This is a genomic window from Streptomyces sp. NPDC031466, assembly GCF_055581265.1.
On record NZ_JBVIJT010000011.1, the window covers coordinates 202931 to 318273 of the forward strand.

A 115343-nucleotide genomic window follows, 5' to 3' on the forward strand; every position below is an offset into this window, starting at 1 on the left:
CGAGGAGCAGGTACGCGACCGGGTGCTCGACGCGGTGGCCCAGGAGATCGGGCTCATGCTCGACGAGGGCGTCGTGGCCGAGGCCCAGGACATCGACCTGTGCCTGATCACGGGCGCGGGCTGGCCCTTCCACCTGGGCGGCATCACGCCGTACCTGGACCGTGAGGGCGTCAGCGAGCGGGTGAACGGCAAGCGGTTCCTCGCGCAGGGCGTGGCGAGCGTCCCGGCGTAACTCCTACGCCGCCGCAACACGGCCGGGGCCGTACGGGAGCAACTCCCGTACGGCCCCGGCCGTTTCGCTGCCCGCGCCCCGTTCCGCTGCCCGCACCCGGCGTCAGGCCGTCGTCCACGCCTCCAGCGCGAGGCCCGGCTCCGCCTTCTGGCGGGCGAGCCGCAGCGTGCCGTCGAGGCCGATCGCCGCCATGACCACGCGGCCCCGGGCGTCGAGGGCCAACGCCGGTGCGCCCAGGCACCGTTCGCCGGTCTCGGCCCACCACAGGCCCGCTTCCTCGTCCTCCGTGGGGAACGCGGCGAGCGCGGGGCGGCCGCCGGCCGTGCGGTGCGCGAGGACCGTGCAGTCATGGCCGTCTATGGTCGTGCGCAGGGCCGCGACGGGCGCGGTGCCGGGGGCGCCGCCGAGTGGCACGGCGGAGCCGCCGTCGGCCGGGCGGTGGGCGAGCATGCCGCTGCCGTGCGCGTCGGCGGCGTAGTACGTGAAGCGGTCGGGGCCCGTCTCCAGGACCGTGCCCGAGCCGGGGGCCGCGGCGAGCGGCACGTCGTCCCGCCGCGCGAGGTCACCGCCCTGCTCGTCCTGTGCCCAGCGCAACGTGGCCTCGGCGCCGGGCGCGAGGACCTCGACGCGACCGGTGGAGGTGGCGAGGGCGACGATGCCGTCCAGGGCCTCGCGGACCTTGAAGTCCTTCCAGGCCTCCCATTTGCCGCCCTTGCCCTCGCGGCGCATCCGCACGCTGTGCACGGCGTCCCGCACGAAGACGTGGACGGTGCCCGCCGCGTCCACGGCGGCCGCGGGCGCGCCGAGGTGGGGGGCGCGCTCGACGAGCTTGGTGTGCGGGTTGCCGAGCGAGCGCCAGTCCATGAGCGGGCGGCCCGTCTGGTACTGGATGGAGTGCACGAGGTCGACGACGACCTTGCCGTCGGCCTCGCGCCGCTCGCCGCGGCCCACGAAGTGCACGTAGCCGTCGGCGCCCTGGGCCAGGGTGAGGTAGGTCAGGTCGGGCGCCGCGAAGAAGTCGGGGCCCGTCCAGCCGGGGCCGCCGGGCGCGGTCTCGGTCCAGCGCAGCAGCCCGCCCTCGGCGCGGGCGTACGCGGTGAGGCGGCCGTCCTTGCCGCGCAGCAGCCAGCGGGCGGTGTCCGGGGCACCGGTGCTGACGGACGTCGTCCTCGGCGTCATGACTCGGCGGCAACCCTTCCACGTTCACGTGCGCACAGCGTTTTGCCTATTAGTTTACGTTTGCCGCATGAGAACTCTTGTCGTCGTCGACGGCGCCAACGTCGTCGGTTCCGTGCCGGACGGCTGGTGGCACGACCGCCGCGGGGCCGCCGAACGCCTGCGGGACCGGCTCGTCGCCCACGCCGAGGAAGGCGTCGAGGGCCACCCGGGCCCGGTGGACGTCGTCCTCGTCGTGGAGGGCGCGGCGCGGGGCGTCGAGTCCGTGCCGGGCGTACGCGTGGAGAGCGCGCCCGGCAGCGGTGACGACCACATCGTGAAAGTGGCCGCGGAGGCCGCGGGCCGGCCGTGCGTGGTCATCACGGCCGACCGCGAACTGCGCCGCAGGGTCGGTGAGGTGGGCGCCCACTGCGCGGGCCCCAGGACGGTGCGCGCCCCCTGACCGACCTGCCGCGGCTAGAGCCGCTTGGCGCTGCGCAGCGTCGAGGCGTAGTAGCCGTTGCCGTCGAGGCGGGAGGTGCCGCCCTTGTCGCCGATGGTCGGGCCGTTGACCTCTTCCCGGCTGGAGATGAAGATCTTGTGGCCGTCGGCGTCGTGGCCGAGGAACATGCCGACGTGGTCGAGGCGCTGCTTGGTGCGGGCGTCGAGCTTGAAGAAGACCAGGTCGCCGGGTTGCACCACGTCGATGGACTTGGGGCGGTCGGCCGCGCCGACGCCCTTCAGCTCGATGACGTCCGTGCCGGCCTTGCCGCGCGCCATGCCGTTGGCGGTGCGGGGCAGGCCGTCGCCGGAACTGTCGTCGGCCATCAGGGGGTAGCGGGCGCGGTAGCCGAAGACCGTGCGGATGAAGCCCGAGCAGTCCATGGAGCGGGCCCGGAGCTTCTCGGGCTGGACGGTGGTGCCGTTGCGGAAGGTGTAGGGGATGCCGAGGTAGTCGTAGAAGTCGGACTGCTCCAGGCGCAGGTCGTTGCCGGAGCTGCCGTTGGGGTTCAGCGGACCGAAGTCGGCGTCACCGGCGTACGCGATGCCCTCGTCGTCCTTCTTGGCGGGGGCGCCCTCCACGTACTGGAACGCCATCGCGAAGATGTCGTCCTCCTCGCTGCCGGAGAACTCCTTGTACCAGTCCTTGAACCACTTCTCCTTCTCCGCGCCCTCCCGCCACGTCTCCGGCATCAGCCGCACCCAGTCGTTGGTGACGACGCGGGACTTGGTGTTCGCGGGCTCGGTGAAGGTGCGGCTCGGGCCGGTCAGCGTCGCGGTGCGGGCGCCGTCGGTGAAGGTGGCGAGCACCTTGCCGCCGTCGGTGCGCAGCACGGAGCGGTCGGGGTTCTTCAGCCGCTCCCACTTCAGCTCGCCGCTCGCCTGCTGCCCGGTGCTGTTGCGCAGCCCCGGGGTGTCGGTGACGGCCTGCACCTTGGGCACCTTGGCCGCTTCGTCCGCGCGCAGTTCCACGGTCAGGTAGGCACTGCCGGCGAGCAGGGCGAGCACGGTCGCCGCGTGCAGGACGGGACGTTTCTTCTTGGGCGGCATGAATGACTCCAGGGAATCAGGCGGACGGCATGAAGCCGAGGAGGATCCCGGCGGTGAGGACGACGTAGGCCATGAGCGTCACCGAGCCGGTGGCGAGCAGCGTGGGGCCCTTGGGCTGGCGCACGAGCTGGTAGGCGATCAGGCCCGGGACGATGAAGCCGAGGGTCTGGTTCGCGTACATGAGCGGGAACTCCAGGGAGAGCACGATCATCACGGTCGCCTGGAGCGTCACGCCGAGCAGCACGACCGCGGCGAACAGCCGCTTGCCGTAGAGGATCACGAACTTCTGCATCAGCAGCGTGCCGGCGTACGTCAGCACGGTCACGCCGACCACCATGGCCGCGCGCTGGAGGTCCTCGACGAGGGTCAGCGCCAGCCAGCCCGGGGTGATCATGCCGCCGGGCGAGAGGTTGGTCGTGAGGTAGCAGACCAGGGAGAAGAGCAGCCCGAGCGCGATGCCGACCGCGGCGATCTCAGGGGTGAGGACGGAGGGAATCAACGGGGCTCTCCTGGGCTGTGCCACTGCTGGGTGTCGTCTGCGGCGGGCGGTGCGGGCGGCACCCGCGGCTCGAACATGCCGCGGGGGGCGGGGGGCCGGCCGTGGGTCTCGTACGGCTGGTGCTGCTGGTGCTGCTGGTGCTGCTGGTATGGCTCGTACTGCTGGTGCGGGTCGTACTGCTGCACCTCGTAGGACTGCTGTGCCTGCTGTGCCTCGTAGGACTGTTGCGCCTCGTAAGGCTGCTGCGCCTCGTAGGGTTGCTGGTACGGCTCGTGTGCCTCGTGGCGCTGCTGCTGTGCCGCGTACCGCTGTTCCGGGGCGTGGTGCTGCGCGGGGAGGCGGACCTGCGGGTGCTGGCCGGTGCTCGTGTACCGCGTCTCGTACGCCTCGGAGTAGTGCTGGTAGGGGTCGACGCGCGGCTCGTAGAACGGCGCGGGCTCCTCGGGGGCCTGCTCCTCGCTCTCGTCCGGCGGCAGCTCCGCGAGGTGTTCCAGGAGCAGTTCGCCCTGGCCGTGGATGTTGCCGATCGCCACGAGGGAGGAGTCGGGGCCGAGCTGCGCGAGCATCTCGCGCATGAACTCCTCCGGGTCGCGCCGGTCGCCGCCGAGGTCGACGGCGTGCGAGCGCCACTCGGCGGGGATCGCGTCGATGGCCGACTTGGCGGGGTGGCCGATGACGAAGACCTTGTCCGGCTTCAGGTCGGGGATGATTTCGCCCATCTGGCCGTTGCGCTCGACGCGGTCGGGGCGACAGTTGATGACGACGTTGAGCGGCCGGTGGATGGCGCCGAGGTCGAGCAGCTGGTTGATGTTCATCAGCGTCGACTCGGGGTCGTTCGCCGCGAAGACGTTGGCGAAGCGGAGCTTCTTGCCGTCCTCGGTGGCGTACCGCTCGACGGAGAGGACACCGGGGTCCGGCGGCGCCTCGTACATGCCCTGGAGGGCGACCTCGCGGCCGACGCCGAGGAGGTCGGCGACCTTCAGCGCGATGGCCACGTTCTCCTTGAAGGTGAACCAGCTGAAGCCGCGCAGCTCGTCGTCGGTGACCGTCTCGGGGTCGGCGTAGACCAGCTCGCAGTTCCGGGCGTCGGCCTCCTGCTTGAGGATGTCGAAGCGGTCCTTCTCCGCGGTCACGCAGATGCCGCCCTCCGGCATGGAGCGCGAGAGCGAGCGCGCCACGTCGTCGAGGGTCGGACCCATCTCGGCGAGGTGGTCCTCGCGGACGTTGCAGAGCACGCCGATGGTGGAGCGGATCAGCTTGGACTGGTTGATCTCCTGGAGGGCGGGCATGACCGCCATGCACTCGATGACCAGGGCGTCCGGGTGGTAGGCGGCGGCGCGCCGCACGATCCCGATCTGCTCGACGACGTTGGCGATGCCGAACTTGCGGTAGACGGGCTCCTCGGTGGCGTCCGGGTGGATGAAGCGGGCGGCGGTGCCGGTGGTCTTGGCGACCGTGGTGAGGCCGCCGCCGCGCAGGGCGCCCGCGCACAGCCGGGTGATGGAGGACTTGCCGCGGATGCCGTTGACGAGCACCCGCGAGGGGATGTGCTCCAGGTTGGCGAAGTGCCGGCGCTGTTCGACGACGCCGGCCACCAGCAGGACGGCGCCGCACACCACGAGCACGGTGTAGAGGAAGAGCACGGGGTTCAGTTCCTTCCGGCGAGGCCGGCCGTGACGCCGTCCCTTTTGCGCTGGGTGCCCGTCGGCAGTTGTTGCCTGATGAGTTCCAGACTGCGGGTGACGGCGCCGACCTCGTCGTGGTGGCGCGGGTACAGGACGGTGCGGCGGTCCCCGTCGGCGAGCGCCTCGGCCTGGTCGGCGAGGTGGCGCAGCGGCCGGACGACGACGATGTGCAGCCAGCCGAGGCAGGCCGCCGCCGCGGTGATGCCGAGGAGACCGGCGAGGACGGTGCGGTTCTGCAGGGTGTACTCGGGGATGGCGAGGCCCGACGCGGGCTGCCAGCTGAGCACGGTCCAGCCGAGCGAGCGGGCCGCGCCGCCGCCGACGAAGGGCGCGGCGGCCGCGATCTGGATGTCGTCGCCGTCGCGGTACAGGACGCCGCTGGGGCGGGGGCTGAGGCCGACCTTCTGTCCGGTGCCCTCGGCGAGCGCGTTCAGGCGGCCGCTGGGCAGCCCCTCGAACTCGCGGTAGCCACTGTTGGCGCCGATCACCTTGCGCTTCTCGTCGATGACGCGGACCTGGCCGAGGCCGGGCCGCTTGAGCAGCGAGTTGAGGAAGTCGATGCGGAACTCGCCCACCACGGCGGCGCCCGCCCGGCCGGGGATCTCGGCCGTGCCGAGGATGACCGGCTCCTTGCCGCCCTCGTCGAGGACCCGGATCTGCTGGGTGGAGGGCCCCTTGCCGGCGGGGCTGCGGGGGTCGCCGCCCGCCCGGGCGAGGACCTCGCCCTTGGCGTCGAGGACGTACAGGGACTGGTAGCGGGAGTGCTGGTTCAGGGTGCTGTCGAGGACCGTGGCCATGTCGGTGGCCTTGGTGCGGTTGCCGATGAGGGAGGCGACGGAGGTGAGGTCGGCGTGGCCCTCGTTGAGCGCGCGGCGGACCCGGTCGGTCAGGGTGTCGGTGCGTTCGCGCTGGTCGTTGACCATCTGCTGCGGTACGACGACGGTGTCGCCGGCGCGGTTCAGGAGCAGCATGAGCGGCGCGGACCAGGCGAGCAGGAGGACCGCGCACACCGCGATCAGCGTGCGGCTGCCGAACCGGCCGCGGCGGGCCGGTGTCTGGCCCGCGCCGGCGGGTTCGCCGAGCAGTTGGCGGCGCAGGCGTTCCAGGGCGGCGCCGATGCGGGCCGCCTCGCCGGACTTCGGCACGGTGACGGGCCTGTCCAGGTCGCCGCGGGTCAGTCGGCGGCCTTCGAGGAAGAGCCGGATCAGCGGGCGCTGGACGGTGCGCAGGAGCAGGAAGACGGTGAGCCCGCCGATGAGCAGCAGGGCGGCCGCGGCGAGCAGTCCGAAGGCGGAGCTGTGGGTGGCCACGGGGTCCTCGGCGACCGGGACCATCGCGACGACGGAGAGGCCGAGGCGGGTGGCGACGGTGGCCTTGCCCGCCTCGGGTCCGGCGAGGCTCGCGTAGCCGCCGATGGCGCGTTCACCGAGGTAGCGCTCGCCGGTGAGGTGGCCGCTGACGCCGAGGAAGCCGCCGGAGCCGGGCTCCTTGGACATGAGCGGGTGGGTGCGGGTCTTCTTCGCGGCGGCCTCGGCGAAGGCCTTGAGCTGCTTGTTGGACTGCTTGACCTCGTCGCGCTGGAGGTCGGTGAGGACCTGTTCGGGCTCGGGGATGCCGTCGGTGCTCAGCAGGTGCCCGTCCTGGCCGACGACGCCGATGGAGCGGAACTTGCCGAGGCTGATGCCGGGGAAGCGCAGGCTGCTGGAGGCGACCAGGAGCTGTTGGGGCTGACCCTGCCAGGTGAGCAGGGCGAAGGAGAGCAGGCGCGTCTCGCCGTTCTCCAGGCGCACCATGCGGGGGGCGAGGCCGTCCTTGTCGGCGAGGGCGCCGCGGTCGATGGCGGTCAGCGGGAGGTTCTCGCCGCGGGCGGCGAGGAGCTTGCCCGAGGAGATCTCGACGACCGCGGTGCCCATCCACTTCTGGTAGACGCTGCCGATCTTGTCGAGGACGGCGTCGGGGGGCACCGGTTCACCGGCGCTGAACAGCTCGGCGGTGCGCGTCAGGTCGGTGACGGACTCGTCGATGGAGGCGCGCAGCGCGATGGCGCCGTCCTCCGCGAAGTGCTGCTGGGACAGCTTGACCGCCTTGGGCACGGCCTCCTGTCCGGCGCGGCCGAGGGTGAGGGCGGTGATGCCCGCGAGGGCGAGGAGCAGGACCGACAGCACGGCGATGGGGGGACGTATGCCACCCAGCAGGGACATGTCGGTCCTTCGGCGGACCTTGTGCCGCCGCTTCGAACGCGAAGCGGCCAAGGGGTGCTCCTCTCCTGGAATGACGCATGGCAGGGAAACGCACAGTGATGCGCTCCGGAGAGGTTCGACCCTCGGTCCGCCGAAAAAGATGTACGGCCTGAATGAGATGTGAGTTACATCGCGCTGTGCGGAGGTTTACCCTCCGGTTCAGTCCGCCGGAAGTTCTTCCAGCGGTTCGAGTCCGTCCTTGCTCGCGCCCCTGTTCAAAAGCGTGCCCTGGGTGCGCTCGAAGGCCAGCCGGTAGCGGGAGCGCTGCTGCTCACTGAGGCCCTCGCCGTCCCGCAGCACGGCGGCCACGTCGAGGAGCCGGTGGTCCTTGACCGCTCCCTTGGGCAGGGCGCCGGTCTCGTCCGGGTCCGGCGGGATGTCCACGAACGTGGACACGTACTTGGCGTCGACGTCCCACTTGCCGCCGCGCTTGACGAATTCGAACCAGCCGATGACACCCTCCTCGGTCAGCCCGCTGGGCACGTCGTGCCGGGCGATCTGGTTGCCGAGGCCGTACGCGATCCAGGTGCCGTCGACCTTCTCCATCGGCTGGACCACGTGGGCGTGGTGGCCGATGACGAGGTCGATGCCGCTCTCCCGGGCGATCTTGCGGGCCAGCGCGAGCTGGGGGCCGCTGGCGTTGGGCTGGTTCTCACGCCCCCAGTGGATGCTGAGGATCACCACTTCGGCGCCCGCGGCCCGCGCCTTCTTCTCGGCGGCGGAGATCCTTCCGAAGTCGTTCTGGTTGACGAGCCACGGCTTGTCCTTCGGGACCTCGCGGCCGTTGAACCCGAAGGCGAAGGCGATCTGCGCGACCTTGACGCCCTTGACCTCGGTGATGAGCGGTTTGTCCGCTTCCGCCGCGCTGCGTGCCGAGCCGGTGTGGCGCAGCCCCGCCTTGTCCAGCGTGTTCAGGGTGCGGGTGACGCCGGCGGGGCCGTGGTCGAGCGTGTGGTTCGAGGCGGTCGAGCACTGGTCGTAGCCGACGTCCTTGACCGCCGTGGCTATCTGCGGCGGGACGAGGAAGTCGGGATAGCTCTGGAAGGGGCCGTCGGGCTTGCCCACCACCGGCTCGAAGTGGCAGATGCCGAGGTCGGCCTTGCTGATGACCGGCTTGACCCCGGCCATCATCGGCCGGAAGTCGAGGCCCCTGTCGCCCTTGCCCGTGACCTTGGCGTCCTTGCGGGCCTGGTCGGTGAGCTGGGGGTGGATCAGGATGTCACCCGCGGCGGCGACGGTGAACGAGGGGCCGTCGGCGGCGGCTTCGCCGTCGGCGCCGAAGGGACCGCAGGCGGCCGTGGCGAAAAGCAGGAGCGCGGAGGCCGCACAGGTCACGAAATGCCTGCCGGAGGGACGTGTCATCACAGGGATATCTTTATACGACCATGATGAACTCCCGCACCCGGCCCATGGCGGTCGCAAAGAAGCTGCGGATCCTCGCCGCCGTCACGGCCTGTGTCCTCAGCCTCTCCCAGTGCACCGGGGACTCCTCGGGCAAGGACCGCGAGCCCACCGGGAAAGGGTACCGGTCGCCGGGCGCGGCCACCCCCGCGCCCGGCCTGGAGCGCGAGATCACCGAGTACACCGCCGGCTTCGGCGAGGACACCGGCTACCGCCACCCCTCCCGCGGGGACCGCGAGAGCATCACCAAGGGGGTCGCCCTGCTCCTTGACGGCCGCCGCGAGGAGGCCGAACACCGCCTGGCCGACGTGGACTTCGCGCTGCGCACGGTGACCGACGAGGCCACCGGCCGCCGGTACGCGGAGGTGGCCGACCGCTCCGAGGGCGGCGCCGCACCCCGTGGCTGGGGGCGCGTCTATCTCGACCTCGACTCCCCCGCGCGCTGGACGGTCCAGGTGCCGCACCCCGTCGCCGACCGCAACACCGAGCGGCTCGGCGCGAGGCTCCTCGGACGCGCCCCGGGCGGCATCCTGATCGTCGCGGGAGCGCATCGCAAAGCCGGCCGTGGCGACGAGGCCGACGTGGCGCACCGCAGGGACAGCGTCTTCCACGCCGTCTGCGCCGAACTGGCGCGGCGCGGGCTGCCCGGCGTACAGCTGCACGGCATGGCGGACGACTCGGCTCCGGACCACGACGTGGTCGCCTCCACGGGCCGGGGCACCGAGGGGCGCACCGAGGCCCGCGCCCTCGCGACCGCCCTGCGGAAGCGGGGCTACGACGTGTGCCGGGCCTGGGCCCGGTCCTGCCCCCTGGAGGGCCGCACGAACGTGCAGGGCCGCTCGGCGGCCCTCCACGACGTCTCGTTCCTGCACGTGGAATTCGGCCCCCGCCTGCGCGAGCACCCCGACGACGCGACCGAGGCGGTCAACGCCCTGACAGGGGTCGTACGGGGGTGGGGGCGCCGCCGCTGACCCGCGCCCGCCCGCGCCCGCGCGGCCAAGGGGTCACCCCAGCTCCACGTCGCTGTGCAGGATGTGATGGTCCGAGTACAGGGTCGGATGGACACCGTGCTTCCGCGAAGCGACGTCCCGCAGGAAGACGTAGTCGAACTTGCTGTGCCAGTCCGTGGTGGGCACGCAGCCGGCGCGGCCGGTGGGCGCGGGGCGGCACCCGGGGTCCGTGTCCGTGGCCAGGGACCACATCTTCGCCAGCTCGGGTGCGGCCGGTTCGGCGTTGAAGTCGCCGAGGACGATCGCGCGCTCGTGCCGGGCGACGGCCGCGGCGAGCACCGCGGTCTGTGCCGCCCGGACGTCCTCCTGCCGCCGTTGGGCGAGGTGCGTGTCGAAGACGCGGACGGACCGGCCGTCCACCTTCGTGGTCACGGCCAGGTACCCCCGGTCCTCGGAACCGCCGTCGGGGTAACGCACGTGCACGCGGTCCGTCATCGGCGCCGCCGAGAGGATCGCCTGGCCGAACCCGCCCGGGCGCCAGGGCCATCCTCCGCAGCGGCCCCAACTGCGCAGCGCCGTCCCGTACTCGACGTGGTAGACCAGCCCGTACAGGCCCTCCAGATAGTCGCGGATCTTCTCCACGTCCCGTATGCAGGCCTCCTGCAGGCCGATGACCTGCGGCGCGTACGTGGCGATCTCCGCCGCCCGGCCGGCGTTGCCCACCTCACAGGGGTTGCAGATGTTCCACGTCATGACCCGGTTCGGCACGACGTCCCGGACGGCGTCGGCGGGCAGCGACCTGGCGAGGAAGGCGTCGCCCGGCGCGCTCGGACCAAGAAGCGCCACGCAGAACACGGCCATGGCCGCCGCGAGGACCCGCCTGCCCCCTGCCCGCACCCTCGCCTCCCTCACGGTCGATCACCAGACTGTACGCGGGAGCCGACCGCGCCGACGGTCCACCGGCCTCACTCCACCCGCCGGTACACCACCGCCCCCTCCACCCGCAGCACCGGCTCGTACCCCGCCTCCAGCGCCCTGCGCAGGGACGGGACGTGGGAGAGGCCGTACGGTTTGCCGCGGGAGTCGTCGACGACCAGGGCCGGCGGGTGGGCGCGCCACTCCTTCTCGAAGGTGGGCCACGCGCCCCGCACCCCGAACCTCTCCCCCACCTTCGGGCCGTCGCGGCCGCCGCTGTAGTTGGTCAGCAGACCCGCCGTCAGGAAGCGGCTCGCGGGGGCGCGGTCGGCCAGCCAGTAGCCCTCCGGGTGCATCCCCCACAACAGCACCTCGGCGTCGGGCGCCGTGTACGCCCTGACCGTTTCCGCCAGGCGCGTGGCGTGCGCCAGTTCGGGACGCGGCACGACCAGGCCCCAGGCCAGGAACAGCGCGCACGCGCAGCCCGAGACGGTGACCGCGCGGGCCGTGCACCGGCGCGGCAGGATCTGTAGGGCCGCCGTGCCCAACAGGGCGAGCGGCGGCATGAGTTGCAGGTAGTAGTGGCCGAAGAAGTGGAAGCCGAGCAGGACCGCCGCCGCCGACGAGGCGAGCCACAGCCACAGCTCCCCCGGCCCGGTACGGGCGATGCGCAGCACGCGTACCACCGGCGGGACGATGCCCGCGCAGGCCACCGCGAGGAGCGCGGCGTTCGCCAGTCCCCGCCCCAGCACGTGGAGTTCGGAGCCCGTGAAGGAGGCGTACGCGCCCGATCCCGTCACCGTCCAGAACAGGAAGCCGGAGAACGTGGTGAGCGCGGCCGCCGCGAGGACGGGGGCGCACAGCCCGGCCCCCAGGCACAGCAGGCCCCGGCGCCCCGCCCCGCCGCGCCACAGCAGCCACAGGACCGGCAGGAGCACCGCGCCCCCGGTCTGCTTGGCGAGGAAGGCGCAGGCGACCGCCGCGCCCGCGGCGCCCCACCGGCGGCGGTCCGCGCACCACATGGCGGCGGCCGTGCAGGGCAGCATGAAGACCTCGAAGCCGGCGGCCTGGGCGTCCTCGGGGTTGAGGCCGACGGAGATCAGCAGGTACAGCACGCCCGCCGTGCGCCCCGCCCCGTGCCCCCAGCGGCGCCGGGCCAGTGCGGCCAGCAGCACCGCCGTCAGGAGCTGCGCGGCGATCGCGAGGACCTTCAGCGGCAGGAGCGAGGAGTCGCCGAAGAGCGCGAAGGCGCCCGCGTAGAGCCAGGGGACGAGCGGCGGCTTGCGGTCGACCACCGTCTCGTACAGCTCGCCGCCGTCGGCCAGCATCCGCGCCTGGACGGCCAGATAGCCCTCGTCGGGGTTCCACAGCGGGCACCGGAAGGAGGGCAGGCGGGTCAGGCACGCCAGGGCGGCGAGCAGGGGAAGCAGCCGCAGCCAGGGAGCGGCCCGGTCGCACACAGTGCGCGACTCACGTCCGCCCGGCGCCCGGACGTCGCGTACGGAGCGTGGCAGGGCGGAGGGCACGGCGGGCATGTGTGCACGCTATCGGGCCCCGTACCCCTGGGCGTATCGGGACATACGAGGCCTGCCGAGAGACTTACGGAAAGACAGTTGGCTACAGTGCGTTACCAGCGTGGGGGTCGCGCACGTGGAGGCGGCTGTGCGAGCGCCCGTACGCGAAGTAGACGACGATGCCGATCACCATCCAGATGGCGAACCGCAGCCAGGTCTCCGCCGGCAGGTTGAGCATCAGCCACAGCGAGGCGAGCACCGACAGGACGGGCACGAACGGCACCAGCGGGGTGCGGAACGCGCGCGGCAGGTCGGGGCGCTGCCTGCGCAGCAGGATGACGCCGAGCGCGACGACGACGAAGGCGAACAGCGTGCCGATGTTGACCAGTTCGGCCAGTTCGTCGATGGACGTGAAGCCCGCGACGATCGCCACGATCACGCCGAGCAGGATCGTCGAGCGGTAGGGCGTGCCGAACTTGGGGTGGACCTTGGAGAACGTCAGCGGCAGCAGCCCGTCGCGGCTCATCGCGAAGAAGACCCGGGTCTGGCCGAGCAGCAGGATCATGCAGACCGAGGTGAGGCCGACGGCCGCGCCGAAGCTGATCAGGCCCGCCCAGAAGGGGTGCCCCACGGACTTGAAGGCGTCGGCGAGCGGGGCGTCCGTCGACAGTTCGCTGTACTTCTGCATACCGGTGACGACCACCGACACGGCGACGTACAGAAAGGTGCAGATCAGCAGCGAGCCGAGGATGCCGCGGGGCACGTCGCGCTGCGGGTTGTGGGTCTCCTCGGCGGCGGTCGCCACGATGTCGAAGCCGATGAAGGCGAAGAAGACCACGGCCGCCGCGGTGAAGATGCCCATCACGCCGAAGTTCGAGGGCGTGAAGCCGAACATCAGCTGGACCAGCGGCGCCGCGACGCCGCCGGCGCCCTCGGGGTGCTCACTCGACGGGACGAACGGGTCGTAGTTGGCGCCGGTGATGAAGAACGCGCCGACGATGATGACCAGCAGCACCACGGTGACCTTGACGGCGACGATGACGTTGGTCACCCGCGAGGACAGCTTCATGCCGAGGACCAGGACGCCGGTCAGGGCGAGCACCAGCAGACAGGCCAGCAGGTCGAAGCCGAAGCTTCCCTCGTGCGTCCCGCTGAGCGACTGCGGCAGATGCAGGCCCGCGGTGTCCAGGAGCGAGCGCAGGTAGCCGGACCAGCCGACCGCGACCACCGCGCAGCCGAGCGCCAGCTCCAGGATGAGGTCCCAGCCGATGATCCAGGCCGGGAACTCCCCGAGGGAGGCGTACGAGAAGGTGTACGCGGACCCGGCCACCGGCACCGTCGAGGCGAACTCGGCGTAGCAGAGCGCCGCGAGCCCGCAGACGAGGCCCGCGACGACGAAGGCGAGGGCCACCGAGGGCCCCGCCGTCTCCTTGGCGATCTTTCCGGTCAGGACGAAGATGCCGGTGCCGATGATCACGCCGACGCCGAAGACCGTGAGGTCGAGGGCGGACAGCGACTTCTTGAGCGCGTGCTCCGGCTCCTCGGTGTCCCTGATGGACTGCTCGACGCTCTTCGTCCTGAAGAGGGTGCTGCTCACGGGCGTACCTCCCACGCTTGTCGTCCCCGACATGATCGAGAGGCCGCGTACGCGGCACGCCCCGGCGCGGGCCCATTCACGCGAATGGGCCGGTCCCACCACCCGTACAGGGTGTCGGGACCGGCCCTTCGGCGGTGTCGGGCAGGGTTCAGTCGCGGGCGGGCTCCACGGCGTCGCCCGCGCGCTCGTACCGGCCGTCGAGCTTGGCGACCAGACCCGTCACCTGGCGGGCGATGTCCGGGGCGGTCAGCCCGATCTCGGCCATGATCTCCTTGCGGGAGGCGTGGTCGAGGAAGCGCGGCGGGATGCCGAAGTCGCGCAGCGGCACGTCGACGCCCGCGTCGCGCAGGGCCTGGGCGATCGCGGAACCGACGCCACCCGCGCGGGAGTTGTCCTCGACGGTGACGACGACGCGGTGCTGCTCGGCGAGCGGCGCCATGGCCTCGTCCACCGGCTTGACCCAGCGCGGGTCCACGACGGTCGTGGTGATGCCCTGCTTGTCGAGCAGGCCCGCGATCTCCAGGCACATCGGCGCGAGCGCGCCGACGGACACCAGCAGCACGTCGGGCCGCTCGCTGCCCGCCTCGCGCAGCACGTCCATGCCGCCGACCGTGCCGACGGCCTTGACGGCCGGGCCGACCGCGCCCTTGGAGTAGCGCACGACGGTCGGCGCGTCGTCGACCTCGACGGCCTCGCGGAGCTGGAGGCGGACCTGGTCGGCGTCGCGCGGGGCGGCGATCCGCACCGTCGGCACGCACTGGAGGATCGACATGTCCCACATGCCGTTGTGCGAGGCGCCGTCCGTGCCGGTGACGCCCGCCCGGTCCAGGACGAAGGTGACGCCGCACTTGTGCAGGGCCACGTCCATCAGGAGCTGGTCGAAGGCGCGGTTGAGGAACGTGGCGTAGACGGCGAAGACGGGGTGCAGGCCGCCGGTGGCCAGGCCCGCCGCGGAGACGGCCGCGTGTTGCTCGGCGATGCCGACGTCGTACACCCTCTCGGGGAACGCCTTGGCGAACTTGGCCAGGCCGACCGGCTGGAGCATGGCCGCCGTGATGGCGACGATGTCCTCGCGCTCGTGGCCGAGCTTGACCATCTCCTCGCCGAAGACGGACGTCCAGTCCATGCCGCCCGCGGCGATGGGCAGGCCGGTGTCGGGGTGGATCGGGCCGATGCCGTGGAAGTGGTCGGCCTCGTCCTCCTCGGCGGGCTTGTAACCGCGGCCCTTCTCGGTGAGGCAGTGCACGATCACCGGGCCGCCGAAGCGCTTGGCGCGCTGGAGCGCGGATTCCAGGGCCTCGATGTCGTGGCCGTCGATCGGGCCGACGTACTTCAGGCCGAGGTCCTCGAACATGCCCTGCGGGGCGATGAAGTCCTTCAGGCCCTTCTTGGCGCCGTGCAGCGTCTCGTACAGCGGCCTGCCGACGACGGGGGTGCGCTCCAGGATGTCCTTGCCGCGGGCCAGGAACCGCTCGTAGCCGTCGGTCGTGCGCAGCGTCGCGAGGTGGTTGGCGAGCCCGCCGATCGTGGGCGCGTACGACCGCTCGTTGTCGTTGACGACGATCACGAGCGGGCGGTCCTTGGCGGCCGCGATGTTGTTCAGCGCCTCCCAGGCCATGCCGCCGGTGAGCGCGCCGTCGCCGATGACGGCGACGACGTGGTCGTCCTTGCCGCGCACCTCGTTCGCCTTGGCCAGGCCGTCGGCCCAGCCGAGGACCGTGGAGGCGTGGCTGTTCTCGATGACGTCGTGCTCGGACTCGGCGCGCGAGGGGTAGCCGGACAGGCCGCCCTTGCCGCGCAGTCCCTTGAAGTCCTGGCGGCCGGTGAGCAGCTTGTGCACGTAGCTCTGGTGGCCGGTGTCGAAGAGGACCTTGTCCTTGGGGGACTCGAAGACGCGGTGCAGGGCGATGGTCAGCTCGACCACGCCGAGATTGGGGCCGAGGTGGCCGCCGGTCTTGGAGACTGCCTCGACGAGGAAGCCGCGGATCTCTCCGGCCAGCTCGTTCAGCTCCTCGGGGCTGAGCCGGTCCAGATCGCGCGGTCCCGTGATGCGGGTCAGCAGCGGCACCCGTGCCTCCTTGCAATAGAGCTGAGATGTGCTGTTCGAGCGTTGCCGGGTCTGTCGAGTCTAATGTTCCGCCGCCGCGAACCGCGCCCGGGGAGCCGCCCCCGGCTCACACGGAGAACCCCCGCGCCCCTTGGGGGGCACGGGGGAAGCCCCGTAAGGGGCACGGAGAGCCGCGCGACCAGCAACAACAGAGCCGGCAGCCGAAAATCCGCCCGGGGGAACGCTACGCGCGCCCCGCCGACTTCTGCGTACGCCGCGAGACGGAGTCGATGACCACCGCCGCGAGCAGTACCGCTCCCGTGATCATGAACTGGATCTCACTGGCCATGCCGAGCAGGTTCAGCCCCTGCTGGATGGACTGGATCACCAGCATGCCGAGGAGCGCGGACCACACCTTGCCGCGGCCGCCGAACAGGCTCGTGCCGCCGATGACGGCCGCCGCGATCACCATCATCAGCGTGTTGCCGCCGCCGAGGCTCTTGGTGGCGCCGCCGGAGAGGCTCGCGATGAACAGGCCGCCGAAGGCCGCCAGCATGCCGGAGATCGCGAAGACGGTGATCCGGACCCGGTCGACGTTGATGCCGGCCCGGCGAGCGGCCTCCGCGTTGCCGCCGACCGCGAAGACCTGGCGGCCGAAGGTGGTGCGGCGCGCCACGAAGTCCGCGATCACGAGGACGGCCAGGAAGAGCACCAGGGCCAGCGGCAGGCCGCGGGCGCCGACGGGCTCGTTCAGCACGTACGCCGCACCGCCCGCGAGGACCGCGACGACGACCGTGCGCAGCACGATCTCGCTGACCGGGCGCGAGGGCAGCCCGGCGCTCCTGCGGCGCTTGCTGTCGAGCAGCAGGGAGGCCGCGTACGCGAGGATCGCGACGGCGGCCAGGCCGTAGGCCGCGCCCTTCTCCGCGAAGAAGTGGCCGGTGAGGTCCTCGACGACGCTGCCCTCGGGAGTGTTGATGCTCCCCTCGCCGCCCATCAGCCAGATCTGCAGACCGCTCCAGCCGAGGAAGCCGGCCAGGGTGACCACGAAGGCGGGCACGCCGACCTTGGCGAAGAAGGCGCCGTGGACGGCGCCGATGACCAGTCCGGTGAGGATGGCGAGGAGCACCGCGAGCCAGTCGTTCAGGCCGTGGGTGACGCTCAGCACGGCCCAGACGGCCGCGCCCATGCCCGCCACCGAGCCGACCGAGAGGTCGATCTCGCCGAGCAGCAGGACGAAGACGATGCCGACGGCCATGATGCCGAGGCCGGAGGTGAAGACCGCGATGTTCGCGAGGCTGCTCGCGTCCAGGAAGTGGTCGTTCTTCAGCTGGAAGACGACCGCGATGACGATCAGGCCGATGACGACCGGCAGCGAGCCCAGCTCGCCGCCGCGCATCTTGCGCTTGAACTCGCTCCAGTAGCCGGCCAGGCCCTCCTCGCGCACCAGCAGGCGCGGGTCGACCGCGGGGACGGGCGCGGCGGAGGCCGGGGCGTCGGTGTTCTTGCTCGTCGGGGTCTTGGCGAGGTCGCTCACTTCGCTCCCTCCTTCGGTGCCGTGGCCGTACGCGCCTTGCGGCGGGTGACGGCGTTGTCCGTGGCGCCGGTGATCGCGGCGATGATCTCTTCGTGGCTGGTGTCGGCGACGGAGAAGGTGCCGTTGTTGCGGCCGAGCCGCAGCACCGCGACCGTGTCCGCGACGGCCTTCACGTCGGCCATGTTGTGGCTGATGAGGATCACGCCGTGGCCGCGCTCGCGCAGCCGCTCCACCAGGTCGAGGACCTGCGCGGTCTGCTCCACGCCGAGGGCCGCGGTGGGCTCGTCGAGGATGACGACCTTGGGGTCGCCGACCAGGGCGCGGGCGATGGCGACGACCTGGCGCTGACCGCCGGAGAGCGCCGCGACCGGGATGCGGACGCTGGGGATGCGGATGGAGAGGGTGTCCAGGAGCTCCCTGGCCCGCTTCTCCATCTTGATCTCGTCGAGGACGGAGGCGCTCTTCAGCTCGCTGCCGAGGAAGAGGTTGGCGACCACGTCGAGGTTGTCGCACAGGGCGAGGTCCTGGTAGACGGTGGCCACGCCGAGGTTCTGGGCGTCGTGCGGCCGGCCGATGCGGACCGGGCGGCCCTCCCATTCGATGGTGCCGTCGTCGATCGGGTGGACGCCCGAGATCGTCTTGACGAGGGTGGACTTGCCGGCTCCGTTGTCGCCGACGAGGGCGACCACCTCACCGGCATGGATTTCGAGGTCTACGTCCGTGAGCGCCTGGACGGCGCCGAACCGCTTGGAGACCCCGCGCAACGCCAGCACGGGCGTAGCGGACACGTGAATCATCTCCTTCGCCGCCTGACCGGCGGGGATGGTGGTGCAGCGAGAGCAGTGCCGCGAGTGGGCACGGGTTCCAGGGAGCGCTCTCTGGAGCGCCCCCCGGAACTCACTTCATGTGAACGATGTGAACGGCTGTGCCGCGGGCGGGAGTTACTTGATGCCCGCCGCGTCGCACGCCTTCTTGTACTGGGCGGTGCAGATCTCGCTGACCTTGTAGACCTTGTCCTTGACGATCGTCTCGGCGACCTCGTTCTTGGTGATCGCCTGCGCGTCGTAGAGCTTGGCCGGGATGCCCTTGAAGTCGCCGCTGAGCGAGTCGACCTTGCGGTCGGTGATCGTGTCGATGGCCTTGCCCTGGAGCAGGCGCACCGCGATCTCGGCGGTGGTCTCGGCCTCCGGCTTGATCTCCTTGTAGATCGTGTAGTCCTGGTCGCCGCTCAACAGGCGCTGCACACCCGCGAGTTCGGCGTCCTGGCCACCGACGGGGACCTTGATGCCGCGCTGCTTGAGGGCGGTGATCGCGCCGCCCGCCATGCCGTCGTTGGCGGCGTAGACGCCCTGGATGCCGTCCTTGCCGAGCTTGTCGATCGCGGAGGACATCTTGCGGTTCGCCTCGTCGGGCGACCAGTCCGGGATGTCCTGCTCGTACGCGATCTTCTTGACCTTCTTGTCGAGCACCGAGTGGGCGCCCTTCTTGAAGAAGGGGGCGTTCGGGTCGGTCGGCGAGCCGTTGATCATGACGACGTTGGCGTCCTTGGCCTCGGAGCCGAGCGCCTTGACCATGGCCCCGCCCTGGAGGCGGCCGATCTTCTCGTTGTCGTAGCTCACGTAGGCGGCGAGCGGGCCCTCGGCGAGACGGTCGTACGCGACGACCTTGACGCCCTGCTTCTCGGCCTGCTTGACCCAGGACTTGGTCGACTTGTAGTCGACCGCGTCCAGAATGATCACCTTGATGCCCTGGGTGACGAGGGCGTCGAACTGCTTCTTCTGGGTCTCGATGTCCTGCGCGGCGTTGTTGTACTTGACCTTGCAGTCCGAACAGAGTTCCTCGATCTTCGCCTCCATGATGGGGCGGTCGAAGGTCTCGTAGCGGGTCGTCTTGTTCTCGGGGAGCAGCAGACCGATGGTCTTGCTGTCGCCGCCGTTGCCCTTGTCGTCGCCGTCGCCGGCCTTGCCGCACGCGGTCATGGCCAGTGCCATCGAAACCGCGGCGGTGCCTATGACGACGCGACGCGTCACTGCGTTCATGGTGGGTGCCTCCCTGACGAGGCCGCGTCGTTGCGGCCGAGGTGGCTCGAAGTCAACTCGGCCGCCACACCAGCGTCAAGGAGTAAATCCTTAACGAGATGACAACGGTGCCATGCGTTATCTAAGTGAAGGCAGGCGAGGCGACGGCGAGCGACCCGTCCAAAAGGGTGGAATCGCCCATCTCGCTGAGGGCGAGCGCCAGCGCGCCGAGCACCTCGGCCCGGCCGCCGAGGGCCCCCGGGAGAACGGTCAGCTGACGCGCGGCGCTGGGGATCGCGTACCGCCCCACCGACTCCCTGATGGGCCCGAGGACCAGCTCACCGGCCTCGGCGAGGTCCCCGCCGAGGACCACCCGGGAGGGGTTCAGGAGGTTGCACAGATTCGCCACGCCGCTGCCGATGTGCCGCCCGACGTCGGCGATCACCCGCCGGCACCCCGGGTCGCCGCCTCGCGCGAGCCCCACCACGCGCTCCATGGTCAGATCCGTGCCGTGGCTGGACTGGAGCAGCGGCAGGACGTAGCGCGCGGCGGCGAAGGTCTCCAGGCAGCCGCGGTTGCCGCAGCGGCAGACCGGGCCCGACTCGTCGAGGGTGATGTGCCCGATCTCCCCGGCGGTGCCGCCGGGCCCCCGGTAGATGCGCCCGCTGATCACGAGCCCCGCGCCGACACCGCTCGCCACCTTGATGTACGCGAGGTCCTTGACCCCGCGCCCGCTCCCCCAGACCAGCTCGCCGAGCGCGCCGAGGTTGGCGTCGTTGTCCACGTGCACCGGCACGCCGAGGCGGCCGCCCAGCTCCTCGGCGGGCTTGGTGCCGGTCCAGCCCGGCAGGATCGAGGTCGAGCCGAGCGTGCCGGACTCCACGTCGATGGGCCCGGGCACGCCGAGGCCCACCCCGGTGATCTTCGTACGGTCCACTCCCGTGGCCGCGATCAGCCTGCTGACCAGCTGCTCGGCCCGGTCGAAGCCCTGCGCCGCGGAAGCGTCCACGTCCAGCGGCTCGGCCTCCTCGGCGAGCACCTGGTGGGCGAGGTTGCCGACGGCCACGCGCAGGTGCGTGTGCCCGAAGTCGACGCCGATGACGATGCCCGCGTCCCCGCTGAGCGAGACGCTGCGGGCCCGCCTGCCGCCCGCCGAGGTGGGTGTGACCTCGACCGTCCCGCCGTCCTTCAGCTCCCGCACGATGTTGGAGACCGTCGCCGCCGACAGGCCCGTCGTCCTCGCGATCTCCGCCTGCGTGAGCGAACCGGCGAGGCGTACGGCGCGTACGACCCGCTCCAGATTGGCCCGGTGCAGAGAGGACTGCGACCCCGGAGTCTCCATTGACTCTTCCACCTTTGCCTGTATGACGTACGACACCAGGGCCGCCCGTACAAGTTGTGAACTCCAAGCTCCGATGAAGGGGTTGGCGCAGTCAAGTCCTTGACGGAAAAACAGTGGATCGGACACCCAAGGGGCCGGGGCCCGGCGGGGGACATTCCGCTCCCCCGTCCGGGCCCCGGCCCCGCGGCCTCGGCCGTTACTTCACCGATCCCGCCGTCAGCCCGCTCACCACGTGCCGCTCGATGAACGCGAACAGCACGATGACCGGCACGATCGCGACCACGGACGCGGCGAAGAGGTAGTTCCACTGGACGGTGTAGTTGCCGATGAAGTTGTTGATGCCCACCGTCAGCGGTTGCTTGTCCGGCTCGGTGGTGAGGGTCAGGCCCATCACGAACTCGTTCCAGGAGGTGATGAAGGTGAAGATCACCGCCGTGACCACGCCCGGGAGCGCGAGCGGCAGCGTCACCCTGATCATCGCGCCGAAGCGGCTGGTGCCGTCCACCATGGCGGCCTCCTCCAGCTCCGGGGGGATCGAGCTGATGTAGGCGGTCAGGATCCACACCGCGAAGGCGAGGTTGAACGCCGCGTTGGTGAGGATCAGCGTCCAGACCGAGTTGAGCATGTCCAGCTGGTGGAACTCGCGGTAGAGGCCGACCAGCAGGGCGGTGGGCTGGAACATCTGGGTGACGAGGACGAGCAGCAGGAAGGCCTTGCGGCCCCGGTAGCGCATGCGCGCCGTGTAGTACGCGGCCGGCAGCGAGACCAGCAGGACCAGCAGGGTCGCCCCGCCCGCGACGAGCAGGGTGACCTGGAGGTTCTGGCCCAGCTCGGACTCTTTCCAGACGTCGACGAAGTTGGCCCACTCCAGGTCCTGGGGCAGGTAGGTGCGGTCCCGCAGCTCGTCCTTGGGGCGCAGCGCGGTGACGATCATCTCCAGGTACGGCGCGAGGAAGATCGCCGCGAGGAGCCAGGCGCAGGCCGTGACGACCAGGGTGCGGGGCCGGAAGGCGCGCTTGGGCGCGCGGCCCTTCCCGGGTGTGGGGCGTATCGCCGTCGTGGCGGCCATCAGTCCTCCTCGTTCCACCGGCTGACCTTCAGGAAGATCAGCACGAGCACCACGACCATCAGGAAGTTGACGACCGACATGGCCGCGGACTCGCCGATGTCGGTCTCCTTCAGCTTGTACATGAACACCATCGACGTGGAGGTGTCGTAGCCCGGACCGCCCTGGGTCATGGCCCAGATGATCGGGAAGGAGTTGAAGACGTTGATGAGGTTGATGACCACGCCGACGAGGAAGGCGGGCCGCAGCATCGGGAGCGTGATGTGGCGGTACGTCTGCCAGGGCCCCGCCCCGTCGATCCGCGAGGCCTCGTAGACGTCCCGGGGGATGGTCTGGAGGCCGGCCAGGAGCGTGTACGTGGTGAAGGGCAGGGAGACGAAGACGGCGACGGCCATCATCCAGGGCCAGGCGGTCTCCGGCCTGCCGAGCCAGTCCCGGGGGCTGTCGATGAGCCCGAGGTCCAGCATCGCGGTGTTCAGCACGCCCGCGGTCTGGTTGAGCATCCACTTGAAGCCGATGGCGGTCATCAGGACGGACGCGGCCCACGGAGCGATGAGCGCCCAGCGGGTGACACGGCGGCCGGGGAACTTCTGATCGAACAGCTGGGCGAGTGCGAGCGAGAGCAGCATCGTGACGGTGACGACGACGACCGTCCACACCACGGTCCAGGTCAGCACCGCCCCGAAGTCGCTCTCCTCGAAGAGCTTCTCGAACTTGTCGGTCCCGGCGCCGCCGCGCACCTTGCCGGCGATGGAGATGTTGAGGAACGAGGTGCGGACCAGCTCGATGACGGGCCAGACGACCACGGCGAGGATGAGCAGGATGACGGGCGCTATCCAGGGCAGCGGGCCGAGCCGGGCGATGCCGCCGCGGCGGCTCACCGGCGCGGCCGCGCGCCCGCCCCGTCCCCGGCCCGGGCCGGCCGGGGACGGAGGGGCCTTCAGTGACACAAGGACTCCTTGCGAACCAGATGGGCTGGGGGGCTACTTGGCGTCGGCGGCCGCCGACTCCGCCTTCTTCTGGAGGTCGCCGAGCACCTGCTTCGGGTCATCGACGACGGCCTTGCCGCCGGTCTTCTTGATCTCGGCGGAGACGAGGTCCCACGAGGTGTCGCCCAGCGGGTAGAACCTGGCGTTCGGCAGCACCTCGAAGAACGGCTCCAGGTCCTTGTGCCTGCCGTTGGACTGCATGCTCTGCAGGGCGTCCTGGGTGACCGGCATGAGGTTGTACATCTCGTCGAACGCCAGCATCTTCTTGGAGTACGTGAAGTCCAGGAACTTCTTGACGCCCTCCTTCTCGGCGCCGCCGTCCTTGAACGCCATCATCCAGTCGGCCACGCCGAGGGTGCTCTTGAGCGGCCCGTCCTTGCCCGGGATGGGCGCGACGCCGTAGTCGACCTTGCCGTCCTTGGCCATCTGGACGAGGCTCGGGTGGCCGTTGAGCATGCCGACCTTGCCGCCCGCGAAGTCGGCGAAGGCCGTCTTGCGGTCGGTGGAGGCGGGGTTGGCGTAGGTGAGACCGGGCTTGACCAGGTGGGTCTTGAGCCACTCGAAGGTCTCGACGTTCTTCGCGCTGTCGACGGTGTACTTGCCGCCCGCGTCGGTGTAGCCGCCGCCGTTGCCCAGCTCCCACATCATCGTCTCGCCCTGGGCCTCCTCGGGGCCGAGCGGCAGGGCGTAGGGGGTCTCGGCGGCCTTCTTGGCCTTGATCTTCTTTGCCGCGGCGGCGAGTTCGTCCCAGGTCTTCGGCGGGCTCTTCACGCCGGCCTTCTTGAAGACGTCCTTGTTGTAGAACATCACGCGGCTGGAGGAGACCCAGGGAATGCCGTACTGGGTGCCGTCGACCTCACCGGCCTTGGCGAAGGTGGGGATGAGGTTCTCGCGGGTCTTGGCGGACATCACCTCGTCCGCCTTGTAGAGGAGGTCGTCGGCGACCTTGTCGGCGTAACCGCCGGTCTGGAGGAGGTCGGGCTCGTCGCCCGCCTGGATCATGTTCTTGACGGACTTGTCGATCTCGTTCCAGTTGATGACCTGGACGTCGACCGTGTAGCCCTTGTTGGCCTTCTCGAATTCCTTCTTGACCTGGTTCCAGTACACCTTGGAGGCGTTGGAGGCCTTATCGCCGTAGTCGGCGGCGACGAGCTTAATCGTCTTGCTGTCGCCGCTGTCGCTGTCCCCGCCGCAGGCGGTGAGTCCCAGCGCCATGCAGAGCGTTGCCGCACCGGTGGCGACCATTCGGTTCCTCATGCTGTTCAACCCTTCGACTCCAGTGTCGACTTGAGCGCGTACAGTCGCCCCCCGCTGCGCCGTCGGGCCGACACTACTCACGTCCGGTTTTGCCTCGACAGGCCTAGACCACTTTCGTGGCCAAGCTGAAATCACCAGCCTCACCAGGTCACTTGAGCGCCCCGGTGGTCAGACCGGCCTGTACCTGTCGCTGGAAGACCGCGTAGACGACGAGGACCGGCAGCATGGCGATCGTCAGACCCGCGAAGAGCGCCCCCCAGTCGCCGCGGTAGCCCTGGGAGACCGCCAGCGAGGCGAGCCCCTGTGGCAGTACGTAGTTCTGCTCGTCCTCGTTGTTGAGCAGCAGCGGGAGCAGGTACTGGTTCCACTGGCCGAGGAAGTTGAAGATGCCGATGCTGACCAGACCCGGTTTGGCCATCGGCAGCATGATCTGGAAGAAGGTGCGGGTGTGCGAGGCGCCGTCGACCATCGCCGCCTCCTGTACGCCGGTCGGCAGCGTACGGAAGAAGGAGGTCAGGAAGAAGGTGGTGAAGGGCAGCGAGTACGCGATGTAGGCGATCATCAGGCCCGGCCGGGTCTCCAGGAGCCCGAAGTTCTCCATGACGGCGAAGAGCGGCACGAGCGCGAGGATGACCGGGAACATCATGCCGCCCGCGAAGAGCATGAAGACGAACCGGTTGCCGGGGAAGGTGAAACGGGCGATGACGTAGGCCGCCATCGAGCCGAGCAGCATGGTGCCGGTCAGCGAACCGGCCAGGACGATGAGCGAGTTGACCGTGTAGCGGCCGATGTTGGCCTTGTTCCACGCGTGGGTGAAGTTCTCCCAGTGGAAGGAGGCCGGCCAGCCCATCGGGTCGCTGAGGATCTCGGCCGAGGGGCGCAGCGCGGTCAGCGCGACCCAGATCAGGGGTCCTGCGGCCAGCACGACCCACAGGACGAGGAAGGCGTGCGAGAAGACGTTGAGGGTGGTGCCCGCCTCGCTCTGCCTCCGGGGGGTGGCGGTGGTGTCGGGGCGGGGGGCGGCGGCGCTGGTCGTGGTCATGAGGCAGTGGCTCCCGCGGTCTTCAGTATTCGATCCGGTCACGGTTCCCGACCCGCATGACGATCAGCGAGAACGCCATGCTCAGGACGAGGAGGACGACGCCGATGGCCGTGGCGTAGCCGTACTGGCCGTCACGGAAGCGTTCGTAGAGGAAGACCGGGGTGACCTTCAGGACGTGCGGGGGCACCATCACCAGGCAGATCGCGAAGGTGTCGAGCGCCTGGATGCCCATGTAGATCCAGCCGGTGCGCACCGAGTCGCGGATCAGCGGGAGGGTGACGCTGAAAAAGGTGCGGGCGCGGCCCGCGCCGTCCAGCAGCGCGGCCTCGTACACGTCCTTGGGGATGGACCCCATGGCGGCGGAGAACAGCACGACGTAGAAGCCGATGAAGCTCCAGCTGATCACCATGAGCAGGGACACGAGGCCGAGGGTCCGGTCGCCGCCGAGCCAGGCGGGCCCGTCGACGCCCATCTTCTCCAGGCCGCCGTTGATCAGGCCGCTGTTGGTGTTGAGGACGCGGCCCCACACCACGGCGATGATGGCGACGGACAGGACCTGCGGGAAGAAGTAGACGACCTTGTAGAACGAGGACCCGGCGACGCCCGCGATGGCCTTGCCCCTGCGGTGCCGTCCACCCGCGGTGATCATGTAGGCGAAGAACATGCCGAGGACCAGGGTGAGGACGGGGGCGATGACGAGCAGCAGGGTGCTGATTTGCAGCGAGTCCCAGAACCGGTCGTCGTCCCACATCTTCCGGTAGTTGTCGAACCCGACGAAGTGCGCGACGGGGCCGCCGGACCAGTCCGTGAACGAGTAGTAGATCGCCTGGAGGAAGGGCGAGACGACGAACAGCGCGTAGAACGCGAGCGGCACGGCCAGGAAGCCCACGATGAAGCGGTACTTGTCGAGCGTGCGGTAGCGCCGGTCGTAGCGGACGCGCCGGGGGGTGAGGCCGGGCGGCAGCAGCAGCGCCGGCCACAGCAGCAGGCCGGGCAGCGGGGCCGGGGGCGGGCCGGAGGACGGCTTGTGCCCGGGCCGCTCGCCCGCCGGGGGTTTCTCCGCGGTGTCCTTGGTGTTCTTCTTCGGGGGTGGCGGATCGCCCACCTGGGTGTCGCTCTGCACGCTGCTCGGTCCCGGCCGCTCGTCCACCTCGCCCGCTCAGGCCTTCTTGACCTTGGTGATGTCGGGGTCCTTCAGGATCCGTTCGCTGGCCTTCTGCATGGTGTCCATGGCCTGCTTGGGGCCGATCTGGCCCTGCATGAACGTGTGGATCATGTTGTTGTAGTCCTCGCGGAACAGCTCGTTGTACCAGTCCATGAAGTGGGGGATGACGATGTTCTCGCCGGCGGCCTTGATCGCCTTCTGGGCGCTCGCCGTGCCCGAGGGCAGCTTCTCGCCGTCGATGGCGCCCTTGACGACGGGCATCGAGCCGACCTCCTTGAAGAGGTTGAGGGCGGCTTCCTTGCTGTACATCATCCGCAGCCACTCCAGGCCGCCCTGCCGGTTCCTGGCCTTGGCGGGGACGATGAAGGGCTCACCGGCCGGGGCGTAGAGCGTGCCGAAGGGCATCTTGTCGCCGGAGTCCAGCGAGGGGGTGGCGCCGACCGTCATGCGGAAGTCAGCGGGGGTGGTGTCCTTCGCCTCGTTCTCCACCCAGGAGCCGTTGGGCACGAAGAGGCACTTGCCCTCCTTGGTCCAGGCGGTCTGCATCTCGGTGTGGGCCTGCTGGCCGTCGAAGCCGGTCAGCACGTACTTCTTGGCGACCAGTTCCTCCCAGGCCTCGAAGACGTCCTTGACCGCGTCGTGCCGCCAGGCGTCCGGCTCCAGGTAGTCCATCGCCTCGATGACCTCGCGGCCGCCGCGCTGGGCGAACATCGCGTACATGCTGAAGAACATGTAGCGGGGGTGGCCGCCGGGGTAGCTCCAGCCGTGGATGCCCTTGGCCTTGGCCTTCTTGCAGACGGCGAGCATCTCGTCCCAGGTCTTCGGGTACGCGCTGTCGAGCCCGTCCTCGAGGAGCTTGGCGGAGTACCAGTTGCCGTACACCGTCAGCGCGATGTTGAGCTGGTAGCACTCCTGGCCGCCGAAGCGGCCCATCTGCTCGACGACCGGGACGAGGGTCTCGCGGACGGTGACGTCCGGGTCGTCCCAGGAAGGGGCGTCGAGCACCTCGCCGAGGTCGGCGACCTGCTCGTTGTGCACCAGCTTGCCGATGTTCATCTGCTCGGCGCCGGAGTTGTTGACGACGTCCGCGGTGGGCTTGCCCCGGACGATCTTCGGCTGGACCTGGGTGGCGATCTTCTCGGTCGCCTTCTGGTCCGGCTTGGCCTCGGGGTACTTCTTCGCGTACATGTCCGTGACGAACTGGGCGTACTTGTCGCCGTACCCGCCGTTGAAGATGTAGACCGTCAGGCCCGCGTCCGCTTTCACGCCGAGCGGGTTCTTCGTGGACTTCTCGCCCTTCTCGGCCTTGTTCCCCTCGCCGCCCCCACTGGCGCAGGAGCTGAGCGCCCCCACGGCCGGCACCGCGAGCAGCCCGGCGGCCGCCGCCCTCTTCATGACATCACGACGGTTGACGCTGGTGGATCCCATGCTCAAGTCCTCGCCTTCATACAGGACTCAGGCGGTGAACCGGACCCTCCCCGGCACCGCGGTGGTGTGAAGCTGGGGTCGTGCGTGGATGCCGAACGGCTGTGCGGGCCGACGGGTGCCGACAGGTATAGTCCACTCCCCGCCGGCTGAGCAAGATCGAATACATGTTTGCCCCACGGGTTTTCCTAGTTGAGACCTACGGGATCGCCTGGTCAAACCTCTCGCACCACGCCGGGCGGGGGCGTGGACTTTCGCGGCGTTTCGCATGGACTTTCCGGCGGGGGGCGGTTGTGCCGTCCGTAGAGGGCCGGCCCTCTGCCGGGTGCTCACCGAGCACGCCAGGCGGGGATCATCCCTCCGCGGCGTGGCGGGCGCGCAGTGCCCTGACCTTGTGGCGGTTGCCGCAGTGCTCCATGGAGCACCAGCGGCGGCGTCCGGGACGCGAGGTGTCGACGTGGACGAGGTGGCAGTCCTCGGCGGCACAGGTGCGGACGCGGTGGGCGAAGGGGCCGGTCAGCAGCTCGACGGCATCCCGCGCGACGGTGGCCAGCAGGTGCGTTCCGGTAGCCGCGTTCGCCCACTGCCGCTGCCCGGCCGGCGTAATGGCGGGCGCCAGGGGCGGGTGGGCCGCCGCCTCGTTGAGAATCTCCAGGTCGGCGGGTGGATGGGGCTCGCCCCGGGTGTGGGCGGCGACCACGCGAAGCAGCGCGTCGCGGAGCCTGTGCGCGTCGGCCACCTCGGACGGGGAGACGTCCAGTACGGGCGTCGGGGTCAGCCGGCACCGGTCTGCCCAGGTGGCCAGGTCGGCGGGCTCGTGCAGGACCTCGTACCGACGGTAGGGGCCGGGGCCACCGGTGGTCAGCAGTTCCAGGCACAGCGCACCGGGGTCGAACCGGTAGGCGACGCCGGTGCGGGATCGCAGCGTCAGCCCCTGGGTTGCGGAGGGCGTCATGTAACCAATATGAGTGGTTATATGGCACTGAGTTGGAAGCTGGTCATCGACAGCGGGAACGCGCCCGTCCTCGCGGACTCCAGGGCCGCGGCCCTGGAGTACGAGGTGGAGGACCCCGGCGCACTCGTCGAGCGGCTGCTGGCCGCCGGCCACATCGAAGAGGAAGCCGTCGTCGAGCACCGCGGCCGCAAGAACTTCCGCGGCTACGCCGCGATCCGCCACCCCGAGGACCCGTTCGACGAGCTCAGCGGCGTGGGCCGCGGCCGACGGCTCCTCTTCCAGGACGTGCCCGAGAGCAAGGCCGGCAAGAACCGCCTGCACCTCGACGTCCACAGCGAACCCGGCGGCCTCGACACGCTGGTGGCCCGGCTGGAAGGCCTGGGGGCGACCCGTGTCCGCGAGGTGGACAAAGGACCGGCCGGGCATTGGTGGATCATGCGGGACCCGGAGGGCAACGAGTTCTGCGCGGCGTAGGGACAGGGACCCCCCGGGGGCTGCGACCGGCTCAGCAGAGCCGAGGCGCCACGCCTGGGCGTCGTGACCGGTCCTCGCGGTCTGCCGGACGGCGGCGAGCAGGACGGGTGGCTCCGGGCTGAACCAGTCCAGCGCCTGTTGATGGTCAGCCAGGGCTCACGGTGGGGCAGGGACTGGGCCCGGGCGGCGGCGATGGTCGGCGCCAGGAGCAGGCGCGAGCACGACCCGATCAGCCCGTCGACCGCGGCCACTTCGGCGACACCCCGGTCACGGCCCAGCATGTCGACCAGCAAGGTGCGCGCCTCCTCCCCGCTCAGGACGTCGAGCGTGCTGCACCGGGCCTGTCCGGCGGTGAGCAGGCCGGCCGGTTGCCGACGGCTGGTGATGACGACCGAGCAGGGTGGCGGGCCGGGCAGGAGGGGCCGGACCTGGTCGGTGGCACGGGCGTTGCCCAGCACGATCAGCTTGTGTTTCCCGGCGACCAGGGTGCGCCAGAGCCCGCCCGGGCATCTTCACAGTGCGTTCGGTCCCAAGACGCACGACGCCACCGTCGCCTGGCAGAAGGACAATCTGGGCGAGGCCGACGGCATCGTCGGCAAGGACACGTTCGGCGCAACCGGCCTGTGCCTGAGCGACTCGGACGGCAACGGAACGGTGGACCACTGCCTGGCCACCGAGGGGCGTACGTTCCTCGTCAGCCGCACCGCCGACTGCGACTTCACGCCCTACGACCGCAACGGCGACAACCACATCGCCGGCTACGACTACCGGCCCTGCGGCTGACACCCCGTTCGCCGACCGGTGGCCCCCGGGGGTCGATCCCTGGGGGCACCGGCCCCCGCAACAGCCTTGACACCATTCGCCACTTGCCTCCCTACTAGACCTTGCGCAGCGATCGTGACAACGTTGTCCAACCGCAAGGAGGGGCTCGGGGATGCCGTACAGGGCACGCAGACCTCGTTACAGAGACCACCGTCCGGGTGCGCCCGGACCCCGTTCGGCCGTGGCCGTCGGCGCGCTGGCGCTGGCGCTCGTCGCGGCGTCGCAGGGGGGCGCCGTCGCCGGGCCCGAGCAACCGCCGCGCGCGGAACGGGAGTTCGTGTCCTCCTTCGAGGAGGGGGACGCCCAGCCGGACTGGGTGAGCACCGTCGAGACGGGACCCGACGGCAGGAAGAAGGCCTCCGGCGTCAACGGCGCGTTCAGCTCCGGCCTGCCCGGCAGCGTGATGGACCAGGTCACCGAGGTCCGCGCCAGCGGGGAGAACGCGGGCTCCGGCGAGGTGGCCGAGAACCTCGTCGACGGCGAGGCCACCAGCAAGTGGCTGACCTTCGCGAAGTCCGGCTGGGTCGAGGTCGACCTGAAGGAACCCGCCAAGGTCGTGACCTACGCGCTGACTTCGGCGAACGACCACGCCGAGCGCGACCCCAGGGACTGGACCCTGCAGGGCTCCACGGACGGCAAGGACTGGAAGGTCCTCGACAAGCGTGCCGGCGAGGCGTTCGACGGCCGGCACAAGACGAAGAAGTACGACGTGGCCGAGCCCGCCGCGTACTCCCATTTCCGTCTCGACGTCACGGCGAACAACGGCGCCGCCGACATCCTCCAGCTCGCCGACCTCCAGCTCTCGGTCGGCGGCACCGAGACCCCCGCCCCCGAGGACATGCTGAGCCTCGTGGACCGCGGCCCCAGCGGCTCCCCCACCGCCAAGGCGCGCGCCGGATTCACCGGCAGGCACGCGCTGCGCTACGCCGGCACCCACCTGGCCGACGGCCGCGGCTACTCGTACAACAAGGTCTTCGACGTGAACGTGCCGGTGCGGCGGGACACCGAGCTGGGCTACCGCGTCTTCCCCTCGATGGCCGACGGGGACCGCGACTACGCGGCGACGAACGTCGCCGTGGACCTGGCGTTCACCGACGGCACCTATCTGAGCGACCTGCGCGCCGTGGACCAGCACGGCTTTCCGCTGAACCCGCGCGGCCAGGGCGCCGCGAAGGTGCTCTACGTCAACCAGTGGAACAACGTCACCTCCTCCCTGGGCCAGGTCGCGCGCGGCAGGACGGTCGACCGGATCCTGCTCGCGTACGACGCCCCGAAGGGCCCCGCGAAGTTCCGCGGCTGGCTGGACGACGTGTCGCTGAAGGAGAAGGCGCCGGCCGGACCGAAGGCGCACCTGTCCGACTACGCGGACACCCGGCGCGGCACGAACTCCAGCGGCGGCTTCTCGCGCGGCAACAACTTCCCGGCGACGGCCGTCCCGCACGGCTTCAACTTCTGGACACCGGTGACGAACGCGGGCTCCCTGAGCTGGCTGTACGACTACGCGCGCGGCAACAACGACGACAATCTGCCGACGATGCAGGCGTTCAGCGCGAGCCATGAGCCGAGCCCGTGGATGGGCGACCGCCAGACGTTCCAGCTGATGCCGTCCGTCGACAAGGACACCCCGAGCGCCTCGCGGACCAAGCGGGCGCTGCCCTTCCGGCACGAGAAGGAGACGGCGCGCCCGCACTACTACGGCGTGACGTTCGAGAACGGCCTCAAGGCCGAGATGGCGCCCACGGATCACGCCGCGATGATGCGGTTCACCTATCCCGGTGACGACGCGAGCGTCATCTTCGACAACGTCTCCGACAAGGGCGGTCTCACCCTGGACAAGGAGAGCGGTGTCGTCTCCGGGTTCTCGGACGTCAAGTCGGGCCTGTCGACGGGCGCCACGCGGCTGTTCGTCTACGGGACCTTCGACGCGCCCGTCACCGCCGGCGGCAAGCTCGAAGGCGGCGGTGGCGGTGATGTCACAGGCTATCTGCGCTTCGCGGCGGGCGGGGACCGCACGGTCAGCCTGCGTCTGGCCACGTCCCTCATCAGCCTGGACCAGGCGAAGGCCAACCTCGACCGGGAGATCCCGGCCGGTACGTCCTTCGGCCGGGTGAAGGACCGCGCCCAGCAGCAGTGGGACGCGATTCTCGGCAGGGTGGAGGTGGAGGGCGCGAGCCAGGACCGGCTGACGACGCTGTACTCCTCGCTGTACCGGCTGTACCTCTACCCCAACTCCGGTTTCGAGAAGGTCGCTTCGAGGGGCGGCAGGACGACGTACAAGTACGCGTCGCCGTTCTCGCCGCAGCCCGGCCCCGACACGCCGACGCACACCGGCGCGAAGATCGTGGAGGGCAAGCCCTATGTGAACAACGGCTTTTGGGACACCTACCGGACGACGTGGCCCGCGTACTCCCTCCTCACGCCGAAGAAGGCGGGCGAGCTGGTCGACGGCTTCGTGCAGCAGTACAGGGACGGCGGCTGGACCTCGCGCTGGTCGTCCCCGGGGTACGCGGACCTGATGACGGGCACGTCGTCGGACGTCGCGTTCGCCGACGCGTACGTCAAGGGCGTGAAGTTCGACGCGAAGGCCGCGTACGAGGCCGCGTTGAAGAACGCCACGGTCGTGCCGCCCAGTTCGGGCGTCGGCCGCAAGGGCATGCAGACCTCGCCGTTCCTCGGTTACACGAGCAGCGAGACGCACGAAGGCCTGTCGTGGGCGCTGGAGGGTTACCTCAACGACTACGGCATCTCCCGTATGGGCGCGACCCTTTACAAGAAGACGGGCGAGAAGCGCTACAAGGAGGAGTCCGCGTACTTCCTCGACCGCGCCCGTGACTACGTGCACCTCTTCGACGCCGAGGCGGCGGGGGCGGGCACGGACCCCGGCTTCTTCCAGGGCAAGGACGCCAAGGGCAACTGGCGTGTCCCGTCGGACACGTTCGACCCGCGCGTGTGGGGTCACGACTACACCGAGACGAACGCCTGGGGGTACGCCTTCACGGCCCCGCAGGACTCTCGCGGCCTGGCCAACCTGTACGGCGGCCGCAAGGGCCTCGCGAAGAAGCTCGACACGTACTTCGCGACCCCCGAGACCGGCTCCGCCGAGTTCGCCGGCTCCTACGGAGGCGTCATCCACGAGATGACGGAGGCGCGTGACGTGCGGATGGGCATGTACGGGCACTCCAACCAGGTCGCCCACCATGCCGCGTACATGTACGACGCCGCCGGGCAGCCCTGGAAGACGCAGGAGAAGGTCCGCGAGGTCCTCGCCCGCCTCTACACCGGCAGCGAGATCGGCCAGGGGTACCACGGCGACGAGGACAACGGCGAGCAGTCCGGCTGGTACCTCTTCTCCTCGCTCGGCTTCTACCCGTTGGTGATGGGCAGCGGTGAATACGCGATCGGCTCACCGCAGTTCACGAAGATGACCCTGCACCTGGACAACGGCCGCGACCTGGTCGTCAAGGCGCCGAAGAACAGCGCGAAGAACGTGTACGTGCAGGGGCTCAAGGTCAACGGCAAGGCCTGGCGGTCGACCGCGCTCCCGCACAAGCTGGTCGCGCGCGGCGGTGTCCTGGAGTTCGACATGGGCCCGAAGCCGTCCTCGTGGGGGACGGGCAGGAACGCCGGGCCGACGTCGGTCACCCAGGACGACGAAGTGCCCTCGCCCCGCAAGGACGCGATCAAGGGCGAGGGGGACCTGTTCGACGACTCCTCGGCGACGTCGTCGCCGCTGACCGGTGCGGTGGAACTGCCGGTCGGCGGAGCCACGAAGGCCGTGCAGTACACGCTGACGTCGTCCACCGACCGGGCGAAGGCGCCGCGCGGGTGGGTGCTCCAGGGCTCCGCCGACGGCGAGAGGTGGAAGAACCTGGACAGGCGCTCCGGTGAGGCGTTCGCCTGGGACCAGCAGACCCGGGTGTTCACGGTCGCCCGCCCCGGCACCTATCGCCACTACCGGCTGGTGCCGGAGGGTTCCTCGACTCTGGCGGAGGTGCAACTGCTGGGCTGAGGAGGCCGGTTCGGGCCGGGCCGTGCCCCGCTGACGCTTGCCGTCGGCGGGGCACGGCCCTTTCGCGTTGCCCCTCGGTCCCGTGTGCGGCGACGAGAAGGTGGGGTTCTCCATAGGTCCGGCCAAGGGGCTGCCTCAGCCCCGGCCTGGGGGGTGCCCCAGCCCTGGTCGGGGGGCTGCCTCAGCCCCGGCCCGGTGGGTGCCTCCATGGCCGGGCGGGCCCTCCCCATGGGTTAATTGATCTTGGGTCGAGCACCCTCTCCACCTCTCCACCTTCCAGCGATGCGAGGCAACCACCATGACCTACCGCCGAATTGCCCTGGGCCCGGTGACGGCGCTCGCCGTCGCGGCGACGCTGGCGATGCCGGCCACCGCCGCGTGGGCCGGCACCGAGCCCGGGGCGGCCGCCCGCGACGGCGCCGGGCACAGCCGGACGCAACTCCAGCGGGGGCTGGACGAGGTGGTCCGCGAGGACGGAGTCGTCGGTGCCGAGGCCACCGCCGTGGACGGACAACGCCGGGAGTACGTGCGCAGCGGGACCGCCGAACTCGGGACCGACCGGCCGGTGCCCCGCCAGGGGTACTTCCGGATGGGCAGCAACACCAAGACCTTCGTCTCCACCGTGGTGCTGCAACTGGCCGCCGAGGGCCGCCTGCGTCTGGACGACACCGTGGACCGGTGGCTGCCTGGCGTGGTCCAGGGCAATGGCCACGACGGCGGCCGGATCACCGTACGGCAGTTGCTCCAGCACACCAGCGGCCTGCCCGACTACGCGGCCAAGCTGCCCGTCCTGGACGAAGCGGCCTTCCAGCGGCACCGCTTCGACCACCACGAGCCGCGCGAGCTGGTCGACCTGGCCCTGCGGGAGCGGCCCCTCTTCGAGCCCGGCAAGGGCTGGAGCTACTCCAACACCGGTTACATATTGGCCGGGATGATCATCCAGAAGGCGACCGGTCACCACTGGAGCGAGGAGGTGCGGGCCCGGATCATCGAACCCCTCGGCCTGAAGCACACCTTCTCGCCGCGCGAGCGCACCGGCCTTCCGGCACCGCACGTCAAGGGTTACCACCAGTTCAAGGAAGGCGGCCGGTTGGTCGACAGCACGGAGATGAACATGAGCTGGGGCAGCTCGGCGGGCGACCTCATCACCACCGCGCCGGACCTGACGCGCTTCTGGCGGGCCCTGCTCGGCGGCGAGCTGCTCGAGCCCCGCCAGCTGAAGCAGATGCTCCGGACGGTGCCGGCTCCCTCCGAGGGAGACACGCGGGTCAGGAGGATGGGGCTCGGCATCTTCTGGACGCAGCTCGACTGCGGCGGCGGCTACTGGGGCCACGGAGGGACGACCCTCGGCCATCTGAACGCCAACGGCTTCCTCGACAAGGGCGACAAGGGGGCCATCGTGATGCGCTCCACCAACCGGTTCGCCGACGACCGCGACCAGCGTACCGATCAGCTCCTCGACGACACGTTGTGCGCGATGAAGCGGCGTTCCTGATCCGGATCAGGAGCCGGAGCAGGAGCAGGTGACCGGGGCAAGAGGCCGGGGCAGGTGACCGGGGCAGGCGAGCTGAGGCCGTTTGGCCGAGAAATCGAACATGCGCTCTAATCGAGCCATGAACAGCGACGCTTTCCCTCCGGACCTCCTGGAGGCCCAGACCGCCTGGTACACCACGTACGAACAGCTCGCCGCCACGGCGGCCCACGGATCGGCCGCGCACCGCAGACGACTGCTGCGCCTGTCCCGGCTGATCGCCTCCCACGCCTACTGGGAGACACCGGAGGGAACGCCGGCCGCACGAGTGGCCCTCAAGGAACTCGCGCGCGTCAAGGCTCGGCCGTGACACCCGCCGGGGGCCGACCCGGGAGCGGGCCCCGCCGCTTTGAGGAACCGAGGAGGCCGAGCGCCTTCGAGGAGTGCGACGTGGCGGCGGAGCCGGACATCCGGATGAACTCGTCTCTCCGGGCCGAGATCAACCTGCGGTGCCCCGCCGACGGCCGCGCCTACCGGGAGCTGACGGAGAGCTGGTTCACCCGTGCCGTGACCGCTTTCGCGGGGCCGCTCGGCGAGGGCTTCCACCACGGCCTCGACCTCACGGAGCCGGCCCTGTACACCGATGGCGACGGCCCTCTCGGAGCGCCGGGGACCCTCTGGGCCGACTTCGTCTACTACAGGGCCGTCCGGGGCCGGGCCGGACTGGTGCAGACCCACTGGTCGCCCAGGAATTGGCAGCGGTTCCGCGAAGAGCTGGAGAACCGTCCCGCCGACGCGCAGCTGGAGCTGTCCCTTCTCGGGCCCGACGGCCGGCCCGACAAGCCGTGGCTGGCCATCTCGGTGAAGCGGGAGGAGCAGGCGCCGGACGTCGTCTCCCTGGTCGCCATCCGCACGACGGAGGAGTTCCAGGATCCGGCGACGGTGGAGGAGGCGCAGAGGCGCTGGGAGTCCTCCTTCCGGTCCTTCGTCGAGAGGTGCGACACCGTGTTGTACGCCAACATCGCGGACGACTCCGAGCACACCACGGGCCGCACGGCCCTGGAGGACGGCCTGGGCCTGCTCCTTGAGGAGACGCTTCCCGAGCTCGGCTCCACGCTGCGCGGGTACGCGTGGGTCACCGTCTGCTCCCCCGGCGTCACCGCCGCGCTGGGCGGCGTCCCCGCGCTCCGGGCGAGCGGAGCCTTCGCCGAGGTCGCCGCACTCCCCGGCGGCGGGGCCTGGCTCAAGGCGACCGACCGCGTCCTCGCCTACACGGACTCCCGCGTGCGGGCGGTCTTCCGGGCCCTCTCGCCCGCGCTCCCCCCGGGCAAGCCGGTCCCGTCCCTGACGGGGGAGACGCCCCGGCTGGCATTCCGGGACCCCGACGACCTGACGGACGCCACCTGAGCGTGTCCGCGTCCGTGTCGGTGTCCGCGTCGGCGCCGGGCCGCGGGAAGCCGCTCTCGACAGCGCGATGCTCCCGTGCCTAAGATCCACGGCGACATCGCGTGTCGGTCACCGGCCGGGTGAGGCATGGAGGTGTCAGGAGATGCCTGTTGGAGGCATTCCTTGTCGGTCGAGCTGAATCACACGATCGTCCACGCCCGGGACAACCGGGAGTCCGCCGAGTTCCTCGCGGACCTGCTGGGCCTTGAGATCACCGCGGAGTGGGGCCCGTTCGTCGCGGTGGCCCTGGGCAACGGAGTCACCCTGGACTTCGCCGCCGTCCCCGCCGAGCACATCACCCCGCAGCACTACGCGTTCCTCGTCTCCGATGCGGAGTTCGACGCCGCCTACGAGAAGATCGCCGCGCGCGGCGTACGGCACTGGGCCGACCCGCACCAGAGGCAGCCGGGCGAGATCAACCGCAATGACGGCGGCAAAGGGGTCTACTTCCTCGACCCGGCGGGTCATGCCATGGAACTGATCACGGTCCCGTACGGCGGCTAGCCGCTCCCGCAGAGCCCGAGGGCCGCACCCCGCGTACAAGGCGGGGTGCGGCCCTCGGTCACTGCTTGCGCAGACCTACTTGCGGATCAGGCTGCGGAGCACGTACTGCATGATGCCGCCGTTGCGGTAGTAGTCCGCCTCGCCGGGCGTGTCGATGCGGACGACCGCGTCGAACTCGACACCGGTGTCGGTGGTGACCTTGACCGTGCGGGGGGTCGTGCCGTTGTTCAGCTCGGTGACGCCGGAGAAGGAGAAGGTCTCCTCACCGGTCAGGCCGAGGGAGGAGGCCGACTGGCCCTCCGGGTACTGGAGCGGCAGGACGCCCATGCCGATGAGGTTCGAGCGGTGGATGCGCTCGTAGGACTCGGCGATGACGGCCTTGACGCCGAGGAGCGCGGTGCCCTTGGCGGCCCAGTCGCGGGACGAGCCGGAGCCGTACTCCTTGCCCGCGAGGACGACGAGCGGGATGCCCTGCTCGATGTAGTTGCGCGAGGCGTCGTAGATGAACGAGACCGGCGCGTCCTCCTGCGTGAAGTCACGCGTGAAGCCGCCCTCGGTGCCCGGCGCGATCTGGTTGCGCAGGCGGATGTTGGCGAACGTGCCGCGGATCATGACCTCGTGGTTGCCTCGGCGCGAGCCGTAGGAGTTGAAGTCGCGGCGCTGCACGCCGTGCTCCGTGAGGTACTTGCCGGCCGGGGTGTCGGCCTTGATCGCACCGGCCGGGGAGATGTGGTCGGTGGTGACCGAGTCGCCCAGCTTGGCGAGGACGCGGGCGCCCGTGATGTCGGAGACCGGGGTGGTCTCCATCGTCATGCCCTCGAAGTACGGGGGCTTGCGGACGTACGTCGACTCGGTGTCCCACTCGAAGGTGTTGCCGGTCGGGATCGACAGCGCCTGCCACTGGGCGTCGCCCGCGAAGACGTCCTGGTAGGACTTGTTGAACATGTCCTCGCCGATGGAGTTGGCGACGACGTCGTTGACCTCGGCCTCGGAGGGCCAGATGTCCTTGAGGTAGACCGGGTTGCCGTCCTGGTCGGCGCCCAGGGCCTCGGTCGTGATGTCGATCTTCATCGAGCCGGCCAGGGCGTACGCGACGACCAGCGGCGGGGACGCCAGGTAGTTCATCTTGACGTCGGGGTTGATGCGGCCCTCGAAGTTCCGGTTGCCGGAGAGGACGGACGTCACGGCCAGGTCGTGGTCGTTGATCGCCTTGGAGACCTCGTCGGGCAGCGGGCCCGAGTTGCCGATGCAGGTGGTGCAGCCGTAGCCGACGAGGTTGAAGCCGACCTTGTCGAGGTAGGGGGTGAGCCCCGCCTTGTCGAAGTAGTCGGTGACGACCTTCGAACCGGGCGCGAGGGTGGTCTTGACCCACGGCTTGCGGGTCAGGCCCTTCTCGACGGCCTTCTTCGCGACGAGCGCGGCGGCGACCATCACGTACGGGTTCGAGGTGTTGGTGCAGGAGGTGATCGCGGCGACGGTGACGGCGCCGTGGTCCAGCTCGTACGTCGAGCCGTCGGGGGCGGTCACGAGGACCGGGTTCGACGGGACGCCGTTCGTGGTGGCCGGGGCGTCGGAGGCCGGGAAGGACTCCTTGCCCGCCTCGTCCACGCCGTCGACGTAGTTGCGCACGTCGCTCTTGAACTGCTCGGCGGCGTTCGCGAGGACGATGCGGTCCTGCGGACGCTTGGGGCCGGCGATGGAGGGGACGACCGTGGAGAGGTCCAGCTCCAGCTTCTCGGAGAAGTCGGGCTCGGCGGCCGGGTCCAGCCAGAGGCCCTGCTCCTTGGCGTACGCCTCGACCAGCGCGACCTGCTGCTCGTCGCGGCCCGTCAGCTTCAGGTACTTCAGCGTCTCGTCGTCGATCGGGAAGATCGCGGCGGTGGAGCCGAACTCCGGCGACATGTTGCCGATGGTGGCGCGGTTCGCGAGGGAGGTGGCGGCGACGCCCTCACCGTAGAACTCGACGAACTTGCCGACGACGCCGTGCTTGCGCAGCATCTCGGTGATGGTGAGGACGAGGTCCGTGGCGGTGGTGCCCGGCTTCAGCTCACCGGTCAGCTTGAAGCCGACGACGCGCGGGATGAGCATCGAGACGGGCTGGCCCAGCATCGCGGCCTCGGCCTCGATGCCGCCGACGCCCCAGCCGAGGACGCCCAGGCCGTTGACCATCGTGGTGTGCGAGTCGGTGCCGACGAGCGTGTCGGGGTACGCCTGGCCGTTTCGGACCATGACCGTGCGGGCCAGGTGCTCGATGTTGACCTGGTGGACGATGCCGGTGCCCGGGGGGACGACCTTGAACTCGTCGAAGGCGGTCTGGCCCCAGCGCAGGAACTGGTAGCGCTCCTTGTTGCGGCCGTACTCCAGCTCCACGTTCTGGCCGAAGGCCTCCGCCGTGCCGAACTTGTCGGCGATCACGGAGTGGTCGATGACCAGCTCGGCCGGGGCCAGCGGGTTGATCTTCGCCGGGTCGCCGCCGAGCTCCTTCACGGCCTCACGCATCGTGGCGAGGTCCACCACGCACGGGACGCCGGTGAAGTCCTGCATGATCACGCGGGCCGGCGTGAACTGGATCTCCTGCGACGGCTGCGCCTGGGAGTCCCAGCTGCCGAGCGCACGGATGTGGTCGGCGGTGATGTTCGCGCCGTCCTCGGTGCGGAGCAGGTTCTCAAGGAGGACCTTCAGGCTGTAAGGGAGCCGTGCGGAGCCCTCGACCTTGTCCAGCTTGAAGATCTCGTACGACTCGTCGCCCACGCGCAGCGTGCTGCGGGCGTCGAAGCTGTTCGCCGACACGACAGTCTCCTTCAATTTTTGTGCGCGTTCCAGCACATCCTGCCGCCACGACCCCTCGTCGATCCGCTAAGGTAAGGCTTAGTTAGGTAACCCTTACCGGCTGGTGGCTTCTGGTGCGCCTCGGCAGATATCTCGATGTCGAGATAACTCTAGTACATGCCCTGCCGTGACGACGAGGCGCGCTGGGTTCGCTGTCAAACGCCTCGATGGGATGACAGCGGGCGGTCAGCGTACGGAGCCGTGCGTCGAGCTGCCGCAGGGGGGTGCGTACGTGGATGCTCTGTGCGCGTGTCGGCGGCGCCTGTGCCTGAGCCGTCCTCTCCGACCCGGCCGACGATCAGGGCGACGCCACGTCGTCGACTGTCGACTCCAGAATGCGGTCGAGTGTCCGGCGCCCCGTTCGGCTCATCGCCGGATTGCTCTCGACGTAGTACCAGACGAGCCCCATCGCCTGTTCGAACGCCCATGCCTTGCCGCGCTCCCACTCCAGGTCGTCACAGCCCAGTGTCCGCCGGAGCACTTCGCGTGGGCCCGGCCGCAGAAGGTGCCAGGCGCCGACCAGATCCAGCGCGGGGTCGGCCGGGCCGAATCCGCCGGTGTCGAGGACGCCGCCGAGCCGGTCTCCCGCGACGAGTACATTGCCGGGAATGAGGTCGCCGTGGCTCATCACGTCGGCGCTCGTGCGCGGCAACGCCCGGAAGCGGCTCCACAGGCGGCGCAGCCGGGGCACGTCGAGCAGCTCCTGGCTCTCCTCGAAGCACTTCTCCATCCAGGCGTCGTGGTCGGCGAGGACACCGCCGCGATGGTCACCGCTGAAGACCCGACCCCGCGTCTCGGCTTGCCGCAGGGCCGCGATGAAGGCCGCAAGGTCCTCGGCGAAAGCCTCCGACCCACTCGGGTCGGCGTCGAAGGCGACCGTTCCCGGCAGCCACGTCTGGACCGACCACGGCATGGGATAGCCCGCTCCAGGCTTTCCCAGGGCGACGGGTTCCGGAACGGGAAACCGGGACACCTGTGCCAGCTCCGCGCTCGCCCGGGCTTCCCGTTCCAGAACCGCCAGCGCCTCGGCGGGATCGGTCAGACGCAGCGGGAAACGCGCGGAGAGGTCGTCCCCGATACGGAAGATGGCGTGGACCGTCCCGGTCGACGACAGGCGCCGGATCGGCTTGCCGCTCCACTGAGGGAACTGTTCCTGGATCAAGGTCGCCACGATGCCGGTGATCACGTCCACTTGGTCATCGTGCATGGTCAATCTCGATCCACAGAGGCGGGCATCGCCGGAGAGCGATCGTTTGCGATCGAACCTAGTCGCTCAGGGTCAGGGCATCGCAAGCGATTAACTGCGCGCCCTCCACTACCGGGCTGCGTGATGGCCCGCACGATCGGTGCCGTCCCCGTCGAGGCCGGGGATGTCCTTTCCCAGGCCCCGCCGGATCGCTGTCTCCACGGGTGCGTACGCGCCGTCCGCCCGCTCCAGGTCGTACGGTGCCGCCGGCATCAGCGGTGGCTGGGCCATGAAGCGCGGCCGCAGCCCATGGTGCGGTTGTGCCGCGTGCACCAGGAACGGATGGCACAGGAAGACATCGCCCGGGGACCCGGTGGCAAGGACGAGGGGCCGGTGATCGGACGCCGCCACCAGCTCGGGCGCGAGGGCCGGCCCGCTCGCCCCGTCCTCCCCGTACTTCGCCAGCACCTGCGGCACATCGAGGTGCGAGCCGACCCGGATCCGGGTCGGGGCGTCCTCCTCACCGACCTCGCTGAACAGGAACAGCATCAGCAGCGTCCGGCCCCGGGAGCGCAGATTGGTGAAGTACCAGCTCTCGCCCTCCGGCAGACAGCTCCCCTCGATGTGCCAGCCCGCGTCGTCCGGCTCCGCCTCGTGCGGGAAGCGCAGCGGGAACGTGCCCAGCGAGTAGCGCGGCTCCCAGCGTCCCGGGCCGACGAGCAGGTCGTACGCGCGGTGCAGCGACGGGGAGTTGGGCGCGGCGGCGAACGGCCCCTCCGCCATGCCGCCCACCCAGTGCACGGGCCGCGTCCATGTCGCCCGGTGCGACGGCGCCCTCCAACTTCACGTAGCCGTCGCGGAGAAAACGGGATACCAGGGTCGTGTCATCCATGCCCTCATCGTGCGGCGACCCCGACTCGATCACCCGACATTCCCCGCACCACCTTTGCCGGGTGCGCACCGGAGGGCGGTCTGCCCCTCGCTACGCCCTATCCGGAGCGCCGGAAAGGGTGAAAAGGCGTGGGTCTTCAGGCCGCAGGCTCGGTAGCTTGCACCGCATGAACCTTGATGAGCTTCCCACGGCGGAGTTCGCGTTCCCCGGGCCGCTGCGGGACCAGTTGGTCGCCGCGATCCTGTCCGGTGCCAAGACCACTACCTCCGGGCTGGTACTGGAATACGAGCGAGAGAACGAGCCGTTGCCGGAAGTCGGCCAGCGGTCGGCCGTGATCGACTCCGACGGGCGGCGGGTAGCAGTGATCGAACTGACCGAACTCCGGGTGATCCGACTCGCCGACGTAGACCTGCGACATGCCCTCGACGAGGGTGAAGGCCACACATCGGTGGCCGAGTGGCGGGCTGGGCACGAGAGGTTCTGGCACAGCGCGGAGATGCGCGCGGAACTGGGTGACCCCGATTTCACCGTCGATGACGACACCCAGGTGCTGGCCCAGCGCTTCCGGCTGCTGCACACGGCCTGAGCCGGAACAGCGGCTTCACCTCGTGGTTTCGGTGCGAAGACCGTCGGCGCCCGCGGGCCGGGCCGCGCTCGATCGCGTCTTGAGTGGCGATTCGGTGCGGTGAATTGGCTCCGCCCGCCACGACGTGCGTACGACCTGCGCACGGTCACCGACGCCGCGCGCGCCGGACGGGGCGCGGCCGCCGCGTCGACACCGGGTCAGGCGACACCGGGTCATGCGTGGACCTCGACGGTGACGCTGCGGAGCGGGGAGTGGGGTGCGGGCCTGCGCCTCATCCTCCCCCCTGCCTGTCGGAGAGGATCTCGCGTGCCTGCTCGGCGGCGCGCGTCATGCTCTCGCCCACGAAGTCCATGAAGCGGGCGATGTTCTCCAGGCGGACGGCCGCCGGAGCCCGGGGGCCGAACAGGTTGGCGCCCTGGCGCGCGGTCTCGGCGAAGCGGGCGTGGGACGCGGCGGCGGCGACCATGCCCTGGTACCAGACGTCGTTGTCGACGACATAGCGCTCGCGGCGGCCCTCCTCGCGATCCCGGCGGATGAGGCCCTGCCTCTCCAGGAACCCGACCGCCTTGGAGACGGACGCCGCGCTGACCTGGAGGCGCCGGACGAGTTCGGACGCGGTCATGCTTCCCTCGTCGGTCGTGTAGAGGCAGGTCAGCACCCGGGCCATCATCTTGGGCAGACCGGACTGCATGAGGAGCGTCGTGAACGTCTCCTCGTACTCGAGCACGGCTCCTTCGTCGCGTTCGTCGCCCCGTGGGGCCGCCTGCGGCGCCCCCGGCTCGGGCTGGGCGCGCCGGTGGGCGCGGCGCTCGGTGGCGCGGTGGGCCAGGTCCGCACGGTAGCCGGTGGGGCCGCCGTTGCGCATGACCTCGCGCGTGACCGTCGAGGTGGGGCGGTCCAGGCGTCGGGCGATCTCCGCGTACGCGAGCCCATCGGCCAGCCCCAGCGCGATCTGCTGACGCTCTTGCTGCGTGAGCCTGCCTCCCGGCATCGCGGCCTCCCTCATGTGTGTCGCACGTCGTATGCCCTGTCCCTGATGTCGCCAGCATAGCGTTCACTCTTCGTCATTGCAACGCACAGGAAGGTTGTCGTTGCATTAGATTCTTCTTCATTGCAATGATTGGCGCTATCTGGCCTGCACAAATACATTTCTAGTGCAACATTGCCGTTGCCCAACAGGTGAATGCAACGTAGCGTTCACGGCATCAGAAACAACGAGCCCACGGAGCACACCATGCAGAAGTTCGACACCGCCGCCCCGGTCTCCGCCCTTGTCGACATCCCCGCCGGACACATCCGGTTCATCGCCGCCGACCGGGCCGACACCACCGTCGAGGTGCTGCCGGTGGACGCCTCGAAGAGCCGCGACGTGACGGTGGCCGAGCAGACCTCCGTCGTGTACGCCGACGGGGTCCTGCGCATCGAGACCGCGCCGGTGAAGAACCGGGTGCTCGGCGCCGCCGGTTCCATCGAGGTGACCGTCCAGCTGCCGGCCGGCTCCCGCGTCGAGGCGAAGGCGGCAAGCGCCGACTTCCGGGGCGTCGGACGGCTCGGCGACGTCACCTTCGAGTGCGCCCAGGCCTCGGTCAAGCTGGACGAGGCCGCGGGCGCCCGCCTCACCCTCGCTGCCGGTGACATCACGGTCGGCCGGCTGAACGACTCCGCCGAGATCCGCACCCAGAAGGGCGACATCCGGATCGCCGAGGCCGTGCGCGGCACGGTCACCCTGCGCACCGAGGCCGGCGAGATCTCCGTCGGTGCCACGCGCGGAGCCTGCGCCTCGCTGGACGCCGGCACCGCCTACGGCCGGGTCCACAACGCCCTCCAGAACGCGGGCGGCGCCGTCGACCTGCACATCCACGCCACCACCGCCTACGGCGACATCGTCGCCCGCAGCCTCTGAGGAGCCCCCGTCATGACGAATCCGGCCATCGCGGCAAGCGGACTGCGCAAGTCCTACGGCGACAAGACGGTGCTCGACGGCATCGATCTGACCGTCCCCGAAGGAACGATCTTCTCCCTGCTCGGACCGAACGGCGCGGGCAAGACCACCGCCGTCAAGATCCTCTCCACCCTCGTCTCCGCCGACGCCGGCACCCTCCACGTCGGCGGCCACGATCTCGCCACCGACCCCCAGGCCGTCCGCGGCGCGATCGGTGTCACCGGCCAGTTCTCCGCCGTCGACGGCCTGATCACCGGTGAGGAGAACATGCTCCTCATGGCGGACCTGCACCACCTCCCCCGCGAGGAGGGGCGGCGCACCGCCGCCGAGCTCCTGCGCCGCTTCGATCTGCACGAGGCCGCCAAGAAGCCCGCCTCCACCTACTCCGGCGGCATGAAACGGCGCCTGGACATCGCCATGACCCTCGTCGGCGACCCGCGGATCATCTTCCTCGACGAGCCCACCACCGGCCTCGACCCGCGCAGCCGGCACACCATGTGGCAGATCATCCGCGACCTCGTCACCGGCGGCGTCACCGTCTTCCTCACCACGCAGTACCTGGAGGAAGCCGACGAGCTGGCCGACCGCATCGCCGTCCTGCACGGCGGCAGGATCGCCGCGCAGGGCACCGCCGAGGAACTCAAGCGGCTCGTCCCCGGCGGGCACGTGCGCCTGCGCTTCACCGACCCCGCCGTCTACCACTCGGCCGCCCGGGCCCTGGACGACAGCGTCCGCGACGACGAGGCGCTCACCCTCCAGGTCCCCGGCGACGGCAGCCAGCGCCGGCTGCGCGCCCTCCTCGACCGCCTGGACGCGGCGGGCATCGAGGCCGACGAGCTGACCGTGCACACCCCCGACCTCGACGACGTCTTCTTCGCCCTCACCAGCACCGAGACCGACACCGACACGTCCCAGGAGATGGCCCGATGAGCTCCCTGTCCCTCGCCGTGCGCGACTCGACGACCATGCTGCGCCGCAACCTCCTGCACGCCCGGCGCTATCCGTCCCTCACGCTGAACCTGCTGCTGACGCCGATCATGCTGTTGCTGCTCTTCGTCTACATCTTCGGCGACGCGATGAGTTCGACCCTCGGCAGCGGCGGCCCCGACCGCTCCGCGTACATCGCCTACGTCCTGCCGGGGTTGCTGCTGATGACCGTCGGCAGCACCGTCGTCGGCACCGCGGTGTCCGTCTGCAACGACATGACCGAGGGCATCATCGCCCGGTTCCGGACGATGGCGATCCACCGTCCCTCGGTGCTGATAGGACACGTCGTGGGCAGCGTCCTGCAGTCGGTCATGGCCGTGATCCTGGTGGGCGCGGTCGGCGTGGCCATCGGCTTCCGCTCGACGGACGCGACGGCGCTGGAGTGGCTCGCGGCGTTCGGGCTGCTCGTGCTCTTCTCCACCGCGCTCACCTGGATCGCGGTCGGCATGGGCCTGGTCAGCCCGAACGCCGAGGCGGCCGGCAACAACGCGATGCCGCTGATCCTGCTGCCGCTCCTGTCCAGCGCCTTCACCCCGGTCGACGCCATGCCGGGGTGGTTCCGGCCGATCGCCGAGTACCAGCCGTTCACCCCCGCCATCGAGACCCTGCGGGGCCTGCTGCTCGGCAGCGGGATCGGCCACCACGGATGGCTCGCCCTCGGCTGGTGCCTGGCGCTCACGGCGCTCGGTTACGTCTGGTCGACCTCGACGTTCAACCGTGACCCGAAGTAGCCGCCGTGCCGACGTGGGGGCCGCCCGGTGCCTCAGACCAGTCCCGGTGCCTCAGACCAGTTCGGGCTGGGGCTCCAGGGGTTTGGCCGGTACGGGCTTGGGCTCCCACAGCCGGGTGGTCCGCTGGTAGCCGTAGACGACCGAGGCCATCGCCAGCACGAGCAGGGGACCGAACAACCACGGGTAGCGGGCCATCTCCATCGGCAGGTAGCGGTACGACGTCAGGAGCAGCGTGAACACCACCGTGCCGTAGGCGACCAGTTGGACGGCCCGGCGGTCCCAGCCCCGGTCGACCGCGCGCAGCGCCGCGTCGATGGTGAACGCGAAGACCACACCGGCGATGATGTCCGCGCCGTAGTGGTATCCGAAGCCCAGCGTGGCGCCGAGGGTGGCGATCAGCCAGAAGGTGCCCGCGTAGCGCAGCAGCCTCGGTCCCTTGCGGGAGTGAATGAAGATCGTCGTGGCCCACGCCGTGTGCAGACTGGGCATGCAGTTGCGGGGGGTGACCTCGTCGAAGGGCATGTGCTGCGGGGTGACGAGCGGGGTCGGGGTGTTCGGCCACAGGTGCGCCACCGCGTACTGCCCGCCGTCGGCGCCGTAGGCGAAGATCGGACCGACCACCGGATAGATCATGTAGATGCCCGGCCCGAGCAGCCCGATGACGAGGAACGTGCGCACCAGGTGGTGGCCCGGGAAGCGGCGCTCGGTCGACACGTTGCGCAGCTGGTACAGGGCGACGATGACGGCGGCCACCGCGAGCTGGATGTAGACGTAGTCGAGCACGTGCTCGCCGACGGTGCCGGTGGCCCGGACCATCCGGCCCACCACCCACGACGGATTGCCCAGCGCGTGGTCGGCGGTCGCCACGTACTGGTCGAGCACCGTGGGGCGGGTCTTCCAGGTGATCAGCAGCCAGATGTCACCGGTCTTGCGGCCGGCCACCAGCAGCAGGCCGAGGCCCACGCCCTTGAGCAGCAGCAGCCGTTCCTTGCCGGTGCGGCGCGTGAGGGCGATGACCCCGTAGGCCAGGAGCACCCACAGGGCGCCGTTGCCGAACATCATCTTGGCGTCGACCGCCCACCGCACCAGGAAGAAGACGATGTCGATGCCGACCGCCGCGCCCATCGCGATGAACCGCTGCCGCCAGGTGAGCACCACCATCATCAACGCCATGCCGGCGTAGAGCAGCGGCCCCGACTTGGGCGCGAAGACGACCTCGCGTGCCTGGTTGGTGATCGGCCCCGACACTCCGTAGCCGCGTGCGGCGATCTCCAGCGCGATGAGGAAACCGAGGGCCACCACACCCGCCGTGGCCCAAAGGATCACCCGTGGCCGACGCCAGGCGGGGACCTGATCTGGGGACTTTGTTCGCGAAAACGCCCGCGGTGCTCTAGATATCAATTGTTTGGCCGATTTGTTAGACGTCAGCGGTGAGTCCGAGCATGCTATCCGAGGGACGCGGGCGGGTTCCGCCGGTCGGGTACGGGCGTTGACGTCCGGGCCGTTCACGCGGACCGGGTGCGCCGGGCGGTGACCGTGATCGTGGCGTAGCGGGCGGTGAAGCGGCCGCCCATCGCGTCGATGGCCGCGCCGACGCTCTCAAGGACCAGGGCCCGTCGGGCCGGTGGAACGCGGGTGAGGGTTCCCTGCGTCGGCAGTTGGTCAAGCCAGTCGTCCCGGGGGTAGGTCCACTCCCAGTCGTCGCGCCACCGCTCGGGGGCGTCGAAGCGGCCGGTGTGCGCGATGCCGTCGGCGGCCTTGGCGAACAGCGGCTCGTAGCCGTCCAGGGCGCGGGCCGGCGCCGCCCGGAGGTCGAAGGGGGCGTCGGGCAGGGCCCGCTCGTACGCCTCGGCGAACGCCTCCGTCACGGCCGACGGCAGTTCGGGCACGTTCCAGAAGGCGGCGAAGCGCCCGCCGGGGCGCAGCACCCGCGCCGCCTTGGCCGCGCCCGCTACGGGATCGACCCAGTGCCAGGCCTGCCCCGCGACGACCGCGTCGAACTCCCGGCCGGCCGGCTCCCAGGCCTCGAAGGCGGCGATGTCGACCTCGGTCCCGAGCCGCCGTGCCGTCCGCGCCATCCTCGCGTCGGGCTCCACCCCCAGCACGGTGCAGCCGGCCGCGCCGAACTGGCGGGCGGCGATGCCGGTGCCGCAGCCGACGTCCAGGACGTGCGTCCCGGCGGCGGCGAGGCGGGACACCAGGGCCTCGGGGTAGCGGGGGCGGGCCCGGTCGTAGCGGTCGGCGTCCGAGCCGAAGGACTCGGCCAGGTGCCGGTGGCGGTGCGGGGCGGGGGCGGGCGGTGTCCCGTGCGGGGCGCCGTCGGGCGTGGGCCGTTGTGCGTGCGGGTCGCTCCCGGAGATAGTGGGCATGCGCCCACCCTGGTGGGCATGCGCCCACTCGTCAACCGGCCGGGCGGATTCGCGAGCGAGAGCACGAGAGAAGAGGGGTGCGCCCGTGCCGACAGGGGTGGCCATCCGGGATGTACGCGAGCAGCTCTTCCGGGCCGCCGAGCGCGTGTTGCTGCGCGCGGGGCCGAACGCGTTGACCAGCAGGGCGGTCACCGCGGAGGCGGGCTGCGCGAAGGGCGTCCTGCACCGGCACTTCGCCGACTTCGACGCCTTCCTCGTGGACCTCGTGCGCGACCGCGTCGCGGGGCTCGACGCCCGGAGCGCGGCGCTGCGGGGGGCCGCCGGGACGGGCACCGTCGCCGGGAACGTCCGCGAGGCGCTCAGCGACCTCTTCGAGTCGGTCGCCCTCGCGATCGTCGGCCTCATCACCTCCCGCGACGTCCTGCGCGCGCGGTTGCGCGCGACGTCACCGACCGGTGTGCCCCTTCTTACGGAGGCCGCGGCGATGCTCGCCGCCTACTTGGACGCGGAGCGCGAGGTGGGCCGCCTCGCGGACGACGCCGACACGGACACCCTCGCGCTCACGCTCATCGGCGCCGGCCATCTGCTCTTCGTCGGCCGGGAGGGCGTCCCTCCGGACGCCGACGCCGTGCACAAGGTCGTGGCCGGAGTGCTCGCGGGGGTCGTACGGGAGGCGGCGTAGGAGTCGGCGGGGGGCAGGAGGCCCGCTTGGCGGACGCCGTCGGAACGAGTCGTCAGGGCGACGGGGAAATCGGCGTGCGTGGGTGGCTTGGACTGGCCGGTCGGTTCTCTCCGTGGTGCGTACGGATGCGTAGTGCTGTCGACCGCGTGAGCCCGGGCGGCGACGGCGGCCCGCCCGGTGCGCGCGGAAGGTCTCGGGCATACGTCGCCCCTGCTCATGCACGCTTCGGGTGCGGTACGCCCATGCCGTGCCGCCCCTGTCACCGATAACGGGAAGCGGGGCGGGGCGGCTGATCTCGTGCCGCTCGACCGCGATGTGACGCGGTGTCGGTGGCCGATCTCAGTCCCGCCGAAGTGCGCCCCGCGCCCACCGGAGGCACAGTGGTGCATGACGCGCGGCCATCGGCAGGACGCGCGGCCGCCGCCCGGGTGACGCGGGCGGCGGCCGGGCTCCGGTGCCCACGGCGGGCGCGTCGGCGGTCGGCTTCGTGCGGCCGGGTGAACTCCCCTACGGGGAAAGGTCGCCCGGAAGGCCGCTCCCCGGATGGCCCACCCCAGCGCGCAGTTCATCTCATATCTGAGATAACCTGCCACACATGGCAGACGACTACCTCGTACGCATCGGCAAGCTCATCCGTGACGCACGGCAGCACAGGGGCTGGACACAGACGCAGCTCGCCGAAGCGCTCAGCACCAGCCAGAGCGCCGTGAACCGCATCGAGCGGGGCAACCAGAACATCAGCCTTGAGATGATCGCCCGCATCGGCGAGGCGCTCGACAGCGAGATCGTGTCGCTCGGCTACGCCGGGCCCATGCACCTGCGGGTGGTCGGCGGCCGCCGGCTCTCCGGTGCCATCGACGTCAAGACGAGCAAGAACGCGTGCGTGGCGCTGCTCTGCGCGTCCCTGCTCAACAAGGGGCGCACGGTGCTGCGCCGCGTCGCCCGCATCGAGGAGGTCTACCGCCTCCTGGAGGTGCTCAACTCCATCGGCGTACGCACCCGTTGGATCAACGACGGCGTCGACCTGGAGATCGTGCCGCCCGCGAAGCTGGAGATGGACGCCATCGACGCGGAGGCCGCGCGCCGCACCCGCTCGATCATCATGTTCCTCGGCCCGCTGTTGCACCGCATGGACCGCTTCAAACTGCCGTACGCGGGCGGCTGCGACCTGGGCACCCGCACGATCGAGCCGCACATGATCGCGCTGCGCCGCTTCGGTCTCGACATCGCGGCGACCGAGGGGCTGTACCACGCGGAGGTGGCCCGCGACGTCTGCCCCGACCGCCCCATCGTGCTGACCGAGCGCGGGGACACCGTCACCGAGAACGCTCTGCTGGCCGCGGCCCGCAGCGCCGGCACGACCGTCATCCGCAACGCCTCCTCGAACTACATGGTCCAGGACCTGTGCTTCTTCCTGGAGGCGCTCGGCGTCGAGGTCGAGGGCATCGGCACGACGACGCTGACCGTGCACGGCGTGCCGACCATCGACGTGGACGTCGACTACTCCCCCTCCGAGGACCCGGTCGAGGCGATGAGCCTGCTCGCCGCCGCCGTCGTCACGGAGTCCGAGCTGACGGTGCGCCGGGTGCCGATCGAGTTCCTGGAGATCGAGCTGGCGGTCCTGGAGGAGATGGGCCTGGACCACGACCGCACGGCGGAGTACTCCGCCGACAACGGCCGCACCCGTCTGATCGACCTCACGGTCCGCCCCTCCAAGCTGGAGGCGCCGATCGACAAGATCCACCCGATGCCGTTCCCGGGCCTGAACATCGACAACGTCCCCTTCTTCGCGGCCATCGCGGCGGCGGCCCAGGGCAAGACGCTGATCCACGACTGGGTCTACGACAACCGCGCGATCTACCTCACGGACCTCAACCGCCTCGGCGGCCGCCTCCAACTCCTCGACCCGCACCGCGTCCTGGTCGAGGGCCCCACCCGCTGGCGCGCCGCCGAGATGATGTGCCCCCCGGCCCTGCGCCCCGCGGTGGTCGTCCTCCTCGCCATGATGGCGGCCGAGGGCACATCGGTGCTGCGCAACGTCTACGTCATCAACCGCGGCTACGAGGACCTGGCGGAGCGCCTGAACTCCGTCGGGGCGCAGATCGAGACGTTCCGGGACATCTGACCGGGACAGCTCACCTGGGGGGCGGGGAACGCGGGTCAGCGTTTGAGAGTGAAGGCGCACACGACGCGCCGAGGGGCGCCACAGCACCCGGCCGTGGCGCCCCCTCGTTCCTGCCCGGCGGCCCAGAGGCCGGTGGCCGTGTGGCTCGGATCAGCCGCCCGAGGCGGCGAGTTCCTTGAGGTCGACCGTCTCGCCCTTGCCCGGCGCCTTCGGGCTCACGGGCTCGTTGTAGTCGGTGAAGGTCGCCTCGTTGGGCTCGTCGCCGCCCTTCACGGTGGCGCGCAGGATGTAGGGCTTGCCCTCCGTGGCCACGTACATCGTGTGGGTCTCGCCGCCGGAGGCCTTCTTCGTCAGCGCGATGGCCTCCTTGCCGTCGATGGACGTGGTGTCGCCCTTCTTCATGCCCTTGCGGCTCGACTTGTCCTCGTCCATGGAGGCGATCAGGCCCTGCTTGTCGCACAGGCCGGACGTCGCGGCGTCGTCGGCGGGCGTCTTGACCCACTTGTCGACGACCTTGGCCAGCACCTTGTCCGAACCGGCCTGGTTCTTCAGCGCGTTCTTCCAGTACTGCTCGTTGCCGCGCACGTACAGCGCGGCGTTCGTGTGCCGCAGCTCGGCCTTGGCGCCCTCGGCGTCGACGGTCCCCTCGCAGTTCTTCTCCTGGTCCACCGCGAGGTCCACGCTCACCGACTTGCCGCCGGCCTGCCGCATGTCGCCCTTCAGGCGCATCGAGTCGGCCTTCTTGGTGGCCGCCACCGCCTTGGCCGCGATCTGGTCGGCACTGTCCTTGGCGAACGGCTTGTCGGAGCCGTCGTCGCTGTCCCCACACCCCGTCAGCAGAACGGCCGACAGTCCCACGATCCCGATGACACCCGTAACCTTGCTCGCACGCACGTGCTCACCCCTCCTCATCACCGGGCCCCGGTGGCCGCGGCTGACTCCGCCTACCCGCGAATTGCGCCGTGACGCGGGGAACTTGACGGGCCGTAGGGAATCCAGAGGGCGAGGTGCCGGGTCAGGCGGCCCGGGTGTCGGTCTCCCCCACGAAGTCGCGGATCGCCCGGGCGAGTCCGTCGGGGCGGTCCAGCGGGATCAGGGTGCGGCAGTCGTCCAGTTCGACCAGTCGGCCCTGCGGCAGCAGGTCGGCGAGCCTGCGGCCGTGTTCGAGCGGCATCATGCGGTCCTGCCTGCCCCACACCACGAGCGCGGGACGGTCGTAGGAGCGCAGGGCCCGGGCCGCCTCGCTCATCTCCGAGGGGCGCACCGCCCGCAGGTAGCGGACCAGGACCCGCCGGGCGGCCGGGTCCTTGCGCAGCGGCTCGATCCAGCGGTCGATGAGGTCGTGCGTCACGGGCTTGTGCGCCATGACGGCGTAACCCGTGCCCGGCAGGCGGCGGGTCGGGCGGAACGCCAGGCCGTGCACCATCGCCGCGATGCCGCCGGGGATCCTGGCGGCCGTCGCCATCATCTTGCCGCCCGCGCGCGGCGGGTAGTTGTCGAACGCCTCGCAGCCGGCGATCACCATCCGGCCGACCCGCTCGGGGCGTTCGGCGGCCAACTGCTGGAGGCGCCCGCCGTCGTTCTCCACGAACACGGCGTCGTCGCCGAGCTTCAGGGCGTCCGCGAACTCGCCGATGAGCAGGGCCATCGTGCGCGGGGTCAGTTCGACACCGGCCCGCAGCGGCAGGCGGTGGCTGCCGTACGGCAGGGTCGGCACCACGCAGCGGAACCGGGTGCCGAGCTCGTCGACGACGTGGCGCCAGACCGAGCCGTCCTGGGCGGGGCCGTGCAGCAGGACGAGAGGCACGCCGTCGCCGCCGGTGTCGTCGTACGCCAGGGGCCCCGCGCTGGTCTCGATCTGCGGCATCCGACGCTCCCGCCTTCGGGCCGCTCAGTCGAGAACGGCCACCCCGTCAAGCTCCACCAAGGCTTGATCGTCCCACAGCCGGACCGCGCCGACCACCGCCATCGCGGGGTAGTCGCGCCCCGCCAACCGCCGCCACAGGCGCCCCAGTTCGGCGACGTGTGCGCGGTAGTCGGCGACGTCCGTGGCGTAGACGGTGACGCGGGCGAGGTCGGCGGGGGTGCCGCCGGCGTGGCGCAGGGCGGTGAGGAGGTTGGTGAGGGCCACCTCGAACTGCTCGGGCAGGGTGGTTCCGACGACCTTGCCCGCCCCGTCCAGCGCGGTCTGCCCGGCGAGGAAGACGAGCCGGGAGCCGGTCGCGGCGACGGCGTGCGAGAAGCCGGTGGGCGGGGAGAGTTCGGCCGGGTTGACGCGGCGCAGGGTCATGGGGCGGGCCTCCTGGTTCGCTGGGTCGGTGACCGGGGCGTGCGGCACGACGGCGTCCCGACGGGGGCGGGGTGGGAACCGCGTGGCCGGCCGCGGCTCGGTCCGGCCGCCCGCGGGCTCATCCGTACAGCTCCTTGGCGATGATCCCGCGCTGGACCTCGCTCGCCCCCTCGTAGACACGCGGCGCCCGCACCTCCCGGTAGAGGTGTTCGAGCAGGTGGCCGCGGTGCAGGGCACGGGCGCCGTGCAGTTGGACGGCGGCGTCGACCACGTACTGCGCGCTCTCCGTGGCGAGCAGCTTCGCCATCGCCGCGCGCCGGGCGATGCCGGGGCCGTGCGGCCCTTCCCTGTCGTACGCCGCCGCTGCCGCGTACACCATCAGGCGTGCCGCCTCCGTGCGCGTGGCCATCTCGGCGATCTGGTGGGCGACGGACTGGAGGTCCTTCAGTTTGCCGCCGAACGCGTCCCGTGCGGCGGTGTGCGCGAGGCTCGCGTCCAGTGCCGCCGCCGCCATGCCGACGGCGAACGCGCCGACGCTCGGCCGGAACCTGTTCAGGGTGGTCATCGCGACGCGGAAGCCGCGGTCGACCTCGCCCAGGACGTCCTTGCGGCCCACCTGGACGCCGTCGAAGGCGAGCGTGCCGATGGGGTGCGGGGAGAGCATGTCGAGGGGGGCGCCGGTCAGGCCCGTACGGTCGGCGGGGACCAGGAAGGCGGTGACGCCCCGGGAGCCCGCGCCCGGGGAGGTCCGGGCGAAGACGGTGTAGAAGTCGGCCTCGGGGGCGTTGGAGATCCAGCACTTCTCGCCGGTGAGGCGCCAGCCCGCGGGGCCGTCCGGGACCGCCGCGAGGGACAGGGCCGCCGCGTCCGAGCCCGCGCCCGGCTCGGAGAGCGCGAAGGCGGCGACGGCGCGCCCGGCGCGGACGGGCGGCAGCCAGCGTTCCCGCTGCGCGGGCGTGCCGTGCGCGTGCACGGGGTGGGCGCCGAGGCCCTGGAGCGCCAGGGCGGTCTCCGCCTCCGTGCAGGCGTAGGCGAGCGATTCACGCATCAGGCAGAGGTCGAGGGCGCCGGCCCCTGATCCGGTGCCGTCCTCGAACAGCCGTGCCAGCAGGCCCAGTTCGCCGAGCTCCTCGACCAGGGGCCGGTTCACGTGGCCCGGCTGCCCCTTCTCCGCGAGGGGCCGCAAACGCTCGGCGGCGAGGGCGCGCAGCTCCGCACACCAGGCGGTTTGTTCAGGATTGAGCGAGAATGCCGTCACCCCGGCCCTCCTTTATCGCGCACCGTTGACTGTCGTCACCATCACGATACGCTCGTGGGGCGAGCCCACCACAGCGCCCGACCCGCAGGCAAGGGGGCAGAGCCGCCATGGATCCCACCGGCATACCGGGGCTGACACCGTCCGGCCACACCGACACCTTCGCCCGCGACCATCTCCCGCCCCGTGAGCAGTGGCCCGCCCTCGTCCACGACCTCCCCGAGCTGCGCTACCCGGACCGGCTCAACTGCGGTGCGGAGCTCCTGGACCGGACGGTGGAGCGGCTCGGCGCCGCCCGGCCCGCGTTCCACTCCGCGTCCGGCGGGACCTGGACGTACGGCGACCTGCTCGGCCACGTCGACGGGATCGCCCGGGTGCTGAGCGCCGAGCTGGGTGTGCGGCCCGGGGAGCGGGTGCTGCTGCGCGGGCCCACCACGCCCTGGCTGGCGGCCTGTTGGCTGGCGGTGATGAAGGCGGGCGCGGTCGCCGTCACGGTGCTCGCCCAGCAGCGGGCGCCGGAGCTGGCCGTCATGTGCGAGATCGCCCGGGTGCGGCACGCATTGTGCGACATCCGGTCGGTCGACGACCTGATGAAGGCCGGGGTGCCGGGCCTGGGCGTCACCACGTACGGCGGTGCGGGCCCCGACGACCTGCTGGCGCGCGCGGCCCGGCGGCCCGGACCCTACGAGGCCGTGGACACGGCCGCCGACGACGTCGCGCTCATCGCGTTCACGTCCGGCACGACCGGCCGCCCCAAGGGGTGCATGCACTTCCACCGCGATGTGCTCGCCACAGCCGACACGTTCGCGCGGCACATCCTCAGGCCCGTCCCCGACGACGTCTTCGCGGGCAGCCCGCCGCTCGGCTTCACCTTCGGCCTCGGCGGGCTCGTCGTCTTCCCGCTGCGTTTCGGCGCCTCCTCGGTCCTGCTCGAACAGGCCGCGCCGAGACAGCTCCTGCCCGCCATCGGGCGCCACGGGATCACGGTGGTGTTCACCGCGCCGACCGCCTACCGCACGATGCTGGAGAAGCTCGACGAGTACGACATCTCCTCGCTGCGCCGCTGCGTCTCGGCCGGGGAGAACCTTCCGGCGGCCACCTGGCGGGCCTGGCACGAGCGCACCGGGCACCGCATCATCAACGGCATCGGCGCGACGGAACTGCTGCACATCTTCATCTCCGCCGCCGACGACGCGATCAGACCGGGCACGACGGGGCGCCCCGTTCCCGGCTGGCACGCGCGTGTGGTGGACGATTCCGGGGCGCCGGTGCCCGACGGCGAGCCGGGCCTGCTCGCGGTGCGCGGCCCGGTCGGCTGCCGCTACCTCGCCGACGAACGCCAGCTCCAGTACGTGCGCCACGGCTGGAACGTCACCGGGGACACCTACATCCGGGACGCCGACGGCTACTTCCGCTACGTCGCCCGCGCCGACGACATGATCATCTCGGCCGGCTACAACATCGCGGGCCCCGAGGTGGAGGAGGCGCTGCTGCGCCACCCGGACGTCGTGGAGACGGCGGTGGTGGGGCGTCCGGACGAGCTGCGCGGGCAGGTGGTGGTGGCGTACGTGGTGCCGCGCGAGGGCGCGCCACGGGACGCGGAGCAGCTGCGGGAGTTCGTGCGGACGGAGCTGGTCCCCTACAAGTGTCCGCGCGAGATCGTCTTCCTGGACGCCCTGCCGAGGACGGCGACGGGCAAGCTGCAGCGGTTCCGGCTGCGGGCGGCGCCCCCGGCCCGGCCGACGGCGGAGTCCTCGGCCGCTCCGGGGCCCGTAGAGTGATCACGTGTCCGAGCAGCACACTCCACGGTCCCTGATCGTCACCTTCTACGGCGCCTACGGCCGGGCGGCGCCCGGCCCGGTCCCGGTGGCCGAGCTGGTGCGCCTCCTCGCGCCGCTCGGCGTCGACGCGCCCTCGGTGCGCTCGTCGGTGTCGCGGCTCAAGCGGCGCGGCCTGCTGGTTCCGGCGCGCACGCAGGCGGGCGCCGCGGGCTACGCGCTCTCCCCCGAGGCCCGTCAGCTCCTGGACGACGGTGACCGCCGCATCTACGGCGGGGCGGCCGACGCGCGGGAGGGCGGCTGGGTCCTCGCGGTCTTCTCCGTGCCCGAGGCCGAGCGGCACAAGCGGCACGTGCTGCGCTCCCGGCTCGCGGGCCTCGGCTTCGGCACGGCGGCGCCGGGCGTCTGGATCGCCCCGGCGCATCTGCGCGAGGAGACCCGGCACACCCTTGAGCGCCTCCAACTCGCCCCGTACGTCGACCTGTTCCGGGGCGAGCACCTGGGCTTCGCCGCGACGGCGGAAGCGGTGGCGCGCTGGTGGGACCTCGCGGCCCTGGCCAAGCAGCACGAGGCGTTCCTGGACCGCCATGAGCCGGTGCTGCGCTCCTGGCAGGCCCGCGGCGACGCTCCCCCGGCGCCCGAGGAGGCCTACCGCGACTACCTCCTCGCGCTCGACTCCTGGCGTCGACTGCCGTACGCCGACCCGGGCCTGCCCCCGGCGCTGCTGCCCCGCGACTGGCCGGGTGTCCGGTCGGCGGAGGTGTTCACGGCGCTGGACGCGCTGCTGCGGGGGCCGGGGACGCGGTTCGTGTCACCGCCCGACGCGGACTGACGCCGGTTGACGCTCCCTCAACCGCTGAGCGACAGGCGGGGTTTCGGGGCGTCGGTGCGGCCCGTCTGCGGTCTGCGGCTGCCCGCGCGGTACGGCAGGGGCCAGGTCACCCCGGGCCCCTCGTACCCCTGCTCGGCCGCCGCGTGCAGGGTCCAGTGGGGGTCGTAGAGGTGGGGGCGGGCGAGGGCGCAGAGGTCGGCGCGGCCCGCCAAGAGCAGGGAGTTGACGTCGTCCCAGGAGGAGATGGCGCCCACGGTGATCACCGGGACGCCGGTCTCGTTGCGGATGCGGTCGGCGTAGGGCGTCTGGTAGGAGCGGCCGTAGTCGGGGCGTTCGTCGGCGACGACCTGGCCCGTCGAGACGTCGATCGCGTCGGCGCCGTGCGCCGCGAAGGCGCGGGCGATCTCCACGGCGTCCTCGGCGGTGGTGCCGCCCTCGGCCCAGTCGGTGGCCGAGACGCGGACCGTCATGGGTTTGCCGGCCGGCCACACCTCGCGCACGGCGTCGAAGACTTCGAGGGGGAAGCGCAGCCGTCCGGACAGGGAGCCGCCGTAGGCGTCCGTGCGCCGGTTGGTGAGGGGCGAGAGGAATCCGGAGAGCAAGTAGCCGTGGGCGCAGTGCAGTTCGAGGAGGTCGAAGCCCGCTTCCTCGGCGCGCGTGGCCGCCGCGACGAACTGTTCGCGGATGCGCGTCAGACCGGCCCGGGACAGTTCGCGCGGCGTCTGACCGCCGGGCTTGTACGGCAGCGGGGAAGCGGCGTCCAGCGGCCAGTTGCCGTCGGGCAGCGGCTCGTCGATGCCTTCCCACATGCGTCTCGTGGAGCCTTTGCGGCCCGAGTGGCCGAGCTGGACGCCGATCGCCGTGCCGGGCGCCTCGGCGTGCGCGAAGTCGGTCACGCGGCGCCAGGCCCGGGTCTGTTCGGCGGTGTAGAGCCCGGCGCAGCCCGGTGTGATGCGGCCGCGCTCGCTGACGCAGACCATCTCGGTCATGACCAGGCCCGCGCCCCCCAGGGCCCGGGCGCCCAGGTGGACGAGGTGGAAGTCGCCGGGGACGCCGTCCACGGCGCAGTACATGTCCATCGGGGAGACCATGACGCGGTTGCGCAGGGTGAGGTCGCGCAGGGTGAAGGGCGTGAACATCGGGGGTGTGCCGTCGGGGCAGCCGAACTCGCGCTCCACGGCGCGGGTGAAGCCGGCGTCGCGCAGCCAGAGGTTGTCGTGGGTGACGCGGCGGCTGCGGGTCAGGAGGTTGAACGCGAACTGGCGTGGGGGCTGGCCTAGATGGTCGGGCAGGCGCTCGAACCACTCCAGGCTGGCGCGGGCGGCCCGCTGCGTGGAGGCGACAATGGGGCGGCGCTCGCTCTCGTACGCCTGGAGGGCGCTCGGGATGTCGGGCTGTTCCCGCAGGCAGGCGGCGAGGGCCAGGGCGTCCTCGACGGCGAGCTTGGTGCCGGAGCCGATGGAGAAGTGGGCGGTGTGCGCCGCGTCGCCCAGCAGCACCGTGTTCCCGTGCGACCAGCGGGAGTTGACGACCGTACGGAAGTTGGTCCAGGAGGAGTTGTTGCCGCGCAGGGGACGGCCGCCGAGTGCCGCCGTGAAGATCTTGGCGCAGCGCTCGGTGGACTCGCGCTCGTCGAGCCGGTCGAAGCCCGCCGCCGCCCAGACCTCCTCGCGCATCTCGACGATGACGGTGGAGGCGCCGGTGCCGGCCGCGGAGTAGGGGTAGCCGTGCAGCTGCATGACGCCGTGCTCGGTCTCGGCGATCTCGAAGCGGAAGGCGTCGAAGGCGAAGTCGGCGGCCAGCCAGATGTAGCGGCAGCGGTGGGTGGTCACGCTCGGGCCGAAGGCTTCGGCGTGCGTCTCGCGTGTGCGGCTGTGGACGCCGTCGGCCGCGACGACCAGGTCGTACGCGGCCGCGAGGGTGGCCGCGGGCGGGGCCTCGGCGCGGAAGCGGAGTTCGACGCCGAGCGCGCGGCAGCGGGCGTGCAGGACGGCGAGGAGGCGGCGCCGTCCGAGCGCGGCGAAGCCGTGGCCGCCGGAGGTGTGGCGCCGGTCGCGGTGCACGATGTCGATGTCGTCCCAGCGCACGAACTCCGCCTGGAGGGCGGCGTAGATCTCCGGGTCGGCGTGTTCGATGCCGCCGAGGGTCTCGTCGGAGAGGACGACGCCGAAGCCGAAGGTGTCTTCGGGGGCGTTGCGCTCCCAGACGGTGACCTCGCGGGCCGGGTCGAGGCGTTTGAGCAGCGCCGCGGCGTACAGGCCGCCCGGTCCGCCGCCGATGACGGCCACGCGGTGGGCACCCGCGTTCATCGGCCCCGCCACTTCGGCGGGCGCTTCTCGGTGAACGAGGCGTGGAACTCCGCGTAGTCCTCGCCGTTCATGAGCAGCGCCTGGGTCGCCGCGTCCAGCTCCACGGAGGCGGCGAGCGGCATGTCCAGTTCGCTGGTGAGCAGCGCCTTGGTCTGGGCGTACGCGAGGGCCGGGCCGTCCGCGAGGCGGCGTGCCAGGGCCGCCGCGGCCTCTGCCGCCTTGCCCTCGTCCGTCAACTCGCTGATCAGGCCGATCCGTTCGGCCTCGGGGGCGCGCACCGCGTCGCCGAGCATCAGCAGCCGGGTGGCGTGGCCGAGGCCGACGACGCGGGGCAGGAGGTAGGCGGCGCCCATGTCGCCGCCGGAGAGGCCGACGCGGGTGAAGAGGAAGGAGAAGCGGGCGCTGGGGTCCGCGACGCGGAAGTCCGCGGCGAGGGCGAGCACCGCGCCGGCGCCCGCGGCGACCCCGTGCACGGCGGCGATCACCGGGAAGGGGCACTCCCGGACGGCCCGGACGACCTGGCCGGTCATGCGGTTGAAGTCGAGGAGCTGGGCGGTGTCCATGGCGAGCGTCGCGCCGATGATCTCGTCGACGTCGCCGCCCGAGCAGAAGCCGCGCCCCTCGCCGCCCAGCACGAGGGCGCGCACGGACTTGTCGCGGGACAGCTCGGCGAGGAGGTCGCGCAGGTCGGCGTAGGCGCCGAAGGTGAGCGCGTTGAGCTTGTCGGGGCGGGCGAGGGTGACGGTGGCGACCCCGTCGTCGACGGCGAGGCGCAGGTGCCGCCAGTCGGGGGTGCGGGTCGCGGAGCCGGTGAAGGGACTCATGAGGTGCGGCCTCCTCGGTCTGGGGGCTGGAGTTCGCCGGCCGCGGCGCGCTGCCCGGTACGGGCACGCGGTGCGGCTCCCGTCGAAGTTATCACCGATCCGTGACCGTCGTCACGAGTGCGCGATACAGGAGGTGGGCGGCTACCGAGGGAGCAGGGCCGGACGTCCCGCGCCCTGCCCGACCGTGGTCTCTGTCGACATAGCGCTTAGGATTCGTACGGTTGAAAGCAGGACCGCCGCCTGCTGCCTGAACGGACCCCCCTTGCCTCAGCCTCCCGCCCCCGCCTCCTGGCGCATCACGCTGCCGCACAGCGCGGCAGCCGTGCCGGTCGCCCGCGCCCTGGTCCGCACCGCCCTCACCGACATCGAGGCGTCGCCCGACACGGACACCGCGGAGCTGCTCACCGCGGAGCTGGTCGCCAACGCCGTCGAGCACACCGTGGGGCAGGCCCCCATAGAGTTGGTGATCGAGCTGCTGCCCACCGGCTGCCAGGTCGAGGTGCACGACTCCAGCCCGCTGCCGCCCGGGAACCTCAGCGCCTCCGAGCCGCCCGGGCCACCCGACCCCTGGCAGGAGCACGGGCGCGGCCTGCTCCTGATCCGCACCCTCAGCTCCTCGTGCGGACACCGCCCCACCGCCTCCGGCAAGGCGGTCTGGTTCACGCTCCCGACGCGGCCCTAGCCAAGGTCTCGCCCCGGGCGACGCACCGCCCGGGGAGCCGGCAGGTCAGGCGAGGGTCGCGACCAGGACCGCCTTGATGGTGTGCAGGCGGTTCTCGGCCTCGTCGAAGACGACGGAGTGCGCCGACTCGAAGACCTCGTCGGTGACCTCCAGGGAGGTCAGGCCGTGGCTCTCGTGGATCTCGCGGGCGACCTGGGTGCCGAGGTCGTGGAAGGCCGGCAGGCAGTGCAGGAACTTCACGTCCGCGTTGCCGGTGGCGCGCAGCACGTCCATCGTCACCGCGTACGGCGCGAGGGCGGTGATGCGCTCGTCCCAGACCTCCTTGGGTTCGCCCATGGAGACCCATACGTCGGTGGCCACGAAGTCGGCGCCCCGGACGCCCTCCTCGACCGCCTCGGTGAGCGTGATCCGGGCACCGCTCCCGGCGGCGAGCGCGCGGGCGCGGGCGATGACCTCCTCGGCCGGCCAGTAGGCCTTGGGCGCCACGATGCGGACGTCCATGCCGAGCAGGGCGCCGGTGACGAGGTAGGAGTTGCCCATGTTGAGACGGGCGTCGCCGAGGTAGGCGAAGGCGACGTCGGTGAGGGGCTTGGCCGTGTGCTCCGTCATCGTGAGGACGTCGGCGAGCATCTGGGTGGGGTGCCACTCGTCGGTCAGGCCGTTGTAGACGGGCACGCCGGCGTGCGCGGCGAGGGTCTCCACGGTCTCCTGGGCGTCCCCGCGGAACTCGATGGCGTCGAACATGCGGCCGAGCACGCGGGCGGTGTCCTTGATGGACTCCTTCTTGCCGATGTGCGAGCCGGACGGGTCGATGTACGTCGTCGAGGCGCCCTGGTCGGCGGCGGCGACCTCGAAGGAGCAGCGCGTCCTCGTGGAGTTCTTCTCGAAGATAAGGGCGATGTTCTTGCCGGTCAGCCGCCGGATCTCGGTCCCGGCCCGCTTCGCCGCCTTCAGCTCCGCGGCCAGGTCGACCAGGCCGCGGAACTCCTCGGCGGTGAAGTCCGACTCCTTGACGAAGTGGCGGCCGGTGAGGTCTGTGGCCATGGCGATGCTCCTTGCGCGCGGGGACGGGAACCGGGAAGTTGAAACTATATACGATCCTTTACATTAGTATGCAGATCGGCGTGGACGGTGGCGTCGCGCCAGGCCGGGCGCCCGCGCGTCAGGTTCCCGGCACCGCGTCCCGCTGCACCGGACAGCTCATGCAGCGGGGACCGCCCCGGCCGCGACCCAGCTCGCTCCCGCGGATCTCGATCACCTCGATGCCCTGCTTGCGCAGGAACGTGTTGGTCGTCGCGTTCCTCTCGTACGCGATCACCACACCCGGCTCGACCGCGAGGACGTTGCAGCCGTCGTCCCACTGCTCCCGCTCCGCCGCGTGCACGTCCTGGGTGGCCGTGAGCACCCGGATCGCGTCCAGGCCGAGCGCGGCGGCGATCGCCCGGTGCATGTTCTCCGGGGGATGGTCGGTGACCTTCAACTCCTTCTCCCCCGCGCCCGGTTCGATGGTGTACGAGCGGAGCATGCCGAGCCCCGCGTACTGCGTGAAGGTGTCGCCGTCGACCATGGTCATGACCGTGTCGAGGTGCATGAACGCACGTCGCTTCGGCATGTCGAGCGCCACGATCGTCTGCGCCGAGCCCGCCGCGAACAGCTTGTGGGCGAGCATCTCGACGGCCTGCGGCGTGGTGCGCTCGCTCATGCCGATCAGCACCGCCCCCTTGCCGATGACCAGGACGTCACCGCCCTCGATGGTCGAGGGGTAGTCGGCCTGGCCCTGCGACCACACGTGGAAGTCCTCGGACCGGAACAGCGGGTGGTGGCGGTAGATCGCCTCGAAGTGCACGGTCTCGCGCTGCCGGGCGGGCCACCGCATGGCGTTGATGGAGACGCCGTCGTAGATCCACGCCGAGGTGTCGCGGGTGAAGAGATGGTTGGGCAGCGGGCCGAGCAGGAAGTCGTCCAGGTCCATGCAGTGGAAGCGCACGGAGGTCGGCTCGGCGTGCGCCTCCAGGAACTCCCGCTTGGTCATGCCGCCCACCAGCGCCTCGGCCAGCTCCGTCGACGGCATCGTCTCGAACGCGGCCCGCAGGTGGTCGGTGGCCAGCGGGCCGTACTCCTTCTCGTCGAAGACCCGGTCCAGGACGAGCAGGCGGGCCTCGGGCACGTCCAGGGTCTCGGTCAGCAGATCACCGAAGAGGTGGACCGTCACCCCCCGGTCGCGCAGCACGTCCGCGAACCCGTCGTGCTCCTGGCGGGCCCTGCGCACCCACAGGACGTCATCGAAGAGGAGGGCGTCCTTGTTGCTCGGAGTAAGCCGTTTGAGCTCCAGATCGGGGCGGTGCAGTATGACGCGGCGCAGCCGCCCGGCCTCGGAGTCGACATGGAATCCCATGGGGTCCATCTTTCCCCGGCCGGACGGCCCACGCGCGGACAACGCGCCACCTGGTGGTGGTCAGAGCCTCGGGTCGACCGGCTCCGACTCCAGGGCGAGGACCGCGAACACCGGCTCGTGGACGCGCCACAGCGGCTCGCCCTCCGCGAGCCGGTCCAGCGCCTCCAGGCCGAGCGCGTACTCCCGCACGGCCAGCGAGCGCTTGTGGCCGAGGGAGCGGTCCCGCAGCTTGGCCAGGTTCTCCGGGCGCGTGTACTCCGGGCCGTAGATGATCCGCAGGTACTCCCGGCCCCGGCACTTGATGCCGGGCTGCACCGGCCGCCCCTCGGCGTTCCTGACCAGGGCCCCGACGGGCTTGACGACCATGCCCTCGCCGCCGCGGCCGGTCATCTCCAGCCACCAGTCGATGCCCGCTCCGACGGACGACGCGTCGCCGGTGTCGACGTACAGGCGGCGAGTGGTCTGGAGCAGGCCGCTCCCGTCGTGCTCCACCATGCGGTCCACCAGCGCCAGTTGGGCGTCGTGCGGGAGCGCGGCGAGACTGCGGCCCTGGACGGCGAGGATCTGGAACGGCGCGAGGCGCACGCCGTCCAGGCCGTCGGTGGGCCAGCAGTAGCGGCGGTAGGCGTCCGTGAACGCGGCGGCGTCGGCGGCGCGTTCCCGCTGGCGGGCGAGCAGGTCGCCCGCGTCCACGCCACGCGCCGTCGCGGCCTGGAGGGCGGCCAGCGCGCCGGGGAAGACGGCCGCCGACGCGGCGCCGACGGCGGCGTACTGCGTGCGCAGCAGACCGGATGCCTTGAGGGACCACGGCATCAGCTCGGCGTCGAGCAGCAGCCAGTCCGTCTCCAGCTCCTCCCACAGGCCGGCGTCACCGGCGGCGGCGCGCAGCCGGGCGAGTATCTCCTCGGTGACGGACGCGTCGTTGAAGAAGGGGCGGCCGGTGCGGGTGTAGAGGGAGCCGGTCGGGCCGCCCTCGACGCCGAAGCGGTCCCGGGCCACGTCCGCGTCACGGCAGACCAGGGCCACGGCGCGCGAGCCCATGTGCTTCTCCTCGCACACCACCCGGGCGACCCCCTCCCGCGCGTACGAGGCGAAGGCCTCCGCCGGGTGCTCCAGGTGGCCGTCCCGCCGGGAGGTGGCGGTGGGCGCCATCGTCGGCGGCAGGTAGGGCAGCAGGCGCGGGTCGACGGCGAAGCGGCTCATGACCTCCAGGGCCGCCGCCGCGTTCTCCTCGCGGACGGCGACCCGGCCGGCGTGCCGGGTCTCCACGACGCGGCGGCCGTGTACGTCGTTCAGGTCGAGCGGGCGTCCGTCGTGGCCGCCCGGCGCCTCGGAGCGCAGCGGCTTGACGGGCTCGTACCAGACGCGCTCGGCGGGGACGTCGACGAGTTCGCGCTCCGGCCAGCGCAGCGCGGTCAGCTTGCCGCCGAAGACGGCGCCGGTGTCCAGGCAGATGGTGTTGTTCAACCAGGTCGCGGTGGGCACGGGTGTGTGGCCGTAGACCACGGCGGCCCGGCCGCGGTACTCCTCCGCCCACGGGTAGCGCACCGGCAGCCCGAACTCGTCGGTCTCACCGGTGGTGTCGCCGTACAGCGCGTGCGAGCGGACCCTGCCGGACGTGCGCCCGTGGTACTTCTCGGGGAGGCCGGCGTGGCAGACGACGAGGGCGCCGCCGTCCAGGACGTAGTGCGAGACGAGACCGTCCAGGAACTCCCGCACCCGGGTGCGGAACTCCTCGCTCTCCCGGCCCAGCTGGTCGACCGTCTCCGCGAGCCCGTGGGTGAGCTGGACGCCGCGGCCCCTGAGGTGGCGGCCGAGCTTGTTCTCGTGGTTGCCGGGCACGCACAGCGCGGTGCCCGCGGCCACCATCGCCATGACGCGGCGCAGCACGCCCGGGGTGTTGGGTCCGCGGTCGACCAGGTCGCCGACGAAGACGGCCGTACGCCCTTCGGGGTGCGCGCCGTCGACGTAGCCGAGCTTGCCCAGCAGCGTCTCCAGCTCGGCGGCGCAGCCGTGGACGTCCCCGATGATGTCGAAGGGGCCGGTGAGGTGGGAGAGGTCGTTGTAGCGCTTCTCGGTGACGATCGAGGCGCCCTCGACCTCCGCGACGCCCCGCAGGACGTGCACCTTGCGGAAGCCCTCGCGCTCCAAGTGCCGTAGTGAGCGGCGCAGTTCGCGCTGGTGGCGCTGGATGACGCGGCGGTGGACGCCGGCCCGGTCGGGGCGCCCGGCGTTGCGCGCGGCGCAGACCTCCTCGGGCACGTCGAGCACGATGGCGATGGGCAGCACGTCGTACTGCCTGGCCAGTTCGATCAGCTGCTTGCGGCTCTCGCTCTGCACGTTGGTGGCGTCGACGACGGTGCGCCGGCCGGCGGCCAGGCGCTTGCCCGCGATGTAGTGCAGCACGTCGAACGCGTCGCGGCTGGCGCTCTGGTCGTTCTCGTCGTCGGCGACGAGGCCGCGGCAGAAGTCGCTGGAGATCACCTCGGTCGCCTTGAAGTGCCGACGGGCGAAGGTGGACTTGCCGGAGCCGGTGGCGCCGACGAGCACGACGAGGGACAGGTCGGTGACGGGAAGCCGGCGGTGCGCCCCGGGCGTTACGGCCCCGGTATCGACGGTGTTGTCACGGCTGTCGGTGTTGCTGGTGCTGTCGGTCATGCCGCCCGCACCTCCTTCGTGTTCTTCTCCGCCTGCGTGAAGACCGCCATCTGGGTGGGCGGCCCCACGTCCGGGTCGTCGTCGCCCACCGGCACGAACTCCACCGCGTACGCGTGCCGCTCCGCGACCTGGCGGGCCCAGGTCCGGAACTCCTCGCGCGTCCACTCGAAGCGGTGGTCACCGTGGCGCCGGTGGCCGGCCGCGAGGGTCTCCCAGCGGACGTTGTACTCGACGTTCGGCGTCGTCACCAGGACCGTGCGGGGCCTGGCCGAGCCGAACACGGCGTATTCCAGGGCGGGCAGCCGCTCCACGTCGAGGTGCTCGATCACCTCGCTGAGCACCGCCGCGTCGTACCCCTTGAGCCGGCTGTCGGTGTACGCGAGCGAGCCCTGGAAGAGCTGGACGCGCTGGGCCTGCCGCTCGCCCGGGCGGTCCAGCTTCAGCCGCCGCGAGGCGAGGGTCAGCGCGCGCATCGACACGTCGACGCCGACGATCTCCGTGAACCGGGCGTCCTTGAGCAGCGCCTGCACCAACTGGCCCTGACCGCAGCCGAGGTCGAGCACGCGCCCGGCCCCGGCCGCAGTGAGCGCCGCGAGGATCGCCGCACGGCGGCGCACGGCCAGCGGCACCGGCCTGCCCTCCGACACGTCCGCGCCCTCTTCCGCCCCGGGGTCGGCGGACTCCTCCGCCACGGCGTTGTCGATCTCCTCGATGTCCGTGTCGTCGGCGTCGGCGAGCCGGACCAGTTCGAGCCGCTCCTGCGCCTGACGGGTCAGGGAGTGGCGGCGCGCGAGATAGCGGCTGGTGATGACCTGCTGCTCGGGGTGGTCGGCGAGCCAGCCCTCACCGGCCCGCAGCAGCTTGTCGACCTCGTCCGCCGAGACCCAGTAGTGCTTGGCGTCGTCCAGGACGGGCAGCAGCACGTACAGGTGCCGCAGCGCCTCGCCGAGGGTCAGCTTCCCGTCGGGCACGTCGAGCACGAGGCCGACGTAGCGCGAAGCACCCCACTCGGGGAACCGCTCGTCCAGCGGGACGGGTGTCGCCGTCACCGTCCAGCCCAGCGGCTCGAACAGCGCCCGCACCAGCTCCGCGCCGCCGCGCGCGGGCAGCGCGGGCACCTCGATCCGCAGCGGCAGCGGCTGCCCCACCCGCTCGGGCAGCGCCCTGCACACGCCGCGCATCGCGCTGGAGAACACCGCGCTCAGCGCGACGGCGAGCAGCGACGAGGCGGCGTAGGGCCGGTCGTTGACGTACTGCGCGAGTGCCGCGTCGGGCGCGCCGCCCCGCCCCTTGCCCTTGCCGCGCCGCACGAGCGCGACGGGATCGACCTCCAGGAGCAGTGCGGCCGTGCAGCGCTCCGCGCTCGCCTCGGGGTAGAGGACGTGCGCGGGACCGTAGGAGGTGGAGAACGTTTGGGCGCTGTCGGGATGCTTGTGCAGCAGGAACCCGAGGTCGGTCGCCGGGCGTTCGGGGGTACCGGTGGTGGTGATCGTCAGGAACACGGGTCGGCCTCGAAACGGGGTCTGAGCCGTGGGGGCCCGGACTCCGGCCCCCGCACGTCACGTCACAGCAGCACGTCACATGCGCGGGGCCACGCGCCGGTGGTCCCCACGGCAAGGGGAACGCGCGCCTCGGTGCTCGCGGCTCCGGGCCGTGCCCGGCCCCGGAAGCCGTGCGCACGCCGCGCCACGGTCGCCCGTCCTCGCGGCGCCCTCACCTGCGGCGCGCCCCCACAACGTACAGCGAACGGCATGGGCGCACCCCGGAATTTCCGCTCAGCCGTTCGTCCGCTCACCCGCTGTTCAGGCCTGCTTCTCCCGTCGGCCGCCGAGGGCGACGGCCAGTGCTCCGAGGGCGCAGACGACGCCTGCCGCGAGGTAGGCGAGGTGGTAGCCGGCGAGGCGGTCGTCGGCGGTCGCCGCGATCAGGACCAGGACCGCCACTCCGACGCTGGCGCCGATCTGCTGCGCCACGACGTTCACCGCTCCGGCGACCGCGTGCCGCTCCGGCTCGACGCCGGACAGTCCCGCGGAGGTCATCGAGGGGAAGTTCAGGCCCTGGCCGATGCCGCTGATCACCAGTCCGGGCAGCACGTGCAGCAGGTAGTCGCCCTCGTGCGGGGTGGTCATCCACAGCGCGGTCCCGCCGCCGATGAGGACCAGCCCGACGGCCATCAGCGTCCGCGGCGTGTACGTGGCCAGCAGGCGCCCGGTGGCGAAGTTGGCGGTGAGGAACACGGCCGCCGACATCGGCACCAGCGCGAGGCCGGATTCGAGCGGGGAGTAGTCCAGCATCCCCTGGAGGTACAGCGGGGCGAAGAACAGCATGCCGACCGAGCCCATGTACTGCAGGAACGCCGCCAGGCTCGCGGCCCGCACCGAGGCGATCCGGAAGAGGCCGAGGGGCAGCACCGGGTCGGCCGTGCGGTGCTCGCGTACGACGAACAGCGCCAGGAAGACCACCGCGACGCACAGCGAGACCCAGGCCACCGCGCCGCTGCTGCTCGCGCCGACGACGACCAGGGTCAGGCCGAGCGTGCCGGATATCGCGCCGGGCAGATCCAGGCGGCCGCCGCGTCCGACGCCGTCGGGCAGTCCGGCGCGCGTCGCGGCCAGTACGGCCAGTCCCACGGCGACCGAGAACCACAGCACCGAACGCCAGCCGAAGAACTGGGTCAGCACGCCGCCCAGCAGGACGCCGCCGCTGAAGCTCGCGGCGCCGACCGCCGCGTAGATGCTCAGGGCCCGGTTGCGTGCCGGACCGGCCGGGAACACCTCGGTCAGCAGGGCCAGCGCGGCCGGTCCCGACAGGGCCGCGCCGATGCCCTGGACGGCCCGCGCGCCGAGCAGCACCCCGGTGCCCGGTGCCAGGGCGCCGACCAGTGCGGCGAGCGTGAACAGGGCGACGCCGAGTTCGAACACCCGCCGCCTGCCGAAGACATCGGCCAGTCGGCCGCCCACCAGCAGGAAGCCGGCGAACGTGACGGCGTAGGCGGTCATGACCCACTGGAGCGTGGTGTCGTCCAGGTCGAAACGCTCGCCCACGGAGGGCAGCGCGGCGTTGAGGACTCCGAGGCCGCTCACGTCCAGCGCGAGCGCCCCGGCCAGCACGCCGAGTGCCAGGCCCGGGCGCTGCCCCGGCTTCACCTCGGTACTGGTCATGCGGGCCTCCCCGGCACGCGCGGTCGTGCGGCCACAAGACGGTGGGGGGAAGGTCTGGACGAGGTGCCGTCGGCGGCGGCCCTGAACGTCCGCCTTAAGGTGGCGAGTTCCATCCGTCCGGTGCCCACCACCAGGACGCGGGGGTCAGCCGGCGCCGGCTCGTGGTTCATGATTTTCATGGCGAGCAGCTTGCAGTGCTTGTTCGCCCGCTGTCCAGCCCGTACTTATTCACAAGCCACCGGAGTGGATTCCCGACCGGGCGTCGGAATTGACCCGTGTTGAACGAAGTTGCCCGCTGATTCCCCACGACGCCCGAACCGCCACACAATTTCGGCCCGGGAAGCGAGCGAACCAGTCACTTCGGGGGCCAGATCGCGCCAGTGCACCTTCCTGCCAACGGGCCCCACTTGTTTCACCTTTCACAGGGTGGCAGTCTGAAGTTGTCGGTCGGGCGAGTACCTCGTTATGCGGTCCGCGCCAGTCCACACCATTCTTGACCTGGGAACATTCAGCCGGGAAGACTAAAACGGGGGTCGGGTCGCGGTGCGGGTACCAGTTCTCTTCCAGCCATTTCTCCCTGTACGGGCTTGACACGGACGCCTCGCGTACCGCCTGTGCGCTGACGCCCCTTTCCTGTGAGACTCGGCCCCGGCCGTGCCTATCCGCACGTCCGTGTGCAGGCCGCAGCCACCTCATTCCCGCCACTCTTTTTCTTTCCGACCGTCGGGGTTTGTGAAGCCTTAAACATCCAGGCACCTGCTCCGCCGGTCCATTCCGTCCGCCCTGCCGAGGAGCCGAAATGCCCCAAGAGCGCGCAGCAAGAGATTCTCAAGCCATTACCGATTTTTTGCTGTCTCGCGTCGCTGAGCTGATGGACTTGTCCAAGGAGGCCGTCGATCGCTGGGCGCCGATGCACCAGTACGGCCTGGACTCGCTGAAGTTGTCGAAACTCGCCGCCGCGTTGTCCGAATTCCTCGGCTGGAAAGTCCCGGTCACGTGGATGTGGCAGTACCCGACGGTCGACGAGCTGGCCCGCGCACTCCTGGCGGGTCCCCGGAGCGCGCAGGCCGCCGCCCCGAGCGAGGAGCGGCGCGCGGCCTCGCACGAGCCCATCGCGATCGTCGGCATCGGCTGCCGCTTCCCCGGCGGCCCCGACCCCGCCGCGTTCTGGCAGTTGCTGACCGAGGGCGGCGACGCCGTGGGTCCCGTGCCGGCCGCGCGGCGCGAGCTGCTGGGCGACACGGTGCGCTGGGGCGGCTTCATCGACGGCATCGACCAGTTCGACCCGCTGTTCTTCGGCATCTCGCCCCGCGAAGCCGTCCAGATGGACCCGCAGCAGCGGCTGATCCTGGAACTGGCCTGGGAGGCACTGGAGGACGCGGGTGTCGCGCCGGACAGTCTCGTGGGCACCGAGACCGGCGTGTTCATGGCCTCCTGCTGGGGCGACTACGCCGCGTTGGCGCACTACCGGGGCCCCGACGTCCAGATCACCCCGCACACCGCGACCGGCATGCACGACGGCATCATCGCCAACCGCGTCTCCTACGTCCTCGGCCTCCAGGGGCCCAGCATGACCATCGACGCGGCCTGCGCCGGATCGCTGGTCTCGGTGCACGCGGGCTGCCAGTCGCTGTGGCTGGGCGAGAGCGAGCTGGTGCTGGCCGGCGGCGTCAACCTGAGCTTCGTCTCGGACTACTACACCGCCATGGACGCCATGGGCGCGCTCGCCCCCGACGGCCGCTGCAAGTCCTTCGACGCCCGCGCCAACGGCTACGTACGCGGTGAGGGCGCCGGTGTCGTCGTACTCGCCCCGCTGAGCGTCGCCCTCGAACGCGACCTGCCGGTGTACTGCCTGATCAAGGGCAGCTCGTCCCAGAACGACGGTCTGAGCAACGGCATGACCGCGCCGAACCCCCAGGCGCAGGAGCTGATGCTGCGCAACGCCTATCGGCGGGCCGGCATCGCGCCGTCCCTCGTGGACTACATCGAGTGCCACGGCTCCGCGACACCCCTCGGCGACCCGATCGAGGTCAACGCCATCGGCGCGGTCCTCGGCGGCGACCGGGCGGAGCCGCTGCGGCTCGGCTCCGTCAAGTCCAACGTCGGGCACCTGGAGGCGGCGGCCGGCATCGTCGGCCTGGTCAAGCTCGCCCTGTCGATCCGCAACGGGGTGCTGCCGCCGAGCCTGCACTACGCCACCCCGAACCCGCAGATCATGTTCGACGAGTACAACCTCACCGTCCAGGACCGGCTCACGCCCTGGCCCCGGCGGTCCGACGCCCGCCGCGGCGGCGTCAGTTCGTTCGGTTTCGGCGGCGCGATCTGCCACGTCGCCGTCGAGGAACTGCCGCGGCCCGAGAGCTCGCTCGTCCTGCTGGGCGAGGACTCCCTCGAAGCGCTGGCCCAGCGGGCCTCGGCGCTGCGCGAGGAGAGCGACCTGCGGGCGGTCTGCCGCCGGTCCCCCGGCGACGGCGCGTTCCGGCTCGCGGCCACCGCCCGCGACATGAGCGAACTGAGGGCAAAGCTGGACGCCTTCGCCGCCGGCGCGAAGGCCGACGGGCTGAGCGTCGGTGAGGCGAGCGGGCGCCGGCCGCGGGTGGCGTTCCTGTTCTCGGGCAACGGCTCCCAATGGGTGGGCATGGGCAGGCAACTGCTCGCCGGCATGCCCGTGTTCCGGCGCTCCATGATGCGCTCCGACCAGCGGATGCGGGAGCTGCTGGGCTTCTCGCTCGTCGACCAGCTGCTGGCGCCCGACGGCCGCATCGACGACATGGACGTCTTCCAGCCGCTGCTCTTCTCGATCCAGGTGGCGCTGGCCGACGCCTGGCGTTCGCTCGGGGTGGAGCCGGACGTCGTGGTGGGGCAGAGCGTCGGCGAGTTCGCCGCCTCCCACATCGCCGGCGCGCTCGACTTCGACGACGCCTCCCTGCTGGCCGCCCACCACGGCCGGCTCCTGCAGCAGCTGGCCGTCGGACGCGGTGAGGGCATCGTGGTCACCACCGGCGCGGACGCCGTCGAGCCGTACCTGAGCGGCAAGCTCGCGATCGCGGGCCGCAACGGCCTGAACTCCACGCTGGTGACCGGCACCCCGGAGGAGATCGACGGGCTCGTCCAGCGGCTGACCGACGAGGGCGTCACCACCCACCGGGTCCGCATGGGCCACGCGCCGCACTCGTCGCTGGTCGACCACGTCCTCGCCCCGCTGAAGGTCGAACTGGAGGGCATCGCACCGCGCACCACGCGCGTCCCGATGATCTCGACGGTCACCGGCGAGGCCGTCGACGGAGCGGAGCTGGGACCCGAGTACTGGGCGGCCAACCTGCGCCAGGAGATCCGGGTGGTCGACGCCCTGCGGAACCTGCGCGACCACGACATCGACGCGGTGATCGAACTCAGCCCGCACCCCGTCCTGCTCAAGTCCGTGGCGGAGATCCTGCCCGTCACCACCCTGCCCTCGCTGCGCCGCGGCGCGGACGAGGCCGCGACCCTGCTCGGCTCGCTCGGCGCGCTCCACACGGCCGGTCTCACGGTCACCCCGGGTCCGTTCCTCGCGGGCGACCGGGGCCGCCACGTCACTCCCGCGCCGGGCGAGGTCGCGGCCGACGAGCGGGTGCACCTCGTGCCCGTCACGGCGCGCACGGCGGACGCCCTGGTCGACACCTGCCGCGAACTGTCCAACCACGTCGAACGGGACCCCGGCCTGCGGGTCTCCGACCTCGCCTACACCCTCGCGACCCGGCGCGCCCACCACGGCCAGCGCGTCGCGCTGTTCGCCCGCAACCGGCAGGACGTCCTGGACGGCCTCGCCCGGCTCGCCGCCGGGGAGCCCCACCCCGACGTCGTCACCGGCACGGTCGCCGGCAACCGCGACCGGCGGGTGGCGCTGGTCTTCTCCGGCGGCGGCACCCAGTGGGTCGGCATGGGCCGCGAACTCCTGCGCTCCCACGAGGGTTTCCGTACCTGGATGACGGCCTGCGACGCCGCCGTGCGCGCGGCCGGCGGCTGCTCGGTGCTCGACCAGCTCGCCGCCCCGGCCGAAGAGGCCAGGTTCGAGGAGATGGACTTCCAGCAGCCCGTCCTGTTCGCCCTCCAGGTCTCCCTGGCGAAGGTCTGGCTCGGTCTCGGCATCCGGCCGGCCGCCGTCGTCGGGCACAGCCTGGGCGAGGTCGCGGCCGCCTGTGTGTCCGGCGCCCTGTCGCTGGAGGACGCCGCCCGCGTGGTCGTCGCCCGCTCGCACCTGCTCGAACGGAAAGCCGCCGCCGGCGCCATGATCTCGGTCGACCTGCCGGAGGCGGAGCTGGTGCCACGGCTCGCCCCGTACGCCGAGCACGCGGCCGTCGCCGTGGTGAACAGCCCCACCAGCGCGGCCGTGTCGGGCTCGCCCGAGGCCATCGACGCCCTGGAGGCCGACCTGAAGCGGGACGGGATCTCCACCCGCCGCATCCGGGTCGAGCGGCCGGTGCACAGCCCCGGCATGGACCCGCTGATCGAGCCGCTGCGCGAACGCATCGACGGCATCACGCCGTTGCCGCACACCATCCCGTTCCGCTCCACCGCCCTGGCCGACACCGTGGACCCGGTCGCCGACGTCGACTACTGGGTGCACAACCTGCGCAACCAGGTCCGGTTCGCCGAGACGATCGGCGCGCTGGTGGACGAGGGCATCGGCACCTTCATCGAGATCGGCCCGCACGAGACGCTGCGCGGCGCGGTCGAGGAGATCGCGCTGACCCGGGGCGCCCAGGTGCACGCCGTCAACTCGCTGCGGCGGGGCGAGAGCGACGTCCGCTGCCTGCTGGGGGCCGTCGCGTCGCTGTACGTCCGGGGCATCCCGCTGACCTTCGACCCGCTGTTCTCCGACGACGTCCAGGTCGTGGAGACCCCGCTCGTGCAGTGGCAGAAGGACCGCTACTGGATCGACACGACACTGCGCCCCCAGTCGGTGTCGGCGCCGGTCACCCAGTCGGCGGCGCAGGGCGCGACCGCGACCGTGACGGCGCCGGCAGCGGTGGTCCCGGCCGCGGTGCCGGTGGCCGAGCCCGCCGCCCCGGCCGTGGACGACAGGGCGCCCCAGGACGTCGTCCTCGGTGAGATCGCCGACGCCCTCGGCGTACCGGCGAGCAAATTCGACGAAGGGGCCAGTCTGCGGGACTTCGGCCTCGACTCGATGCTGGCGATCCGCCTGGTCAACAGGTTGCAGTCGCTGTTCGGGCACCGGGTGTCGCCGGTGGTGTTCCTGGACGGGCGGACCATCGCGGAGGTCGTCGCCCACGTCGTGGAGACCATCGGCGGGACGGCGCCGGCGCCCGCGGCGGTACCGGCGGCGCCCGCCCCCGCGGCGACACCCGTACCCGTAGCCGCGCCCGCCCCGGCGCCCGCCCGGCCCGCGCGGACGTTCCTCGACGACCTGTCCGAGCTGGACGCCGAGGAGCTGGTCGAGGAGCTGGCCGCGCGCGGTCTCCTCGACCCGACCGACGACCCGGCACTCGACCAGCTGCGCGCCGACGGCCTCGGGTTCACCCTGGCGCCGGTGTCGCACGGCCAGGCCTCGCTGTGGTTCATGCAGCAGGTCTCGCCGGACGCCGTGCCGTACAACTTCATGGTGGCCGCCCGGATCCGGGCCGCCGTGGACGAGAAGGCCCTCGAAGGCGCCGTCCGGGCGGTGATGGAGCGGCACCCCGCGCTGCGCACGCTCTTCGTGGAGGCCGGCGGCAGCCCGCACCAGGTCATCCTGGACGAGCCGGAGTACGAGTTCGTCGTCGAGGACACCACCGGCCTGGACGACGAGCAGGCCCGCGAGGCGCTGGCCGCGATCGGGCACCTGCCGATGGACCTGGACAACGGGCCGCTGGTGCGCGTGGTGCTGATGACGCGCGGGCCCGAGGACCACTACCTGCTGCTGCTCGTGCACCACATCGCGTCGGACGCGGCCTCGGCCGACGTGATGATCCGCGAACTCCAGGAGTTCTACGAAGGCGCCGACCCCGCCACGCGCGAACCGGTCGCCCCGTACACGGAGTTCGTCGAGTGGGAGCGGGAGTGGCTGGCGGGGCCCGCGGCCGACGCGGCGCTGGACTGGTGGTCGCAGAAGCTGGCCGACCCGCCCGCCCACCTGGACCTGTCCACCAAGGAGCGCCCGCCGGGCGTCACCTACGACGGCCGTGACCTAACCTTCCGCTGGAGCGCGGAGGAGAGCAGGCTGCTGCGGGAGTTCGCGGTCCGTGAGGGGGTGTCGGTCAGCACCGTCGTCCTGGCGGGCTTCTTCGCCACCCTGAACCGCGCGGCCGGGGTCGAGGACTCCGTCCTGGCCACCGCCATCGCCCAGCGCGGCGAGCCCGGCTGGGAGTCGGCCATCGGCTACTACCTGAACACCGTGCTGGTACGGGCGCGGCCGGCCGGCGACCGCAGTTTCCGGGAGCTGCTGAGCGAGGTCCACGCCTTCTCGCTCGGCCTGCTGGAGCACATGAACTATCCGCTCGACCTGTTGGCGTCCGCCCTGAAGCCGCCGCGGGCCGAGGGCCGCTCGCCGTGGTTCGACGTGGTGGTGAACTGGCTGTCCTCGGACGCCTTCCCCCGCTCCGTCAAGCTCTTCCACGGCATCGGCGAGACCCTCGCGCCCGACGGCGCGCTGCCGCTGGAACCGCTGCAGGTACGCAGGCACCTCGCCAAGTTCGACCTGGAGATCTCGATGGCCGACATCGACGGCGAGGTGGCCGGCCACGTCCAGTACAAACCGAGCTATCTGGAAAGGGAGACCGTGACGGCACTGCTCGCGCTCTACCGCACCGTGCTCTTCGAATCGATCGCCCAACCCGACCTGGCACTCGAAGGCATCGCGCCGAGCGGCCGCCCCGAGGAGACGGACAAGTGACCGAGACCCTGCACTCCGAGTTCATCGAACAAGCCGTCAAGAACCCCGACGCGCCCGCCGTCTACTCCGACGCCGGCGTCCTGACCTACGGCGAGCTGAACGAGCGCTCCCGCGTGCTGGCCGAGCGGCTGGTGGCCGACGGCGCCGGTCCCGGTGTCCCGGTCGGCGTCTGCGTCGAGCGCACGCCCGACCTGCTCGTCGCCCTCCTGGCCGCGCTGCGCTCCGGTTCCTGCTACGTGCCACTGGACCCGAACTACCCGGCCGACCGGCTCACGTTCATGGTCCAGGACAGCGGGACCCGCCTGCTGCTGACCACCCCCGCGTCCCGGGCCAACTGCCCGGCGGGGCCGACCGTGGTCGTGCTGGGCGAGACCGTGACGACCGAGCCGGGCGCGACACCGGTGCCGGTCGTGCCCCACGACACCGCGTACGTCATCTACACCTCGGGCTCCACGGGCAGGCCGAAGGGCGTGGCCATCCGGCACGGCGGCTGCGTGGCGATGCTCGCGGAGATGGACCGGGTCCTCCAGGGCTGCGACCTGAGCGGCGTCTCGGCGGCCGCCTCGGTCTGCTTCGACATGTCCGTGATGGAGATCTTCAACGCGCTGTGCCGGGGCGGTGCCGTCGTCCTCGTGGAGAGCGCCGTCCATCTGCCGGAGAGCCCGCACGCCGACAAGATCACGCATCTCAACGTCATCCCGTCGGTCATGAACAGCCTGCTGGACGCCGGCGCCCTGCCCCCGAACGTGCGCTCGATCGTGTTCGGCGGCGAGGCCCTGCGCCGCAAGCTGGTGGACCGGGCCTACCAGGAGACCAACGCCGAGCGGGTCTTCAACGCCTACGGCCCCACCGAGGGAACCGTCTTCTGCTCGTTCGGCCCGGTGCCGCGGGACTCGGCCGACGAGCCGACGATCGGCCCGCCGACGGACAGCGCCCGGGTCCGCGTACTGGACGACGACCTGAAGGAGGTGCCCGCCGGGGAGTCCGGTGAGCTGTACCTCGGCGGGGTGGGCCTCGCGCACGGTTACGTCAACCGGCCGCGCACCACGGCCGAGCGGTTCGTGCCGGACCCGTCCCTCGCCGGTGAGCGCATGTACCGCACCGGCGACCTGGTCAAGTTCACCGCCGACGGCGAACTCCAGTTCCTCGGCCGCACCGACCACCAGGTCAAGCTGCGCGGCTACCGCATCGAGCTGGAGGAGGTCGAGGCCCGCCTGACCGGCTGCCCGGAGGTCCGCGAGGCCGCCGCCGTCGTCCAGGGCAACCGGCTCATCGGCTACGTCGTGCCCGCCGGCGACGGCGCGTCCGAGGACGGCCCCAGGCTGGACGCGGGGCTCCAGAGCGCCATCACCGGCAGGCTCGCCGTCGAGCTGCCCGACTACATGGTCCCCGCGACGCTGGTGTTCCTGCCCGCGCTGCCGCTGGGGCCCGGCGGCAAGCTCGACCGCGACGCGCTTCCCCAGCCGCCCGCCGCCGACCCCACGGCCGGTCCCCTGACGGCCGCGGGCACCCCGACCGAGGTGGCCCTCGCGGAGATCTGGGGCCAGCTCCTCGACCTCGACCCGGCGGGCATCGACGTCCACGCCGCCTTCTACGACCTCGGCGGCGACTCGCTGCTGCTGGTCCGCCTCGCCCGGCTGATGACCCGGCGCTTCGACCGCCGCGTCCGCGTGCCCGACCTGTTCAGCTTCCGGGACATCTCCTCCCTCGCCCGCTGGCTCGACGAGGAGAGCGGCGCCACCCCCGAGGTGGTCCAGTCCGCCCGGCTGCGCGCGGGCGCCCGCCGCGCGGCCCTGCGGGGCCGCGCCAAGTCCAGCGGCAGCTGAGCCACCCCCATCCGACCCGAAGCAGGAGTTCCCTCATGACCGAAAGCCCCGAGCAGGACTACGACCCGGGTGACGTCGCCGTCATCGGCATGTCCCTGCGGGCCCCCGGCGCCCGCACCAAGGAAGAGTTCTGGGACAACCTCGTCCACGGCAGGGAGTCCGTGTCGTTCCTGGCCAAGGACGACATCCACGTCGACGAGACGCTGATCCACAGCCCGTTCTACGTACGGGCCTGCGGCGTCCTCGACACGTACGACAAGTTCGACCCGTCGGTGTTCGGCATCAGCGACCGCATGGCCGCCGCGATGACCCCGGAGAACCGGCTGTTCCTGGAGAGCGCCTGGGAGACCCTGGAGGACGGCGGCTACGACCCCGACCGGGTCACCGGCGAGGTCGGTGTCTACGGCGCCAACAACCCGCAGACCGCCGCGCTCTACAGCTCCCCGCCGGACCGCGTGTCGGTCGGCCCCGAGGCGATCGAGGCGAGCCTCGCCTGGTCGCCGGACACCATGACGTCCAACGCCCTGTACTACATGGGCCTCACCGGTGAGGCCGTGACCGTCGCCGCGGTCTGCGCCGGCTTCCACTACGCGGTGCACCTGGCCTGCCAGTCGCTGCTGCTCGGCCAGACCGACATGGCGATAGCCGGCGGTTCGATGGTGCGCCTGCCGCACCCGCGCGGTCACCTGTGGGAGGAGAACCGCATCCTGTCCAAGGACGGCCACTGCCGCCCGTTCGACGCCAACGGCACCGGCACCGCGCTCTCCAGCGGTGTCGTCACCGTGCTGCTCAAGCCGGTGGGCCAGGCCGTCGCCGACCGCGACCACATCTACGCCGTGGTCAAGGGCTCGGCCGTCAACAACAACGGCGTCAGCGCGATGGCCTACGGCCTGGCGCAGCCCGAGCGGCTGAGCGCGTGCATCGCCAACGCCATGGAGGTCGGCGGCGTCACCCCCGACACCGTGTCCATGTACGAGGCCAACGGTCTCGGCATGCCGATGACCGACGAGCTGGAGGTGCACGCGGCGAGCATGGCGTTCGGCAAGCAGACCGGCACCACCTCGATCGGCGGCGTCAAGGGCAACGTGGGCCACGGCGGCGTGGTCTCCGGCGGCTTCGGCGCGATGAAGGCCGCGCTGGCCCTGCACCACAAGACGCTGCCCGCGACGATCAACCTGACGGAGGTCAACGAGGACCTCGACCTGCCGAGCACGCCGTTCGTGCCGCAGGTGGAGACGGCGGACTGGGCCACGGACGCCGGCGTCCGCCGCGCGGGCATCACCTCGATCGGCGGCGGCGGTTACAACGCCCACCTGGTCCTCGAAGAGGCGCCGACCCTCCCCGGGCGGGAGCCCGAGGCGGCGGGCAGGCCACGCCTGGCCACCCTGTCGGCCCTGGACGACGAGGCGCTGGCCCGTCAGCGCGCACGGCTGAAGGACTGGCTGGAGGCCGATCCTGAGCTGCGTCTCGACGACGTCTGCTTCAGCCTCAATATGGGCCGCAAGGTGATGGCCCGCCGCTGGGCGGCCGTCGTCCGCAGCCGCGAGGAGCTGATCGCGGCGCTGTCCGCCGACGCCCCCCGGGGCCTGGCCACCGAGACGGCCGCCGCGCCGCGGGTGGACGTGGACGCCTTCCGCCGCGGGGACGAGGGGATCGTGCCGGCCGGCACGGACGCGCAGGCGCTGTCGGACCTGGCCGCCGCCTGGGTGAACGGTCAGCAGGTGGACTTCGCCTCCCTGCACCGGGGCGAGGCCAGCCACCGGGTGCCGCTGCCCACCTATCCCTTCCAGCCGCGCCGGTTCTGGCGCACGGACTGGTGACCGTGAGCACTCCCGCACTGGACACCCTGGACCTGGGCGACCCGAACACGTTCGCGGAGCACGACCTCGACCCGTTCTGGCGCACCCTGCGGGACACCGCGCCGGTGTACTGGAACCCGCCGACCGACGGCCGCCGCGGATTTTGGGTCCTCTCCCGTTACGACGACATCATGGCCACCTACCGGGACAACGTGAACTTCACGTCGGAGCGCGGCAATGTCCTCGTCACGCTGCTGGGCGGCGGTGACGCCGGCGCCGGCCGGATGCTGGCCGTCACCGACGGACACCGGCACCACGAGTTGCGCAAGATCCTTCAGCGGGTGCTCTCGCCTAGGGTCCTGAACGCGGTCGCGGCGACGGTGCGGGTCAACACCCGGCAGTGGATCCGGGAGGCGGTCGAGGCCGGCTCCTGCGACTTCGCCGAGCAGATCGCCAGCCGTATCCCGATGACGACGATCTCGAACCTGCTCGGCGTGCCCGAGCAGGACCGGGAGTTCCTGCTCTCGCTCACCAAGACCGCGCTGTCGACCGACGACGAGGACGTCGACGAGGTCGACTCCGAGATGGCCCGCAACGAGATCCTGATGTACTTCATGGACATCGTCGAGGAGCGGCGCGAGTCGCCGGGCGACGACGTCATCAGCATGCTCGTCGGCAGTTCCATCGACGGGGTGCCGCTCTCCGACGAGGACGTGGTGCTCAACTGCTACAGCCTCATCATCGGCGGCGACGAGACCAGCCGGCTCACGATGATCGACTGTGTGCGCACCCTCGCGGCCCGGCCCGACCAGTGGCGTCGGCTCAAGAACGGCGAGGTCAAGACCGACACGGCCGTGGACGAGGTGCTGCGCTGGGCCTCGCCCACGATGCACTTCGGGCGCACCGTCGTGCGGGAGACCGAACTGCACGGTGTGCGGCTGCGGCCGAACGACATCGTCACGCTGTGGCACGCCTCGGGCAACCGGGACGAGCGGACCTTCGACCGGCCGGAGGTGTTCGACCTCGGCCGGACCCCCAACAAGCACATGGCCTTCGGCTACGGCCCGCACTTCTGCGTCGGCTCGTACCTGGCGAAGGTGGAGATCGCCGAACTGCTCATGGCACTGCGGGACTTCACCACCGGGTTCGAGCAGACCGAGGAGCCGCAGCCCATCCGGTCCAACTTCCTGACCGGGTTCTCCACGATGCCGGTGCGGTTCCTGCCCGATCACTCCGGACTGAAAGAGGTCGACTGATGAGCGGCAACCCCTTCGAAGGTGGCGACGGCGACTGGCTGGTGGTGGTCAACGCCGACGAGCAGTACGCGCTGTGGCGGCCGCACCTGGAGGTGCCCGAGGGCTGGCGGGTCGTCCACTCCTGCCCGGACCGCGAGGGCGCCCTCGACCACGTCGAGCAGCACTTCACCGCGTTGACGGCAAGCCGGGAGCACGAGTGAACATCTACATCTCGGGACAGGGGGCCTTCGCGGTGCAGGTCGCGGACGCCCTGTTGGACGAAGGCCACAAGATGGTGGGCGCGGCCTCACCCCGGCTGCGCAAGGGGCAGTCGGACGAGAGCAACGCGATGTGCTGGGACCGGCTGCGCGCCTGGGCGTTCCCGAGGAGCATCCCGTGGACGGACTCGGCCGAGCTGCGCGCGATGCACATCCCGGACGGGGTGGACATCATCGTCGCCGCGCACTCCCACGCGTTCCTCGGCCGCCGGACGCGCGCCAAGGCCTCCGTGGCCACCATCGGCTACCACCCCAGCCTGCTGCCGCTGCACCGGGGCCGGGACGCCATCCGGTGGACGATCCGCGACGGGGACAAGGTGACGGGCGGGAGCGTCTACCACCTCACCGAGCGCACCGACGCCGGTCCGCTCGCCGCCCAGGAGCACCTGCTCGTGCCGCCGGGCTCGACCCCGCAGAGCCTGTGGCGCGAGCACCTGGCCCCGCTGGGGGTGCGGCTGCTGGTGAAGGTGGTCGCCGACCTCGCCGCCGACCGGCGGATAGAGGTCCCGCAGGACGAGAAGCTGGCGACTTGGGAGCCGGCGATGGACACGAAGCCCCTCTTCAAGCCCGAACTGATCGCGCTGCCCGGCACGGCACGGGTGGACGGCAGCAAGTGGGCACTGCACGGGCAGTGAGGGGACGGAGGTGATGTGGGTGTCGTGGGTGCGCGGATGAGTACCGCGTGACCTGACCGGACCCGCGTGCCGACCTGGTCCGACGGCTTCCCGAGCCGTGGCCGGCACGCGGGTCATACGGGCACGGCAGCGGCCGCCGCGTGCTGTCTCCTCGCACGGCGGGGCTCCCACCGGGCGAGCAGCGCGGCGATCTCGGCGGCCTCCGCGGCGCCGCGCCGGTCCATGGCGCGGTGGGCGATCAGCAGGGCCGCCCTGGCCCGGTCGAGGTCGCCGAGCGCGAGCAGCGCCCGGCCGCGCGCGGCCATCGCCAGGGCGTGGCAGAAGGCGTCACCCGGCTCGCCGTCGACGGCGAGTGCCGCGTCCGCGCAGTCGAGGGCCGCGCGGGGGCCGGTGAGGTCCAGTTCGCAGAAGGCGAGGCGGGCCCAGCACAGCGCCGCCCGGCGCGGGTCGCGCGAGCGGTCGTGCAGGCGCCGCGCCTCGCGCAGCCGGCCGGCGGCCTCGGCGGCGCGGCCGTCCCGCAGCAGGGCGCAGCCCGCCTGGTAGAGGACGTGCGCGAGGGTGGAGGTGCTGTCGGCGCACCGTGCCCGGCGCACCGCTTCGGCCAGCGCGGTGTCGGCCTCCGGGCGCCGCCCGAGTACGTCGAGCGCCCGCGCGAGGGGGGTCAGGACGCGGATCTGGTCGCCGTGGCCGCCGAGCGCGCCGAATCTGGCGTAGGCGAGCCGCAGTTGCTCCAGGGCGGCCTTCGGGCGGCCCATGGCCATGAGTACGACGCCCAGTTCACGGGCGGCCTCGGCGGCGACCAGCGGATCGCCCGCCGACGCGGCCAGGCGCAGGCTCTCACGCAGGGTCCGCTCGGCACGGCCGTGGCTTCCGGTGCCGTGGTGCGGGGCGCCGAGCAGGCGCAGGGCGCGGGCCGCGCAGAGGTCGTCGCCGTGCCGCCGGGCGCTCTCCAGGGCCAGCTCGGCCAGGGGCACCAGATCGCGATGGCGTGGGGTGCCGGCCAGCAGATGGGACCAGGCGGTGAGCAGGTCGACGGCGGGGCGCAGGCCATGGGGGGCGCCACCGCCGTCGTCCGGGTCCGGGTGCTCGGGGATGTGGCGCAGGGCGTTCTCGGCGGTCGCGTACAGGCGGGAGTGCGCGACCTTGAGCCAGTCGTGCGCGGCCGCCTCGTCCGGCAGGTCCTCCCCCGGGGAGGCCGGGCGGTGCAGCAGGTCGGGCAGTACGGTGTGCGGCTCGGTGCGGCGGATGGCGGTCACGACGGTGGCCAGGACGTGGTCGAGGAGGCGCAGCCGGGCCTCGGTGCGCTCGCGGGGGCTCTCGTGGCGTGCGCACTGGCGCCTGGCGTAGAGCCTGACCAGGTCGTGGAAGCGGTAGCGGTCCTCACCGTGCGGCTCCAGGAGGCCCGCGTCGACCAGGAGTTCCACCATCGTCTCGGCCTCCTCGTCGGCCACGCCGAGCAGGGCGCCCGCGGCGCCGCGGCAGAAGGACGGCATGGGGCAGAGGGAGACCATGCGGAAGGCGCGGGCGAGGCCGGGGCCGAGGGCCTCGTAGCCGGGCCGGAAGGTGGCCTCCACGCCCAGGTCGGCCACGCGCAGCTCGTCGAGCCTGCGGTGCTCGTCGCGCAGCCGGGCGGTGAGATCGGCGAGGGTGCGGCCCGGCCGCGCGGCCAGCCGGGCGGCGGCGATACGGACGGCGAGGGGCAGCCCCCCGCAGGAAGCGACGAGTTCGCGGGCGGCGGCCGGTTCGTCGGCCACGCGGTCGTGGCCGATCACCGCGGCGAGCAGGGCGAGCGCCCCCCGCTCGGGCATCGCCTCGACGTCGAGGAGGCGGGCGCCGGGCAGCGTGATGGTCCGTGAGCGGCTGGTCACCAGGACCGCGCAGCCGGGGGTGCCGGGCAGCAGCGGCCGTATGTGCGCGCTGTCGCGGGCGTTGTCGAGGACGACCAGGACGCGGCGCCCCGCGAGGAGCGAGCGGTACAGGGCGGTCCGCTGGTCGAGGCCGTCCGGTACGGCGCTCGCGGGTACGCCGAGGGCGCGCAGGAACCCGGCGAGCGCGCTGCCGTTGTCCACGCCGGGCGCGGGGTCGGTGCCGCGCAGGTCCACGTACAGCTGTCCGTCGGGGAAGTCCTCGCGCAGGGCGTGGGCGACGTGCACGGCGAGCGCGGTCTTGCCGACGCCGCCGAGTCCGGTCAGCGTGGCCACGGCCATGGTGTCGCCGGAGACCGCGCCGCGCAGCGTCTCGCTCAGCAGCCGCACTTCGCCGGTGCGGCCCGCGAAATCGGCTATGTCGGCCGGGAGTTGAGCGGGTACGAGGGGCGCGTACTGCCTGTCGGGGGTATGGAGGGCCCCGTCGTCGGCTGGGGTGAGCGGCCCGGTCGGGGCGGAGGCGGCCCGTGGCGTCTGCGGGGCCGGAACCGGGTGCAGTCGGCGAGCGACGTCGCGGCGAGGGCCGCTCCCGGAGCCACCTCCGGGGCGAGGGTCATCGTCGCGGGCCGACGCGACCTGGTACCGGGGGCGTTCCGCGGCCTGCGGCGGGGGTGCGCACGGGCGCGGATCGGCGACCGGCGGGAGGGACGCGCCGTTGAGCAACCCCTCGTGCAGGGCGGCGATTTCCCGGCCCGGCTCGACGCCCAGCTCGGTGGCGAGCGTGCGGCGCGTGGCCTCGTACACCGCGAGGGCGTCCGCCTGCCGTCCCGCGCGGTGCAGGGCCAGCATCAGCAGGGCCTGGGGGCGTTCGCGCAGCGGGTGTTCCGCGGCGAAGGCGCGAAGCGGAGCGGTCGTCTCGCCGTGGGCGCCCAGTTCGATGGCGCAGGCGAAGAGTTCCTCCTGGGCGGTGACGGACAGTTCGGTGAGCCGGTCGCGCTGGCGGCCGGCGTAGGGCCCGGGCAGGCCGGCCAACGGGGCACCGTCCGACAGTGCGAGGGCCGCGGTCAGCTCACCGTGGGCGTCGGCGTGCCGCCCGGCCGCGCGCATGCGCCGGGCGGCCGCCACCCGGTCCTCCAGCTCGCACGCGTCCACGGCGTCGCGCGGCACCCGCAGCGCGTATCCGTCGCCGGCCGACACCAGGAGCCGGGCGGGCTCGCGGGAGCGGCGGCCGGGTTCGAGGAGGCCGCGCAGCCGAGAGACGTACGTACGCAGGGTGCCGACGGCGCGCGGCGGCGGCTCCTCGCCCCAGAGGGCGTCGACCAGCTCCGACACGGGAACCGGGTGCCCGTCGCGCAGCAGCAGCGCGGCAAGGGTGGCGCGCTGCTGCGGGGAGCCGAGCTTCAGCGGCCGCCCGTCGCGCCAGGCACGCACCGGCCCGAGGACCTGGAACGACAACGCCCCGCCCGCGTCGCCTCGCACCGTCTCCCCCGTGCCGTTCCGGATCGGTCCGCCGTCCGCGTCGCTCCGCATCGTCCGACCGCACCCCTTGCCCCAAGACGCCTCGCGCGTGTGCCCGTTCGTACTGGCCTTCGATGGCCGCGCGCACCAAACGTTACGACAGTCGCCCCCGCCTCCCCGCGTACCCGGCGCACCCGCGCCACCTTGTTGACCAGGTATTGACGCTGCTGGAGAGCCGCGTGAGGCATATGCGCCAAGCAGTGCGCGCATTCGGCCGGATGCGGCGAGCGGCGGAACGCGAACGGGTCCACGCCCGTCCCAGGGCCCGGCGCGGACGCCTTCCGGGGCCCCGCCTGGGGGCGGACTGCCCAGGAAGCGGACTGTCCAAGAACCGGACTGCCCAGGAACGGGCTGCCCCGGAAGCTCCCGAGAAGCGGACCGCACAAGAAGCGGAGGAGTGGCCGCCAGGCACCGGAGGGGTGTGCCCGGCGGCCACGTGTGGGGGTCGCGGCTAGGACAGCTGCGACTGCACCTGCGAGGAGATCAGCTCCAGGTGGTCCAGGTCGGCGAGGTCGAGGCACTGGAGGTAGATACGGCTCGCGCCGATCGCCTCGTACCGACCGATCTTGTCGACGACCTCGGCCGGTGAACCCGCCAGGCCATTGGCCTTCAGCTCGTCCACCTCTCGGCCGATGGCCGCCGCACGCCGCGCGACCTCCGCGTCGTCCTTGCCGACGCAGGCCACCAGAGCGCTGGAGTACACCAGGTCGTCCCCCTTGCGCCCGGCCTGCTCGGCGGCCGCGCGGACCCTGCCGAACTGGCGCTCGCTGTCCTCGATCGAAGCGAAGGGGATGTTGAACTCGTCGGCGAACCGCGCCGCCAGCCGAGGGGTGCGTGTCGCGCCGTGGCCGCCGATGAGGACCGGCACCTTGGACTGCGCGGGCTTGGGCAGGGCAGGTGAGTCGGTGAGCTGGTAGTGCTTGCCGTCGAAGTCGAAGGTCTGGCCGACCTCCGTAGCCCACAGGCCGGTGACGATCTCCAGCTGCTCCTCCAGGCGGGCGAACTTCTCCTTCGGGAAGGGAATGCCGTACGCCTTGTGCTCCTCCTCGAACCAGCCCGCGCCCAGGCCCAGTTCGACCCGGCCGCCCGACATCTGGTCGACCTGCGCCACCTGGATCGCGAGGACGCCGGGCAGCCGGAAGGTGCCGGCGGTCATGAGCGTGCCGAGCCTGATCCGCTTGGTCTCCCGCGCGAGCCCGGCCAGGGTGATCCACGCGTCCGTGGGGCCGGGCAGGCCGTCGGCGGCACCCATCCGCAGATAGTGGTCGGAGCGGAAGAAGGCGTCGAAGCCGAGGTCCTCCGCGGCCTTCGCGACGGTGAGCAGGGTGTCGTAGGTCGCCCCTTGCTGGGGCTCGGTGAAGATTCGAAGGTCCATGGCTCCATCCTGCCTGCTCGCATGCCCGTCGACCCCGCCGGTCCCGCCGATCCCCCGCCGCCCCGGTCGGGTGAAAATCCGCCGGCAGCGCGCCCGCGAAGGCCTCGGCCGCCCCCGTACCCCAGCCATCCGCTGCCGCCCACCCCCGCGCAGGCACCGGCCCACACACAACCGCCCGCCCCGCGCAGGCACCCGCCTTCGCACAACCGCCCGCCCCGCGCAGGCACCGGCGCCCACGGGCAGGCACCCACCCCCGCACGGCCATCCGCCCCGCGCAGCCGCCCCCTTCCGCCGGCCCCACCGCCACTGTCACCACGCCCGGCCGCTTGCCGGCCACGGGACCCACCGACCCACCGACCCACCGACCCACCGACCCACCGACCCACCGACCCACCGACCCACCGACCCACCGACATGATGGCCGCCGCCCCCACCCCAGCGGGCGCCCGTCCGCGAAACCGCGCCAGGGCCCACGCCCGACCACCTCCGCCTCCCCCTCCACCTCACGACCACCCCGCCGTCGAATCCGCCTCCGGCAGAGCCTGCTCGCGCACCGCGAGCCTGCGCAGCATCTCCAGGACGCGGTCCCTCGACTCGTCGGCGGCGTCTATCGCCTCCATGCACTGCCAGTACACGCCCTCGTCGGCGGCGCCCATCGCGACTCCGACGAGCGCGATGCCGACCTCGCCGAGCAGCCGGTCCAGTGCGAGCAGGACGTCGTGCGCGTCGCCGGTATCCGTCAACCGCGCGGCCCTGATGTCCTCCGTCCCCAGCCGTGGGGCGTCGAGCACCCCGCAGGCTCTGCCACCGACCTCGCTCAGCCCCAGCGCCTCGCCCCGTAACTCAGGAGGGCCCGCCACCGCGAGGCGGCTGCCGATCGCCTGCGCGAGCGCCTGCGACTGCCACACCTCCACGACGATGGCGACCGGGTCCTCGCTCAGCGCCAGGGCACGCCGGTTCGCCTCGATGAGCCGCATCGCGTTCATGCACAACCCCCACCCTCCCGCGCGCCTACGCCGCACGTTCGCCCGAACTCCCGCGTCCACTACCCAGAGTGATACCCATCCGGTCGAAAAGCCAGGGGAAGCCGGAAATCTGTGGACAACCAATCGATTTTCGACAAGCCAACCACTCCGGAGAGTGACAAAAGTATCGAGAGGCGGGTTGTCGCGGTGCTCAGAAGCCGCCGAAGCCGAGACGGTGGGGCCGCGACAAGGCCCCCGAAATAGCCAAGCCGGTAGGGCCGACGAGGCCCGGAAAGCCAAGTCGGCAGGCCCTACCGACCCCAAGGGCCTACCGACCCCCAAGGCCTACCGGCCCCCAGGTCGCGCGCCGGCGGACTTCCCGCGCCCCTCGGCAACCGGAAACCGCTCCTCGTTCCGGTCGATCTTCGCCGCGAGCGCGGCCAGCGCGTCGATCCCCAGCACCTCGCAGAACTGCAGCAGATACGCGAGGACATCGGCGACCTCGTCCGTCACCCGGTGCGCGGAGTCCGGGTCCCGCATCACCCGCTCCGACTCCTCCGGCGTCAACCACTGGAAGATCTCGACCAGTTCGGACGCCTCCACGCTCAGCGCGGCGGCCAGGTTCTTCGGGGTGTGGTACCGCCCCCAGTCGCGGGCCTTCGCGAACTCGGCCAGCCTGCGCTGAAGTGCCGCTGCATCAGGTACGTCACGTCGTTCCGTCACGGCTCAAGGTCTACCACCGAGGCACCGGCCGCGGTCGCCCAGGCCGCGTCCCGGACCGCCCCGACCAGGCGGATGTGGCCGCGCGCGCACATGCGCGCCGCCAGTTCGACGAGCGCGCGCGACTGTCGGGCGTCCATGCGGCGGTCGAGGCCGTCGGCGACGACCGTCAGGGTCTGGTACGCCGCCGGAACCTCCGCCACCGGGTCGACGGCGAGCACGCCGGGCCCGGTCAGCAGGACGAGCGCGAGGGCCAGGTACCGTAGCTCCCCGTCCCCGAGCCGCGCGAGGGGCGTACGGACCCCGTCCCCCCGGTCGACGTAGGCCTGCACCGAACCGTCCCGGGCCTCCTCGGCGTACACGTCGCCGACCGGTCCCGCACAGCCCTCGCGCACCGCGGAGACCAGCAGCGCGTGGCGTACGGAACACTCGGTACGGGTGCGCCACAGCACTTCGGCGAGGTTGTCGCAGCCCCCCAGCAGCCGGCCCGCGGCGATCCGTCCGGCCGGGACCGGCGCCCGCATCCGGCCGGGGCGCGGGTCGCAGGGGAACACCGAGCGCAGCGCGACCACGACCTGCTCGGCCGCCGCGAGGACCAGGCGCTGCCCGTCGGTCTTGCCCGCCACGCGCAGGGGCACGAGGGCCGTGCCGAGCCGGTCGTCCGGCATCGGGGCGCGGGTCACGGGCGCGGCGCCCGCGGTGTGCCAGGCGGCCTGGACCATGGGCCGGCCGGGGTCGCGCAGGGCCGTCTCCAAGAGGACGAGGTCGCCGCGGGTCAGCCGCTCGCCCACGACCCGCAGTTCGGGCTCGACCTGGACTGCGAGGTCGAGCCGCACGGTTCCGACGGGTCCCTCGACCGTGCAGCCGATGCGGAAGCCGCGCCGCCGCTGGCCGTCGGCCCGGGCGCGTTCGGGCACGCACGCCGCGGGGTCCTCGAAGACCTCGGCCAGTTCGGCACCGGCGCCGAGCCGCGCCAGCGCCTCGTACGCGCGCAGGGCGCTGGACTTGCCGCTGCCGCTGGGGCCCGCGAGGAACGTCAGAGCGCCGAAGGGGAGCACCGCGCCGCGGTGCCCGGCGAAGGCCGACAGCCGTAACTCGGTGACCTGCGGTCGGTCCTGGCCTGCCGCAGGTCGGGCGGCAGGCACCGGGGTATGCACCGTCATGCTCGGAAGCTAAGGGGCGGCGGGCCGGGCGAACCGTTACGCCCAACCGACCTTCCTACGATCGGGGGATTCCCCCGAAAGATCCCCCGACCCGATCAGCGAGGGGCTACGACAGAACGCGGCCGACCTCGACGGCCGGCCCCGACGGAGGGCCCTGGCGGACGGCCCCGGCGTGCGGTGCCGTACCACGCGGCCCGGCCCCTACGGCTGCGCGACCGCTTCGACCAGGCCCTGGACCTCCGTGCCGGGCGGCGCGAGGAGGAAGACGTTCTTGTCGACCCGGTGCATGCCGCAGCCGAGGCCCATCACCACACCGCTGCTGAAGTCGAGGACGCGCTTGGCCACGTCCGTCTCGGCGCCCGTCAGGTCGAGCAGGACCGGGATCTGCGACATGACGGTCTCGGCGACCTCGCGGGCGTCCGAGAAGACATTGACCCGCATCACCACGAACCGCCGGCGCGTCTCGGTCTCCGCGTCGGGCAGCGCGCTGTGTCCGGGCCACGAAGGCCATTCGTTGCGGCTGCGCAGCGGTACGACCTGGGCGAGCCCTTCCCACTGTTCGTCGGTGACGTCGTGGCGCTGACTGCTACTCACTGGCCCACCCCGTCCTGGCTCGCACTCGTTGTCTGCACCGGGCAATTCTTACGCCAAGTCACCCGTTCAGCCCAACAGCGACACGGATGGCCCCCTCGAAGCACCCCCAGGAGGCGATAAGGGGGCGTGGCCAGGTCCCCAGTAGAGTGCGGCTGCGCAGCCCTTCCCGAAACCCGAGGTCAGGTACCAGCAGTGACCCCCGCACCCCCTCCCGACACACCGGGCATACCAGGTACCCCACGCATGCCGGACATACCGGCTGTCTCCGTCGTGGGTATCGGGGCGGAGGGCTGGGAAGGCCTGCCGGCCACCTCGCGCGCGGCGCTCGTGGAGGCCGAGGTACTCATCGGCGGGCCCCGGCAGCTGGATCTGCTGCCCCTGCCCGAGTGCCCGGGCGAACGCGTCGCCTGGCCCTCGCCGCTGCGGCCCGCCGTGGCCGGCCTGCTCGCGGCCCACGCGGGGCGCCGGATCGCCGTCCTGGCGAGCGGCGACCCCATGTTCCACGGCATCGGGCGCGCCCTGAGCGAGGAGCTGGGAGCCGCCGCCCTGCGCGTACTGCCGCACCCCTCCTCCGTCTCCCTCGCGTGTGCGCGCCTCGGCTGGCCCGTCGAGGACACCGAGGTCCTCACCCTCGTCGGCCGCCCGGCGGCGCGCCTCGCGTCCGCGCTGTACGACGGGCGCCGCCTCCTCGTGCTCAGCGCCAACGCGGGCACCCCCGCCGAGGTCGCCGCGCTGCTGTCCGAGCGGGGTTTCGGACCGAGCCGACTGCGCGTGCTGGAACAGCTCGGTTCGGGTCGGGAGTCCCGTTACGAAGGTGTCGCCGAGGCCTGGTCGCACGCACCCGGCGATCCGCTGAACGTCATCGCGGTCGAGTGCCGCCGCTCCCCCGGCGCCCTGCGCCTCGGTGCCGTGCCCGGGCTGCCCGACACGGCGTACGAGAGCGACGGACAGCTCACCAAGCGGCATGTGCGTGCCGCCACGCTGGCGGCACTGGCGCCCGCGCCCGGTGAGCTGCTGTGGGACGTGGGCGGTGGGTCGGGGTCGATCGCGGTGGAGTGGATGCGGGCGCACCCGGCGTGCCGTGCGGTCACCGTCGAGAAGAACGCGGTACGGGCCGGGCGGATCGTGCGCAACGCCGATCGTCTCGGCGTTCCCGGACTGCGCGTCGTCACCGGCGCTGCACCCGAGGCGCTCGGTGAACTCCCCGTGCCCGACGCGGTGTTCATCGGCGGCGGCCTCACCGCGCCCGGCCTCCTCGACGCCTGCTGGGAGGCGCTGCCGGTCGGCGGGCGGCTCGTGGCCAACACCGTCACGCTGGAGTCGGAGGCGCTGCTCACCGGCTGGTACCGGCGCCACGGTGGCGAGTTGGTGCGGCTCGCGGTCGCACAGGCCGTTCCCGTGGGCGGCTTCACCGGGTGGCGCCAGGCCATGCCGGTCACCCAATGGTCCGTCACCAAGCGTGCCGGTCAAGGCGTCAAGGCGATCGAGGAGATCTAGAACGATGACGGTGTACTTCATCGGTGCCGGGCCCGGCGCGGCCGACCTGATCACGGTGCGCGGCGCGCGGACGCTCGCCGCCTGCCAGGTCTGCCTGTACGCGGGCAGCCTGGTGCCGCGCGAGCTGCTCGCCGAGTGCCCGCAGGGCGCCCGGCTGGTGGACACCGCGCGGCTCGATCTCGATGCGATCACCGCCGAGCTGGTGGGCGCGCACGAGCGGGGGCTCGACGTGGCGCGGCTGCACTCGGGGGACCCGTCCGTGTTCAGCGCGGTCGCCGAGCAGATGCGACGCCTCGACGCGGCGGGCGTCCCGTACGAGGTCGTCCCCGGGGTCCCGGCGTTCGCGGCGGCCGCCGCCGCGCTGAAGCGGGAGCTGACGGTGCCGACCGTCGGGCAGACGGTCATTCTCACGCGGGTCGCGCAGCGGGCCACCCCGATGCCCGAGGGCGAGGACCTGGCCACGCTGGGCCGCAGCGGCGCGCTGCTCGTGCTGCACCTCGCCGCCGGGTACGTGGACCGGGTGGTCGAGGAACTCCTGCCCCACTACGGCGCCGACTGCCCGGCGGCCGTCGTCGCCCTCGCGAGCCGCCCCGACGAGGTGATCCTGCGGGGCACGCTGGAGTCCATCGCGGGGCAGGTGAAGGAGGCGGGGATCGTGCGGACCGCCGTCATCCTGGTGGGCCGCACGCTGGGCGCCACGCAGTTCCGTGACAGCCACCTGTACTCGGCGGACCGGGACCGGCACATCTGCTGACGGGGCGGGATGCTGTTCGGCGTGGACCGCGGTTCGGCGCGGGCGGCTCCTCGGCCGGGGCTGCTGTTCGGCGTGGGCGGCTTCCGGCCGGGGCTGCTGTTCGGCGTGGGCGCACGTCCCTCCGGGCCGCTCCTCGGAGTGGTCCCCGCCTCAGGGGCCCCGGAGTTCGCTTCGCCCCACCACCGTTCCCGCCCGGTCGATGCAGATGACGTCCACCGCCACCGGGGCGCCCCGCAGCACGCCCAGCGCCTCGTCCCGTGCCGTCGCCGCCACCAGGTCGCCCAGCGCCACGCCCGCCGCCTCGCACAGGCGCAAGGCCTCGAGGCCCGTGTTGGCGGCGGCCACCCGCGCCGCCAGTGCCTCGTCGGCGCCGCCCGCCCGCGCCAGTTCCGCGAGGAAGCCCTTGTCGACCTGGGAGCGCGCCGAGTGGAGGTCGAGGTGGCCCGCCGCCAGCTTGGACAGTTTGGCGAAGCCGCCGCAGATGGTGAGGCGCTCCACGGGGTGACGGCGTACGTACTTCAGGACGGCCCCCGCGAAGTCCCCCATGTCGAGCAGCGCGTCCTCCGGGAGGCCGTGCTCCGCGACGACCGTCTTCTCGGAGGTCGAGCCGGTGCAACCCGCGAGGTGCGTGCGCCCGGCCGCCCGTGCCACGTCCACGCCGCGGCGGATGGAGTCGATCCACGCCGAGCAGGAGTAGGGCACGACGATGCCGGTGGTGCCGAGGATGGACAGGCCGCCGAGGATGCCGAGACGCGGGTTCCAGGTGGAGCGGGCGATCTCCTCGCCGTGGTCGACGGAGATCGTGATCTCGACGTCCGGTGTGGTCCCGGCGCGCTCGGCCACCAGAGCCACGTGGTCGCGCATCAGCTGCCGGGGCACGGGGTTGATCGCGGGCTCGCCCACGTCGAGCGGCAGACCGGGACGGGTGACCGTGCCGACGCCCGGGCCGGCCTTGAAGACGACGCCGGAGCCGGGCGGCAGCCTGCGCACCGTGGCCCGGACGAGCGCGCCGTGCGTGACGTCCGGGTCGTCGCCGGCGTCCTTGACGATGCCCGCCATGGCGTACGTGTCCGTGCGCTCCTCGGCGGCGAGCGCGAAGGCGGGCGTCTGGCCCTTGGGCAGCGTGATCGTCACCGGGTCGGGGAAGTCGCCGGTGAGCAGCGCCGTGTAGGCGGCCGTGGTCGCCGCCGTCGCGCAGGCGCCGGTCGTCCAGCCGGACCGCAGACCGGTGTGCTTGAGTTGGGCGCCGCGCCCGCCTTTCGCCGCACCCGGCTCGTCGGACCCGCTCGGCCGACTCGGCCCGCTTGCCTGACCCGGCTCGCTCGGCCGACTCTGCCCACCTGGCTCATCTGGCCCACTTGGCTCACTCATGAAGGAAACCGAACTCCGTGCACATACTGATTCTGGGGGGAACGACCGAGGCCCGTCGCCTGGCGGAGCTGCTCGTGGGCGAGGCGGGGCTGCGGGTGACCAGTTCCCTCGCGGGACGGGTCGCGGCGCCCCGGCTGCCGCCCGGCGAGGTCCGCGTCGGCGGGTTCGGCGGGGCCGAGGGGATGGCGGTGTGGCTGCGGGAGCACCGCGTGGACGCGCTCATCGACGCCACCCATCCTTTCGCCGGGACGATCTCGTTCAACGCGGCGGAGGCCGCCGCCACGGCCCATGTTCCCCTGCTCGCCCTGCGCAGGCCCGGCTGGGTCGCCGGTGAGGGCGACGACTGGCATCCGGTCGACTCCCTGGAGCAGGCGGCGCGGGTGCTTCCGGCCCTTGGTGAGCGGGTTTTCCTCACCACCGGGCGGATGGGCCTCGCCGCGTTCGCCGGGGACCCGGAGCTGGAACGGCTGTGGTTCCTCGTACGATCCGTCGACGCGCCGGAGCCGCCGTTCCCCGCCCGCATGGAGACCCTCTTGGAGCGGGGCCCGTTCACGCTCGACGGCGAGCGCGAGCTGCTGCGCGCGCACCGGATCGACGTCCTCGTGACGAAGGACAGCGGGGGCGCGGCGACCGCGCCGAAGCTGGTCGCCGCGCGCGAGGCGGGGGTACCGGTGGTGGTGGTCCGGCGCCCCGTCGCGCCTGCCTCGGCCGCCGTGGTCACCACGCCTCGGGAGGCGGTGGCCTGGCTCCTCCTCCAGCGGGAGCGCTCCGCGGGCCGTCATTGACCCGCGGGCCGGCGGGAACTGGCCGCGCAGTTCCCCGCGCCCCTGAAGGGGCGCCACCTCGGCCCTTGGACAGCTGCGCGGCGCCCGTCAGCCCTCGGACATAACCGCCCGCGGGTACGTCGTGGCTGAGCGCGCCGTTCCCCGCGCCCCTTAAGGGGCGCCCGGCTCGGGCCTTGGACAGCTGCGCGGGAACTGCGCGGTCGGCTCCCAGCCGCCCGCAGGGGCTTCTCAGCCCCCCTCCGGGTACCTCCGCGGGGTCCAGACGATTCCTTCTCCCGCGCCCCGCCGGGTCCACCGCGTCTGTGAAGAGCCGACGATCAGCAGCGTCCGCATGTCCACCTCGGCCGGATCGAGGTCCCCGAGGCGCACCACCCGTACCGACTCCTCCGGGCCTCCGACGTCCCGGCCGAGGACGACCGGCGTATCGGGCGTCCGGTGCTCCAGGAGCAGTTCCCGCGCCTTGCCCACCTGCCAGGTGCGGCTGCGCGAGCCGGGGTTGTAGAGGGCGAGGACGAGATCCGCGGCGGCCGCGGCGGCCAGGCGTTCCGCGATGACCTCCCACGGCTTGAGCCGGTCGGAGAGGGAGATCGTGGCGTAGTCGTGGCCGAGGGGAGCGCCCGCGCGCGCGGCGGCGGCGTTCGCGGCGGTCACTCCTGGCAGCACCCGCACCGGGATGTCCTCGTACGCGTCCTGCGAGGCGGCCTCCAGGACGGCCGTGGCCATCGCGAAGACGCCGGGGTCGCCGCCCGAGACGACGGCGACGCGCCGCCCGCGCCGCGCCAGCTCCAGGGCGAACTCGGCGCGTTCGGACTCCACCCGGTTGTCCGAGCCGTGCCGCTGCTGGCCGGGGCGGCGCGGTACCCGGTCGATGTACGTGGTGTAGCCGACGAGGTCGTCGGCGGCGGCGAGCGCGCCGCGCGTCTCCGGGGTGAGCCAGAGGGGACCCGCGGGGCCGGTGCCGACCACGACGACCTCGCCGCGGCGGTCCGCGACGGGCTCCGGCCCGGGGCCGCCCGTGAGCGGCGCCACCCGGCTCGGCAGCACCGCCACCGAGAAGTAGGGCACCGACTCGGGGTCCACGTCGGCGAGGCGGCCGGTGCGCTCGCCGTCCATGGTGGCGCGCTCGACGTAGCGGGCCTCGTCGAGGCGGCCGGCGCGCTCCAGGGCGCCGCGCACCTTGCCGAACGTGCGGCCGAGTTTCATGACGACCGCCGAGTCCGTCGACGCGAGGCGGGCGGCCAGCTCCTCCTCGGGGAGGGTGCCGGGCAGGATCGTCAGGACCTCCTCGGCCTCCACGAGGGGTTCGCCGAGGCGGGCGGCGGCGGCGCTGACCGACGTGACACCGGGGATGACCTCGGTGTCGTAGCGGTGCGCGAGCCGCTTGTGCATGTGCTGGTAGGAGCCGTAGAAGAGCGGGTCGCCCTCGGCGAGGACGGCGACGGTGCGCCCGGCGTCCAGGTGCGCGGCGAGGCGGGCGGCGGCCTCTTCGTAGAAGTCGTCCAGGGCGCCGCGGTAGCCACCGGGGTGGTCGGTGGTCTCCGTGGTGACGGGGTAGACCAGCGGTTCCTCGATGTGGTCGGCGCGCAGGTGCTTCTCGGCGATCCGGCGGGCGATGGAGCGGCCGTGCCGGGCCGAGTGGTAGGCGATCACGTCGGCGGCGGCGATGACCTCGACGGCGCGGACGGTCATCAGGGAGGGGTCGCCGGGGCCGAGGCCGACGCCGTACAGCTTGCCCTTGGGGGTCCGGGTCTCGGTGTTCACTCCGCCTCGCTCGCAATCGCGTTGATCGCGGCGGCGGCCATCGCGCTGCCGCCCCGGCGGCCGCGTACGACCAGGTACTCCAGGCCGAGGCGGTTGGCTGAGAGGGCGTCCTTGGACTCGGCGGCGCCGACGAAACCGACCGGTATGCCGAGGACGGCGGCCGGGCGCGGGGCGCCCGCCTCGATCATCTCCAGGAGGCGGAAGAGCGCGGTGGGCGCGTTGCCGATGGCGACGACGGAGCCTTCGAGGCGGTCGCGCCACAGCTCCATGGCGGCCGCGCTGCGGGTGGTGGAGAGCTGCGCCGCGAGGTCGGGGACCGAGGGGTCGGTGAGGGTGCAGATCACGTCGTTGTCGGCGGGCAGCCGCTTGCGCGTGACGCCGCTCGCGACCATGTTCGCGTCGCACAGGATCGGCGCGCCGTCGCGCAGCGCCTTGCGGGCGTCGGCCACCACCCGCGGGCTGAAGGCGAGGTCGCGGACGAGGTCGACCATCCCGCAGGCGTGGATCATCCGCACCGCGACCTGGCTGATGTCGGCGGGCAGACCGGCGAGGTCCGCTTCCGCGCGGATGGTGGCAAAGGACTCGCGGTAGATCGCCGCGCCGTCCTTCTCGTAGTCGAACACTGTGCTCTCGCTCATCTCGTGGCCGTTGTGGTGGTGGTTGCGGATGTCGTACGTGCTGTCGTGACCGTCTCGGTCAATGTCCCGCCGCTCACGGGTGCCGTGCTGCCGCCGGTGCGCACGCTCACCTCGTAGCGCCCCTCTCCGGTGGCGAGTACGTCCACCCAGTCGCCGCGCGGATGTCCGCACCGGCGCTCGCAGCCGGACCAGTGGACGGGCAGGCCCCCGGCGCCGGGGACGGCGTCCGCGCGGACGTCGGCGAGGGACTTGGCGCAGCCGGGGCGTCCGGTGCAGGCGCCGACGCCGAGCCAGGGCGAGCGGGGGTCGGTGAGGAAACCGGCGTCGGCCAGTGCGCGCAGCCGCTCGCGCGCGGCGGCCTCGTCCGCGAAGCCCGGGACGACGAAGCCGCGCCACGGGGTGACCCGGATCTCCCCGCCGGGCGCGGGAAGCAGGGCACGCCACTGGGCAGCGCTCACCCGGCCGAGCCGGGCACTCACCACGACCGCGTACCCCAGGTCGGCGTCACCGATGACGCCGGGGGCGGGCGGGGCGGCGGCCGACGGGGCGCTGGGCGCGGGGGGTGCGGGCGGCGCGGAGGCAAGGGTGGACGGGATGGACGACCCGGACGCCGCGGAGGTCTCCGTCAGCCCAGAAGCCGCCCCGGCCGGCGGTCGCCCGGCGGAAGGGAACCCGCTCGGCGAGGCGTCCGGCGTCACGGGCTCCGTCGTGAGGCCCGCCGCCGCCAACGCCTCCGCCAGGTCCACGCCCCGCCCGGCCGGCAGTTCCGTCACCCGCCACGCGCCGTTGCCCGCCTCGCGGGCCGCGGCGAGGAAGGCCCCGGCCGCGGCGAGGGCGGCGCGCGGGGCGTCGGGGCCCGGGAGCCGCCGGGCGCTGTCCCCGACGCGTACCAGCGCCGTACCGCCCGATTCTGCGATCAAGGTCACATCGCCGCCGAGCCCGGCGGCATCCCCGCGCCCGTCGTCGAGAACGAAGAGGAAACGGCCGGAAAGCGCTGTCGTCCAGTCCTGCCCGCACAGGAGCCCATCCAGCTCGCGGGCCCACAACTGCACGTCGGCGTGGCCGAGTCGGTCGAGTCCCGCCAGCGGGGAGGCCACGATGTTCCGGACGCGCTCGTGGCGTTCGGAGGGCAGCAGGCCGGCGTCCGCGAGGAGCGCGGAGAGTTCGCCGCCGCAGCTCTCGCCGAGGCCGCGCAGCTCGATGTTGCCGCGCGAGGTGATGCTGTGGTTCCCGTCCGCGAGACGCTCGGCCGCGTTGGCCAGCGCCAGCGCCTGACGTACCGTCAAAAGTCCTGCGGGCAGCCGGAGTCGGGCCAGCGCGCCGTCGTCGGCGCGGTGCAGACGCAGGGCCCCGGGACAGGCGTCGCCCCGGTCGCGCACCCGATCACGTAGGGGGGATTCGCCCTGGTTCATGGAAGGTGCTCGGCTGGGCGGCATGGCGGCGAGCATACCCACGCCGATCCGGCCGGTCGCCTCCCGAGACGGGCCGTCCCGGCAGGCGGCCGCCCCACCGGCGGCGGGCAGGACTTACTATGCAGGCGGCGGCCCGCCAGGTCCGCCGACGCCAGCGACGGCGTGGGTCCACCAGGACCCGAGGGAGGAAGGCCGGTGCGAATCCGGCGCGGTCCCGCCACTGTGAGCCCCACCGAGGTGGGGCGAGCCAGGAACTCCTGCCGTCCATACGACCACCCGGGGCGCGGACACCCCGAGGAAGGCCTGCGCCCGCATGCTTCTGCTGCTGTCGACCTCCGACACCGACCTGCTCAGCGCCCGCGCGGCGGGGGGTCCGGTCGACTACCGGTTCGCCAACCCCTCCCGCCTGGACCTCGCCGAGCTGCCCTCGCTCCTGGAGGGCGCCGACCTCGTCGTCGTACGCCTCCTCGGCGGTGTCCGCGCCTGGCAGGACGGGCTCGACCAGCTCATCGCCAGCGGTCTGCCGGTGGTCGTGCTCACCGGCGAACAGGCACCCGACGCCCAGCTCATGGCCTCCTCGACGGTGCCCGTCGGCATCGCGGCCGAGGCCCACGCCTACCTCGCGCACGGCGGCCCCGCGAACCTGGAGCAGCTGGCCCGCTTCCTCTCCGACACCGTGCTGCTCACCGGCCACGGCTTCGACCCGCCGGCGCCCGCGCCGTCCTGGGGCCCGCTGGAGCGCGCCGCCCGCGACATCGAGGGCCCGACGGTCGCGGTGCTGTACTACCGCGCCCACCACATGAGCGGCAACACCGCGTTCATCGACGACCTGTGCGGTGCCATCGAGGACGCGGGCGCCCGCCCGATGCCGCTGTACGTGGCCTCGCTGCGCGCCCCCGAGCCCGAGCTGATCGACGCGCTGCGCCCCGCCGACGCCATCGTCACGACGGTCCTCGCCGCCGGTGGCACCAAGCCCGCCGAGGCCTCCGCGGGCGGTGACGACGAGTCGTGGGACGCAGGCGCGCTGACCGGGCTCGACGTGCCGATCCTCCAGGCGCTGTGCCTGACCGGGTCGCGTTCGGCCTGGGAGGAGAACGACGAGGGCGTCTCGCCGCTCGACGCCGCGAGCCAGATCGCGGTCCCGGAGTTCGACGGACGCCTCATCACCGTGCCGTTCTCGTTCAAGGAGATCGACGAGGACGGGCTCCCCGCCTATGTCGCCGACGCCGAGCGGGCGGCCCGGGTCGCCGGGATCGCCGTACGCCACGCACGCCTGAGGCACATCCCGGCCGCCGACAAGCGCCTCGCGCTGGTGCTCTCCGCGTACCCGACCAAGCACTCGCGGATCGGCAACGCGGTAGGCCTGGACACCCCCGCCTCCGCCGTCGCGCTGCTGCGCAGGCTGCGCGCCGAGGGTTACGACTTCGGCCCCGAGGCCGACATCCCCGGCCTCGTCTCGGGCGACGGCGACGAGCTGATCCGCGCGCTGATCGACGCGGGTGGCCACGACCAGGAATGGCTCACCGAGGAGCAGCTGGCCGCCAACCCCGTCCGCATCCCGGCCGCCGCCTACAAGCGCTGGTACGCGACGCTGCCGCAGGAGCTGCGGGACTCCGTCGAGCAGCACTGGGGGCCGCCGCCCGGCGAGATGTTCCTGGACCGCTCGCGGGTGGGCGACGGCGGCGACCCGGAGGGCGACATCGTGCTGGCCGCCCTGCGGCGCGGCAATCTGCTCATCCTCATCCAGCCGCCGCGCGGCTTCGGCGAGAACCCCATCGCGATCTACCACGACCCCGATCTGCCGCCTTCCCACCACTACTTGGCGGCCTACCGCTGGATCGCGGCCCCCGCGGCCGACGGCGGCTTCGGCGCCGACGCGATGGTCCACCTCGGCAAGCACGGCAACCTGGAGTGGCTGCCCGGCAAGAACGCGGGCCTCTCGGCGGCCTGCGGCCCCGACGCCGCGCTCGGCGACCTGCCGCTGATCTACCCGTTCCTGGTCAACGACCCGGGCGAGGGCACGCAGGCCAAGCGCCGCGTGCACGCCACGCTCATCGACCACCTCGTGCCGCCCATGGCCCGCGCCGACTCCTACGGCGACATCGCGCGCCTGGAGCAGCTCCTGGACGAGTACGCGCAGATCAGCTCGATGGACCCGGCGAAGCTGCCCGCGATCCGGGCGCAGATCTGGACGCTCATCCAGGCCGCGAAGCTCGACCACGACCTGGGCCTGGAGGACCGCCCGGACGACGACGGCTTCGACGACTTCCTCCTCCATGTCGACGGCTGGCTCTGCGAGATCAAGGACATGCAGATCCGCGACGGCCTGCACGTCCTCGGCACCGCCCCGGCGGGCGGCGACCGCGTCAACCTCGTCCTCGCCGTCCTGCGCGCCCGCCAGATCTGGGGCGGCACCTCCGCCCTGCCCGGTCTGCGCGAGGCGCTCGGCCTGGACGAGTCCGCGGCGACGCGCGTGAGCGCCGACGAGGCCGAGGAGAAGGCCCGCGCGCTGGTCCAGGCGATGGACGACGCGGACTGGGACCCCGCGGCCGTGGCCTCGGTGGCCGCGGGCCAGAGCGAGCAGGTCGCCGCCATCCTGGAGTTCGCGGCCCGCGAGGTCGTGCCCCGCCTGGAGGGCACCACGGCCGAACTGGACAACGCGGTACGGGCGTTGGAGGGCCGCTTCGTCCCCGCCGGGCCCAGCGGCTCCCCGCTGCGCGGCCTGGTCAACGTCCTGCCGACCGGCCGCAACTTCTACTCCGTCGACCCCAAGGCCGTCCCCTCCCGCCTCGCGTGGGAGACCGGCGAGGCCCTCGCCGACTCGCTCATCGAGCGGTACAAGAACGACAACGGCGACTACCCCACCTCCGTCGGCCTGTCCCTGTGGGGCACGAGCGCGATGCGCACGGCGGGCGACGACGTCGCCGAGGCGATGGCGCTGCTCGGTGTCCGCCCCGTCTGGGACGACGCCTCGCGCCGCGTCACCGGCCTGGAGGCCATCCCGTACGAGGACCTCGGCCGCCCGCGCATCGACGTGACACTGCGCATCTCGGGCTTCTTCCGCGACGCGTTCCCGCACACGATCGGCCTCCTCGACGACGCGGTGCGCCTCGCGGCCTCGCTGGACGAGCCCGCCGAGCACAACTACGTACGCGCCCACGCCCAGGCCGACCTGGCCGAGCACGGCGACGAGCGCCGGGCCACCACCCGCATCTTCGGCTCGCGTCCGGGCACGTACGGCGCGGGGCTGCTCCAGCTCATCGACTCGCGCGACTGGCGCACGGACGCGGACCTCGCCGAGGTCTACACGGTGTGGGGCGGCTACGCGTACGGGCGCGGGCTCGAAGGCCGGCCGGCCCGCGCCGAGATGGAGACCGCGTACAAGCGCATCGCGGTGGCCGCGAAGAACACGGACACCCGCGAGCACGACATCGCGGACTCCGACGACTACTTCCAGTACCACGGCGGCATGGTCGCGACCGTGCGCGCGCTGCGGGGCACGGCCCCCGAGGCGTACATCGGCGACTCGACGCGCCCCGAGACGGTCCGCACGCGCACGCTGGTCGAGGAGACCTCGCGGGTGTTCCGCGCGCGGGTGGTCAACCCCAAGTGGATCGAGGCGATGCGCCGCCACGGCTACAAGGGCGCCTTCGAACTCGCCGCGACCGTGGACTACTTGTTCGGGTACGACGCCACGACGGGCGTCGTCGCCGACTGGATGTACGACAAGCTCACGGAGACCTACGTCCTGGACCCGACCAACCGGCAGTTCCTCCAGGAGAACAACCCCTGGGCGCTGCACGGCATCGCGGAGCGCCTCCTGGAGGCTCAGTCGCGCGGCATGTGGGCGAAGCCCGACCCGGCGGTCCTCGAAGCGCTGCGGCAGGCCTACTTGGAGACCGAGGGCAATCTGGAGGACGAGGGCCCGCGGGCGTGAGCGGGAGCGCCGTCCGGCACCTCTATCTCGCCCGGCACGGTGAGGCCACCGCCGACGAGAGCGAGCTGACTCGGGCCGGACGGCGCCAGGCCGCGCTGCTCGGGGAGCGGCTGCGGGGCGTGCCCCTCTCCGCGATCCACCATGGGCCGCTGCCTCGGGCCGAGCAGACGGCCCGGCTGGTCGGGGAGCGGCTCGACGGGGTGCCCCTGCACCGCTGCGAGGCCGCCGGGGACTACATCCCGTACATGCCCGTACGGGACGAACTCCCGCCGGACAGCGCGGAGTCGACGCTCCAGCGGCTGGCCCGGTTCCCCGCCGAGGAGCGGGAGGGCGGGCCCGCGCTGGCCCGCGCCGCCCTGGAACGCTTCACCGGCCCGGTGCCCGGCGCCGAGCCGCGCCACGAGCTGCTGGTCACGCACAACTTCCTGATCGGTTGGCTCGTGCGGGACGCCCTCGACGCACCGCCGTGGCGCTGGCTCGGCCTCAATCACGGCAACGCGGCTTTGACCGTGATCCGTTACGCGCCGGGACGCCCCGCCTCGCTGGTCTTCTTCAATGACATGCGGCACCTGCCCGCGGAGCTGCGCTGGACCGGCTTCCCGGCCGAACTGACACCCGAGGACGAGGCCGCCGACGCGGTCACAACAGGCGGGTAAACGCCGGGGTGTTGATCAGGGGCCCTCGATCGTGACCCCTTCGCCGATCGGCGTGTCGGCGAGGGGCAGCGGGGCGGGGGTCGCCACGGCCCGCCCGGTCGCGGCCACGGCCGGGGCGGCCGACAGCGCGAGACAGAGAACGAGTGGCCTCAGCAGGACGGCGTACACGGGCATGGCGCGACGGGTGCGCATACGACTGTCTTCTTCCCGTTCGTATGATCGTCAGTGACTTTTCGGGCGCCGCAGGATTACCCACGGTGAGCGGGTCGCGGTCGGCGGCCCACACGTGTGGTGCGAGGAGGCTGCGGTGAGCGGCAGTTGGATGCAGAGGCTCTCCCGTTGGGCACTGGTGACGGTGGCGCCGGCCGTGTGGTGTGCCGGCACGGCGCACGCCGACGAGACGCACGAGAACTCGCACAAAGCGCCCACGGTCGCGCGGGTCAGCACCGGCCAGATCGACGACCCGCTGGAGGACCTGCTGGAGCACACCCTCAACTTCGGCGACGGTTACCGCTGGGGATGACGCCCGGCACGGTCGGCGGCGCGCCGCCGGACGCCTGTGCGGTCCCCTCGGGCCGCGCAGGCACGCCTTCCGGCACGGGCATTCAGATCACGGGGCGGTGAGACACGTGACGCCCGGGACCTCGCCGGGGAGGGCGGGTGCCGCCGGCTCGACGAGCGTCGTGACGTCACCGACCGCCTGCGTCAGGCAGTCGACGGTCATGACCGGGTCCGGCCGGTCCCCGGCCCGACGGTGGCTTTCCCGGGAAAGCGGCCGAGGACCGAGTCCTGTAGTTCCCGAGGACGCGGGAAGCGCGACTCGCTCTCCGCTAAACTGCTCGGCGCTGCGCACCTTCCCGGAGGGTACGGGTGCGGGTCATGCGCCGGTCGGCGGCATGTGAGGAGCGGATGGTGTATCACCGCGTGGCTTCACGCGGTGTGTGCGCGGATGCCCGGTGGGTTGTCCCCCACCATTCCTTCTCACCGCCAAGGAGTGGTCACGCATGAACCCTGCCGAGTACGGGCCCGCGCGTCGCGTCTGGTTCCGCAAGGTCCTGACCGACGTCGCCATCGGGGTCGTCGCCAATCTTCTGGTGGCGGCCCTGACGGCGGCAGCACACCTGCTCTTCTGAGCAGGAAGGTGGCGGGTCCGGAGAGCCCGCCACCCACTTCGACCCGCCGTGGTCAGAACAGGGTCAGGCCGTTCTCGTCCTGCCGCTGCTTGGCCTTCTTCTTCCGGGCGTGCCGCGATCTGCCGCCCTTGGCGGGGCGCACCTCGTGCGGAACACGCACCTCGGGCGGGAGACTTGACCAGGTCGGCCGGAGGCCGTGGATCTCCGTGTCGGGCACGAGCGACTTGAGGTACTTCCGCGTCTCCTCGTCCGTCGAATAGAGGACGATCGCGCGGCTGGCACGGGTCAGCAGCACGTGATAGGCGTTGCGGACACAGCGGGCGAACGCTTCCTCGTCACCCTTGGTCCTCCTGCACATCTCCCTGTCGAGAGACCCTCGTTCCACGATCTCCCACTGTCCGGTGGCCTTGTCCCGCCGCTTCTTGCCCCGTTGGAACACCCATCGGTCGGTGCGCCAGACCATGTCGTCGCCCATGATCACACCGCACCAGTCCCACTCGAGCCCCTGCGCGGTGTAGATGCAGCCGATCTGGCCGAACCCGGCGTCGTGTACGCCCCAGATCCTGGAGGGCGGCTCACCGCCCGCGCAGTAGGAGTCGCTCGACGCGTTCCACGGGCGGTGCCAGTCGTCGATGCGCACATCGGCCACGAGCCGACGCTCCTTGTCCGGCGGGCTCCAGGGCCAGCAGAAACCGGCCATCATGCGAGCGGAAGCGCCGGCGGCGAACTCGGTACGGAGAATACTCTCCATGTCGTCCGGAGTGTCCGCGACCTCGATGTGCATCAGGCCGTCGGGCGTCCAGGTGCCCGGCTTCTGGCCCGAGATGCCGAGAAGGGACCGCACCCAGCGGATGTAGGCGTCGCTGCCCCCGCACCGGTACTGCTCCTGCAGTTGATAGCGACGGGCGATCACGCCGCGGCGTCTGGTCGCGTCCTCGATGACGCTCACCGTCCCCACCTCGTCGGGGCGCAAGGACTGGCTCTCGTCCAGGAAGAAGACGGTAAGGCGCGAGGCGTCCAGCAGTTCGTCTATCTGGGCCTTCGTGCCCTGTTTACCGGCGGCCCAGAACCTGCTGGTGGATCGCTCCCGCAACCGGTGTGCCTCGTCGCAGATCAGGACGTCCAGCGGTTCTTCCGGGGGTGTCACGAAGCTGCTGAAGTAGGTGAAGCTGTCCTTGAACTCGCGTTCCCCGTAGCCGACATGTTCCTGCATCGCCGCGTTGAACGCACGTGATCCGCTGGCGTACTTCACGGTTCGGCCGGCAGCCTCGAACTCCGCCTTCAGTTGCAGGCCGATGGCACTCTTGCCCGTACCGGCACCGCCGGTGACGAGGAACACCGCTCGACGCGGATTCGGGACGAGTGCGTCGGCGGCGGGATCGTCCAGGACATGCACCGCCGCTTGGAGCACGTCTTCCGCGACTGTCTTCTGACGGCCCCGCAGCGTGAAGACGGTGTCCTCGCCATTGGATTTGATCATGGCGTCGAGCAGCGGCGTGTTGCTCAGGTTCATGCGGCTGAGCAGGATCTCCGCCGCGGAGGACGACTCGTCCGCGGTGAAGTGCCGCTTGAGGTCCGCGAGGAGCTTGTCCCTGGTGTCCTTGGTGTAGGTGCGGGCGTACGACCCGGTGGGGGCGTCGACGCCCAGCAGCGGTCGTACGGACTCGTCGGTGGCGTTGTGCAGGTAGGCGAAGCCGCCGCACTCGAACCGCAGGCCGTGCAGCGGACCGGTGGTCCCGGTGAACAGCTCATAGCACTCCCGGAGCTGGAGCGCAGGATGCTTCTTCGCCTCCTCGATGCCCGGCACGTACACCAGGTCCGCGGTCGCTCTCTCCACGCGGGTGACCGTGGACCAGCGCTTCAGCTCCACGAGTTGGACGGAGAGGTCGCCGTCCGTCGGGTGGCGGCCCGCCAACACCACGTCGATCCGGCGGCTGCGGTCCGAGCGTTCGGGGTCGTCGACGGTGGCCGAACACTCGACGATCATCTCCACGTTGCCGCGCTCGGCGGCCACCAGATCCTTCGCCAGCTCGATGAGGCTCTCCGCCCAGGCCGTGCACTCGCCGAGCGACGCCTTGACCCCCCGGAAGTGCGTCCACCGGGCGGCAAGGTGAGGCACCATGCCGCGCCGTGCGTCGAGGGTGAGCAGATCTCTTGCCGACAACCGCAGCAGGAGCATGGACACGTGACGATTCCCCCAGGGCACGAGTGACTCGTGCGGGTGGGGGCATGTCCACTGGGGAAGCCCGTCGGGCCGCAACCGGTAACGGTGATCCTAGATACGCCGCTGCGGAAGCCGGAAATCGCGTCCGTTCGCCGGCCTTCAGGCCGTGACGACCTCACGCGCCGTTCCCACCAGTTCCCGCAGCTTCGCCCGCGTCTCGGGGTCCGTCGAGTAGACGACCGTGCCGACCATCCCCCTGGTCAGCAGGACCTTGTAGGTGTTGCGGATCAGGCGGTCGACGTCCACGTCCGACGGGGCCTTCTTGAAGACGGGGTCCTTGGACGCCGCACGGTCCGTGATCCACCGGTCAGTGCGCCAGACCAGGTCCGGACCGAGGATGACCCCGGACCAGTCGTACTCGAAACCCTGCGCCGTGTAGACGCAGCCGACCTGCCCGAAGCCGGCCGGATCGGTCGCCCAGAGCGCCGACTGCGGTGCGCCGGCGACGGATCGCTCGCCACGCAGGTTCCAGGGGCGCGCCCAGTCCCCGATGGTCACGTCCGCCACGAGTGGTTCTCCTGGCCTGGGCTCCTTCGACCAGGGCCAGCAGTACCCGGCGGACATACGAGCGCCGTAACCCTGGGCACGGCGTCCGTCTAGGAACGCCTCCATCTCCTGGGGGCTCTCGGCGACCAACAGCTCCATACGGTCGTCGGGGTCCCAGACGACCGGGCCGCCCGGCTCGAGACCGAGGAGCCGTACGACCCAACGCAGGTAGGCGTCACTGCCCCCGCAGCGGAACTGGCTGTCGAGCGGCACCACCCGGCATGCGAGGCCCTTCCTCGCGGCGGCCGCCTTGATCTCGGCCACGGTGCCCAACTCGCCGGGGCGCACCACCTGGTGTTCGTCGAGGAGGAACACCGGCACACGCGCGACGTCGATGAGTTCCTCCACCTGCGGTGTGCCGGTTCGATGAGCGGCCGGGGTGTAGCGGTTGGCCGACGTCTCACGGATGCGGTGGGCCTCGTCGCAGATCAGCACGTCCAACGTGTTCTTCTCCGCGGTCATGAAGCTGTTGAAGTACTTGAAGAGGTCCTGCACCTCGCGCTTTCGCGTGCCTGCCACCTTGCGCATCGTCTTGGTGAAGGACTGGGAGCCGGTGGCGTGCAGGGCGGGAACGCCCTGGCGGTAGAGCTCGCCCAACAGGGACAGCGCGATGACGCTCTTGCCCGTGCCGGGCCCACCAGTGACGATCACGACCTCCTTGTGGTCGGAGACCTTCGCCTTCCTGACGGCGTTGAGCACGAGGCGGTAGGCGACCTGCTGCTGGTCCAGGAGGACGAACTGCTCGCGGTCACGTACCTCGGCGGCGGCGACGGCCATCAACTGCTTGGAGGGCACCGGCTTGCCGGCGAGAAGCTCATCGGCGGCGGCGCCACCGGGATGCCCGGTGCTCAGTTTGCCGCGCAGGTGATCGAGGAAGGCTCCGCGGCGTTCGGCCGTGAACAGACGCCCCCGGTCGTCGACCTCCAGCTCACGCAACCCGGCCACGCCGAACTCGGTGGCGTTGTGGAGGTAGGCCACGCCGCTGACCCGGTCCGACCGCCCGGCCAGGGCGCCGTTGAAGTTCACGAGGTACTCGCAGTACCGGCGCACCTGCTCGACGGGGTTGAGGACCGCGTGCGTGTAGGCGTCGACGTGGCACAGGGCGGGGTCGTCCTCGTCCGGATCCGCCTGACTCCACTGCTTCAGTTCCACGACGACGTACGACGGCTCCCCCGTGACCGGGTGCACGCCCGCGAGGATCACGTCCACCCGCTTGCTGTTGAGCGGCAGCGCGTACTCGAGCATGACCTCGACGTCACCGAGTCCCGCCTCGTTGAGGACGCTGAGGAGCGCGGGAATGCTGCGCTCCCAGGAGCGGGCCTCCGAGGGGGTGGGCCGGTGGCCGTGCAGGCGCGAGAACTGCTCGGTCAGATGCAGGAACAGCGAACTGTCCATCGCCGCAGCCGCCACGGACTTGGCCGACGCACGGAACAACAAGGACTTCCCCCAGGCAGCACGAAGTGACTCGTGCGGGTGGGGGCGTGTCCTTCGAAACTCCACGGGGTGGAGCGGAAGCCCGTCGGGCCGCGATGACGATGTGTCACGAGGGTACCCGGCCCCTCCGGCGCGGGGGCGAGCGGACGAAGCTCTTCTCCCCCACCGCACAGCACTCGTGGCCCTCGGTAGCACCGGCCGGGTCGCTGCCCCTCAATCGCGGCCGGACATATGGGCCAGGACCCGCGCCGCGCCGTCAGGGCCGAAGGCGTCGGTCAGGGCTTCGGAGGCTCCTCTGGCGGCTTCGGTGGAGCGGGGGAAGAGGGTCTTCTCGTAGGCGGTGACGGCCTGGGCGAGGGTGGGGTGGGTGAGGACTGCGTGGGCCAGGTCCGTCGCGTCGAGCATGGCGAGGTTGGCGCCCACACCGGAGAACGGGGGCATGAGGTGGGCCGCGTCGCCGAGGAGGGTGAGGCCCGGCGTGCTGGGCCAGGTGTGCGGGACGGGCAGGGCGTACAGGGGGCGGTGCGCGTAGCCCGTGTCCGTGTCGGTGATGAAGCCGAGCAGGTCGGGGCTCCAGCCGGCGAACCGGGCCAGGAGCGCCTCGCGTACGGCGGCGTTGTCGGCGAGGTCCAGGCCCGCCCGCCGGTGCCAGTCCTCGTCGGCGCTGAGGGCGACGTACACCCGTATGTGTCCGCCGCTGTTGCGCTGGGCGATGAGGCCCTGACGGTCGGCGAGGGCCATCAGCGTGCCGTCGCCGGTGAGGCGGGCCAGCCGGGGGTGGCGCGCGTCGGCGTCGTCGAGGCCCGTCTCGACGAAGGTGACGCCGGTGTGGACGGGCACCGCGTCGGACAGCGCGGCGCGGACCTTGGACCAGGCGCCGTCCGCCCCGATGACCAGGTCGGCCTTGGTGGTCGCGCCGCCCGCGAAGTGCAGGCCGTGGCTGCCGTCGGCGAGGGGTTCGACGCGGGTGAGCCGGTGGCTCCAGCGCACAGTGTCGGGTTCCAGGGAGTCCAGGAGCAGGTCGCGCAGCTGCCCGCGGTCGATCTCGGGGTTGCCCTCGGCGGTGTCGGCCTCGGGCGGGACGGCGTCGAGCAGGATCCGGCCGTCGCGGCCGACGAGGCGCATCCGCTGGCCCTCGGGGCGCGCCAGGGCGTGGAATTCCTCCGTCAACCCCGCTTCGGCCAGGGCGTATTGCCCGCTCTCGGGGTGCATGTCGAGGGTGCCGCCCTGACCGCGGGCGGCACGGGAGGCGTCCAGGTCGTAGACGGTGGCCGTTACGCCGTGCCGGCGCAGGACGCGGGCGCAGGTCAGGCCGCCGGGGCCGGCTCCGATGACGGCGATGCGGGGTGGTGCGGGCTCGGTGCGCATGGCGGGGCTCCGTTCGGCCGGGATGGTCCGGGGGGGAACCCCAGAAGAGCACACCGACTCAATAAGTGCAACGACTCAACTTTTGAATCGAGTGAACCGAAGCGGGGTACGCTGGCGGCATGACCGAGACGAAGACCGAGCCGGCCGACGCCCCGCCCCCGCCGGGCCGCCGCGAGCGCAAGAAGGCCGCCACCCGCCGGGCCATCGCGGACGCGGCCCTGCGCCTGTTCCTGGAGCGCGGATACGACGACGTCGGCATCCGCGAGATCGCGGACGCGGCGGACGTGTCCACCACCACGCTCTTCAAGCACTTCCCGGTCAAGGAAGCCCTCGTCCTCGACGAGGACGCCGAACAGGAGGCCCTGCTGCTCGCCGCCGTACGGGAACGCCCCGAGGGCCGGTCCATCCCGGCCGCGCTGCGCGAACACGCCCTGCGCCACCGCCTGGCGGCCGGCGACGACCCCCGCTTCACCGCCTTCTCCGACCTGGTGAACAGCACCCCCGCCCTGCGCGACTACGCCCAGAACATGTGGCTGCGCCACACCGCCGCCCTGGCCCGGGTCATCGCCGACGAAAGCGGGCTGCCCCCGGACGATCCCGCCTGCCTCGCCCTGGCCCACTTCGCCCTCGAAGCCCCGCGCGCGGCCCGTGCGGCGCCCGGTCACGAGGACGCGCGCCGCGCCCTCACCCGCGCCTTCGACCTGCTGGGAACCGGCTGGGACGGCCTGACGGCTTAACGGCTTGACAGCCCGGCGGATTCGGCGGGGCCGGGCGGGGCGCGGCCCCGCCTCAGGTCGCGGATCCTCGGGTTGCCGACCCGAGGGACGTGAGCGAGCTTGGTGGGAGCAGAGAGGTCTCTGGAGGGCGCGCCCGCTCCCCACCGTTCGCTTCGCAGGAGGAATGATGGCCAACCCCGAACAGGACCCGAACCAGCAGGAGGGCCCCGCGGACGGCGGGGCGGCCGGTACCCCCGGCGTCCACGACGGAGGCGCCGACGGCGGAGCCGAAGGCCCCGCGGACGGCGGGGCGGCAGGCACCCCCGGCGTCCACGACGGAGGCGCAGACGGCGGAGCCGAAGGCCCGGCAGACGGCGGGGCGGCAGGCACCCCCGGTGTCCATGACGGAGGCGCCGACGGCGGAGCCGAAGGCCCCGCAGACGGCGGCGCGGCAGGTACCCCCGGCGTCCACGACGGAGGCGCAGACGGCGGAGCGGACGAGTCCGGCAGCGGCTCTTGACTCTTCCCCCGACCGAGCTCCAGGACGCCGTCGCCCCCGCGGGCGCCGGCGCCCTGGTGACGCGGCTGACCGGGCTGCGTCAGGAGGAGTTCGCCCGGGACGCCTGGGCGCGCACGGCGCTGCTCACCCGCCGCGCGAGCGCTTTCTCCGATCTGTTCTCCGCCGACGCCGTGGACGAACTGATCGCGCGTCGCGGGCTGCGTACGCCCTTCCTGCGCGTCGCCAAGGACGGCTCGACCCTGCCCGAGTCAGCGTTCACCTCGTCGGGCGGCGTCGGCGCCACCGTCGCCGACCAGGTCGACGACACGGCCCTGTGGCGTGCTTTCGCCGACGGCGCCACCCTCGTCCTGCAAGCGCTGCACCGCACCTGGGGCCCGGTCGCCGACTTCTGCTCGGGGCTGGCCACGGAACTCGGACATCCGGTCCAGGCCAATGCCTACGTCACTCCCCCGCAGAACCGTGGGTTCGACGACCATTACGACGTCCACGACGTCTTCGTGCTGCAGATCGCCGGCACCAAGCGGTGGATCATCCACGAGCCCGTCCACCCCGATCCGCTGCGCGACCAGCCCTGGAGCGACCGCCGCTCCGCCGTCGCCGAGGCCGCGCGGGGCGAGCCCCATATCGACACCGTCCTCGCGCCCGGCGACGTCCTCTACCTGCCGCGAGGCTGGCTGCACGCCGCCCGGGCCCAGGGCGAGGTCGCGATCCACCTGACGCTCGGCGTCCACACCTGGACGCGCCACGCGCTGGCCGAGCAGCTCGCGCACTCGGCGCTCGCGGCCCTGCGCGAGGACCCCTGGATGCGCGGCGCCCTGCCCCTTGGCGTGGACGGGCCGCAGGGCGAGATCGACGGCGTCCGCGAGCGCCTGACCGCCGCCCTCGCCGACGCCGATCCCGCTCCCCCCTTCCACCGCGCCCGGCGCGCTCAGGCACGCCCCGCGCCGCTGGGTCCGCTGGCCCAGCTCGCGGCGGTGCGCGGCCTCGGCCCTGACACGCCGGTGCGGCTCCGCGCGGCCCTGGCGGCGAGGCTGGAGGGGCGCCGCCTGACCACCCGCGTGGGCCGGCTCGACTTCCCGGAGGCCGACCTGGCCCCGGTCGCCCGCGTGCTCGACGGCGAGGTCCACACCGCCGGTGCCCTCGGCCTCCGCCTGGCCGAGAGACTGCTGCGCGCGGGCGTACTGGTGCCCGCCGAACGATGAGGAGGCCGCGGTGACCCCGGCGGAGCGGTTCTTCTGCGCCGAGGCCGCCCGGACCCGCGGCGACCCGCTCGCGGGCACGGCACCGTACGGGGGCGTCTGGATCCTCATCGAGTACCGGGCCGGCTGGCCGCCCAACGGCTTCGACGGTCTCGACCTCGACCCCGGCACGAAAGGGCTGGTGTTCTCGGCCGCCCAGGCGGTGCGGGCGCGGATACTCCTGATCAGGCGGCACGGGCGCCGCACCACCGAAGGCGCCGGGCGCTGGGCGGTGCTGCGCCACGAGAGGTCCGGCGCCCACCGTCAGCGGTGGGGCACCTGGCGCCGGGACGAGGACCTGGCGGAGATCGTCCGGGCGCTCGGGGAACCCGGGGAACCGGGCCTTCCGCCCGTCGTCCTCGTCTGCGCCCACGGCCGGCACGACATCTGCTGCTCGGTGCGCGGCCGCCCCGTGGGCCGCGCCCTGAGCGAGCGCTGGCCCGACCTGGTGTGGGAGTGCACCCACGTGGGCGGCGACCGGTTCGCGGCCAATGTCGTGGTCGCGCCCGACGGTGTCTACTACGGCGCGCTCGACGCCGACTCGTCCGTCACGACCGTGGCGGAGCATCTGGCCGGCCGCGTCCACGCGCGGCATCTGCGCGGGTACACCGACCTCGTTCCGGCGCAACAAGCCGCCGTCGCCGCCCTGCTCGGGCGCTTCGGCCCGGCCGGGCGGCACGACTACACCGTCGTCGCGACCTCCCGCGAGCACGACCGCTGGCGCATCCACGTCACCGGCCGGCCGCCGCACCCCCCGGCCTGCCACGTCGAGGTGCGCGCCCACCGGATACCGCCGCGCCGGCTGACCTGCCGGGGGCTGTCCATGGCGTCCACCGTCGTCTACGAGGTCACGTCCATCCGCGTCGACTGAGTCCCGCCCCCCTTTCGTCCACCGAGTCCCCTCTCTCGGAGGGCCCGTGCCTCTCCCGGAGGGCCCGTGGCCGTCGCCGGTGCGACACTGGCGGCGTGACGCGCAACGAAGGGGCGGACGAACCGAGGGCCGAGCAGGCGACGGGCCGGGACCTGGAAAAGGCCATCCTGGACCTGCTGGAGCGTCGGGGCCCGACCGCGTCCATCTGCCCCTCCGACGCCGCCCGGGCGGTCTACACGGGGGACGACGACGGCTGGCGCGAGCTGATGGAACCGGCCCGGCAGGCGGCTCGGCGGCTGGTCGCGTCCGGCGAGGTGGAGATCACGCAGGGCGGGCGTCCCGTCGAACCGGCGGAGGCCCGTGGCCCCATCCGCATCCGCACCCGCACCCGCCGCACGGACTGAATCCCCGGGCGCCTTCGCGTCCCACTCTCCCGGCCGTTCACCGAGGGGCCGTTGAGCCCTAAGTGCCGCCACCAACAGACGAGTTGACGGTGTTCCACCATCGCCGCCGTCAACTTCCCCGGCGCTCGGTTGACTTCCCCGTCTGGTGCAGATTCACTAGAGCCCATCTGGTGCCCTCGCACTATGGGCGCGTTATGGGCAAGGGTTCATGGGATCGCGTCGCGCGGCACACGCGGCACGTCAGCACGGAGAGGTGCGGACACTGTGACCGCTCACCCGTTCACGTCACACACCGTTGTTCACGCGGGCGCCGCCCGAGTGACCCTGGTCGGCGAACTGGACCTGGACGCTGCCTCGTACGTCCGGGAGGCGGTCGCCACCTGTCTGGCGGAGGCTCCGGCGCTCATCCGCCTCGATCTGACCGGCGTCTCCTTCTGCGACTGCGCCGGTCTGAACGCGCTGTTCACCGCTCGCGTCGCCGCGCTGGGGGCGGGCGTGGACCTTCTCGTCGAAGGTGTGGGGCCGCAGATGACGCGGCTGCTCTCCCTGATCGGGGCCGAGGACGTCTTCCTCGAAGCGGGAGCGCCCACGGCCGGGGAGCCGGCTCGTCACGGCCGGGCGATGACCACCACCGCATCGCTGTTCGGGGACCTTCTGGCATGATCGTGCGGCCCGCCACCTGCAAGGATGCCCTCATGCCCGCGTCTTCCCCGAACAGTCGTCCGGTCCGAGTCCTGTTGGTGGAGGACCACGACATGGTGGCCGAGGCGATCTGCCTCGCCTTGGAGCGCGCACCCGATCTGCGGGTCGTGGAGCGCGCCGCCACGGTGGCTTCGGCATTGGCCGTCGTACGACGCTGCGAACCCGACGTCGTGCTCCTGGACCGGCGCCTGCCGGACGGTGACGGCATCGCGGCCATCGCGGATCTGCTGGCGCTCGCGCCCGGCGTGCGCATCCTGGTCCTGGCCGGCGAGGGCAGCGGATCGGTGGCCGCGCGCGTCGCGGAGTCGGGTGGGGCCGGCCTGATCCTGAAGGCCCGTGGGCTGAGCGAGCTGGAGGACGCCGTGCGCCGGGTGGCCACCGGCGAGGTGGTGTTCAGCCAGGACCTGCTGAGTGACGTACTGGGCCGGCTGGCCGGCAGGACCCCGCGCCCCGGCGCGAACCTCACCCCGCGGGAACGCGAGGCACTCCAGCTGCTCGGCGAAGGACGCACCACCGCGGAGATCAGCGACCTGCTCGGGGTCGCCCTCAACACGGGGCGCAACCACGTCCAGCGGGTGCTGGAGAAGCTCGGGGCGCGTTCCCAGCTGGAGGCCGTGACGATCGCCCGGCGCGAAGGCCTTCTCGCGTGACGCGGGAGCCGCGCCACCACAAGCGTGCCCGGAAGCAGGCCGCCCCCATGTCGGAGGCGGC

91 protein-coding genes, 1 pseudogene and 1 riboswitch (2 of these 93 running past the window's edge) are annotated in these 115343 nt (G+C 71.9%); of the genes and pseudogenes, 40 read left to right on the forward strand and 52 right to left on the reverse strand.

Going from position 1 to position 115343, the window contains the following annotated elements; genetic code table 11:
• Positions 1-232 carry the 3' end of a 3-hydroxyacyl-CoA dehydrogenase NAD-binding domain-containing protein gene (locus ACZ5GP_RS27305; RefSeq protein ID WP_468753328.1) on the forward strand. It extends 1901 nt beyond the left edge of the window, so the window shows 232 of its 2133 coding nt (coding positions 1902-2133); the start codon falls outside the window, past its left edge; it ends in the stop codon at positions 230-232.
• Positions 233-334: 102 nt separating this feature from the next.
• Here the strand turns inward: ACZ5GP_RS27305 and ACZ5GP_RS27310 are convergent, their stop codons facing one another.
• Positions 335-1411 (reverse strand): hypothetical protein, encoded by a 1077-nt coding sequence (locus ACZ5GP_RS27310; protein WP_468753329.1) that lies wholly within the window; start codon positions 1409-1411, stop codon positions 335-337.
• Positions 1412-1478: 67 nt separating this feature from the next.
• Here ACZ5GP_RS27310 and ACZ5GP_RS27315 point away from each other — a divergent pair, with 67 nt between their 5' ends.
• On the forward strand, positions 1479-1850 hold the full coding sequence (locus tag ACZ5GP_RS27315; RefSeq protein ID WP_468753330.1) for an NYN domain-containing protein: 372 nt from the start codon (positions 1479-1481) through the stop codon (positions 1848-1850).
• A 14-nt stretch (positions 1851-1864) separates the two neighbouring features.
• Here the strand turns inward: ACZ5GP_RS27315 and ACZ5GP_RS27320 are convergent, their stop codons facing one another.
• The 5 genes from ACZ5GP_RS27320 to ACZ5GP_RS27340 form a co-directional block, all read right to left on the reverse strand.
• A complete protein-coding gene (locus tag ACZ5GP_RS27320) occupies positions 1865-2938 on the reverse strand; it encodes a C40 family peptidase (RefSeq protein WP_468753331.1) in 1074 nt (357 codons plus the stop codon).
• A 16-nt stretch (positions 2939-2954) separates the two neighbouring features.
• Positions 2955-3437 (reverse strand): poly-gamma-glutamate biosynthesis protein PgsC/CapC, encoded by a 483-nt coding sequence (locus ACZ5GP_RS27325; protein ID WP_468753332.1) that lies wholly within the window; start codon positions 3435-3437, stop codon positions 2955-2957.
• On the reverse strand, positions 3434-5080 hold the full coding sequence (pgsB, locus tag ACZ5GP_RS27330) for a poly-gamma-glutamate synthase PgsB (RefSeq protein WP_468753333.1): 1647 nt from the start codon (positions 5078-5080) through the stop codon (positions 3434-3436). The genes ACZ5GP_RS27325 and pgsB overlap by 4 nt, the downstream gene beginning before the upstream one ends.
• A gap of 5 nt (positions 5081-5085) precedes the next feature.
• The gene (locus tag ACZ5GP_RS27335; protein ID WP_468753334.1) at positions 5086-7323 is read right to left on the reverse strand and encodes a HAMP domain-containing protein; all 2238 of its coding nucleotides are present in this window, start codon (positions 7321-7323) and stop codon (positions 5086-5088) included.
• Positions 7324-7521: 198 nt separating this feature from the next.
• Positions 7522-8724: a CapA family protein gene (locus ACZ5GP_RS27340; protein WP_468753335.1), complete on the reverse strand. Its 1203-nt coding sequence runs from the start codon at positions 8722-8724 to the stop codon at positions 7522-7524.
• Positions 8725-8750: 26 nt separating this feature from the next.
• Here ACZ5GP_RS27340 and ACZ5GP_RS27345 point away from each other — a divergent pair, with 26 nt between their 5' ends.
• Positions 8751-9734, forward strand: a complete 984-nt coding sequence (locus ACZ5GP_RS27345; RefSeq protein WP_468753336.1) for a hypothetical protein — start codon at positions 8751-8753, stop codon at positions 9732-9734.
• A gap of 33 nt (positions 9735-9767) precedes the next feature.
• Here ACZ5GP_RS27345 and ACZ5GP_RS27350 read toward each other — a convergent pair whose 3' ends face one another.
• The 15 genes from ACZ5GP_RS27350 to ACZ5GP_RS27420 form a co-directional block, all read right to left on the reverse strand.
• On the reverse strand, positions 9768-10574 hold the full coding sequence (locus ACZ5GP_RS27350; RefSeq protein ID WP_468753431.1) for an endonuclease/exonuclease/phosphatase family protein: 807 nt from the start codon (positions 10572-10574) through the stop codon (positions 9768-9770).
• A gap of 104 nt (positions 10575-10678) precedes the next feature.
• Positions 10679-12163 (reverse strand): ArnT family glycosyltransferase, encoded by a 1485-nt coding sequence (locus ACZ5GP_RS27355; RefSeq protein WP_468753337.1) that lies wholly within the window; start codon positions 12161-12163, stop codon positions 10679-10681.
• 82 nt (positions 12164-12245) lie between these two features.
• Positions 12246-13772, reverse strand: a complete 1527-nt coding sequence (locus ACZ5GP_RS27360) for an amino acid permease (RefSeq protein ID WP_468753338.1) — start codon at positions 13770-13772, stop codon at positions 12246-12248.
• A gap of 115 nt (positions 13773-13887) precedes the next feature.
• Positions 13888-15807, reverse strand: a complete 1920-nt coding sequence (dxs, locus tag ACZ5GP_RS27365; protein ID WP_468753339.1) for a 1-deoxy-D-xylulose-5-phosphate synthase — start codon at positions 15805-15807, stop codon at positions 13888-13890.
• A gap of 223 nt (positions 15808-16030) precedes the next feature.
• Positions 16031-17323, reverse strand: coding sequence for a sugar ABC transporter permease (locus ACZ5GP_RS27370; protein ID WP_468753340.1), 1293 nt, complete (start codon positions 17321-17323; stop codon positions 16031-16033).
• A complete protein-coding gene (locus ACZ5GP_RS27375) occupies positions 17320-18120 on the reverse strand; it encodes an ATP-binding cassette domain-containing protein (protein WP_468753341.1) in 801 nt (266 codons plus the stop codon). The genes ACZ5GP_RS27370 and ACZ5GP_RS27375 overlap by 4 nt, the downstream gene beginning before the upstream one ends.
• Before the next feature lie 144 nt (positions 18121-18264).
• Positions 18265-19362: a substrate-binding domain-containing protein gene (locus ACZ5GP_RS27380; RefSeq protein WP_468753342.1), complete on the reverse strand. Its 1098-nt coding sequence runs from the start codon at positions 19360-19362 to the stop codon at positions 18265-18267.
• Positions 19363-19483: 121 nt separating this feature from the next.
• A complete protein-coding gene (locus ACZ5GP_RS27385; protein WP_468753343.1) occupies positions 19484-20683 on the reverse strand; it encodes an ROK family transcriptional regulator in 1200 nt (399 codons plus the stop codon).
• Between the two features lie 196 nt (positions 20684-20879).
• Positions 20880-21752 carry a carbohydrate ABC transporter permease gene (locus ACZ5GP_RS27390; RefSeq protein WP_468753344.1) on the reverse strand — a complete coding sequence of 291 codons (873 nt, stop codon included), beginning with the start codon at positions 21750-21752 and terminating at the stop codon, positions 20880-20882.
• Positions 21752-22699 (reverse strand): carbohydrate ABC transporter permease, encoded by a 948-nt coding sequence (locus ACZ5GP_RS27395; RefSeq protein WP_468753345.1) that lies wholly within the window; start codon positions 22697-22699, stop codon positions 21752-21754. The genes ACZ5GP_RS27390 and ACZ5GP_RS27395 overlap by 1 nt, the downstream gene beginning before the upstream one ends.
• Before the next feature lie 33 nt (positions 22700-22732).
• Complete coding sequence (locus ACZ5GP_RS27400; RefSeq protein ID WP_468753346.1) at positions 22733-23995, reverse strand: extracellular solute-binding protein; 1263 nt, start codon at positions 23993-23995, stop codon at positions 22733-22735.
• Positions 23996-24143: 148 nt separating this feature from the next.
• A complete protein-coding gene (locus ACZ5GP_RS27405; protein WP_468753347.1) occupies positions 24144-25037 on the reverse strand; it encodes a carbohydrate ABC transporter permease in 894 nt (297 codons plus the stop codon).
• A gap of 22 nt (positions 25038-25059) precedes the next feature.
• On the reverse strand, positions 25060-26001 hold the full coding sequence (locus ACZ5GP_RS27410) for a carbohydrate ABC transporter permease (RefSeq protein WP_468753432.1): 942 nt from the start codon (positions 25999-26001) through the stop codon (positions 25060-25062).
• Positions 26002-26196: 195 nt separating this feature from the next.
• Positions 26197-27630 (reverse strand): N-acetylglucosamine/diacetylchitobiose ABC transporter substrate-binding protein, encoded by a 1434-nt coding sequence (gene ngcE / locus ACZ5GP_RS27415; protein ID WP_468753348.1) that lies wholly within the window; start codon positions 27628-27630, stop codon positions 26197-26199.
• A 349-nt stretch (positions 27631-27979) separates the two neighbouring features.
• Positions 27980-28582, reverse strand: coding sequence for a CGNR zinc finger domain-containing protein (locus ACZ5GP_RS27420; RefSeq protein WP_468753349.1), 603 nt, complete (start codon positions 28580-28582; stop codon positions 27980-27982).
• A 21-nt stretch (positions 28583-28603) separates the two neighbouring features.
• Here ACZ5GP_RS27420 and ACZ5GP_RS27425 point away from each other — a divergent pair, with 21 nt between their 5' ends.
• From ACZ5GP_RS27425 to ACZ5GP_RS27455, 7 genes are all read left to right on the forward strand, one after another.
• On the forward strand, positions 28604-29056 hold the full coding sequence (locus tag ACZ5GP_RS27425; RefSeq protein WP_468753350.1) for a VOC family protein: 453 nt from the start codon (positions 28604-28606) through the stop codon (positions 29054-29056).
• 63 nt (positions 29057-29119) lie between these two features.
• Positions 29120-29839: a peptidoglycan-binding domain-containing protein gene (locus tag ACZ5GP_RS27430; protein ID WP_468753351.1), complete on the forward strand. Its 720-nt coding sequence runs from the start codon at positions 29120-29122 to the stop codon at positions 29837-29839.
• A 151-nt stretch (positions 29840-29990) separates the two neighbouring features.
• Positions 29991-33887: a GH92 family glycosyl hydrolase gene (locus ACZ5GP_RS27435; protein ID WP_468753352.1), complete on the forward strand. Its 3897-nt coding sequence runs from the start codon at positions 29991-29993 to the stop codon at positions 33885-33887.
• Between the two features lie 298 nt (positions 33888-34185).
• Positions 34186-35382 (forward strand): serine hydrolase domain-containing protein, encoded by a 1197-nt coding sequence (locus tag ACZ5GP_RS27440; RefSeq protein WP_468753353.1) that lies wholly within the window; start codon positions 34186-34188, stop codon positions 35380-35382.
• Between the two features lie 118 nt (positions 35383-35500).
• The gene (locus tag ACZ5GP_RS27445; protein ID WP_468753354.1) at positions 35501-35728 is read left to right on the forward strand and encodes a hypothetical protein; all 228 of its coding nucleotides are present in this window, start codon (positions 35501-35503) and stop codon (positions 35726-35728) included.
• 80 nt (positions 35729-35808) lie between these two features.
• Positions 35809-36765 carry a hypothetical protein gene (locus ACZ5GP_RS27450; protein WP_468753355.1) on the forward strand — a complete coding sequence of 319 codons (957 nt, stop codon included), beginning with the start codon at positions 35809-35811 and terminating at the stop codon, positions 36763-36765.
• A 162-nt stretch (positions 36766-36927) separates the two neighbouring features.
• Positions 36928-37308 (forward strand): VOC family protein, encoded by a 381-nt coding sequence (locus ACZ5GP_RS27455; protein ID WP_468753356.1) that lies wholly within the window; start codon positions 36928-36930, stop codon positions 37306-37308.
• A gap of 75 nt (positions 37309-37383) precedes the next feature.
• Here ACZ5GP_RS27455 and acnA read toward each other — a convergent pair whose 3' ends face one another.
• The 3 genes and pseudogenes from acnA to ACZ5GP_RS27470 all read right to left on the reverse strand — a co-directional run bounded on the left by acnA (position 37384) and on the right by ACZ5GP_RS27470 (position 42215).
• Positions 37384-40098: an aconitate hydratase AcnA gene (gene acnA / locus ACZ5GP_RS27460; RefSeq protein ID WP_358580835.1), complete on the reverse strand. Its 2715-nt coding sequence runs from the start codon at positions 40096-40098 to the stop codon at positions 37384-37386.
• Positions 40099-40435: 337 nt separating this feature from the next.
• Positions 40436-41344, reverse strand: a complete 909-nt coding sequence (locus ACZ5GP_RS27465; protein WP_468753357.1) for an aminoglycoside phosphotransferase family protein — start codon at positions 41342-41344, stop codon at positions 40436-40438.
• A 108-nt stretch (positions 41345-41452) separates the two neighbouring features.
• Positions 41453-42215 (reverse strand): annotated as a pseudogene (locus tag ACZ5GP_RS27470) (phytanoyl-CoA dioxygenase family protein).
• A gap of 166 nt (positions 42216-42381) precedes the next feature.
• Here ACZ5GP_RS27470 and ACZ5GP_RS27475 point away from each other — a divergent pair.
• The gene (locus ACZ5GP_RS27475; RefSeq protein WP_468753358.1) at positions 42382-42801 is read left to right on the forward strand and encodes an ASCH domain-containing protein; all 420 of its coding nucleotides are present in this window, start codon (positions 42382-42384) and stop codon (positions 42799-42801) included.
• Between the two features lie 271 nt (positions 42802-43072).
• On the opposite strand, the gene ACZ5GP_RS27480 is transcribed toward ACZ5GP_RS27475, so the two are convergent.
• Positions 43073-43792 carry a helix-turn-helix domain-containing protein gene (locus ACZ5GP_RS27480; protein ID WP_468753359.1) on the reverse strand — a complete coding sequence of 240 codons (720 nt, stop codon included), beginning with the start codon at positions 43790-43792 and terminating at the stop codon, positions 43073-43075.
• A 243-nt stretch (positions 43793-44035) separates the two neighbouring features.
• On the opposite strand from ACZ5GP_RS27480, the gene ACZ5GP_RS27485 reads away from it, so the two are divergent.
• The 3 genes from ACZ5GP_RS27485 to ACZ5GP_RS27495 are packed head-to-tail and all read left to right on the forward strand — an operon-like array spanning position 44036 to position 46461.
• Positions 44036-44704 (forward strand): DUF4097 family beta strand repeat-containing protein, encoded by a 669-nt coding sequence (locus tag ACZ5GP_RS27485; RefSeq protein WP_468753360.1) that lies wholly within the window; start codon positions 44036-44038, stop codon positions 44702-44704.
• 12 nt (positions 44705-44716) lie between these two features.
• Positions 44717-45673: an ABC transporter ATP-binding protein gene (locus ACZ5GP_RS27490; RefSeq protein WP_468753361.1), complete on the forward strand. Its 957-nt coding sequence runs from the start codon at positions 44717-44719 to the stop codon at positions 45671-45673.
• Positions 45670-46461, forward strand: coding sequence for an ABC transporter permease (locus ACZ5GP_RS27495; protein WP_468753362.1), 792 nt, complete (start codon positions 45670-45672; stop codon positions 46459-46461). The genes ACZ5GP_RS27490 and ACZ5GP_RS27495 overlap by 4 nt, the downstream gene beginning before the upstream one ends.
• 51 nt (positions 46462-46512) lie before the next feature.
• On the opposite strand, the gene ACZ5GP_RS27500 is transcribed toward ACZ5GP_RS27495, so the two are convergent.
• Both ACZ5GP_RS27500 and ACZ5GP_RS27505 read right to left on the reverse strand, forming a co-directional pair.
• Entirely contained in the window at positions 46513-47784 is a 1272-nt protein-coding gene (locus ACZ5GP_RS27500; RefSeq protein WP_468753433.1) for a phosphatase PAP2 family protein, read from the reverse strand.
• A 182-nt stretch (positions 47785-47966) separates the two neighbouring features.
• The gene (locus ACZ5GP_RS27505; RefSeq protein WP_468753363.1) at positions 47967-48830 is read right to left on the reverse strand and encodes a class I SAM-dependent methyltransferase; all 864 of its coding nucleotides are present in this window, start codon (positions 48828-48830) and stop codon (positions 47967-47969) included.
• 85 nt (positions 48831-48915) lie between these two features.
• On the opposite strand from ACZ5GP_RS27505, the gene ACZ5GP_RS27510 reads away from it, so the two are divergent.
• Together ACZ5GP_RS27510 and ACZ5GP_RS27515 are read left to right on the forward strand one after the other, a co-directional pair.
• Positions 48916-49512, forward strand: a complete 597-nt coding sequence (locus ACZ5GP_RS27510) for a TetR/AcrR family transcriptional regulator (protein WP_468753364.1) — start codon at positions 48916-48918, stop codon at positions 49510-49512.
• A 595-nt stretch (positions 49513-50107) separates the two neighbouring features.
• Positions 50108-51637: a helix-turn-helix domain-containing protein gene (locus tag ACZ5GP_RS27515; protein WP_358580849.1), complete on the forward strand. Its 1530-nt coding sequence runs from the start codon at positions 50108-50110 to the stop codon at positions 51635-51637.
• Positions 51638-51787: 150 nt separating this feature from the next.
• Here ACZ5GP_RS27515 and ACZ5GP_RS27520 read toward each other — a convergent pair whose 3' ends face one another.
• From ACZ5GP_RS27520 to ACZ5GP_RS27535, 4 genes are all read right to left on the reverse strand, one after another.
• Positions 51788-52531: a hypothetical protein gene (locus ACZ5GP_RS27520; RefSeq protein WP_468753365.1), complete on the reverse strand. Its 744-nt coding sequence runs from the start codon at positions 52529-52531 to the stop codon at positions 51788-51790.
• A 121-nt stretch (positions 52532-52652) separates the two neighbouring features.
• Positions 52653-53504 (reverse strand): alpha/beta fold hydrolase, encoded by an 852-nt coding sequence (locus tag ACZ5GP_RS27525; protein WP_468753366.1) that lies wholly within the window; start codon positions 53502-53504, stop codon positions 52653-52655.
• 24 nt (positions 53505-53528) lie between these two features.
• Complete coding sequence (locus ACZ5GP_RS27530) at positions 53529-53927, reverse strand: RidA family protein (RefSeq protein WP_468753367.1); 399 nt, start codon at positions 53925-53927, stop codon at positions 53529-53531.
• 118 nt (positions 53928-54045) lie between these two features.
• On the reverse strand, positions 54046-55185 hold the full coding sequence (locus tag ACZ5GP_RS27535; RefSeq protein ID WP_468753368.1) for an acyl-CoA dehydrogenase family protein: 1140 nt from the start codon (positions 55183-55185) through the stop codon (positions 54046-54048).
• A gap of 107 nt (positions 55186-55292) precedes the next feature.
• Here ACZ5GP_RS27535 and ACZ5GP_RS27540 point away from each other — a divergent pair, with 107 nt between their 5' ends.
• A complete protein-coding gene (locus ACZ5GP_RS27540) occupies positions 55293-56963 on the forward strand; it encodes an AMP-binding protein (protein WP_468753369.1) in 1671 nt (556 codons plus the stop codon).
• Positions 56964-56967: 4 nt separating this feature from the next.
• Positions 56968-57792, forward strand: coding sequence for a PaaX family transcriptional regulator (locus tag ACZ5GP_RS27545; RefSeq protein WP_468753370.1), 825 nt, complete (start codon positions 56968-56970; stop codon positions 57790-57792).
• Positions 57793-57809: 17 nt separating this feature from the next.
• Here ACZ5GP_RS27545 and ACZ5GP_RS27550 read toward each other — a convergent pair whose 3' ends face one another.
• Both ACZ5GP_RS27550 and ACZ5GP_RS27555 read right to left on the reverse strand, forming a co-directional pair.
• Positions 57810-60101, reverse strand: a complete 2292-nt coding sequence (locus ACZ5GP_RS27550) for a bifunctional salicylyl-CoA 5-hydroxylase/oxidoreductase (protein WP_468753371.1) — start codon at positions 60099-60101, stop codon at positions 57810-57812.
• Positions 60098-60925, reverse strand: coding sequence for an enoyl-CoA hydratase family protein (locus ACZ5GP_RS27555; RefSeq protein WP_468753372.1), 828 nt, complete (start codon positions 60923-60925; stop codon positions 60098-60100). The genes ACZ5GP_RS27550 and ACZ5GP_RS27555 overlap by 4 nt, the downstream gene beginning before the upstream one ends.
• A 262-nt stretch (positions 60926-61187) precedes the next feature.
• Between ACZ5GP_RS27555 and ACZ5GP_RS27560 the strand changes: the two genes are divergently transcribed.
• Entirely contained in the window at positions 61188-61607 is a 420-nt protein-coding gene (locus ACZ5GP_RS27560) for an ATP-binding protein (RefSeq protein ID WP_468753373.1), read from the forward strand.
• A 45-nt stretch (positions 61608-61652) separates the two neighbouring features.
• Here the strand turns inward: ACZ5GP_RS27560 and argF are convergent, their stop codons facing one another.
• From argF to ACZ5GP_RS27585, 5 genes are all read right to left on the reverse strand, one after another.
• The gene (gene argF / locus ACZ5GP_RS27565) at positions 61653-62651 is read right to left on the reverse strand and encodes an ornithine carbamoyltransferase (RefSeq protein ID WP_468753374.1); all 999 of its coding nucleotides are present in this window, start codon (positions 62649-62651) and stop codon (positions 61653-61655) included.
• Between the two features lie 118 nt (positions 62652-62769).
• On the reverse strand, positions 62770-64002 hold the full coding sequence (locus ACZ5GP_RS27570; RefSeq protein ID WP_468753375.1) for an arginine deiminase: 1233 nt from the start codon (positions 64000-64002) through the stop codon (positions 62770-62772).
• Between the two features lie 60 nt (positions 64003-64062).
• Positions 64063-66660, reverse strand: coding sequence for a polynucleotide kinase-phosphatase (locus ACZ5GP_RS27575; protein ID WP_468753376.1), 2598 nt, complete (start codon positions 66658-66660; stop codon positions 64063-64065).
• Positions 66657-68162, reverse strand: a complete 1506-nt coding sequence (locus tag ACZ5GP_RS27580; RefSeq protein WP_468753377.1) for a 3' terminal RNA ribose 2'-O-methyltransferase Hen1 — start codon at positions 68160-68162, stop codon at positions 66657-66659. The genes ACZ5GP_RS27575 and ACZ5GP_RS27580 overlap by 4 nt, the downstream gene beginning before the upstream one ends.
• A gap of 300 nt (positions 68163-68462) precedes the next feature.
• Positions 68463-69821: an MFS transporter gene (locus ACZ5GP_RS27585; RefSeq protein ID WP_468753378.1), complete on the reverse strand. Its 1359-nt coding sequence runs from the start codon at positions 69819-69821 to the stop codon at positions 68463-68465.
• Between the two features lie 799 nt (positions 69822-70620).
• Here ACZ5GP_RS27585 and ACZ5GP_RS27590 point away from each other — a divergent pair.
• From ACZ5GP_RS27590 to ACZ5GP_RS27615, 6 genes are read left to right on the forward strand one after another with little or no spacing between them, the layout of a single operon-like run.
• On the forward strand, positions 70621-76692 hold the full coding sequence (locus ACZ5GP_RS27590) for an acyltransferase domain-containing protein (protein ID WP_468753379.1): 6072 nt from the start codon (positions 70621-70623) through the stop codon (positions 76690-76692).
• Entirely contained in the window at positions 76689-78518 is a 1830-nt protein-coding gene (locus ACZ5GP_RS27595; protein WP_468753380.1) for a non-ribosomal peptide synthetase, read from the forward strand. Before ACZ5GP_RS27590 ends, ACZ5GP_RS27595 begins: the two co-directional genes overlap by 4 nt.
• A gap of 35 nt (positions 78519-78553) precedes the next feature.
• Complete coding sequence (locus ACZ5GP_RS27600) at positions 78554-80338, forward strand: beta-ketoacyl synthase N-terminal-like domain-containing protein (protein ID WP_468753381.1); 1785 nt, start codon at positions 78554-78556, stop codon at positions 80336-80338.
• Positions 80335-81573, forward strand: coding sequence for a cytochrome P450 (locus tag ACZ5GP_RS27605; RefSeq protein WP_468753382.1), 1239 nt, complete (start codon positions 80335-80337; stop codon positions 81571-81573). The genes ACZ5GP_RS27600 and ACZ5GP_RS27605 overlap by 4 nt, the downstream gene beginning before the upstream one ends.
• Positions 81573-81773: an MbtH family protein gene (locus tag ACZ5GP_RS27610; protein ID WP_468753383.1), complete on the forward strand. Its 201-nt coding sequence runs from the start codon at positions 81573-81575 to the stop codon at positions 81771-81773. Before ACZ5GP_RS27605 ends, ACZ5GP_RS27610 begins: the two co-directional genes overlap by 1 nt.
• Positions 81770-82465: a formyltransferase family protein gene (locus tag ACZ5GP_RS27615; RefSeq protein WP_468753384.1), complete on the forward strand. Its 696-nt coding sequence runs from the start codon at positions 81770-81772 to the stop codon at positions 82463-82465. Before ACZ5GP_RS27610 ends, ACZ5GP_RS27615 begins: the two co-directional genes overlap by 4 nt.
• Positions 82466-82578: 113 nt before the next feature.
• On the opposite strand, the gene ACZ5GP_RS27620 is transcribed toward ACZ5GP_RS27615, so the two are convergent.
• From ACZ5GP_RS27620 to ACZ5GP_RS27645, 6 genes are all read right to left on the reverse strand, one after another.
• Positions 82579-85860, reverse strand: a complete 3282-nt coding sequence (locus ACZ5GP_RS27620; RefSeq protein WP_468753385.1) for an AfsR/SARP family transcriptional regulator — start codon at positions 85858-85860, stop codon at positions 82579-82581.
• A gap of 439 nt (positions 85861-86299) precedes the next feature.
• A complete protein-coding gene (locus tag ACZ5GP_RS27625) occupies positions 86300-87223 on the reverse strand; it encodes an LLM class F420-dependent oxidoreductase (RefSeq protein WP_358910953.1) in 924 nt (307 codons plus the stop codon).
• A gap of 503 nt (positions 87224-87726) precedes the next feature.
• Positions 87727-88209: a DUF6099 family protein gene (locus ACZ5GP_RS27630; RefSeq protein ID WP_468753386.1), complete on the reverse strand. Its 483-nt coding sequence runs from the start codon at positions 88207-88209 to the stop codon at positions 87727-87729.
• Between the two features lie 324 nt (positions 88210-88533).
• On the reverse strand, positions 88534-88911 hold the full coding sequence (locus tag ACZ5GP_RS27635) for a nucleotide pyrophosphohydrolase (protein ID WP_468753387.1): 378 nt from the start codon (positions 88909-88911) through the stop codon (positions 88534-88536).
• Positions 88908-90071, reverse strand: coding sequence for an AAA family ATPase (locus ACZ5GP_RS27640; protein ID WP_468753388.1), 1164 nt, complete (start codon positions 90069-90071; stop codon positions 88908-88910). Before ACZ5GP_RS27640 ends, ACZ5GP_RS27635 begins: the two co-directional genes overlap by 4 nt.
• 201 nt (positions 90072-90272) lie before the next feature.
• Complete coding sequence (locus tag ACZ5GP_RS27645; protein ID WP_358580778.1) at positions 90273-90665, reverse strand: cell division protein SepF; 393 nt, start codon at positions 90663-90665, stop codon at positions 90273-90275.
• A 243-nt stretch (positions 90666-90908) separates the two neighbouring features.
• On the opposite strand from ACZ5GP_RS27645, the gene cbiE reads away from it, so the two are divergent.
• Complete coding sequence (cbiE, locus tag ACZ5GP_RS27650) at positions 90909-92162, forward strand: precorrin-6y C5,15-methyltransferase (decarboxylating) subunit CbiE (protein ID WP_468753389.1); 1254 nt, start codon at positions 90909-90911, stop codon at positions 92160-92162.
• 4 nt (positions 92163-92166) lie between these two features.
• Positions 92167-92916: a precorrin-4 C(11)-methyltransferase gene (gene cobM, locus ACZ5GP_RS27655; protein ID WP_468753390.1), complete on the forward strand. Its 750-nt coding sequence runs from the start codon at positions 92167-92169 to the stop codon at positions 92914-92916.
• 150 nt (positions 92917-93066) lie between these two features.
• Here the strand turns inward: cobM and ACZ5GP_RS27660 are convergent, their stop codons facing one another.
• Positions 93067-94287 carry a cobalt-precorrin-5B (C(1))-methyltransferase gene (locus ACZ5GP_RS27660; protein ID WP_468753391.1) on the reverse strand — a complete coding sequence of 407 codons (1221 nt, stop codon included), beginning with the start codon at positions 94285-94287 and terminating at the stop codon, positions 93067-93069.
• Positions 94288-94304: 17 nt separating this feature from the next.
• Here ACZ5GP_RS27660 and ACZ5GP_RS27665 point away from each other — a divergent pair, with 17 nt between their 5' ends.
• Positions 94305-95072, forward strand: coding sequence for a cobalt-precorrin-6A reductase (locus tag ACZ5GP_RS27665; RefSeq protein ID WP_468753392.1), 768 nt, complete (start codon positions 94305-94307; stop codon positions 95070-95072).
• A gap of 228 nt (positions 95073-95300) precedes the next feature.
• On the opposite strand, the gene ACZ5GP_RS27670 is transcribed toward ACZ5GP_RS27665, so the two are convergent.
• Genes ACZ5GP_RS27670 through ACZ5GP_RS27680 form a run of 3 tightly spaced genes read right to left on the reverse strand, consistent with a single transcriptional unit; the run spans position 95301 to position 98919 of the window.
• A complete protein-coding gene (locus ACZ5GP_RS27670; RefSeq protein ID WP_468753393.1) occupies positions 95301-96833 on the reverse strand; it encodes a precorrin-2 C(20)-methyltransferase in 1533 nt (510 codons plus the stop codon).
• Positions 96830-97456 (reverse strand): precorrin-8X methylmutase, encoded by a 627-nt coding sequence (locus ACZ5GP_RS27675; protein WP_468753434.1) that lies wholly within the window; start codon positions 97454-97456, stop codon positions 96830-96832. The genes ACZ5GP_RS27670 and ACZ5GP_RS27675 overlap by 4 nt, the downstream gene beginning before the upstream one ends.
• An 11-nt stretch (positions 97457-97467) precedes the next feature.
• Positions 97468-98919, reverse strand: a complete 1452-nt coding sequence (locus tag ACZ5GP_RS27680; protein WP_468753435.1) for a cobalamin biosynthesis protein CobG — start codon at positions 98917-98919, stop codon at positions 97468-97470.
• Positions 98920-99033: 114 nt separating this feature from the next.
• Positions 99034-99153: riboswitch (cobalamin riboswitch) on the forward strand.
• Between the two features lie 43 nt (positions 99154-99196).
• On the opposite strand from ACZ5GP_RS27680, the gene cobN reads away from it, so the two are divergent.
• Both cobN and ACZ5GP_RS27690 read left to right on the forward strand, forming a co-directional pair.
• Positions 99197-102820 (forward strand): cobaltochelatase subunit CobN, encoded by a 3624-nt coding sequence (cobN, locus tag ACZ5GP_RS27685; RefSeq protein WP_468753394.1) that lies wholly within the window; start codon positions 99197-99199, stop codon positions 102818-102820.
• Positions 102817-103476, forward strand: a complete 660-nt coding sequence (locus tag ACZ5GP_RS27690; protein WP_468753395.1) for a histidine phosphatase family protein — start codon at positions 102817-102819, stop codon at positions 103474-103476. The genes cobN and ACZ5GP_RS27690 overlap by 4 nt, the downstream gene beginning before the upstream one ends.
• Before the next feature lie 15 nt (positions 103477-103491).
• Here ACZ5GP_RS27690 and ACZ5GP_RS27695 read toward each other — a convergent pair whose 3' ends face one another.
• On the reverse strand, positions 103492-103668 hold the full coding sequence (locus ACZ5GP_RS27695; RefSeq protein ID WP_468753396.1) for a hypothetical protein: 177 nt from the start codon (positions 103666-103668) through the stop codon (positions 103492-103494).
• A gap of 115 nt (positions 103669-103783) precedes the next feature.
• On the opposite strand from ACZ5GP_RS27695, the gene ACZ5GP_RS27700 reads away from it, so the two are divergent.
• Together ACZ5GP_RS27700 and ACZ5GP_RS27705 are read left to right on the forward strand one after the other, a co-directional pair.
• Positions 103784-103999, forward strand: a complete 216-nt coding sequence (locus ACZ5GP_RS27700; RefSeq protein WP_468753397.1) for a hypothetical protein — start codon at positions 103784-103786, stop codon at positions 103997-103999.
• Between the two features lie 481 nt (positions 104000-104480).
• Positions 104481-104609: a DUF6408 family protein gene (locus ACZ5GP_RS27705; protein ID WP_468753398.1), complete on the forward strand. Its 129-nt coding sequence runs from the start codon at positions 104481-104483 to the stop codon at positions 104607-104609.
• A 52-nt stretch (positions 104610-104661) separates the two neighbouring features.
• Here the strand turns inward: ACZ5GP_RS27705 and ACZ5GP_RS27710 are convergent, their stop codons facing one another.
• From ACZ5GP_RS27710 to ACZ5GP_RS27720, 3 genes are all read right to left on the reverse strand, one after another.
• Positions 104662-106788 (reverse strand): DUF2075 domain-containing protein, encoded by a 2127-nt coding sequence (locus tag ACZ5GP_RS27710; RefSeq protein ID WP_468753436.1) that lies wholly within the window; start codon positions 106786-106788, stop codon positions 104662-104664.
• 144 nt (positions 106789-106932) lie between these two features.
• Positions 106933-108816, reverse strand: coding sequence for a DNA/RNA helicase domain-containing protein (locus tag ACZ5GP_RS27715; protein ID WP_468753399.1), 1884 nt, complete (start codon positions 108814-108816; stop codon positions 106933-106935).
• 210 nt (positions 108817-109026) lie between these two features.
• A complete protein-coding gene (locus tag ACZ5GP_RS27720) occupies positions 109027-110181 on the reverse strand; it encodes an FAD-dependent oxidoreductase (protein ID WP_468753400.1) in 1155 nt (384 codons plus the stop codon).
• Positions 110182-110300: 119 nt separating this feature from the next.
• Between ACZ5GP_RS27720 and ACZ5GP_RS27725 the strand changes: the two genes are divergently transcribed.
• The 8 genes from ACZ5GP_RS27725 to ACZ5GP_RS27760 form a co-directional block, all read left to right on the forward strand.
• Positions 110301-110918, forward strand: a complete 618-nt coding sequence (locus tag ACZ5GP_RS27725) for a TetR/AcrR family transcriptional regulator (RefSeq protein WP_468753401.1) — start codon at positions 110301-110303, stop codon at positions 110916-110918.
• 166 nt (positions 110919-111084) lie between these two features.
• A complete protein-coding gene (locus ACZ5GP_RS27730; protein WP_468753402.1) occupies positions 111085-111417 on the forward strand; it encodes a BatC protein in 333 nt (110 codons plus the stop codon).
• Positions 111414-112619: a cupin domain-containing protein gene (locus tag ACZ5GP_RS27735; RefSeq protein WP_468753403.1), complete on the forward strand. Its 1206-nt coding sequence runs from the start codon at positions 111414-111416 to the stop codon at positions 112617-112619. The genes ACZ5GP_RS27730 and ACZ5GP_RS27735 overlap by 4 nt, the downstream gene beginning before the upstream one ends.
• Before the next feature lie 10 nt (positions 112620-112629).
• Complete coding sequence (locus tag ACZ5GP_RS27740) at positions 112630-113526, forward strand: sucrase ferredoxin (protein WP_468753404.1); 897 nt, start codon at positions 112630-112632, stop codon at positions 113524-113526.
• Between the two features lie 95 nt (positions 113527-113621).
• Complete coding sequence (locus ACZ5GP_RS27745) at positions 113622-113930, forward strand: DUF3253 domain-containing protein (protein ID WP_468753405.1); 309 nt, start codon at positions 113622-113624, stop codon at positions 113928-113930.
• 264 nt (positions 113931-114194) lie between these two features.
• Positions 114195-114593 carry an STAS domain-containing protein gene (locus tag ACZ5GP_RS27750; RefSeq protein WP_468753406.1) on the forward strand — a complete coding sequence of 133 codons (399 nt, stop codon included), beginning with the start codon at positions 114195-114197 and terminating at the stop codon, positions 114591-114593.
• 32 nt (positions 114594-114625) lie between these two features.
• Positions 114626-115282, forward strand: a complete 657-nt coding sequence (locus tag ACZ5GP_RS27755) for a response regulator transcription factor (protein ID WP_468753407.1) — start codon at positions 114626-114628, stop codon at positions 115280-115282.
• A gap of 47 nt (positions 115283-115329) precedes the next feature.
• A protein-coding gene (locus tag ACZ5GP_RS27760) for a PAS domain-containing sensor histidine kinase (protein ID WP_468753408.1) crosses the window boundary here: on the forward strand, positions 115330-115343 show its 5' portion. It continues 1039 nt past the right edge of the window; the window shows 14 of its 1053 coding nt (coding positions 1-14); its start codon is at positions 115330-115332; its stop codon lies off the right edge, out of view.

What these genes read in the sequence shown, in the direction of transcription:
- ACZ5GP_RS27310 (WP_468753329.1), bottom strand. Translation starts at nt 1,411, where the DNA reads ATGACGCCGAGGACGACGTCCGTCAGCACCGGTGCCCCGGACACCGCC.
- ACZ5GP_RS27315 (WP_468753330.1), top strand. Translation starts at nt 1,479, where the DNA reads ATGAGAACTCTTGTCGTCGTCGACGGCGCCAACGTCGTCGGTTCCGTG.
- ACZ5GP_RS27320 (WP_468753331.1), bottom strand. Translation starts at nt 2,938, where the DNA reads ATGCCGCCCAAGAAGAAACGTCCCGTCCTGCACGCGGCGACCGTGCTC.
- ACZ5GP_RS27335 (WP_468753334.1), bottom strand. Translation starts at nt 7,323, where the DNA reads ATGTCCCTGCTGGGTGGCATACGTCCCCCCATCGCCGTGCTGTCGGTC.
- ACZ5GP_RS27340 (WP_468753335.1), bottom strand. Translation starts at nt 8,724, where the DNA reads ATGACACGTCCCTCCGGCAGGCATTTCGTGACCTGTGCGGCCTCCGCG.
- ACZ5GP_RS27345 (WP_468753336.1), top strand. Translation starts at nt 8,751, where the DNA reads ATGAACTCCCGCACCCGGCCCATGGCGGTCGCAAAGAAGCTGCGGATC.
- ACZ5GP_RS27350 (WP_468753431.1), bottom strand. Translation starts at nt 10,574, where the DNA reads ATGGCCGTGTTCTGCGTGGCGCTTCTTGGTCCGAGCGCGCCGGGCGAC.
- ACZ5GP_RS27355 (WP_468753337.1), bottom strand. Translation starts at nt 12,163, where the DNA reads ATGCCCGCCGTGCCCTCCGCCCTGCCACGCTCCGTACGCGACGTCCGG.
- ACZ5GP_RS27360 (WP_468753338.1), bottom strand. Translation starts at nt 13,772, where the DNA reads ATGTCGGGGACGACAAGCGTGGGAGGTACGCCCGTGAGCAGCACCCTC.
- ACZ5GP_RS27375 (WP_468753341.1), bottom strand. Translation starts at nt 18,120, where the DNA reads ATGATTCACGTGTCCGCTACGCCCGTGCTGGCGTTGCGCGGGGTCTCC.
- ACZ5GP_RS27380 (WP_468753342.1), bottom strand. Translation starts at nt 19,362, where the DNA reads ATGAACGCAGTGACGCGTCGCGTCGTCATAGGCACCGCCGCGGTTTCG.
- ACZ5GP_RS27385 (WP_468753343.1), bottom strand. Translation starts at nt 20,683, where the DNA reads ATGGAGACTCCGGGGTCGCAGTCCTCTCTGCACCGGGCCAATCTGGAG.
- ACZ5GP_RS27390 (WP_468753344.1), bottom strand. Translation starts at nt 21,752, where the DNA reads ATGGCCGCCACGACGGCGATACGCCCCACACCCGGGAAGGGCCGCGCG.
- ACZ5GP_RS27400 (WP_468753346.1), bottom strand. Translation starts at nt 23,995, where the DNA reads ATGAGGAACCGAATGGTCGCCACCGGTGCGGCAACGCTCTGCATGGCG.
- ACZ5GP_RS27405 (WP_468753347.1), bottom strand. Translation starts at nt 25,037, where the DNA reads ATGACCACGACCAGCGCCGCCGCCCCCCGCCCCGACACCACCGCCACC.
- ngcE (WP_468753348.1), bottom strand. Translation starts at nt 27,630, where the DNA reads ATGGGATCCACCAGCGTCAACCGTCGTGATGTCATGAAGAGGGCGGCG.
- ACZ5GP_RS27420 (WP_468753349.1), bottom strand. Translation starts at nt 28,582, where the DNA reads ATGACGCCCTCCGCAACCCAGGGGCTGACGCTGCGATCCCGCACCGGC.
- ACZ5GP_RS27425 (WP_468753350.1), top strand. Translation starts at nt 28,604, where the DNA reads ATGGCACTGAGTTGGAAGCTGGTCATCGACAGCGGGAACGCGCCCGTC.
- ACZ5GP_RS27435 (WP_468753352.1), top strand. Translation starts at nt 29,991, where the DNA reads ATGCCGTACAGGGCACGCAGACCTCGTTACAGAGACCACCGTCCGGGT.
- ACZ5GP_RS27440 (WP_468753353.1), top strand. Translation starts at nt 34,186, where the DNA reads ATGACCTACCGCCGAATTGCCCTGGGCCCGGTGACGGCGCTCGCCGTC.
- ACZ5GP_RS27445 (WP_468753354.1), top strand. Translation starts at nt 35,501, where the DNA reads ATGAACAGCGACGCTTTCCCTCCGGACCTCCTGGAGGCCCAGACCGCC.
- ACZ5GP_RS27465 (WP_468753357.1), bottom strand. Translation starts at nt 41,344, where the DNA reads ATGCACGATGACCAAGTGGACGTGATCACCGGCATCGTGGCGACCTTG.
- ACZ5GP_RS27475 (WP_468753358.1), top strand. Translation starts at nt 42,382, where the DNA reads ATGAACCTTGATGAGCTTCCCACGGCGGAGTTCGCGTTCCCCGGGCCG.
- ACZ5GP_RS27480 (WP_468753359.1), bottom strand. Translation starts at nt 43,792, where the DNA reads ATGCCGGGAGGCAGGCTCACGCAGCAAGAGCGTCAGCAGATCGCGCTG.
- ACZ5GP_RS27485 (WP_468753360.1), top strand. Translation starts at nt 44,036, where the DNA reads ATGCAGAAGTTCGACACCGCCGCCCCGGTCTCCGCCCTTGTCGACATC.
- ACZ5GP_RS27490 (WP_468753361.1), top strand. Translation starts at nt 44,717, where the DNA reads ATGACGAATCCGGCCATCGCGGCAAGCGGACTGCGCAAGTCCTACGGC.
- ACZ5GP_RS27495 (WP_468753362.1), top strand. Translation starts at nt 45,670, where the DNA reads ATGAGCTCCCTGTCCCTCGCCGTGCGCGACTCGACGACCATGCTGCGC.
- ACZ5GP_RS27505 (WP_468753363.1), bottom strand. Translation starts at nt 48,830, where the DNA reads ATGCCCACTATCTCCGGGAGCGACCCGCACGCACAACGGCCCACGCCC.
- ACZ5GP_RS27515 (WP_358580849.1), top strand. Translation starts at nt 50,108, where the DNA reads ATGGCAGACGACTACCTCGTACGCATCGGCAAGCTCATCCGTGACGCA.
- ACZ5GP_RS27525 (WP_468753366.1), bottom strand. Translation starts at nt 53,504, where the DNA reads ATGCCGCAGATCGAGACCAGCGCGGGGCCCCTGGCGTACGACGACACC.
- ACZ5GP_RS27530 (WP_468753367.1), bottom strand. Translation starts at nt 53,927, where the DNA reads ATGACCCTGCGCCGCGTCAACCCGGCCGAACTCTCCCCGCCCACCGGC.
- ACZ5GP_RS27540 (WP_468753369.1), top strand. Translation starts at nt 55,293, where the DNA reads ATGGATCCCACCGGCATACCGGGGCTGACACCGTCCGGCCACACCGAC.
- ACZ5GP_RS27550 (WP_468753371.1), bottom strand. Translation starts at nt 60,101, where the DNA reads ATGAACGCGGGTGCCCACCGCGTGGCCGTCATCGGCGGCGGACCGGGC.
- ACZ5GP_RS27555 (WP_468753372.1), bottom strand. Translation starts at nt 60,925, where the DNA reads ATGAGTCCCTTCACCGGCTCCGCGACCCGCACCCCCGACTGGCGGCAC.
- argF (WP_468753374.1), bottom strand. Translation starts at nt 62,651, where the DNA reads ATGGCCACAGACCTCACCGGCCGCCACTTCGTCAAGGAGTCGGACTTC.
- ACZ5GP_RS27570 (WP_468753375.1), bottom strand. Translation starts at nt 64,002, where the DNA reads ATGGGATTCCATGTCGACTCCGAGGCCGGGCGGCTGCGCCGCGTCATA.
- ACZ5GP_RS27575 (WP_468753376.1), bottom strand. Translation starts at nt 66,660, where the DNA reads ATGACCGACAGCACCAGCAACACCGACAGCCGTGACAACACCGTCGAT.
- ACZ5GP_RS27585 (WP_468753378.1), bottom strand. Translation starts at nt 69,821, where the DNA reads ATGACCAGTACCGAGGTGAAGCCGGGGCAGCGCCCGGGCCTGGCACTC.
- ACZ5GP_RS27590 (WP_468753379.1), top strand. Translation starts at nt 70,621, where the DNA reads ATGCCCCAAGAGCGCGCAGCAAGAGATTCTCAAGCCATTACCGATTTT.
- ACZ5GP_RS27600 (WP_468753381.1), top strand. Translation starts at nt 78,554, where the DNA reads ATGACCGAAAGCCCCGAGCAGGACTACGACCCGGGTGACGTCGCCGTC.
- ACZ5GP_RS27610 (WP_468753383.1), top strand. Translation starts at nt 81,573, where the DNA reads ATGAGCGGCAACCCCTTCGAAGGTGGCGACGGCGACTGGCTGGTGGTG.
- ACZ5GP_RS27620 (WP_468753385.1), bottom strand. Translation starts at nt 85,860, where the DNA reads ATGCGGAGCGACGCGGACGGCGGACCGATCCGGAACGGCACGGGGGAG.
- ACZ5GP_RS27625 (WP_358910953.1), bottom strand. Translation starts at nt 87,223, where the DNA reads ATGGACCTTCGAATCTTCACCGAGCCCCAGCAAGGGGCGACCTACGAC.
- ACZ5GP_RS27630 (WP_468753386.1), bottom strand. Translation starts at nt 88,209, where the DNA reads ATGAACGCGATGCGGCTCATCGAGGCGAACCGGCGTGCCCTGGCGCTG.
- ACZ5GP_RS27640 (WP_468753388.1), bottom strand. Translation starts at nt 90,071, where the DNA reads ATGACGGTGCATACCCCGGTGCCTGCCGCCCGACCTGCGGCAGGCCAG.
- cbiE (WP_468753389.1), top strand. Translation starts at nt 90,909, where the DNA reads ATGCCGGACATACCGGCTGTCTCCGTCGTGGGTATCGGGGCGGAGGGC.
- cobM (WP_468753390.1), top strand. Translation starts at nt 92,167, where the DNA reads ATGACGGTGTACTTCATCGGTGCCGGGCCCGGCGCGGCCGACCTGATC.
- ACZ5GP_RS27660 (WP_468753391.1), bottom strand. Translation starts at nt 94,287, where the DNA reads ATGAGTGAGCCAAGTGGGCCAGATGAGCCAGGTGGGCAGAGTCGGCCG.
- ACZ5GP_RS27680 (WP_468753435.1), bottom strand. Translation starts at nt 98,919, where the DNA reads ATGCTCGCCGCCATGCCGCCCAGCCGAGCACCTTCCATGAACCAGGGC.
- cobN (WP_468753394.1), top strand. Translation starts at nt 99,197, where the DNA reads ATGCTTCTGCTGCTGTCGACCTCCGACACCGACCTGCTCAGCGCCCGC.
- ACZ5GP_RS27695 (WP_468753396.1), bottom strand. Translation starts at nt 103,668, where the DNA reads ATGCGCACCCGTCGCGCCATGCCCGTGTACGCCGTCCTGCTGAGGCCA.
- ACZ5GP_RS27705 (WP_468753398.1), top strand. Translation starts at nt 104,481, where the DNA reads ATGAACCCTGCCGAGTACGGGCCCGCGCGTCGCGTCTGGTTCCGCAAG.
- ACZ5GP_RS27710 (WP_468753436.1), bottom strand. Translation starts at nt 106,788, where the DNA reads ATGCTCCTGCTGCGGTTGTCGGCAAGAGATCTGCTCACCCTCGACGCA.
- ACZ5GP_RS27720 (WP_468753400.1), bottom strand. Translation starts at nt 110,181, where the DNA reads ATGCGCACCGAGCCCGCACCACCCCGCATCGCCGTCATCGGAGCCGGC.
- ACZ5GP_RS27725 (WP_468753401.1), top strand. Translation starts at nt 110,301, where the DNA reads ATGACCGAGACGAAGACCGAGCCGGCCGACGCCCCGCCCCCGCCGGGC.
- ACZ5GP_RS27730 (WP_468753402.1), top strand. Translation starts at nt 111,085, where the DNA reads ATGGCCAACCCCGAACAGGACCCGAACCAGCAGGAGGGCCCCGCGGAC.
- ACZ5GP_RS27755 (WP_468753407.1), top strand. Translation starts at nt 114,626, where the DNA reads ATGCCCGCGTCTTCCCCGAACAGTCGTCCGGTCCGAGTCCTGTTGGTG.